Genomic DNA, 91,920 nt, shown 5'->3' on the forward strand with positions numbered 1-91,920 from the left:
GGAACCGGTCCGGGCGCGGGCTCCGGGTCCGGCGCGGACGCCGGAGGCGGCACGGCCCCCGGCGGCGGCGACGGCACCGGGGCGGCGAGCGACGGCGACGGCGACGGCGACGCCGGCGAAAGCGAGGGTCCCGCCTCCGGAGGCGGCACCGGCATCGTGCCCCGCACCGGCCCGATCACCGGTCCCGTGGCGCCCGTGCGCGGCGTCGCCCCCATCGACCTGCCGCAGGCGCCGCCCGGCACCGACTTCGCGGCCGCCGAGCGCGCCGGCCGCGCCCGCTCCCGCGCGGGCGGCGGCTACGGCCCGGGGGACCAGGCGCAGCACTGGCTCAAGTGGAGAGACGGCCGCCGCACCAACCTGGACCCGCGCATCACCAACGACCCCAGATACATGGGCCCGCTCCAGTCGAGCCGGAGCCTGGCCGGGCCCGGCTATCCGCGCCCGGCACCCAACGGCCGGTCGTACGCGACCCCGCACACCTACGCCGACCGCGGCCTCTACCCGGACTTCGTGCGCCGGGTCCAGTCCAGCGGCTTCTGGCGCGGCATGACCACCGCGCGCGTCCAGCTCGTGGAGGCCGGCCGGCGCACCATGCACGCCATGACCGGCTCGCGCGGGCCGATGCCGCCCTACATCTTCGGGCCGACCCTCGCCACCGCTGCGGGCAACGTCGGCGTCGGACTCTCGCGCGGCCTCATCGGCGGTGTGGCCGAAGGCGAGACGATGCTGCTCAGCGGCTCGTACTGGGCCTACGTGAACGGTTTCGCCGGGCTGAGCCGCGCCGCCTTCCTCGGCGCCTCCTACCTGCCGGTGGCGGCGGCCGGGTTCGTCGGCGGCGGATTCGTCGGCGGGGCGGTCGGCAACGCGGTCCGCGGCGCCGGCGGCAGCCGCGAGGACGCCATGGTGGCGGGCTTCGTCGCCGGGGCGGCGACCGGCGCGCTCATCGGCGCGGTCTGCGGGACGGTCCTGCCCGGGGTCGGCAACCTGGCCGGCTACGCCGTCGGAGCGATCGTCGGCGGCATCGCCGGCGGTATCGGCGGGATCCTCGCCAACTGGTGACCGCGAACAGCGAATCGCAAGGTACAGAAGGGAACGACCATGAACCAGCCGAAGCGGAGCTTCAGTCCCGAGGCGATTCGCAAGCTCGCGCTGCCCGTCGAGACGGCCGCCGCGCCGCCCCCGCCGCCCGGAGGCCCGGCCGACACCGACCGGACCATGGCGATCCAGCTCCCCCGCGAGCCCGGGGAGCCGACCGGGAAGGCCGTCGCCGCCCTCCAGGCGTCCCTCGCCGAACTGCGGTACCCGGTCGACCCCGCCGAAGCCGGCGCCTCCCGGCTCGGTCCGTCCACCCGGGAGGCGGTGCGCCGCCTCCAGGCCGCGGCCGGGCTCATGCAGACCGGCGTCGTCACCCCCGAGACCGCAGGGCAGATCAAACGCGAACTGGAGCACCGCTACTTCACCGGCGCCCCGCACCGGGCCGCGAAGATCCAGGGGATGCTCACCGCGCTCGGCCACCGCATCGATCCCGACGAGCTCGCGAGCCGCAAGGTCGGCCCGACCACCGCCGCCGCCCTCCAGCAGTTCCGGCAGCACACCAAGAGCCGCGGCGTCTCCTGGTGGGTCGACGAGGGCCTGGTGCAGCGGCTGCGCGCCGAGGAGCTCCAGGCGCGCCTGGGATCGCGCACCCAGTTCGGCAAGGCCCAGCGGACCCTCATGCGCGCCGTCAAGATCGCGAAGCTCGACGTCCAGATCGGACAGCACGAGTTGACCGCCCGCCAACCCGGGCCGGGCACGCAGGCCGCCCTGCGCGCCTTCCAGGCCAAGTACCGGCTCCCCGCCACGGGACGGTTCGACCTCGCCACCATGGACAAGCTCGAATCCGTCGCCGCCTCCGAACCCCTGCCCGTCAAGCGCCTCAAGCCCGGCCCGGTCCTGGACCTCGCGCCGCTCAAACGGCAGGCGAAGCTCAACATGCGCGGCGGCCACGTCGCCGCCGCCCAGCAGGCCCTCGCCCACTTCGGCTACACCGTCCCGCTCACCGAGCACGGCGAGGCCCGCTACGGCAAGGCCACCCGGAAAGCCGTGCTGGCCTTCCAATCCGACAATGGCCTGCCCGCCACCGGGCAGCTCGACGGCCCCACGCTCAAAGCCCTCAACCAGACGATCACCGCCGCCCTCCCGAAACCGCCCGTCCCGCACCACCGCCTGCGCGGCTCCGTCCGCGACGAGCTGTGGCGCCCCGTCGAGGGCGCGCAGGTGCGACTGTCCTTCCGCTCCATCGAAGGCGAAGGCGCGCTCATCGCCACCCGCGCCACCGGCAAGACCGGCTTCTACGACATCCCCTACGACCCGCCCCGCGACCCGCAGACCGGCGCCGTCGCCAAGCCCCTCCACCTCATCGTCACCTTCACCGGGCCCGACCAGAGCCCCCTCGGCTCGCGGATCCTGTTCAACCCCACCCCGATCCAGTGGACCAACCAGACCATCGGCGACCGCCCCTACCGCGGCCCCTCCCTCTACGAGCGCCAGCGCCCCGCCCTCGACGCCGTGCTCGGCGGCCTCGCCGTCACCGACCTCGTCGAGGACGGCGACCGCAACGACATCACGATCGCCGCGATGGAGGCCGGGCTCACCCAGTACGAAGTGATGCTCCTGGTCCTGTCCGTCCGCATCGCCGAGCACGTCGGCGACCCCGCCCTCGGCGCCTCCCTCTACTTCGGATTCATCGCCCAGGGCCTCCCCGGCTCACTGCCCGAGGAGCTCCTCGCCGCCACCGACGAATGGACCCGGATCGAAGAGCTCACCGCCGAACTCGCCGCGGGCATCCTCCTGCTCGGCCCCGAGCGGCAGGCCGCCGCGTTCGCCAGCGCCGCCGACGAGAACCTCGTGCCCATCGGCGTCGTCCGCGACGAGGAAGCGGTCCTGACCGCCCTCGCGCGGCGGTCCGTCGGCGCCGTGCTCGACGCCCCGCCCGTCGGCGGCGACGCCTCCCTCAAGCACCTCCTCGACGCCTCCAGACTCGAAGCGCCCCACTACGAGAAGGTCGCCGAGCTGCTCCTGGAGCACGGCGAGACCAGCGAGGGATTCTGGGCCGGCCTCGCCGGCGCCGCCGCGGACCTCGGCGGCGACGAGGTCGTCGCCGACGTCGCCGCCGCCATCGAGACCGCCGCCATCGCCGGCGGCCACGCCCCGGCCGTCGCCTTCCTCAAACAGCAGCTCGACGACCCCGGCCGGCCCGAACTCACCACCACCCGCCACCTCGCCACGCTCTCCACCGCCGAATGGGACGACGTGGTCGCCGCCGCCGGCTTCCCCGACACCGCCCCCGGCGACTCCCCGGCCGAGCAGGCCGCCGCCTACGCCCGCCGGCTCGAGGCCACCGCCGCGGCCCACTACCCGACCACCGCGCTCGCCGCCGAACTCGGCCGCACGGATGGCCACGGCCTCGTCCTCGCCGACCAGGCGCTGGCCTTCCTCGACGACCACCCCGACCTCGAACTCAAGCGCACCGGCCTCGACGCCTACCTCCAGACGCGCGAGCTCGAACTCGATCCGGACCTCCACAGCGAACTGCGCGTCCAGCAGCGCGCCGTGCGCCTCGCCCCGGACCACAAGGGCGCCGCCGCGCTCCTGCAGGAGCGGCTCCACTCCGCCGCCCAGATCGCCGCACTCGACCGCGCCGAGCTCACCGCGCGGATCGGCGGCCGCGACGGGGTCGGCCCCGAGACGATCGCGCAGATCCACGCGAACGCCCAGATGTCCTACGCCCACGTCCTGTCGCAGCTCGCCACCTTCCGGTCCGACCTCGCCCCCGTCCAGTTCCAGGTCTTCGCCGACCAGGCCGTCACCCTCGCCGACGCCACCGGCGTCCTCGGCGACGTCCCCGACCTCGCGCTCCTCTTCGGCGGCCTCGACTACTGCGAATGCAGCCACTGCGAATCGGTGTACGGCCCCGCCGCGTACCTCGCCGACCTGCTCCGCTTCCTCTCCACCCGGCCCGCCAGGCCCGGTGCGCCGCAGACGGTCCTCCAGGTGCTCCAGGCCCGCCGACCCGACATCGACGACCTCCTCCTCAACTGCCCCAACACGAACACGCCGCTGCCGTACCTCGACCTCGTCAACGAGCTGCTCGAACGCGCCGTCCCCGCCGGCGCCCCCGCCGCCCAGCCCCAGACCACCCGCACCGCGGCCGAGCTGCGCGCCGTCCCCGAGCACCTCCACGCACCCGCCTACGAGACCGTCAAAGCCGCCCGGTTCCCCCTCCGCGGCGCCTTCAACGCCTGGCAGGAGGAGGCCCGCGTCATCCTCGCCCACCTCGGCGTCCCCCGGCACGAGCTCATGCGCCTCCTCGGCCCCGACACCCCCGCCGCCCACACCTCCGCCGCAGGGGAGTACTTCGGACTGTCCACACTCGACGTCACCCTGGTCGCTGCACCCGCTCCGGCCCCGGCCGACCAGGACCAGATCTGGGGCCTCGACACCACCGACCCCGAAGCCGGCGTCCTCCCCTTCCTCCAGCACGCCGGCATCGACTACACCGAACTCCTCGCCCTCCTCGACACCGAGTGGATCCACGCCGGCGGCACCATCGGGCTCCAGCGCCCCGGAGGCACCTGCCGACTCGACGAGCAGACCCTCACCGGCCTCGCCCCCGCCCGCTACGACCGCGTCCACCGCTTCATCCGCCTGTGGCGCCACACCGACTGGACCCCCGCCCAGCTCGACCGGCTCCTGCGCGCCCCCGGCCTCGCGAACGGCGTCCTCGACGCCCAGGCCCTGCGCCGCCTCGCCGCGTTCGCCGAACTCGCCGCCCGCCTGCGACTCACCACTGAACAGGCCCTCGTCCTGTACGCACCCTTGAGCACCGAACCGGGACCCGACGGCGCCCGCTCGCCCTACGCCGAGCTGTTCGCCAACCCCAACCTCCTCGACCCCGTCGATCCGGCCTTCGCCCTCCCGCTGCCCGGCACCGAGCCCGTGGCGGCGCACCTCCCCGCGCTGGCCGCGGCCTGGCAGGTCGGCGAGGCCGACCTGGGCCTGCTCCTGGCGCGCACCGGGCCGAACCTCACGGTCGACGACCTGACGACGCCGCTGCGGTACGCCACGCTCGCGAACGCGCTGCACCTGCCGGTCGCCGAACTCCTCGCCCTCGTCGACCTCGCCGCGGACGTGCCCGACCCGTTCAGCGAGCCCGCCGCCACCGCGCGGCTCGTCGACCGCCACGCCGAGATCAGAGCCACCGGACTCACCGTCGGCGAGGTCGACTGGCTCCTCAACGACCGGCCGGAGTCCCCGCTCGGCCAGCGGACCGAGGCGATCGCCGAGCAGCTCGACGCGGTGCGCGAGAGCCTGCGGACCACGCCCGCCGACGAGGCGGGCGGCCAGATCGCGGCCACCGTCGCGGCCACGTTCTCCCTCCCCGACGAACAGGCGGTGACCCTGCTCGACCTGCTGCGACCCGACGAGGCCCTGTGGGAGGTCTTCGCGGACCCCGACTTCATGGCCGCGGACGAGCAGGGCGCCTACCTCCACGCGATCACCGAGACGCAGTTCGCCGCCCTCTTCGAAGCCTGGCGGCTGCTCCACAAGGCCGCGCACCTGGTGCGGCGCATGCGCATCGACGCCCACGACCTGCCGTGGCTGATGGAGCGGGCCGGCGCGTTCGGCTGGCTCCACCCCGGTGCCCTCCCGGTCGCGCTCGCCCATCCCGGCGTCCCCCTCGGACCGTGGCGGGACCTCGCCGCCTGGCTCAGCCTGCGCCACCGCTACCCCGAACCGGAGGCGACCGGCTGGCCCGAGGTCTTCGACGCCGCCGCGGCGGGCGACCCGGTCGCGGACGTGCGCGCGTCGGTCGCGGCGCTGACCGGCTGGGATCCGGTCGACCTCGCCGCCCTCGACGGCGGCGACACCGCCTTCTACGCCGACGTGGACCGCTTGGCGCGCACCCGCGTGGCCGCCGAGGCCCTCCGCCGCCTGGGCGTCCCGGCCGCCGACGCCCTCCAGTGGGTCGACCGCGACGCGGACGCCGGCGGCGCACAGCGCCTCGCCACCGAGCACCTGCGCCAGACCATGAAGTCCAAGTACGACACCGCGGCCTGGCTGGCGCTCATGCCCGACCTCCAGGACCCCCTCCGCGAGGCCCGCCGGGACGCCCTCACCGCGTACCTGGTCGAGCGGTCGCTGCGCACCACGCCCGCCCACATCACCGTGGACGGCAGGCAGTGGCAGAACCCCGCGCACTGGAAGGACGCCGCCGACCTCCAGCGGTGGTTCCTGCTCGACACCGAGATGACGGCGGTCCAGCAGACCTCGCGCATCAAGCAGGCCATCGGCGCCGTGCAGCTCTTCGCCCAGCGGTGCCTGCTCAACCTGGAGCAGCCGCTGGTGCGGATCACCGCCGACCAGACCGCCGACACCACCGCACTCGACTCCTGGAGCCAGTGGGAGTGGATGAGCGGCTACCGCCTGTGGGAGGCCAACCGGAAGGTCTTCCTCTACCCCGAGAACTGGATCGAGGCGGAGCTGCGCGACGACAAGACCCCGTTCTTCAAAGAGCTCGAGGACCAGCTCGCGCAAGGGGAGCTGACCGACGCGAACGCGGAGCGGGCCTACCGCGACTACCTGCGCAAGCTCACCGAGGTCGCGCACATGCAGACCCTCGGGATCTACCACGAGCAGACCGCGGCGGCGAACCGCGTCCACGTGGTGGCCCGCTCGGCCGCCCAGCCCTCCCACTTCTACTACCGCACCCTCGACCTCGCCTACGCGGAGTGGACCGGCTGGGAGCGCATCGACGTCGACATCGCGTCCGACCAGGTGCAGCCCGTGGTCTACCGGGGCAGGCTGCACCTCTTCTGGCTCCAGTTCGAGGAGAAGACGCAGCAGCCCAAGCGCCAGCCGCCCGCCCAGGCCTCGGACTCCCCGAAGACCACTTCGGACCCGGCGCGGACCCTGGAGATCGAGCTGTGCTGGACCGAGCGCACCCCGGACGGCTGGACCGCGCGCCGCACCGGCGGCGACCGGCTCGTCCACCCGTGGCCCCGGCCGCGCTCCTCGTACACGCTCAAGCCGCGGGCGAGGAACGACCAGCTCTGGCTCGACGTCTACCTCTCCACCTCCCCGGAGTTCAACGACGCCCGCTTCTACGACGAGTTCTCCGACTCGCACGAGCGCATGACGAAGCGCGGGCACTCGGTCCTGTACTGGCCGTGGCACTCCTCCTCGTTCGTGTTCACCGGCGAAGTCATCGACCTGAAGATGAAACCGCTCGTCGGCAACTACACCCGCCGCTCGGACGGGACCCTCGTCCTGGCCACCTCGCACTGGCACGTGCAGACGAACTTCGGCGAGCAGGGCCGTGGCATCAAGGCGCTCTTCGCCGACGAGCGCGGCCCGAAGCTGCGCAAGCCGAACACGATGCGGTTCGCGAACGGCCGCCTCGTCGCCACCGACGCCGCCGTGGAGGTCATGGTCGGCTGGGACGACGTGCGGCCGCTCGTGTCCAACGCCCGCGTCCCGGCCGAACTCGTCATGACCCCCGGCGCCCGCCAGTACAACGAGGACTCGTCGAGCCCGGTGATCTACCAGGACCGCCAGCGCGCCTACTGGCTCCGGCGCACGCAGGTCACCGACGTCGTCCCGTTCCAGTACATCGGCAGCGACGGCAGGCGGCGCCTCATCCACGTGCCGCAGACCGTGTTCGGGCACCGCTGGTACCCGTTCTGGCACCCGTACGCCTCGGACTTCCTTGCGGCCCTGGACACCAAGGGCGTCGAGGGCCTGGTGAACCGCCGGCAGCAGAGCGTCGCGCCGTCGAGCGCGACGGCCTTCGCCTACGGCCCGCAGCCGGGCAACGCGGTCGACGCGACCGCCGAGGGCGGCGTCGACTTCACCCGCGGCGGCGCCTACGCGGCCTACAACTGGGAGATCTTCTTCCACGCGCCGATGCTCATCGCCGCGAAGCTCACCGCCGAGCACCGCTTCGAGGAGGCGATGCGCTGGTACCACCGCATCTTCGACCCGACCAGCACCGACGGGCCCGAAGCGCCGCAACGGTACTGGGTCACCCGCCCGTTCTTCGAGCACGCGGGGGAGGACTACCGCCGGCAGCGGATCGAGTCGATCCTGGGGGACATCGGCGACCACCTCGACGAGCTGCGCGCCTGGAAGAACCACCCGTTCTCGCCGCACACCGTGGCCCGCCACCGCCCGGTCGCCTACCAGAAGGCGATCGTCATGAAGTACCTCGACAACCTCATCGGCTGGGCCGACCAGGAGTTCCGGCGCGACACCCTGGAGTCGATCAACCAGGCGGTGCTGCTGTACACGCTCGCGGCGGAGCTGCTCGGCCGGCGCCCGGAGAAGGTCCCGCCGCCCGAGCGGGCCGACAAGAGCTACGCGCAGCTCACCGCCGACGCCGCGCTGGACCCGTTCGGGAACCAGGACGTGGCCGCGGTCCTTGAGGGCTTCGCTCCGCCGCTCGACCTCGCGATCCCCGGCGAGGACGGCGCGGAGCCGCTGCCGCACCTGCAGGTCAAGTACTTCGGCATCCCGGTGAACGACAAGCTCCTCGGCTACTGGGACACCGTGGCCGACCGCCTGTTCAAGGTCCGGCACGGCCTGAACATCGAAGGGGTCTTCCGGCGGCTGCCCTTGTTCGAGCCGCCGCTGGACCCGGCGATGCTGGTCAAGGCGGCCGCCGCGGGCGCGGACCTGTCCAGCGTCCTGGGCCTGTTCTCGGCCACCGACACCCGCTACCGGTTCCCGGTGCTGGCCGCCCGCGCGGTCGAGCTGTGCACCGAGCTGCGGGCCCTGGGGGAGAAGCTGCTGCGGGTGCTGGAGACCCGCGACGCCGAGGAGCTGGCGCTGCTGCGGGCGAGCCAGGAAGTGGCACTCAACCAGGCGATCCAGGCCGTGCGCGAACTCCAGGAGGACGAGGCGGTCGCCTCCCGCGAGGCCATGGAGGCCGGCCGGGACGCGCTGAACACCCGCATCGCCTACCACGGCTCCGTCCCCCGCATGAACGGCTGGGAGATCGCGGGCGTCGTCATGGAGACCCTGGGACTGGCCGGCAACGCCGTCGGCGCGGTCATGTCGGGCATGGCGGGCGGGGCGAACCTCATCCCCGACTTCAGCATCGGCATCGCCGGCTTCGGCGGCTCGCCGTCGGTGAGCATGTCCATCGGCGGGTCGAACATCTCCGGCTACCTGTCCAACACCGGCGCGATGATCAACGGGTTCGCCGGGATGCTCCACACCGGAGCGTCGATGGCCGCGGCGCAGGGCCGCTTCACCCGCGAGTTCGAGGACCACCGGTTCAACCGCGACGTGGCCGCCGACGAACTCGCGCAGCTCGAGGCGCAGATCGCGAGCGCCCGGCTCCGGGAGCAGGTCGCCGCCGCGGAGGCCGCCAACCACCTCCAGGTCATCGCCGACTCCGAGGCCGTCGAGGAGTTCCTGCGCACCAAGTACACCGACGAGCAGCTCTACGACTGGATGCTCGCACGGGTGTCCACCGTGTACTTCCAGGCGTACCAGATCGCGTTCGACACGGCGATGCTCGCCCAGCAGTCCTACCAGTTCGAGCTGGCCGAGCCGGACGCGTCGTTCATCCAGTTCGGGTACTGGGACTCGCTGCGCAAGGGCCTCCTGGCGCCCGAGCGGCTCACCAACGACATCCGCCGCATGGAGTCGTCCTATCTCGAGAAGAACCAGCGGAACCTGGAGATCACCAAGCACGTCTCGCTCGCCCAGGTCGACCCGCTGGCCCTGCTCGCGCTCAAGCTGACGGGGCAGGCGGCGATCCAGTTGCCGGAGTGGCTGTTCGACCTGGACTACCCCGGCCACTTCCGGCGCCGCCTCAAGTCGGTGGCGCTCTCGATCCCGTGCGTGGTCGGCCCGTACACGTCGGTGAACTGCACGCTCGCGGTGACCAACAACGGGGTGCGGCTCACGGACGCGCTCGGGGGCGGCTACGGCGACCCGCTCGCCGGCGGCGACCCGCGCTTCTGGACGAGCCCGGTCCCGACCAAGGCCATCGCCACGAGCCACGCGGTGAACGACCGGGGCATGTTCGAGCTGCGCTTCGAGGACGACCGGTTCCTGCCCTTCGAGGGCGCCGGCGCCGTCAGCGAGTGGACGCTCTCGCTCCCCAAGGCCCACAACCAATTCGACCTCGCCTCGATCACCGACGTGGTGCTCCACCTGGACTACACGTCCCGAGCGGGCGGGCCGGGCCTGGCCGCGGCCGCGAAGGCGAACCTGGACGCGGTCCTGCCGACCTCGGGTGCGGCCCTGTTCGCCCTGGAGGAGCAGTTCGGCACCGCCTGGCACCGGATGCTCCACCCCGACGAGGGCGACGACCAGGAACTGGTCTTCACGCTCGCCCCCGAGCACCTGCCGTTCTGGGCGCGGGTGCGGGCGGCGAGCCGGCCGGTGAAGGTCACCGCCGCCGACCTCGTGCTCGACACCGTCCACACCGACGCGTTCACGGTCCGCTGGCAGCTCCCGGGCCAGCCTTCGGCCGCGGAGTCCCCGGGCGCCAACGACCCGGGCTTCGGCGGGGCTCCGCACGCCGCGGTGGCCCCGGTGCCGGCCCCGCCCATGCTGGGGCAGTGGCGGATGGGCCTCAAGCGGGCCGCAGCGGCCGACTACCGCTCGCTGCTGCCCGAGGATGTGCGACGCGCCTACCTGCTCGTGCGGTTCGACATCGGCTGAACGGCCGAATTCATCGCTGACCGGGCCCGGACGCCTTGACTCGCAGGGCGTCCGGGCAGTACACTGTAGAGGTCTCGGTGATACTTAAAGTTAGTGTATGTTGGGGACAAATAGTCTGTAGCAAGAAAAAGCGGTAGCAAAAAAAGGTCATCGTTTCATTTTCAAGGCTTTCGTCGTTTCTGTTCGTTGCGTCGGGGGCCTTTTTCCCTGCCCAAGGCAACGGCGGCTCCCAACCCGCGGCCGGCCCGATGGCGTTCGAGGACGCCGCAGCGCGCAGATTCCCGGAGGACTCGAGACGGTCGGCGCGGCCTGCCGGGGCAGGCCGCGCTCGCTTGCTCGGGCCTTACCGCATCGCCTTGAGGGTGCGGCTGAGCTTGGCGAGGTCCCTGCGGCGTTGCTCCAGGGTCGCGCCCGCTGCGATGAGGATCGCGCCGCCCGCCGAGAGCGGGATCCACTTCGGGACCAGGCTCCAGACGAGGGCGATCTCGTTGACCGCCAGGGCGGTGAGCACGATCGAGGCGAGGACGAGCGGTGACTGCCAGCGGCGGTTCGCGCCGACGAGGAGGACCAGGACCGCGACCGCGCCGACGGCGAGGCGGCGCCACGGGTGGCCGTCGGGGCCGAGGGCGATCACCAGGGAGGGCCCGAGTCCGACGGCGAGGGCCGGTCCGAGCGCGAGCCACGAACCGGTCGCGGCGTCGCGGTGCAGGAGCCACAGGCCCAGGCCCGCCAGGACCGCCGCGGGCGGCACCGTGTACCACTCGACCGCGGTCGCGCCGCTGTAGGCCGCGAACAGGAGCACCGCTGCGACCAGGGACCCGCAGGAGCCGAGCGCATTGCCGAGACCGGCGCCGCGGTTCGCGAGCGCGGCCGCCGCGAGCCCGCAGGCGTAAGCCGTGAAGCCCAAGGGGGCGTACACGGTCAGGCCGTCGACGATGGCGGTCCCGGTGAGCCACACCAGGGTCGCCGCGATCGTGATGTGCGCCAGCGCCTTCGCCCACCGGCGGTCGGCGCCGCCCCGGCCGATGTGGGCCGCCGCGAGCAGGGCCGAGGCGGCGCCGGCGGCGAGGACGAGGGCCGGTCCGGCGTTGACGTCGTTCGTCTCGACCCGGTAGAACGCCGCGAGCGCGGTCGCGGTCAGCCACGGGTACACCGCGGTCCACGCCGTCGCCCGGCGGACCGCACCCGGCGAGGTGAACGCGACGACCATCGCCGCGGCCGTCACGAGTGCGAACGACGCCGCCGGCGCCCCGGGGGCCTCGATGAGCGCCCCGGCGCCGAGGACCGCGACCGCGCCGACGAAGGCCAGGTAGTCGCGGCGCCGGCCGGCGCGCAGGAGGGGGACGGCGATCGCGCTCGCGGCGGCGATCACCGGGATCTCCCAGCGCAGCAGCGCATTCGGTTCGGCGCCGAACGCGACCGGGACCGCGGCGACGGCCGCGGTCGTGCACCACGCGAGCACCGCGATGCCGATCGTGCAAGCGCCGGCGCGGAGGCCGTCCGCGAGGGCGGCCGGGAAGATCGGGGCGCAGGCGAGCGCCAGGCCCGCGGCGGCGGCGAACGCGGTCAGTTCGAACGCGCCGGTCGTCACCGCGCCGAGTACGGCGAGCGAGGCGATGACGGCCGCGGCGCTCGCGCCGAGCGGCAGCCGTTCGTGGCCGTTCGGGTCGGTCCACGAGCTGAACAGGATGATCGCGACCGTCGCGAGTCCGAAGGCGGGGACCGCGAGCAGCGGCTCCTCGGACCGGAACGCGAGGACCCATGCGGCGGTGGTGAGCGCGGCCGCGGCGGCGGCCAGGACGGTGGTGGCGGACACGGCGGCGCCCGAGAAGCGGGCGTGGGCGGTCGCGAGCATGCAGCCCGCGGCCAGGAGGCACGCGGTGGCGGCGGTGGCCGGCAGCAGTTCGGCGTCGAGGCCGAAGGCGGCCCGGAGTCCGGCGAGGAAGACCGCGGTGATGCCGCCGGCCAGGAGCACTCGCGCCGACCACTGGTCGGAGCCGGCGTGGCGGGTGGGCGCGGCCTTCACGGTCCAGGCGGCCCCGGCGAGCAGGACTCCGATGGCGACCATGTGGAGTGCGGCTTCGAGCGCGTCACCGAAGGCCGCGAACGCGGCCCCGGTCGCGGCGAGCGGGAGCATCGCCCAGGCGGGGGCGCTGACGCGGGCGGCGACCCGGTAGAGCGCCGCGGCGGCGAGCACGGCCCCGGTCCAGCGGGCCACGGGCAGTGCGGTGAGACCGGTGCCGCCGGGCAGGTACAGGTAGTAGCCGGCGAGGGCCGAACACCACAGGGCGAGCGTCGCGGTGGCGGCGAGCGTCTCGGCGGTCGCCCACAGCCGGAACCGGGTGAGCGCGAACGGGACCGCCATGAGCAGCCCGGTGGCGCCGGCCAGGATGGTGAGCCGGCCGCCGTCGCCGAGCTGGCGCCAGGCGACGGCGGTGAAGACGATGATGCCCGAGGTCAGGAGCAGTCCGCCGAGGGACAGCAGGACGATCTGGACGGACCTGGCGGTCACCTCGGCTCGGCGGCCGGGTTCGGGCGGAGCGGATTGCGGCGGAACGCGTTCCGATGTGGACTGGGCGGCAGGCGGCTGATGCATACGCTCAGTGTCGAAGCCGTGTCAAATCGCGAAACCGACGAATCGGGCGCGTCCTGTGGGGTTTCCACAACGTCCTGTTTCGCCGCGCCCGGCCGCGCGGCCGTTTTTCTCGGGTTCCTCCAAACGGTTCGGCGCCGACGCCGCCTGCCGACCGGTGCGTCCGGCCGGGAGGTGCAGTGCCTGTGAACGTGCACGCGGAACTCGGTCTTTTGCACCGTTCGCGAAGATTCTGAGGGCGGCTCGTGATGGAACCGCAATCATTTTAACGATTTGGATTCTGGCAAAAGGGTCATAGAAGTCAGACGGACCTTGCTTTCAGTGATGCATGTCGCTACTTTGATGCAAACGTTCACAGACCGTCGGGGTCGACCCGGCGGCACCCCTCAACTGAGACGAGGACAAGTGATGCGACGCAGAGGAGCCATCGCCGCCGCCGCGGCGGCCGTGCTGGGAATGGCCGGGTGCGGCGGCCCCGCCGAGGAGGAGCAGGCCTCCGAACTGGAGTGGGACGACGAGGCCGGGCAGTACGTCATCGAGGAGGCGGTCGCCTCCGGTGAGGTGCCGCTGAAGGTCTGGTTCGAGGAGGACTACCTCGCCGAGGCCGTGATCGCCGCCTTCAAGGAGGAGTTCAAGGACGAGTACCCGGACATCCGGATCGAGTACGAGCTCGTCGCCAAGAACGACGCGGTGGAGAAGATGTCGCTGGCCGGCGAGGCCGGGAACGGCGCGGACGTCTACATGAGCTTCTACGACCAGGTCGCCAGGGCGATCGACGACGGCACCGCCGCCCCGCTGGGGGAGTACACCGGGGTGCTGCAGGACCGGATGAGCGAGGCGTTCACCAGCGTCGTCTCCGTCGAGGACCAGATGTACGCGGTCCCGGTGACGACCGAGTCGCTGGCGCTCATCTACAACACCACCCTGCTCCAGGAACTGACCGGTGCTCCCGATCCCGCGACCACTTGGGAGGAGATCCGATCGCTCGCTGCAGATTATAACGATCCATCGACGAACCGGTGGACGCTGCGCATGTCCACCGCGGAGATCTACCGCGCGTACCCGATCCTCTCCTCCGCGGGCTGGAAGGTGTACCCGGACGGGAACGTGGACGACCCGGGATTCGACGACGCCGCCCTCACCGGCGCCCTCGACTACTACGCCGGCCTGCGCGAGATCTACGACGTGCCCAGCGCCGACAGCACCTGGGAGACGATCGAGGAGGCGTTCGCCAAGGGCGAGACCCCGTACGTCATCACCGGCCCCTGGGCGTTCTCGCTCTTCGACACCGGCGCCGCCGAGAACGGCTTCGAGTACGGGGTCACCACACTGCCGACCGTCGACGGCGGCGCCCCTGCCGGGGCCTTCGCCGGCATGCACGTCGCGGTCGTCTCCGGGTATTCGGAGCACCCGGCCGCGGCGAGGGTCTTCGCGAACTTCATGGCCTCCGACGCCGGCGCCGCCGCCGTCTACGGCGCCACCGGGCAGATCCCGGCGGTCAACGGCGACCTGCTCGCGGGGATCGAAGGGATCGAGGACGACCCGCATGTGGCCGGCATCGTGGCCCAGTCGGCGAATGCGGAACTCATTCCGCAAGTGCCGCAGTATTTCTGGGAGACCGGCAACACGATGGTCATCGACGTCTGGGACGGGCTGTCCGACGCCGCCGCGGCGCAGGAGAAGGCCGTGGCGACCTACAGCGAACTGCACGGACTCTAGGAACCGGCCGTCGTGACCACCACCGAGACCTCCGATCTCCCGACCTCGGCCCCGGCGCGCTCCCCCCGCGCGCCGGGCCGAGCGGGCCCCGGTCTCCCCGCGCCGGTGCCGGGCATCGCCTCGGCACTGGTGTGGGGTTCGGGCCAGCTCCTCAACCGCCAGGCCGGCAAGGCCGCCTTCTTCTTCGCCTTCTACGCCGGCGCCGTCGTCTGGGAGATCGCCTCCGGCAACTACTACGCCGGGATGGACTTCACGCCGCGCTCCAACGGCGGGTTCTTCGTCAAGGGATTGTGGGGCCTGTTCACCCTCGGCACGCAGCCGCGCGAGATGACCCTGACCGGCCTGACCGAGGGCGACAACTCGATCGTCCTCATGGCCAACGGCCTCATCGCCTTCCTGACGCTTGCGCTGCTGGCCGTCGTCTGGGTCTGGAGCGTCCGCGACGCGGCCCGCTACCGCGCGGCCCTGAACGCCGGCGGGAGGACCGAGGCCTCGCCCGCCTACTTCAAGCGGATCTGGGACGGCGCGTTCGCGTACATCGTGCTCTCGCCGGGCCTGGTCCTGATCGTCTTCATGTCGGTCCTGCCGGTGCTCTTCGGCATCCTCGTCGCGTTCACCGACTACAACCGCGACAACCTCCCGCCGAAGAACCTCGTCCACTGGGTCGGCTTCGAGAACTTCGCGACCATCTTCGCCGTCCCCTCCTGGGCGGCGACGTTCGGGGGCATCCTGGTCTGGACCCTGGTGTGGGCGCTGCTGGCCACGGTCACCACCTACGCTGCGGGCCTGCTGCAAGCGGTGCTGCTGGCGAGTCGCAGGGTCCGGTTCCCCCGGGTGTGGCGCTCGGTCTTCCTGCTGCCGTGGGCCGTCCCCGGCATCGTCTCGGCCCTGGTGTTCCGCTCGATGTTCAACGGCCAGTTCGGACCCGTCAGCCAGTGGCTGGTCGATCTCGGCCTCACCGACGAGCGGATCTACTGGTTCACCGACCCGTCCCACCCCAACCTCGCTCGCGCCGTGGCGCTCCTGGTCAACCTGTGGCTCGGCTTCCCGTTCTTCATGGCCCTGGTCGGCGGCGTCCTCGCGAACATCCCCGAGAGCTACTACGAGGCCGCCCGGATCGACGGCGCGGGGCCCGTGCAGCAGTTCCGCCACATCACGCTGCCGATCGTCCAGCGGACGGTCATGCCGCTGCTCGTGCTCTCGTTCGTCCACAACTTCAACAACTTCGGCGTGATCTACTTCCTCACCGAAGGCGGCCCGGACAATGTGGACTACCGGTTCGCCGGGAGCACCGACCTGCTCGTCACCTGGCTGTTCAAACTGACGCTGGACAACCGCCTCTACAACATCGGCGCGGTCATGAGCCTCGTCATCTTCGTCATCGTCGGCACCATCTCGGTGCTGAACCTCAACCGCACCAAAGCGATCCGGGAGCTCTGACATGGCCGCAACTCCAACCGCCGCCCAGGTGCGGGACCCGCGGTCCCGCAGCGGCGCGACCGCCGAAGGCCGGCAGCGGATCCGCGACCGGGTCACCGACGCGCTGCTCCACCTCCAGCTCCTCGCGGTCGCGGTCATCGTGGTCTTCCCGCTCCTGTGGGTCGTCGGCTCCTCGTTCGGACCGGGCGGCGGGCTGGCCAACGCCGGCCCCATCCCCGAGAACGCGACCTTCGACAACTACATCGAGCTGTTCACGCAGACCGACTACGGCCGCTGGTACCTCAACTCGCTGTACGTCGCCGTGCTCAACATGGCCGGCTCGGTCGTCCTGTCGGCCCTGTGCGGCTGGGTGTTCTCGCGCATCCGCTTCCGCGGACGGAAGCCCGGCATGCTCGGAATCCTCGTCCTCCAGATGTTCCCCAGCTTCCTCACCGCCATCGCCGTCTACATGCTGTTCCTCAACTTCGGGCTGCTCGACTCGCTGACGGGCCTGGCCCTGGTGAGCATCGCCGCCGCTCTGCCGTACAACACGTGGCTCATGAAGGGCTACACCGACAACCTGCCTGCGAGCCTCGACGAGGCCGCCGCCCTCGACGGCGCGGGGCGGCTCACGATCTTCCGCAAGATCGTCCTGCCGCTCATGCGCCCGATGCTCACCTTCGTGGCCATCACGAGCTTCACGATGCCTTGGATGGACTTCATCCTGCCCCGGCTGCTCCTCCAGAGCAGCGGCAAGCAGACCGTGGCGATCGGCCTGTTCCAGCTCATCACCGACCAGTACGCCAACGACTTCACCACCTTCGCCGCCGGCGCGGTGGTGCTCGCGGTGCCCATCACCATCCTCTACATCGTCCTCCAGCGCCACCTCGTCACGGGTGCGATGGCCGGCGCGGAGAAGGGATGAGCCCCGCGGCCCTCGGGGGCCGACCGAACTCGGCGGCGACACTCACCGCCGCTGCGGGCGCCCGGCAGCGCCCGACCCTCCCATCGCAAAAGGAGCGACACATGAGACGGATGATCGCGGTGGCCCTGGCGGCCGCCATGGGCTTCGTCGCCTTCGCCACGGCCTCTCCCGCTCAGGCCGTGCGCGACGACTTCTACATGGGCGTGGACCCCGGCACCCTGATCGACGTCGAGCGGTCGGGGGTCCGCTTCTCCGACGGCGGCGTCCAGGACGACGCGCTGAGCATCATGGCCGGCAACGGCGCCAACCTGGTGCGGCTGCGGGTGTGGAACAACCCGTACAGCTCATCGGGCCAGCCGTACGGCGGCGGCACGAACGACCTCGCCAAGACGATCACGATGGCGCAGCGCGCCAAGGCCCTCGGCATGGACGTCCTGCTCGACCTCCACTACTCGGACTTCTGGGCCGACCCGGGCAAGCAGATCAAGCCCAAGGCCTGGCAGAACCTGTCCTACAGCCAGCTCACCACCGCCGTGCGCGACTACTCGCGCAGCGTCGTCTCCCAGATGGCCGCCGCGGGCGCCACACCCGACATCGTCCAGGTGGGCAACGAGATCACCAACGGGATGCTGCTGCCCACCGGCTCCACCTCCAACTGGTCGCAGCTCGGCGGCCTGCTCAAAGCCGGCATCGAAGGCGTCCACCAGGGCGGCAGCGGCATCGAGATCGCCCTGCACCTCGACCGCGGCGGCAACAACGCCGCCTACCGCACCTGGTTCGACAACGCCCGCAACCAGGGCGTCCCCTACGACATCATCGCCATGTCCTACTACCCGTACTGGCACGGCACCATGAGCCAGCTCCGCACCAACATGAACGACGTGGCCGCGCGCTACGGCAAGGACGTGCTCATCGTCGAGACCGCCTACGCCCACACCCTGACCGACTGCGACGGGCGCGGCAACATCTTCACCGGCTCCCACGCGCAGGAGTCCGGCTACCCCGCGACCGTGGCGGGCCAGACCCAGTTCCTCCGCGACCTGCGGAACGCGGTGCAGGCGGTTCCGAACGACCGGGGGCGCGGCCTGGTCTGGTGGGAGCCGGCGTGGCTCGGCACCACCTCCTGGGCGACCCAGGCGGGCATGGCGTACATCAACGACTTCGCCGGCGAGAGCAACTCCTGGGACAACCAGGGCCTGTTCAACTGCAGCGGCGGCGCGCTCTCGACACTCGACGTCTTCGCCGAGACCACCGGCGGCGGCGACCCGGGCACGGGCGAGAACGTGCTGACGAACGGCGGGTTCGAGACCTCGGGGAACCCGGCGGCCGGCTGGAGCGTCTGGGCGCAGAACAGCGCCGACGCGAACGCCGTCTTCAGGGAGTCGCGCGGCAGTGTCTACCAGGGCTCGAACAAGCTCACGTTCTGGAAGGGCACCGCCTACACCGCCTCCGCCTACCAGTCGGTGAGCGTCCCGAACGGGACGTACACGCTCACCGCCTGGGTCATGAACGGCGGCGGCCAGACCGCCGCACGCATGTACGCCAAGAACTTCGGCGGCGGCGAACGGCAGGCGGGCCTCCCGGTGACCTCGACGTGGACGCAGGTGACCATCTCCGGAATCCAGGTCACCAGCGGGCGGATCGAGGCGGGGTTCTACACCAGCGCGAACGCCGGCAACTGGATCAACATCGACGATGTGCGTCTGATCCGGACCGCATGAGCACCTGCGGGGGCGCCGTCCGGGCGGCGCCCCCGCAGGCTCGCTTCGCGCACGAGGCAACGGGATCGAGGAGCATGGCACGAAAACGGCCGACCATCAACGACGTCGCGGCGGCGTCGGGCGTCTCGCGGGGCACCGTCTCGCGCGTCCTCAACGGGCACGCCAACGTCTCGCTCGCCGCCGAGCTGGCCGTGCGGCGGGCGGTGATCGAGACGGGCTTCGTCGTCAACCGGGCCGCGCGCAGCCTCAAGACCAGCCGCACCGGCTCGATCGTCATGGTCCTGTCCGAACCGCAGGAGCGGCTGTTCGAGGACCCGAACTTCTCGGTGGTCCTGCGGGCGGCGACACGCCGGCTGGCCGACCGCGACACCGCACTGGTGCTCATGGTCGCCGGCGACCGCGGCGGCCGCGACCGCGTCGCCCGGTACCTGCGCGGCGGCCACGCCGACGGCGCACTCCTCGTCTCGGCCCATGCCGGCGACCCGCTCCTGGAAGCGGTGGAACACTCGGGCATCCCGGTCGTGGCCTGCGGTGCGGTCCTCGGCCGGGAGAGCGCGGTCCCCTATGCCGCCGCGGACGACCGCGGCGGTGCCCGGCAGATCACCGAGTACCTCGCGGGTCTGGGCCGGCGCAGGATCGGCATGATCACGGGCCCGCTCGACACACCCGGTGGCGCCCTGCGCATGGAGGGCTTCACTGACGTGCTCGGTCGCAAGGCGACCAAGCGGATGGTGGTCCACGGCGACTACACCCAGGCCGGAGGCGAGCGGGCCATGCGCACGCTCCTGGAGAACGCTCCGGCCTTGGACGCGGTGTTCGTCGCCTCCGACCTCATGGCCTCCGGCGCGCTCCGGGCCCTCCACGACGCCGGCCGCGCCGTGCCCGGCGACGTCGCGGTGGGCGGCTTCGACGACTCGGCGATCGCCACCGCGACCAGCCCGATGCTCACCACGGTCCGCCAACCGCTCGAGGAGGTCGCAGGGGAGGCCGTGCGCCTGCTCGTCGCCCTCCTCGACGGCGATCGGGTCGAGTCGGTCGTGCTTCCGACGGAGCTGGTCGTCCGGGACTCCGCGTGAGCCGGGCTGCTCCTCGTGCCCGGCGTCGTCCCTGAGAAAAACGTTCACACGCGCCTCCGGGAGGCTTGACCATAGATCGATGTATCCATATAATCCTATTGATGTAAACGCTTCCAATAGCGTTCGGCGCCTTCCCGCCGGAAAGGAGCCGGCGCCGCGGGGCCGAATCGCCCGGCCGGGAGGCCCTCGAAGCGAATCCCTCGGCAGTCCCACCGACGCGGCACGGGCCGCACCCTTCCAGCGCGTCCGCCATCCGGGCGCCGACACCGATCGCGAAACCTCACTCAAGGAGTTCACATGCCAATGCAACGACGGACCTTCCTCGGTCTCGGCGTAGCCGGAGCGCTCGGTGCGGGCGCCGCCCTGCTCGGCGCCGGGCCGGCCCTGGCCGACCCCGCGCCGGCCGATCCGTTCCCCGTGGGCGTGCGGCGGTACAACTGGACGCGCGGCAGCCGCGCGGTCACCACCTACGTCTACTACCCGGCGGCCTCTGGGACCGTCGGCGGCAGCCCCGTGACCGACGCCCCGGTCGCCGACGGGGTCTTCCCCGTCTACAACTTCACCCACGGCTACCAGAGCAGCCCCCAGAACTCCCTGTTCATCATCAGGCGACTGGCCGAGGCGGGCTTCATCGTCCCCGCCCCGCACTTCAACCACAACCCCGCCGACGTCGGCAACGGGGAGACCCCGAAGGACGTCTCGCAGGCCATCACCAACACCCTCGCGCTCAACACGAGCGGGCCGCTGGCCGGGCACATCCGCACCGACATCGGCGTCGGCGTCTCGGGCCACTCCCTGGGCGGCATGACCACCCACGGCCTCCTGACCCGCTGGGCCGACAGCCGGATCATCTCCGCCAACCCGCAGTCGTGCACCGACCAGGGCACCCCGTCGAGCTCGATCGCGGCCAAGGTCCTGTTCGTGCACGGCGACCGCGACGACCTCACCCAGTACAGCTCGGCCCGGCAGGCGTACACCGAGATGACCTGGCCCAAGGCGTTCCTCACCTTCGTCGGCGGCACCCACACCAGCTTCTGGAGCGACCAGCGCTTCCCGCGCACCGTCGTCGACTGGGCGCGCTGGACCATGTACGGCGACACCGCCGCCCGCGACCGCCTCCCGGCCGACGCGTCGGGCACCGGGACCCGGTGGGAGGCCGCACTGGGCGAGAACCCCGGCCCGGTCACGGGCCACTACCGGCTGATCGCCCAGCACAGCGGCAAGTACGCCGACATCGACGCCCTCTCCACCGCCGCCGGGGCCAGGCTGATCCAGTGGTCCTCCACCGGCCGCACCAACCAGCAGTTCGAGTTCGTCGACGCCGGCGAGGGCCACGTCAAGATCAAGGCCCGCCACTCCGGCCTCGTCCTCCAGGTCGCGGGCAACGGCAACGGCGCCGACATCACCCAGCAGGCCGACACGGGCGCCCGCAGCCAGCACTGGCGCCTGACCGACCACGGCGACAACGTCGTCAGCATCATCAACCGCCAGTCCGGCCTGGCCATGGACGTCTGGGAGAGGTCCACAGCGGACGGCGCCCGCATCTCCCAGTACGCGTACAACGGCAGCACCAACCAGCGCTTCACCCGCCAAGCGGTCTGATCCCGGGGGAATTGGATCGTTCCAATCGGATCGCTGCGACCCGGTCGGGGCCCGGCCGGCCCGGAACCGGCCGCCCCTTGACCCGCATCCCCCGCAAGACCCGCATGTCCCGGGCGCCTGTGCCGGAGCGCCCGGGACATGCGTCCCCGCAGCGACGCGCGACCGGACTTCGCGACCCGAACGGTTCCATGTGATCGAGAAAGGACCTCATCCGTGCACAAGAGACTTCCGAGGCGCACGGCCGGAGCGTCGGCCGTGCTCGTCCTCGCCGGCGCGCTGGTCGGGACTGGCGCGTTCGGCCCCGTCGAACCGGCCGCCGCCCTGTACGGCGAAGCGGTGATCGAGCCGGTGGAGAGCGACCTGGCGGCCAAGTACTGGGTGGAGGCGACCGCCGCCAGCGGCGACACCGCGCCGCTGGCGATCGACCAGGACCCGGACACGTCCTGGCTGGCGACGGAGACCGGCCCCCAATGGCTGCAGCTCGACCTGGGCGGCGCCTACGACAACCTCCGCAAGGTCCACGTGACCTTCCCCGACGCGGGCGCCGTGTACCGGTACGTCGTCGAGGCGTCCCCCGACGGCGAGCAGTGGACGGTCGTCGCCGACCGCTCCGAGGCCGCCGAACCGGGCGCGGGCGGCGTCGACCTGTTCACCGCGCCCGGCACCAGGTACGTGCGGGTCACGGTCACCGCCGCCTCGCCCGGGGCGAGGATCGGCGTGAGCGAGCTCGCGGTCTTCAACTACCTCCGCGACGACGTGGTCCTCGGTGCCGACCTGTCCTGGATGGACGACCAGCGCGACCGCGAGTACTGGGTGCACCCCCAGGCCGAGGACCGCGGCGCCGGCCCGCATCTCCTCGACGTCATGCAGGACAGGGGCATGGAGTACACGCGGCTGCGCGTGTTCAACGAACCGCGCAACGAGTCCACCGGAAATCCGAACGCGATCCCGTACCAGGGGCCCGAGCGGACCCTGGTCTCGGCGCAGCTGGTCGCCGAGCGCGGCCTCGGTCTCGGGATCGACTTCCACTACGCCGACTCGTGGGCCGACCCCGGCAAGCAGCCGAAGCCCCGGGCCTGGGCCGAACTCGAGTTCGACGAGCTGACCGACGCGGTGTACGACTACACCTACGACTACGTCTCGCGACTGGTCGAGCAGGGCACCGTCCCGGACAAGGTCGCGGTCGGCAACGAGATCGCCAACGGGTTCATGTGGGGGAGCGAGGCGGTCGGCGCACCGTCGACCGAAGCGGTGCACGCCGGCGCGAATCCGCCGTACTTCCGCAACCAGGCCGACGTGTACCAGTCGCAGCCCGGCGGGGGCATCCTCTGGCAGTACCGGTACTCCGAGGACCCGGCCGAGCGGCAGCGGTACCTGGACTCATGGGACCGGTTCACCACGCTGCTGGCCTCGGGCATCGCGGCGGTCCGGGACGCCTCGCCCGAGTCCGAGGTCGAACTGCACTCGGTGGTCGGTCGCATCAGCGGCATGGGCAAGGCGGGGGAGTTCTGGGAGCAGCTCACGACCCGCCTGAACGCCAAGGGCCAGGACTTCGACGTGCTCGCGCTCTCGTACTACCCCGAGCACCACGGCAGCCTCGCCCAGATGGAGGAGAACCTCCACACGCTCGCGACCGCGTATCCGCAGTACCGGCTCGAGATCGCGGAGACCTCGTACCCCGCGACCGGCGGCGGCACGATGCCGAACTCGACGTTCCCGAGGACCGTCCAAGGCCAGGCCGACGCGATCCAGGCGGTGTTCCAGCTGGTCAACGACGTCGTCGGCAACCGGGGCGTGGGCGCCCTCACCTGGGAGCCCGCGAGCTTCCAGGCGATGTTCCGGGCGGTGCCGGGCATGTCCGGCACGTTCGAGCCGTACTCCTCGATCGACGTCTACGACCGGAGCCGCGCCGCGCACGTCCTCGAGGACACGGTGTACACCGCGGCCCTGGCAGGGGAGGCCCCGGCGCTCCCCGGCGAGGTCCAGGTATTGACCACTTCGGACGGATCGACCGCGTCCGTCCCGGTCGAGTGGGAGGACGTGCCGTCGGACACCGGGGTCCCGGGACGGATCACGGTCTCCGGCACGACCGAGTTCGGCGGCGTGACCGCGGTCGTCGACGTCGTGGACCGATTCGCCGCGCCCGCATGCGACGCCACGGTGACCGGCCCCCGGTACGGCCCGCTGTCGGTCGCCTCGGGCACGACCTGCCTGGCCGAAGGCGCCCGCGTGCACGGCCCGGTCACCGTGTCCGAGGGCGCCGGGCTGGTCGCCGACGGCGCCCAGATCAAGGGCCCGGTCACCGCCGTCGACGCCGCCGCGGTGCTGCTGTGCGGCACCGACGTGTCCGGGCCGGTCACCGTCACCGGCGGATTCTCGGCCGCGATCGGCGACCCCGCGCTGGAGTGCGCTCCGAACACCGTGGCCGGCCCGGTGGCCGTGACCGACGTGACCGGGTGGACCGTCATCGCCGGCAACGAGATCCACGGTCCGCTCTCGTGCCGGGACAACCGGCCGGCGCCGGTCGACCGCGGGGTCCCCAACGCGGTGTCGGGCCCGCGGACCGGCCAGTGCTCGGGGCTGTGACCTGACGGCTCCGGCGGCCCGACGCATCGGACCGCCGGAGCTCACGCGGTGGACTCGCGTCGGACGATCGCGAACGGGGCGGTGTACTCCCGGGGCGGGGCCAGCGGGTCCTCGATGCGCGAGAGGATCAGCTCCACGGCCTTGGCGGCCTTCCATTCGTGGTCGGGACTCACCGTGGACAGCGACGGGATGAAGTACGCCGCCGCGGGCACGTCGTCGAATCCGATGACGCGCATGTCGTCCGGCACGGCCACGCCGCGGTCGCGCAGGCCGCGGATCACGCCCATGGCCACGATGTCGTTGAGCGCCACCACCCCGTCGACCCCGAGACCCGAGTCGGCGATCCGGTGCCCGGTGCTGCGGGCGCCCTCCCGGGTGAGCGAGTCGACGATGAACCGCAGCTTCGGGTCCGGGCGGATCCCGCGGTCCTCCAGCGCGGTCCGGTACCCGTTGTAGCGGCGCGTGAACATGGTGAGCCGGTCGAGGTTCCCGCCGGTGACCACCGCGATGCGCTTGCAGCCCAGGTCGACCAGGTGAGCGGTGGCCGCGGCGGCGCCGGCTTCGTCAGGCGCCGACACGTGGTCGAACCGGCCCGCCGGGTCCTGCTCGCCGAGCACCACGATCGGCAGCCCCTGCTCGGTCGTCTGCAGCAGGGACGATTCGGCCTCGGCGGTCGAGAGGGAGAGGATGAGGCCGTCGAGCTGGAGTCTGCGGGATTGGGCGACGGCCGCGGTCTCGCCCAGGGCGACGGCGCCGGTCTGCTCGACGGCGATGTGGTACCCGTGGCGCCGCGCCTCGGCGATGACCAGTTCGGCGAACATCCCGAAGTAGGGGTTGCCGACCTGGGGGACGGCGAGCCCGATGACGCCGCTGCGGCCGGACCGGAGGCTTCGCGCCGCCGCGTTGATCTGGTACCCGGATTCGCGGATGGCCGCGAGCACCCGTTCGCGGGCTTCCGGGCTGACCCTCACGCGGTCGTTGATGACGTTGGAGACCGTCATCGTCGACACGCCGGCGAGTTGCGCGACATCGTTCATGGTGATCTTGCCGCGCTTCACCATGCCTCCACAGCTTGCCAATCCGTCGGTTGCGGCCGGTCCGGGACGTTCAGCGGATCGGGTGTGCGGCCCGGTGCCATGCCACGGCTCCGAGTCTATCGAGTCTCCCGACGCGCACGCGCCTCCAGTTCCGCGCTGCGCCCCGGCTCCGCCTTCATCACCGGAAAGCAGACGAAGCCCCCGAATGCACCCGTAGAGGGAATCGCCGGACTAGGGAAGCCGCCCGTCCCGGGCGATCACCCGCATCCACGTCTCCAGCGTGGAGACGAGCCCGCCGAGATCGGGCGTGGTGCAGGAGGCGCGCTCGTGGTCCCAGTCGGGGTCGAGGACGACCACGCGAAAGCCGCGGCCCCCGTACCAGCCGGCGTCGACGTTGACCTCCCGCGACCGACGACCGCCCTTCGCCGCAGCCTCCTCCTCCGCCGCCGGCCGCGGCGGCAGCGTCGTCCGGGCCCAGTACAGGTCCTCGGAGTCGTTGGCCTCCACCCTTCCATCGGGCAGGCGCCGGGCCGAGAGCTCGTTGTAGACGACGTGCCAGCCGGCCGGAACGCGCAGGGGGAGCAGGCCCCAGTCCTCGGAGACGGCCGCGGCCAGCGGGGAGTCGGGCGGCAGCCGGAAGATCGGGTCCATGCGCCGCAGCGTAACGGGGCCGGGCGACGAGTGTGGTCCTGTCCTCTTGCGCGGCGGGGGATCCGGTTTCTACACTGGGACGGCCCGGATGCACGACCCCCTTCACCTCGTCGCTCGAGCGGCCGCATTCGGCGCGCCTGCCGACCGTTCCCGGTACGGTGCTCCAAGCGACCGAGGTGCACTCAGATGACGGTACTGTCCGATTTCGACAGACGATCGGTGGCGGCGCTGCTCGCGCTCGCGGCGGCCGCGTTCTGCTACGTGACCGTCGAGACTGTGCCGGTGGGGCTGCTCTCCGAGATCGCCGCCGACCTGGACGTCTCCCACTCCCGGGTCGGACTGCTGGTCACGGGCTACAGCATCACCGTCGCCGTGCTCACGCTGCCGCTGGTGAAGCTGGTCGCCGACGTGCCGCGCCGCCCGCTGCTCCTCGCGCTCATGGCCGTCCTCGTCGGCGCGACGGCGCTCTCGGCTGCCGCACCCACCTACGAGCTCCTGTTCGCGGCCCGCGTGGCGACCGCGCTGAGCCAGTCCGTGTTCTGGGGCATCGTCGCACCGGTGGCCGCCGGGATGTTCCCCGCCCATGTGCGCGGCCGCGTCATGGCCGTGGTCTTCACCGGCGGATCGATCGGGCCGATGCTCGGCGTACCGGCCGGAACGTGGCTGGGCCAGGCGACGACCTGGCAGACCGCCTTCCTCGCGTTCGCCGGACTGGGACTGCTGGCACTCCTGACGCTCGTGATCGCCTTGCCGTCCAAGCCGATCCGGAACGAGCACTCCGGGCGCGGCACCACCCCGGACACCCGCCAGTACACGCTGCTGCTCGTCACCGCCGCACTCGCGGTCGCCGGGTTCTTCTCCGCCTTCACCTACACCTCGACGTTCGTCACCGCGGTCGCCGGCATGTCCGCGGCCCTGCTCGGGCCGCTGCTCCTGGCGCGCGGCCTGGCCGACTTCGGCGGGATCGCCGCGGGCGGCGCCCTCTCCGACCGGAACCAGCGATTGGCCGTGACACTGCCGGTCTGCCTGCTCGCCGCGACACTGCTCGCCATGTACGCGTTCGGCGCCAACCCGTGGGCCGCCGGGGCGACCGTCATGCTCACCGGGCTCGCGATGGGCGCACTGATCCCGGCCCTGCAGAACCGGGTCATGGAGTTCGCGCCCGGCAGCACCGACACCGCATCGGCCGGGAGCTCGATCGCGTTCAACATCGGCATCGCACTCGGCTCCTGGCTCGGCGGCCTCACCCTCACCCAGGCCGGTCCGCGGGCCATCGCGCTCACCGGGGCGGCACTGGCGCTGGCGGGGCTGGTCACCGCAGTGTCGATGAAGGCGACCCCGAGGGTGGAAGCGACGGCCGAGCCGGTCCCGGACGGCGTGAACGCGGGCGAACGCTGAGAACGCGGGTCATCCGATCTTTGATCGCGAGAAGCGAGGACCGCCGGTCCAGTCCGGCGCAGAGCATCGAGGGCTGCGACATGAGTGGTCCCGGCTGGCCGTCGCGCTGCTCTGACGGTGCTCACCGGCGCTGCATGGTGAGAATCGACCACGAGTCGGTGAGTTTGGCCAACGACGCGACCGGGCCCGTCTCATTACGATCGCTCGGTGACCGAATCCCGCGCCCTTGCGTCCATCGACGGGTCCGAAGCCGCATACGTCGAACGAATCGAGCCCGGGCGCGGGCGGCTGGCGCCGCGCGCGGCGCTCGAGTCCGATGCTCCAGTGGTCGCCCTCGACGGCGATTGGCGGTTCCGCCGGTGCGCGGGCCTGCGCGACCTCACCGAGGGCTTCGAGGCGCCGGGGTTCGACGCGAGCGGCTGGGACACGCTCGCCGTGCCGTCGATGTGGCAGATGCACGACCTCGACGGCGATGCGCCGTACGGGAAGCCGCAGTACACGAACATCTACTATCCGTTCCCGGTGGATCCGCCCCGGGTCCCGGACGCGAACCCGACCGGGGAGTACCGGCGGACGTTCACCCTCCCGGCCGAATGGCCCGCGGGCGGGCGGACCGTCCTGCGGTTCGAGGGGGTCGACTCCTGTTTCGCGGTGTGGGTCAACGGGGTGCGCCTGGGCGACGGGAAGGGCTCGCGCCTGCCCACCGAGTTCGACGCCACCGAGCACATCAAGCCCGGCGAGAACCTGCTCGCCGTCCGCGTCCACCAGTGGTCCTCCGCGTCCTACCTCGAGGACCAGGACATGTGGTGGCTGTCGGGGATCTTCCGGCCGGTCGCGCTCGTGCACCGTCCTGAAGGCGGCATCGAGGACGTGTTCGCCCACGCCGGCTACGACCACGCCACCGGGACCGGCACCCTCACCGTCGACGCCCCGGAGGGCGCGCGGGTGACGGTGCCGGAACTGGGGATCGACATCGCCGCCGGGGAGACCGCCGCGGTCGCGGTGGAGCCGTGGACCGCCGAGACCCCGCGCCTGTACGACGCCGTCGTCGCCACCGCGTCCGAGCGGGTGCGCCTGCGGATCGGGTTCCGGACCGTCGCGGTCGAAGGCGGTGTCCTCAAGGTCAACGGCAAGCGGATCCTCCTGCGAGGCGTCAACCGCCACGAGTGGGACCCCGACACCGGCCGGACGCTGTCGGAGGCGACGATGCGCCGGGACGTCGAGTTGATGAAGCGGCACAACGTGAACGCGGTGCGGACCAGCCACTACCCGCCCGACCGGCGCTTCCTGGACCTGTGCGACGAGCTCGGCCTGTGGGTCATCGACGAATGCGACCTCGAAACCCACGGATTCGACTTCGTCAGCTTGAGTGAGAACCCGGCGAAGGACCCCGCCTGGCGCGAGGCGTGCCTCGACCGCATGTCCCGCATGGTCGAACGCGACAAGAACCATCCGAGCATCATCATGTGGTCCCTCGGCAACGAATGCCGCGAAGGCGAGAACCTCGAAGCGATGGCGGCCTGGGCCAAGGAGCGCGACCCGGGACGGCCGATCCACTACGAGTGCGATACCGAGACCCGCTATGCGGACGTCTACAGCCGGATGTACGTCGAGCCGGCCGAACTCGAACGCATCGGCCGCCGCGAGGAGGACCCGTGCGAGGACCCGGCGCTCGACGAGCGGCGCCGCGGCCTCCCGTTCATCCTCTGCGAGTACGCGCATGCCATGGGCAACGGCCCCGGCGGGCTGTCCGAGTACCAGGCGCTCTTCGAGCGGTACCCGCGGCTTCAAGGCGGGTTCGTCTGGGAGTGGATCGACCACGGCGTCCGCCGCCGCACCGAGGACGGCCGTGAATGGTTCGCCTACGGCGGCGACTTCGGCGAGGCGATCCACGACGGCAACTTCATCGCCGACGGCCTCGTCTTCCCCGACCGCACCCCGTCGCCGGGCCTGATCGAGTACAAGAAGGTGATCGAGCCCGTCCGGATCCGCATCGACCCGCAGACCGCGACCGTCGAGGTCGCGAACGGGTACGACTTCGCCGACACCGCGCACCTGCGCTTCGACTGGCGCCTCGAGGACGACGGCGAGCCGGTCGCGAGCGGCGCGCTCCACATTCCGGCCATCGCGGCCGGGACCGCGGTGTCCGCGGCCTGGCCTGACGCGCTCCGCAAGGCGGTCGCGTCGGACGGCGACGGCGAGCGATGGCTGACCGTGAGCGCCCGCCTCGCCGCCGACACCTCCTGGGCCGCAAAGGATCTGGAGATCGCCTGGGGCCAGGCGCCGGTCTCGGCGCCCGCCGCGCCGATCACGACCGGTCCGGGCGCCGCACCCGAGGCCGCCGCGGACGGGTACGCGCTCGGCCCGGCGGCGTTCGACCACTTCGGGCGACTGACCTCCCTGGGCGGCATCGAACTCGCGGGCCCCCGCCTGGACCTGTGGCGGGCGCCGACGGACAACGATCGCGTCGCCTGGGGCGCCCGCGACCTGGCCGCCAAATGGCGCGACCGCCGCCTCGCGCTGGACCGGTTGGAGCTCAAGACCCTCGCCGTCGAAACGGCCTCCGATGCGCTCGTCGTCGCCACCCGGGTCGGCGCGGCCGGCGCCGACACCTCGATCGACGCCGTGTACCGCTGGCGCACCGACGCGGCGGCACCCGGGCGGCTCTGGCTCACCGTCGACGTCACGCCGAACGGCGACTGGGACGTGCCGATCCCGCGACTGGGCCTGCGTCTCGCGGTACCCGCCCACCTCGACCGGGTCGAATGGTTCGGCGGCGGCCCCGGCGAGGCGTACGCCGACACCCGCACGGCCGCCCGCATCGGCCGGTTCCGATCGACCGTCGCCGAGATGCAGACCCCCTACGTGTTCCCGCAGGAGAACGGCTCGCGCATCGACGTGCGCCGGGCGAGCCTCTCGGGCGGTGCGGACGCGCTCGGCCTCCTCGGCGCCCCGCACTTCGCGCTCACCGTGCGGCCCTGGACGAGCGAGGACCTGGACGCGGCGAGCCACCCCACCGACCTGGTCGAACACGACCGGCTCTACGTCAACGCCGACGCGGCCCTGCACGGGACGGGCTCGGCCTCCTGCGGCCCCGGCGTCCTCCCGGCATACCGGCTCCAGGCCCGGCCGACCGCGTTCACGGTCGGGTTCGAGGCGGCCGACCGATCCAGAGCGGAGTACTGAAGTGGGCCAGTCAGACCACCCCTGGGAACCGGCGTTCGAATGGACCGCCCCGGGCCTCCACCTGGCCTTCGACCATGCCGACGACCACCCGGTCCGGCTCGTGCGGCTCGCGACCGGACCCGAGGCGCCGTCGGCGGCCGGGCCCTGGGCGATCGTCGACGTGTACACCCCCGGCGAGCACCGCGCCCGCAACAACCAGAGCCTCCTGCACTCGGGCGCCGGGCAGCGGCTCCGCTACACCGGCCACGAACCGCACGGTGACGAGCTGCGCATCCGCCAGCGCGACCCCGGCACCGGCCTCGAGGTGACGAGCGTCTTCCGGGCCGCCGGGCCGGGCCTCCAGATCCGGCACACCGTGCGCAACGGCTCCGAGCGGGAGCTCGTCCTGCTCTCGGTGAGCTCGGCGCTCATCGCCGTCCCCGACGACGGTTCGCACGAGCTGCTCTGGGGCGAGAGCGAATGGCTCGCCGAAGGGCGCTGGCACCGGCGTCCGCTGGCCGAGCTGCTGCCCGACATCGATCCGGCGCTGCACGGCGGCCAGTACTCGCGCGGCCTCTTCTCGCTGACCAGCCACGGAAGCTGGTCGAGCGGTTCGTTCCTGCCGACCGGGGTCCTCGCGAGCGCGGACGGCCCTTCGGTCGCGTGGCAGGTCGAGACCAGCGCGGGATGGCACTGGGAGGCGGCGCTGACGGGCGGGACGGTCACGGTCGGCGTGCACGGCGCGACCGACATGCACCACCAGTTCGCCGTCCGCCTGGCTCCCGGGGAGGAGTTCACGAGCGTCCCCGCCGGGTTGTGCGCGGTGGACGGCGGTCGTGACGCGGCGTTCGCGGCGCTCACGGACTACCGGCGCGCGATCCGCGAGACGCGCCCGGTCGACGCGCGGCTTCCGGTGGTCTACAACGACTACATGAACACCCTCATGGGGTGGCCGACCACGGAGCGGCTGCTGCCGCTCGTCGGGGCCGCCGCCGAGGCGGGCGCGGAGTACTTCTGCATCGACGCCGGATGGTTCGCCGCCCTGGAAGGCAACTGGTGGACGAACGCCGGCGACTGGACCGAGGCGCCCGACCGGTTCACCGGCGGTCTCATCTCGGTGGTCGATGCGATCCGCGACAACGGGATGCGCCCTGGCCTGTGGCTCGAACCGGAGGCCGTCGGCGTCGAGTCGCCGGTCGCGGCGCGGCTGCCGGCCGAGGCGTTCTTCCAGCGGTTCGGCGAGCGCGTCAGCGAGGCCGGGCACTTCCAGCTCGACCTGCGGCACCCGGCGGCGCGGGCCCACCTGGACGAGACCGTGGACCGGCTCGTGGACGAGTTCGGGATCGCGTTCTTCAAGCTCGACTACAACACGAACACGGGACTCGGGACCGATGTGGACGCCGCCGCACCGGGAGCCGGGCTCCTGGGCCATACCCGCGCCTTCCGCGACTGGCTCCGCGACGCACAGGCGCGGCACCCGAACGTCCTGTTCGAGAACTGCGGCTCTGGCGCGATGCGCATGGACTATCACATACTGTCCGTGGTACACCTGCAGTCGACCAGCGACCAGCAGGACTTCCGGCGGTACGCGCCGATCGCCGCGGCCGCGCCCGCGAGCGTCCTTCCCGAGCAGGCCGGGAACTGGGCCTACCCGGCCGCATCGATGAGCCTGGAGGAGACGGCGTTCGCGATGACGGCGGGCGTCACGGGGCGGATCTACCTCTCCGGGTTCCTCAACGAGCTCGACGGTGAGCAGTCCGCGCTGGTGCGCGAAGCCGTTGCGCTCCACAAGGACTGGCGCCACCGCATCGCCGAGGCGCATCCGGCGTGGCCGCTCGGCCTCCCCGGCTGGGACGACGACGTGATCGCGCTGCAACTGGACGCCGGTCCGGAGTCGCTGCTCGCGCTGTGGTCGCGAGGCGCGGCCGCGGAGATCGCGCTGCCGGGACTGCGCGGCAGGGCCGTCGAGCAGCGCTATCCGGTCGCTCTGCCGCAGTGGACGGTCCGCACGTCCGAGGGCGCGCCGGTCATCGAGGTGCCGGCCGGTCCCGCCGCCCGGATCTTCACGGTGCGGTAGCCGACGCGCTTCCACTGGCGCCCGCCCCGGCCCCGCCCGTGCGGCGCGGGAGACCGGCCGCTTGCGCTGTGCCGAGCGGGCCGTCTCGCCTATCGTGGAGGGATGGCCGTCTTCGACGAACTGCTCGAACTGGAACACGCCGGTTGGCGCGCGCTGTGCGACGGGACCGGAGCGGGGTTCTACGAATCGACGATGTCCGCCGACGGGCGGATGGTGCTGGCGAACGGCATGTCCCTCGACCGCGCCGCAACGGTCGAGGCGCTGCGCGAGGCGCCGCCCTGGGCCGGGTACGAGATCACCGACCCCCGCCTGGTTCCGCTCGGTGACGAGGCCGCCGCGCTCGTCTACGCGGGACACGCCTGGAGGCGCGGCGAACCGCCGTTCCACGCCTTGATGTCCTCCGTCTACCGGCGCACGGAAGGGGCATGGCGCCTCAGCCTGTACCAGCAGACACCGACGGCGGGCGAGGACTAGCGCCGGCGGTTCCGTTCCGCCTGTTCGCGCTCCACTTTCGCCCTACCGTCACCAGACATCCGATGAAACGCCCCAGCGGCCTGACCAATCCGGCTGTAGGGGCCGAATATTCGCATACTTGACTTGATTGATCCAACCTTTATAGACTGCCTTCAATATCAGGAGGTCGCGGTCGCGGCCACTTCCCCTCGGAGGCTCCCTATGGCGGCGCTGCGTCGAAGACAGGTGATCAAGTACGGGGCGGTGGGCGCGCTCGCGGCCCCGCTCCAGTGGACGGAACCGGCGTCGGCGGTGCCGGCGGCGGTGCGCGACGCCGGCGACATGGCCCTGTGGTACGACGAGCAGGCGGGCACCGACTGGCTGCGCGCGCTCCCGGTCGGCAACGGCCGCCTGGGAGCGATGGTCTTCGGCAACAGCGCCACGGAGCGCTTGCAGCTCAACGAGGACACGGTCTGGGCGGGCGGCCCGCACGACTACAGCAACACCGCCGGAGCCGACGCCCTCCAGCAGATCCGGCAACTCGTCTTCGCGAACCAGTGGGGCCAGGCCCAGAACCTCATCAACCAGGCGATGCTCGGCAAGCCCGCCGGACAGCTCGCCTACCAGCCGGTCGGCGACCTCAACCTGACGTTCCCCGGCATCGGCGGGACCTCCGAGTACGAGCGTTGGCTCGACCTCACCACCGCCGCCACCGGCGTCGGCTACGTCGCGAACGGCGTGCGCTACCGGCGCGAGGTCATCGCCACCGCCCCTGACCAGGTCATCGCCGTGCGCCTCACCGCCGGCACGGCCGGGCGGATCTCGTTCAGCGCCTCGTTCACGACCCCGCAGCGCGCCTCCAAGTCCAGTCCGGACGCCCGCACCATCGCCCTCGACGGCAGGTCCGGCGACCACCGGGGCATCGCCGGCTCGGTCAGGTTCCTCGCGCTCGCGCGCGCGGTCGTCCAAGGCGGCAGCACCTCCTCGACCGGGGGCGTGCTCCAGGTGTCCAATGCGGACGCCGTGACGCTGCTCGTCTCGATCGGGACGAGCTACGTCGACTACCGGCGCGTGGACGGCGACTACCAGGGCATCGCCTGGGGCCACCTCAACGCCGCGACGAACACCTCCTACGACGACCTCCGGTCCCGGCACGTGGCCGACTACCGGGAGCTGTTCGACCGCACCGTCATCGACCTCGGACGCACCGCCGCGGCGGACCAGCCGACCGACACCCGCATCGCCCGGCACGGGTCGGGCGCCGACCCCCAGTTCTCGGCGCTGCTGTTCCAGTACGGCAGGTACCTGCTGATCTCCTCCTCGCGCCCCGGCACCCAGCCGGCCAACCTCCAGGGCATCTGGAACGAGTCGATGACGCCGTCCTGGGAGTCGAAGTACACGCTCAACGCGAACCTGCCCATGAACTACTGGCCGGCCGACACGACGAACCTGTCCGAGTGCTTCGAGCCGGTGTTCGACATGATCGACGACCTCGCGGTCACCGGCGCGCGCACCGCCGACGTCCAGTACGGCGCCGGCGGCTGGGTCGCCCACCACAACACCGACGGGTGGCGCGGGACCTCGGTGGTCGACGACGCCCGGTGGGGCATGTGGCCCACCGGAGGCGCGTGGCTGGCGACCATGATCTGGGACCACTACCGGTTCACCGGCGACCGGGCCTTCCTCGAGGACCACTACCCCGCGATGAAGGGGGCCGCCCAGTTCTTCCTGGACACCCTGGTGGAGGAGCCGAACCTGCACTGGCTGGTGACCAACCCGTCGAACTCGCCGGAGATGCTCCACCACACCGACGCGACCGTGTGCGCGGGGCCCACCATGGACAACCAGATCCTGCGGGACCTCTTCGACGGCTGCATGCGCGCCGGCGAGGTCCTCGGCGTGGACGCGGGCTTCCGCGGCGAGGTCCTCGCGGCCCGGAACCGGCTGGCCCCCATGCGGGTCGGTTCGCGCGGCAACATCATGGAGTACCTGCACGACTGGATCGAGACCGATCCCCAGCACCGGCACATCTCGCACCTGTACGGCCTGCACCCGAGCAACCAGATCACCAAGCGCGGCACGCCGCAGCTCTACACGGCCGCCCGCCGGACCCTGGAGTTGCGCGGCGACGCCGGCACCGGCTGGTCCCTGGCCTGGAAGATCAACTACTGGGCCCGCATGGAGGAGGGGACGAGGGCGCACGACCTCATCCGGCAGCTCGTCACCCCGGAACGGCTCGCCCCCAACATGTTCGATCTGCATCCGCCGTTCCAGATCGACGGCAACTTCGGTGCGACCTCTGGGATCGCCGAGATGCTGCTCCAGAGCCACGGCGGCGAGCTGCACGTGCTGCCCGCGCTGCCGTCGGCCTGGCCCGCCGGCAGCGTCTCGGGCCTGCGCGGCCGCGGCGGATACACCGTCGGCGCCGCATGGAGCGGCGGCACCGCGGACGAGATCACCGTCGTCCCCGACCGCGCCGGCACCGTGCGGATCCGCAGCCGCATGTTCACCGGCGACTACGAGCTCGTGGACGAGTCGAACGGCGCGGCGATCGTCCCCGGCGAGCCCGAAGGCGACGTGGTCGAGTTCCCGGTCCAGGCCGGCCGCACCTACCGGGCCACGTCCCTCGGCGATCCGCCGGTGGTCCAGCCCGGTGTGCACTACCGGCTGGTGGCGCAGCACAGCGGTAAGGCGGCCGACATCGAGGGCGCGTCGACTGCGGCGGGTGCGCGTCTGGTCCAGTGGCCGGTCAACAGCGGTGCGAACCAGCAGTTCGATTTCGTGGACGCCGGGAGCGGGTACTGGCGGATCCGGGCCCGTCACTCGGGCTTGGTGCTCCAGGTGTCCGGTACCGGCACCGGAGCGGACATCACCCAGCAGCCCACCTCCAGCGCCACGAGCCAGCAGTGGCAGGTCGTCGACCGCGGCAGCGGTGTCGTCAGCCTCGTCAACCGCGCCGGCGGCCTCGCCATGGACGTCTGGAGCCAGTCCACTGCGGACGGCGCCCGCATCTCCATGTGGAACTCCACCGGAGCGGCGAACCAGCGCTTCGAACTGCGGAGGGTCTGAACGCGGGGCCGGCCGGTGCGGTCGCACCGGCCGGCCCCAGAAAGCCGAACGGCGCCACCGCTTCAGGCCGGTGCTGTGTCCTCCGGTTCGGTGACGAGCGCTCCGGTCATGGCCGCGACCAGGTCGTCCGTGGTGGCGTCCGCCGCCCGGAACCGGGCGGTGCGCCGGCCGAGCCGCATGACCTCGACGCGGTCGGCGATCTCCAGCACCTGCGGCATGTTGTGGCTCACCAGCACGACCGATCTCCCGGCGGCGCGGGCGCGGTCGATGACCTCGAGCACCCGCTGCGTCTGGACCACGCCGAGCGCCGCGGTCGGCTCGTCGAGGACCACCACGCTCGTCGCCCACACGACCGCCCGGGCGACCGCGACGCTCTGGCGCTGCCCGCCCGACAGCATCGCGATCGGGGCGGTCACGCGCGGGATCCGGACGCCGAGCTGTTCGAGCGCCTCGGCGGCGCCTCTGCGCATCGCGCGCTTGTCGAGCAGGCCGATCATCCCCGGCAGCCCTGTGCGTTTGATCTCGCGGCCGAGGTAGAGGTTGGCGGCGACGCTGAGGTCGTCGGCGACGGCGAGGTCCTGGTACACGGTCTCCACCCCGGCCCGCCGGGCGTCCAGCGGGGAGCCGAACCGCTCGGGGCGGCCGTCGACCAGGATCTCGCCCTCGTCCTGCGGCTGGGCCCCGGAGAGCACCTTGATCAGGGTGCTCTTCCCGGCGCCGTTGTCGCCGATCAGCGCCACGACCTCGCCGCGGTGGACGGCGAAGTCGGCGCCGCGGAGCGCCTCGACGTGCCCGAAGCGCTTGACGATCCCGCGCGCCTCCAGCACCGGACGCGCGGCGTCCCCGGTCGCGCTCACTGGTCCACCGGCGGGTTGTCGCAGCTCGGTTCGAGCACCGCCTGCACCTCCGGCGAGTCGATGTTCTCCGGGGTCACGAACGTGACGCCGGTGTCGGCCGACTCCATCGGCGCGCCCTCCTGGAGGTGCTCCACCATGTTCTGGACACCGAAGAAGCCCATGCGGAACGGGTTCTGCACCACCAGTGCGGCGATCTGGCCGTTGCGCAAGCCCGCGATCTCGTCCGGTGCGGCGTCCCATCCGATGATGACGACCTCGCCGGTCCTCCCGGCGGCCTCGACCGCCTGCGCGGCGCCCAGGACGCTGGGCTCGTTGGCGGCGAAGATGCCGGCCAGGTCCGGGTTGGCGGTGAGGATGTCCTCGGTGACCCGGCGGGCCTCGTTGACGTCGCTGTGGCTGGGCTGCTGCCCGACCAGGTTCAGGCCGGCGTGCTGCGCCAGGCCCTCGGTGAAGCCCTCGACCCGTTCGGTGTTCGTCTGCGAACCGGGCTGGAACTCGATGAGCGCCACATCGTGCTCGCCTTCGCCGAGCGCTTCGGCGAGCAGGTTCGCGGCCTCGACCGCGCCGGCGCGGTTGTCGGTGGCGTACAGGGGGACCTCGTCGGGCTGCGGGTCGGTGCCGGAGTCGATCATGGCGACCGGGACCCCGGCGTCGAGCGCGCTCTGCGTCGCGGGCGCCAGCGCCGCGGAGTCGGTGGCGGCGTACACGATGCCGTCGACGTCCTGGGTGACGAAGTTCTGGATCAGGTTCACCTGGCCTTCCACGTCGGTCTCCGCGCTCACGCCGTCCCAGTTCACGGTGACGTCTCCGGCGAGCTCGGCGGCGCACTCGGCCCCGGCCCGCACGGTGCTCCAGAACTCGTGGCCGACCGCTTTGGGGACGACGGCGAGCTCCAGCGGTCCGTCGACCGTGCCGGCCTCGCCTTCGCCGGAGTCGTCGCGGACCTCGACGCCGCCGCAGGCGCCGGCGGTGAGGGCCGACAGGGCCGCGAGTGCGGCGAGACCGCTGCGGATCCTCGTGTTGATGGCCATGGCCTTGTCCTTCCGTCCGGTGAGGTGGAGTGGGGGCTTCAGCCGCGGGCTTCGAGGCGCCGCCGCCGGAACTGGTCGAAGTAGACGGCGGCCCAGATGATGAGGCCGACGATGACCTGCTGGTAGTGGATGCTGATGCCCAGGAGCACGGACCCGTTGCGCACCAGGGCGATGAGGAACGCGCCGATGAGGGTCCCGGCGATCCGCCCCTGGCCGCCGAACAGGCTGGCGCCGCCGATGACCGCCGCGGCGATGGCGTCGAGTTCGAGGCCGATCCCGTAGTTCGGCTGGCCGGAGTTCACCCGCGAGGCCGCGACCATGCCGCCCAGGCCGACCAGGGCGCCGGCCAGCACGTACACGGCGGTGAGGTTGCGGCGCACCGCGATCCCGGCACGGCGCGCCGCCTCCAGGTTGGAGCCCATCGCGTAGACGTACTGGCCGAAGCGGGACTGCGACAGCAGGCAGGACGCCGCCAGCGCGACGACGGCGGTGATGACGACGGCGAAGGGGATGCCGGCGATCTCGCCGTTGCCGAGGAGCTGGAACGATTCGGGCAGGCTGTAGACGCCCACGGCGCCGGTGACGATGAAGACGAGTCCGCGTCCGGCCGACATCATGCCGAGTGTGGCGATGAACGGCGGGAGACCTGCGCCGGCCACGAGCAGGCCGTTGACGAGCCCTGCCGCGGCGCCGACGGCGATGGCGACGGCGGCGGCCTCCCAGACGGAGAACCCGAGGTCGCGGACGACGAGGGCCCCGACGACTCCGGCCAGCGCGGCGACGGCGCCGACCGAGAGGTCGATCCCCTTGGTGATGATGACCATCGTCTGCGCGACCGCGATGATCGCGATGACCGCGGTCTGGGATCCGATGTTGAACAGGTTGTCGGCGGTGAGGAAGTGCGGACTGGCGAGGCTGAGGGCGATGAACAGCACGACGAGTGCGGTGGCGGCCGTGAACTCGGAGACGGCGTAGGAGACGTGCTCCCGCAGCCACCGGCGGCACCGGACGCGCAGCCCGGCGGGCGGCGACTCGACGCCGGTCATGGCCGCCTCCTGGGGGCCGGGGCGGGGGGACGACTCACTGGCAACGCTGCCTCCTCCTGGCCTTCGAGCCCCGGGCGGAGCATCAGAGGTCAGACGTATACACGTGCAGGCGTCATCATTCCACACCGATATCCGCCATGACAAGACATTCATGTACCTCTTTCGATATGTCAGCGGGACAGACATCGGACGACCGGATCGATCGGCCGCCGGCGTCACCGTGTCGACCGCCGCCCGGGGGAGTGCCTGCGTGCGAACCGCACTGACGAAGCGCTGCCGCGACGCCCGAAGGATTCCGATGACCCGCGGGGCGCAGGGCCCGCCGCGGGGCAAGCCCCGTGCGGCCTGGAGCGCCCGCGTGGGACCGCCCTGTGCATGACCTGGATACGTCCGACGAACCTCCGGGCCGACACCGCCCATTCTTCAGGCAAACATCCGAATATTCACATCCTTGACTCGATAGATCCAATCTTTATAGACTGTCTTCGATATCCAGGTCGCCACCCGCGCTCGCGCGCCCCCTCGAAGGATCGACATGGCAGCACCGTTCAGGAACCCCAAAGCACGTCGCAGGACCGTCATCGGAAGCGGACTCGCCGCGCTTGGGAGCGCTTCTATCCCGCTGGCGGCCGCCCCGGCGAACGCGGAGCCCGAGGAGGTCACCGGGGAGGACGCCGCGGCGGCGTGGACCGACCCGCCGAACGGCTATCCCGAGTGGAACAACAACATCGGGATCTTCCAGGTCGGCTCCGAGCCCGCCCACGCCACGTTCACCCCGTACGCCGACCTCCAGCAGGCGCTGAAGGCCGACCGCACCGACTCGCCCTACCGGCTCGGCCTCGACGGCGACTGGCGCTTCCAGCACGCCGAGCGGCCCGCCGACCGCGACACCGACTTCTGGCGCACCGACCGCGACGACAGCGAGTGGGACACCATGCCGGTCCCCTCCAACTGGCAGCTCGCCGGCTACGACTTCCCCATCTACCTCAACTTCACCTACCCGTGGTGGGGCGCCAACGGCCAGCACGAGAACGCCCAGCCGCCCTTCGCCCCCACCCGGTTCAACCCCGTCGGCCAGTACCGCCGCACCTTCGAGCTCCCCGCCGCCTGGCAGGGCCGGCGCGTCCACCTCCACTTCGAAGGCGTCAAGTCCGGCTTCTACCTGTGGGTCAACGGCACCAAGGTCGGGTACCGCGAGGGCTCCTACACGCCCTCCGAATTCGACATCACCGCCCACGTCCACCCGGGCACCAACCTGATCGCGGTCGAGGTCTACCGCTTCCCCGACGGCGACTGGCTCGAAGACCAGGACATGATCCGCCTCTCCGGGATCTTCCGCCCGGTCTTCCTGTACTCCCTTCCCCAGGTCCACCTGCGCGACTTCAAGATCGACACGCCACTGCGCGACGGCTACACCAACGCCGACCTCGCCGTCGCGGTCGCCGTCCGCAACCGCGGCGCCCAGCAGAACGGGACCTACACGGTCGAGACCCAGCTCTACGACGAGAACGACCAGCCCGTCTGGTCCGCACCGCTGACGACCCAGGTCGCGATCGGCTCCGTCCAACCCGGACAGGACGCGACCGCCCGAGGCTCGAAGGCCGTCCCCGCCCCGAAGCTCTGGTCGGCCGAGCACCCGAACCTCTACACGGCCGTCCTGCGGCTGCGCGACCCCTCCGGCACGGTCACGCAGACCGTCTCGGCGCGCGTCGGGTTCCGCGAGTTCGCGATCCGCGACGGCCTCATGCGGATCAACGGGCGACCGGTCTCGCTGCGGGGCGTCAACCGGCACGAGATGGACCCCGACCACGGGGCGGCGCTCACCCGCGAGGACATGATCCGCGACATCGCGGTCATGAAGCGGCTCAACATCAACGCCGTGCGCACCGCCCACTACCCGAACCACCCCGACTGGTACGACCTCGCCGACGAGTACGGCATGTACGTCATGGACGAGGCCAACCTCGAGACCCACGGCGTGCGCGACCACTACCCGGCGTCAAACTCGGCCTGGACCGCACCGGTCATCGACCGCGCCGCCCAGATGGTCCACCGGGACAAGAACCACCCCTCGGTCGTGATGTGGTCCCTCGGCAACGAGGCCGGCGGCGGCTCCAACTTCGTCGCGATGCGCGACTGGATCAGAGCGGCCGACCCGACCCGCATCATCCAGTACGAAGGCGACAACCGGCCCGCCGTCAGCGACATCCGCTCCCAGATGTACAACACCGCCGCCGGGATCCGGGCCCGCGCCCTCGACACCGGCGACACCCGGCCGTACATCCTGGTCGAGTACTCCCACGGCATGGGCAACTCCAACGGCAACCTCAAGGAGTACTGGGACGTCATCCGCCAGTACCCGGTCCTGCAGGGCGGCTACATCTGGGACCTCACCGACCAGGCCCTGCGCTGGCCGATCCCGCTCGGCGGCGGCGCGACCTACCTCGCCTACGGCGGCGACTGGGGCGACAACCCCAACGACGGGAACTTCTGCGGCAACGGCATCGTCGACGCCGACCGGAACGCCGCCGGCAAGGCCGCCGAGGTCAAACGGGTCTACCAGGCGGTCAACGCGGCCGCCGGCGCCGACCCCGCCGCCGGGGACGTGCGGATCACGAACGAGTACGCCTTCACCAACGTGAACGCGTTCGACGGCGCCTGGGAGCTGGTCGCCGACGGCCAGGTGATCCAGAGCGGCGCCCTCACCGCCCAGCAGCTCGACATCGCCCCGCTCACCGCCAAGTCGATCCGGGTCCCGATCCAGCGCCCGGCCTCGATCGCGCCCGGAACCGAGCACTTCCTCCAGCTCTCGTTCACCCTCAAGTCGGCGACCGCCTGGGCCGACGCGGGACACGAGGTCGCCGCCCAGCAGCTCCCGGTCGCCTTCGACAGCCCGCGGGTCGTTCCGGTTCCGCTCGCGAGCGTCCCGACGCTGACCGACACCGAGACCGCCGACCGGATCACCGTCTCCGGCAGCGGCTTCAGCGTCGCCGTCTCGAAGACCACCGGCGAGATCACCGCATACGAGGCGATGGGGATGCGGCTGGTGAACGCCGGCCCGGTCCCCAACTTCTGGCGGGCGCCCACGGACAACGACCGCGGCAACGGCCACCCGAACCGCAACGGCACCTGGCGGGCCGCCGGGCGCAACCGGACCGTGACCGGCGTCGCCGTCGCGCGCCCCTCCGACCGGTCCCGGCGGATCACCGTCACCGGCACCCTCCCGACGAGCACGCAGTCCACGTTCGCCACGACCTACACCGTCTACGGCAACGGCGAGATCAAAGTGGACAACACGCTCCACCCCGGCTCCTCGACCCTGCCCTACATCCCCGAGGTCGGGAACATCCTGATCCTGCCCGCCGCCCTCGAGCACCTGCACTACTACGGGCGCGGCCCCGAAGAGAACCACTGGGACCGCCGCACCGGCAGCGACATCGGCCGGTACTCGTCCACAGTCACGGCACAATGGACCGAGTACCTCCGGCCGCAGGAGAACGGCAACAAGACCGACGTCCGCTGGGTCGCCCTGGTCGACGGCTCCGGGCGCGGCCTCCTCGCGACCGGCGAACCGCTGCTGGAGGTGAACGCCTCCCACTACACGCCCGAGGACCTGTCGGGGAACGTCCGCCACAGCTACCAGCTCACCCCGCGCCAGGAAGTGGTGCTGCGCCTCAACCACCGGCAGACCGGCGTCGGCGGCGACGACAGCTGGGGCGCGCAGCCGCTCGACCAGTACAAGCTGTTCGCCGACCGCGACTACACGTACACCTACCGGCTCAGGCCGCTGCCCGCCGTCGACCAGGCGATGTCGCTGTCCCACAAGCCGACCGAGACGGGCGGAGGCATCGCCGGGCCGGTCCAGCCCGGTGTGCACTACCGGCTGGTGGCGCAGCACAGCGGTAAGGCGGCCGACATCGAGGGCGCGTCGACTGCGGCGGGTGCGCGTCTGGTCCAGTGGCCGGTCAACAGCGGTGCGAACCAGCAGTTCGATTTCGTGGACGCCGGGAGCGGGTACTGGCGGATCCGGGCCCGCCACTCGGGCCTGGTCCTCCAGGTGTCCGGTACCGGCACCGGCGCTGACATCACCCAGCAGCCCACCTCCAGCGCCACCACCCAGCAGTGGCAGGTCGTCGACAACGGCGCCACCGTCACCTTCGTCAACCGCGCCAGCGGCCTCGCCATGGACGTCTGGAGCGAATCCACCGCCGACGGCGCCCGCATCTCGCAGTGGAACCGCACCGGCGGCGCCAACCAGCTCTTCAACCTCCAACGCATCTGACCCGCCGGCCGGCGCGCCGCTCGACGGCGCCGGCCGAACCGGAAGGAGTACCCCATGTCCCGACACCCTTCGGCCGCGACCAGACCGCCGCTGCCCGACGCAGGGGCGACCTGGCGCGGCCGCGCCGCGATCACCGTCGGCGCCGCCCTCGCGATGATGCTCGCCCTCCTCATCGTCACCCCCGGCGAGAGCCGCGCGCAGGTCTCGCTCAACGTGAACCTCGCCTCGGACGCCGGCCCGTCCACCGGGGTCGGCCTCGGATTCCTCTACGGCGTCACCGGAGACGGATCGCAGCCGTCGGACGCCCTGCTCGAACCCCTCAAGATGAACGCCTTCAGGGCCGGCGGCCACATGACGCGCGGCTGGATCGAGGACGGCTACCGCTACGGCAACGCCACCCGCACCATCGTCGACTCGATCATCGACCAGGCCCGGCGCTTCACCGCCGAACCCTACGAAGCCCAGTACCAGGCGATCCTGAGCGACATGTACGGCGCGTACGGCGGCCAGCCCGCCAACACGATGTACCCCTGCGACAACAACGACTGCTCGAACTGGGCCACCTTCGTCCGCACCGTCGTCGCCGCGCTCCGGGACGCCGGACTCCCGATGTCGTACGACATCTGGAACGAACCCGACATCGACATCTTCTGGACGCGCGGGGTCAACAGCGACCAGTACTTCCGCATGTGGGACACCGCCGTCCGCGAGATCCGGGCCACCGACCCGAACGCGGTCATCCTCGGCCCCTCCTTCGCGTACACCCCCGACCGCCGCCCCGCGCAGTGGCAGACCTGGCTCCAGCACACCAAGAACGCCGGCACCCTGCCCGACTGGATCGCCAACCACACCCTCGGCGTCATCGACGACCCCGTCGCGGTCGGCGAGGACACGCTCGACATGCTCGCCGCCAACGGCATCCCCGAACTCCCCATGTCCGCCAACGAGTACCAGCCCTCGAACATGCAGCAGGCCAACGTCCTCGCCTGGTACCTCGCCCGGTTCGCCCAGTCCGACTACACGAACGCGCTGCGCGGCAACTGGTTCTGCTGCCTCACCCCCAACCTCACCGGCCTCCTGACACAGACCTTGAACGGCTGGCAGCCGACCGGCCTGTGGTGGGTCATGCGCGCCTACGCCGACATGACCGGGACCCTCGTCAACACCTCCGGCCAGGTCGGCGGCACCGCGATCTCCGCCGCGAAGGACAGCGCCGCCCAACAGGTCGTCACCGTCATCGGCGACATCAACGGCCGCACCGGATCGACCTCGGTCACCTACAGCGGCCTGTCCGCCACCCCGTGGCTCGTCAGCAACGGCAACGTCCACGTCACGGTCGAACGGATCCCCGAGCAGGCCCCGCTGAGCGCGCCGCAGGTCGTCTACGAACAGGACCTGAGCGCCGCGAGCGGCTCCATCACGGTCCCGCTCAACATCCAGCAGACCCACGACGCCTACACCATCACGCTCACCCCCGGCGGCCAAGGCGGCGGCGACGACACCGGCGCGCTGCGCTCGGCCGCGTCGAACCGGTGCCTCGACGTGCCGAACCAGTCGACGACGAACGGCACCCAGCTCCAGATCTACGACTGCTGGGGCGGCGCGAACCAGCAGTGGACCGCCACCGCCGCCGGCGAGCTCTCCGTGTACTCCGGCGCGAACCGGAAGTGCCTCGACGCCTCCAACGGCGGAACCGCCAACGGCACCCAGGTCATCATCTGGACCTGCCACGGCGGCGCCAACCAGCGGTGGGCCCGCAACGCCGACGGCACCATCACCAACGCCGCCTCCGGACTGTGCCTCGACGTCTCCGGCGCCGCCACCGCCAACGGCACCAAGGTGATCCTGTGGTCGTGCAACGGCGGCTCGAACCAGCGCTGGACCCTCGACTGACCCGCCCCTGAACCGCCGTCCCAATCACGGGCCCCGAGCGAGCGCTCGGGGCCCGTCACGTCCGCTGCGGCCGTTGCGGCACCGCCCGGATTACGGGGGTAGATGCGAATTCGCCTGATTATGCGAGTTCTAGCGATATCGCCGCGGAGAGATCCGATCTATCGACTACGCAATGCTGCGGATCCAGTCGATTTACAGGAAATCTCGAATTTGCGCAACTATTCTCGCGATAAAGATCAGATCTTTTCTCGCCACGAGTATTGACGAACCCCAGTACTCACTTTACCGTGACACTCACGAAGCCGGATCGCGAAGGAGCGAGCGTGAGTGTCTTCAACGGGGTGTGTCGCACTGCGGCACAAGGAATGACGGAGCGAGCACGGTGACGGCCGCTGTGCAGACGAGGGCCGCGACCGACCGGGTGCGCCGCCGGAGGACCCGGCGCCGGAACCTGCGCCGGCACTGGCAGCTCTACGTGCTGCTGATCCTCCCGGTCGCGTACTTCGTGACCTTCCAGTACGTCCCCATGGCGAACAACGTGATCGCCTTCAAGGACTACAACGTGGTCCAGGGCATCTGGGGCAGCCCCTGGACCGGGTTCGACCACTTCGAGCGGTTCTTCGCCAACCCGGTCGCGTGGGACCTCATCCGCAACACCCTCGTGCTCAGCCTCTACGGGTTCCTCGCCGGCTTCCCCATCCCGATCATCCTCGCGCTCGCCCTGAACGAAGTGCGGCTGAAGTTCTTCAAGCGCACCGTCCAGATGGTCACCTACGCGCCGCACTTCATCTCGACCGTCATCGTCGTCTCGATGCTGATCCTGATCTTCTCGCCGCGCATCGGCTTCATGGCCGACGTCCTCGGCTTCTTCGGCATGAACGCGAACCTCCTGGCCGACCCGGACTCGTTCCGGCACGTCTACGTGTGGAGCGACGTCTGGCAGACCGCGGGCTACTCGGCGATCATCTTCATGGCCGCGCTCGCGGGCATCGACCCGAGCCTGTACGAGGCCGCCCGGCTCGACGGGGCCAGCCGCCTCCGCAAGATCTGGCACGTGGACCTGCCGGGCATCGCCCCCACGGTCGTGGTGGTGATGATCCTCAGCGTCGGCAGCGTCATGGCGATCGGTTTCGAGAAGGCGTTCCTGCTGCAGAACCCTCTGAACCTCTCGACCTCCGAGATCATCGCGACCTACACGTACAAGATCGGCCTGCTGAACGCCGACTTCAGCCTCGCGACCGCCGTCGGGCTGTTCAACTCCGTCATCAACCTCATCCTGCTGCTCGCCGTGAACACCGTCTCCAAGCGCGTGACCGGCAACGGACTGTGGTGAAAGGGGCCCATGCAATGACACTCACGACGGCAACGCGCACCGAGTCCCGGCCCGAGCCGGAGCCCAAGGCCCGCAAGCCGAAGCGCCGCCGCAGCGCCCAGGTCCAGGACACGCCGGTCGACCGGGTCTTCATGGTCGGCGTCTACGTGCTCCTGAGCACGTTCCTGCTGGTCGTCCTGGTCCCGCTGCTCAACATCGTGGCCAGTTCCCTCTCGAGCCCCGCCGCGGTCTCGGGCGGGCGGGTCTTCCTGTGGCCGGTGGACTTCACCCTCATCGGATACGAAGCGGTGCTGGGCAACGAGGCGATCCTGACCGGGTTCGGCAACTCGGTCTTCTACGCCGTGGTCGGCACCGTCGTCAGCGTCACGATGACGGTGATGATCGCCTATCCGCTGTCGCGGAGCGAGCTGGTGGGCCGCCGAATCTTCATCGGCGGGGTCCTGTTCACGATGCTGTTCTCCGGCGGGCTGATCCCCACCTACATGGTCGTGCGCGCGCTCGGCCTGCTCGACACGCGCTGGGCGCTGATCCTCCCGGCCGCGATCGGCGCCTGGCAGGTGCTCATCGCGATGACGTTCTTCCGCTCCTCGATCCCCGGGGAGCTGTACGAGGCGGCGCAGCTCGACGGCGCCTCGGACCTGCGGTTCCTGTGGTCGGTGGTGCTGCCGCTGTCGAAGCCGCTGCTGGCGGTCATCGCGCTCATGTACGGCATCGGGCAGTGGAACTCGTACTTCAGCGCCCTGATCTACCTTCGCAGCGAGGAGCTCTACCCGCTCCAACTGGTGCTGCGGGACATCCTGGTCGTCAACAACAGCGGCGGGTCGAACCTCGCGGACCAGTTGGCCGCCAAGCAGATGGCCGACCTCATGAAGTTCTCCCTCATCGTCGTCTCCACCGTGCCCGTCCTGCTCGTCTACCCGTTCGTGGCGCGGCACTTCACCAAGGGCGTGATGCTCGGCTCCGTCAAGGGCTGACGCGGCACCGTCCGCGCGCCCGGCCGAACCGCCCCCAAAGTCCCCGGCATCCCCCTCGCACCCGACAACTCCTCATCGAAAGGCAGTCAACGATGACCAGCAGATTCGCCCGAGCGGCGGCGGCCGGAGCGGCATTGGCCCTGTCGGCCGGCGCGTTCGCCGCGTGCTCGTCGGAGCCGGAGACCACTCCGGACGACGTGATCACCATCTTCGCGCCCCAGGACGGCGCCCAGGGACAGGACCTCGAGGACAACGCGTTCACCAAACTGCTCGAGGAGAAGTTCGACGTCGACCTCCAGTTCGAGACCACCACCTGGGACGGGACCGCAGCCGCGGAGAAGCGCCAGATCTCCCTCGCCAGCGGCGACTACCCCGACGCGTACATGCTCATCCCGTGGGTCGACCAGTTCTCCAGCGACGAGCTGGTGAAGCTCGGCGGCCAGGGCGTGATCGTGCCCCTCGACGACCTCATCGGCGAGGACACCCCGAACCTCACCGCCGCGTTCGAGAAGGAGCCGGGCTTCAAAGAGCTGGCGACCTCCCCGGACGGGAAGATCTGGGGCATCCCCGCCTGGAACGACTGCTACCACTGCTCCTATCCCTCGAAGCTGTGGATGAACTCCGCCTGGCTCGACACGCTGGGCCTGGAGCAGCCCACCACGCCTGAAGAGCTGCGGACGGTACTCGAAGCGTTCAAGACGCAGGACCCCAACGGCAACGGCGAGGCGGACGAGATCCCCCTCTCCGCGGCGGGCGGCAGCTCCCTGCTCTCGTACCTGATGAACCCGTACGTCTACACCGCTGAGATGTACGCGAACGCGGAGGGCGTCACCCCGGCCACGCTCGGCACCGCCGGCGACGAGGTCGTCCTGCAGCCGACCCGCGACGAGTGGCGCGAGGGGATCGCCTACGTGGCCTCCCTGTACGAGGACGGGCTCATCGACGAAGGCGCGTTCACGCAGAACGGCGAGGCGCTCAACGCGAAGGGCAACAGCGCGGAGGGCGTGATCCTCGGATCGGTCGCCGTCATGCACCCGTGGTTCGTCACCAGCGACCACGAGGACGGGCGCTACACCCAGTACGACGCGGTCCCGCCGCTGACCGGGCCGAACGGCAGCGACGCGACCTACAGCGGCGGCGGCGCGGGCGCCGCACCCGGCGCGACCTTCGTCATCACCAACCGCTCCAGCGAGGCCAAGCAGCAGAAGCTCATGCAGATCCTGGACTACATGGTCTCGTACGAGGGGCACCTGCAGGGCGAGTACGGCATCGAGGGCGTCAACTGGGACAGGCCCGCGGAGGGCGACGTCGCCCTCGACGAGACCCTCGAACCGAACTTCAAGGTCATCTCGGTCCCCAGCGGCGAGACGTTGAAGAACTCGTGGGGCCCGATCGCGCAGTTCTTCAGCGACGCGGAGTTCCGCAACAGCCAGGTGACCGCGACGGACATCTACTCGCCCGAAGGCTATGAGCGCCGCCTGTTCGAAGCCACGAAGCTCTACGAGGGCCACGAGTCCGACGAGCTGTTCCCCTACTGGGAGGTGGCGGTGACCGGCGAGACCGCGACGGAGCTCGCCACGATCCAGACCAATGTGGAGAACTTCGCGGTCCAGGCGGCCGCGGAGTTCGTCACCGGCGTGCGGGACATCGAGAGCGACGAGGACTGGGCCGAGTTCCAGCAGAACCTCGTCGACCTCGGCTCCGAACGGTACGTCGAGATCTACCAGGAGGCATGGGACGCCTCGAAGTAGTCCCCGCCGCCGGGCCGCCTCCCCGACGGAGAGGCGGCCCGCAGCCACGGACCCGACCGGCGGGCCCACCGCCGGAACGCGGTTCAGCGCTCGATCCGCCGCAGCGCCCTGACGGGCGATGCCAGCAGCCCGGCCGCGCCGGCGGCGACCGGGAGCGCGAGCAGCATGAAGGCGTTCTGGACGCCGACGAGGTCGGCCAGGCCGCCGGCCGCGAGCGCGCCGACGGGCGCGCCGCCCCACGCGATCATGCGCCCGGTCGTGTTCACCCTGCCCTGCAGGGCGTCCGGGGTGAGGAGCTGGCGGACGGTGATCCCGTTGACGACCGCGGCCGTATGGGCGAAGTCCCACGCGGTCCACACCGCGGCCGCCACTGCGAAGCCCGCCCGGCCCGGCCCGGCCGCGGCGAGGGCGACCACCATGGCCAGTTCCAGCAGGTACGCCCCGATGGAGACCGGCCCGTGCCCGAATCGGGCGGTGAGGCGGCTCAGGAAGAGCGCGCCGAGGAGCGAGCCGACCGCGGTGGCGCTGTAGAGGAGTCCGAGGCGCCAGTCGCTCACGTCCAGGAGGTCGTCGGCGTGGACGACGATGAGGCCGAGCGCGCCGCCGCCGGTGCAGGCGATGCCGAAGCCGCCGAACGTCAGCGCGCGGATGCGCCGCTCGGCCCAGATGAACCGGAGCCCTTCGGCGATGTCGGCGCGGACGCTCGTCGCCGCGGACCGGGCGAGCGGTGGAAGCGCCAAGCGCCGCAGCAGGAACGCCGAGACGGCGAACGTTACCGCGTTGACGCCGATGACGGCCTCGGGCCCGGCCGCGGCGGCGAGCAGTCCGCCGAGCGCGGGTGCGGCGATGCCGACCACGGTGCTGGTGGAGAAGATCAGCGAATTCGCCTGCTGGAGTCGGCCGGCGCCGACGATCTGGGGCAGGGCCCCGAAGGCGGCGGCGTCGAACCAGACGAAGGCGGTGCCGGTCAGGACGACGACGGCGATCACGTGCGCGGCGGAGACGGTGCCGAAGACGGCGGCGAGCGGCACGGTCGCGATCAGGACCGCGGCCGCCGCGTCGGCGCCGACCATGAGCCGGCGCCGGTCGACGCGATCGGCGTACGCCCCCGCGAGCAGTCCGAACAGCAGGTACGGGGCGAGTGACAGCCCCGAGGCGGCCGCGGTGGCGGTGGCCGAGCCGGTGCGCTCCCAGACCAGCATCGGTACGGCCACCCCGGAGGCGGCCGTACCGGCGAGGCCGGTCATGCGCGCGGCGTACCAGCGGCGGAATCCGGGGAGGGCGAGCAGTTCGCGGCCCGCCCGCCGGGTGTCGGTCATTCCTGGAACGCCTCGGGGTAGAGCCCTTCGGCGATGGCGCGGACGGCGTCGATGTTGCTCAGGGACCCCGGGTACACGTCGGAGCCGGAGAGGACGACGATGCGGTCGTTCGCCACGGCGCTCACCTCGGGCAGGGTCCGCGCCAGGTAGTCGCGGGTGGCCTGCTCGTGCGCGGCGTCGGCGGCGGCGAACACGATGACGTCGGGGTCGGCGGCGGCGAGGGCCTCGGGGTTGATCTGGGCGGCGAAGAACGAGGCGAACTCGGGGTCGTCGGGGCCGAAGACGTTCTCGCCGCCGGCGCGGGCGATCATGTCGTACTCGATGCCGGCGCCGATCGCGGTGAGGGCGTCGCCTTCGACGTAGACCTGGGCGACGGTGGGCTTCTCGAGTCCCTCGATGCGGGCCTCGACGTCGTCGAGGGTCGCCTGTGCCTCGGCGGCGAGCGCGGCGGCCTCGTCCTCGATGTCGAAGATCAGCCCGAGGTTCTCCAGGTCGGTGAACAGGTCGTCGACGGTGCCCTCCATGCGGCGGTCCGGGCAGCCGCCGGTGGCGGTGTAGGCGGCGACGCCGGCGTCGGCGAGCTGCTCGTGGCTGGCGAAGCCCTGTTCGGCGGTGAACTCGTAGTCGGTGGGGGAGTACACGAAGTCGGGCTCGACGTCGAGGAGCGCTTCGCGGGAGGGCGGGGCGTCCTCGCTGACGACGGGGATGTCGGCGGCGAGCGCGGCGAGGTCCTCGCTGAGCGGGGCGGTCGCGGTCTGGGCCTGCCCGACGATGCGGTCGGCCAGGCCGAGCCGCAGGAGCAGCTCGGTCTGGGTGGGGCTGAGGCCGACGACCGCTTCGGGGACGCCGTCCACGGTGATCTCGCGGCCGCAGTTCTCGATGGTCACGGCCGTGTCGGCGCCGGCGTCGGCGGAGTCGGCGACGTCGGAGCCGCAGCCGCTCAGGGCGATGGCGGTGCCGACGGCCGCGGCGGCAGCGGCGAACCGGATGGGGCGGGTGTTCATGGGTTCCTCTCGGTTGTCGGGGTCTTCAAGGGGCTCAAAGCGAAGTGGGGCCGGCCGGTGGCGGGGTGGGGGATCCGGTCGGCGCGGACGGCGAAGACCTCGGCGATGAGGTCGCCGGTCAGGACGGTGCCGGGGTCGCCGGTCGCGACGAGGCGGCCGTCCTGGAGGACGGCGACCGCGTCGCAGTACTCGGCGGCGAGGTTGAGGTCGTGCAGGGCGGCCACAGTGGTCAGTCCGAGGTCGGCGACGATCTGCATGAGCTCGAGCTGGAAGGTGACGTCGAGGTGGTTGGTGGGCTCGTCGAGGACGAGCACCGGGCAGTCCTGGGTGATGGCGCGCGCGAGGAGGACCCGCTGCTTCTCGCCGCCCGAGAGCACCGCGAAGGGACGGTCGGCGAGGTCGAGCGCGCCGACGCGGTCGAGCGCGGCCTCGGCGGCGGCGAGGTCGGCGGGGCTGTCGGCGCCGAAGCCGCGCTGGTGTGGGACGCGGCCGAGCATGGCGACCTGGAACGCGGTGAGGTCGTGCTCGGCGGCGGATTCCTGGGCGACGACCGCGATCCGCTGGGCGGCGGCGCGGGCGCCGAGCCGCCACAGGTCGTCGCCGCCGACGCGGACGGCACCGGATGCGGGCCGGTGCAGCCGGTAGAGGCCGCGCAGCAGCGTGGACTTCCCGGAGCCGTTGGGGCCCAGGAGCGCGAGTCGCCGTCCCGGTTCGACCTCGAGCGAGACTTGGTCGACGATGCGGCGTCCGCCCAGTTCGATGACGAGGTCGTCGACGACGAGGTCCATCGGCTCCTGCCGCATGCCGGTCTCCTTCATCGGTGCATCCCCGCGCCGGAGGCGCGTCCCCTTCGCATGAGCCACAGGAAGAACGGGGCCCCGACGGCGGCGGTGACGATGCCGATCGGGATCTCGGTGGGGGCGGCGACGGTGCGGGCGGCGAGGTCGGCGGCCATGAGGAACACGGCGCCGCCGAGCACGGCGACGGGCAGCATCCGGCGGTGGTCGGCGCCGACGGCGATCCGGCTGATGTGCGGGACGACCAGGCCCACGAAGCCGATGCCGCCGCTGACGGCGACGACGGCGCCGGTGAGCAGGGCGCAGGCCACGAGCAACTGGCTGCGGAACCGGTTCACGTCGACGCCGAGCGCGGTCGCGGTCTCGTCGCCGACCTGGAGGGCGTTGAGCGAGCGGCTGCGCAGCCGCGCGAACACGAGCACGATGGCGAGCGCGGCGGCCGGGACCGCCAGCTGGGTCCAGGTGGCGGCGGCGACGCTGCCGAGGAGGAAGAACAGGATGCTGAACACGTTCTGCGCCTCGGTGGTGATCGTCAGGTAGCTGGTGACGGCACTGAGGAGCGACCCGAGGGCGACCCCGGAGAGGATGAGCCGGGTCGGTGCGACGACGCCGCCCTGGCGGGCCAGGAGGTACACGGCGACGGCGGCGCCGAGCGCCCCGGCGAACGCGGCTCCGCTGAGGGTGAGGCCGACCGCGGCGGCGCCGAGGGTGATGACGGCGACCGCGCCGACGCCGGCGCCGGCGGAGACGCCGAGGAGGTACGGCTCGGCGAGCGGGTTGCGGACCAGGGCCTGCATGAGGGCGCCGGCGAGCGCGAGTCCGGCGCCGGCGACGCCGGCCAGGAGGGTCCGCGGGAGCCGGAACTGCCAGACGGCCTGGTCCTGCAGGGGCGTCAGGCTGCCGTCGGACATCCAGGGCAGGTTCGGCAGCAGGTGCCCGGCGACGATCTTGAACGACTCGGCGACGGTGACGTCGACGGTCCCGGTCGCGCCGGAGACGATGACGACGCCGATCCCCGCCGCCAGCAGCGCGAGGGCGGCGAGGGGCGCGGCGGACGCGCGTCCGGCGGTCGGTCTGGGCTTGCGGGTGAGGGTCACGGGTCCTGCTCGGGTCGGGGCGGACCGCGGCGGGGCGCCGCGGCCGTGGGGGCGACCCGATACTAAGTGCAATGAAAATCGGTTTCGTTTGCAACTTCCAGATCAAGCGAGATGCGCCACACCTGCCTCGGTCCCGGCGGGGGACGCCGCCGTCGCCGAAGGCTCCGGGACCCCCGGCCGAACCACCGGCTCCGCCGGGGTTGGGGGCGCAGTCGGGCCGCACCGCGGTATGTTGTGCCGCAACGCGACCGCGGCGGCTGCCTCCGAGCAGCCGCCGCGCCGGCGCGTCAGCCCACGATCGCCTGGATGACCGCGGTGTCGCCGTCGAGTTCGAGCAGGTGCATCACGTACCCGCCGGGCTCGGGGTCCTCGATCGGTTCGCCGCATGAGAGGCTCCCGCCTCCGTCGGCGTGCATCGCCAGCGTGCAGCCCGGTTCGTACAGCAGCCCTCCGCCGCCGCCCATGCCGTCCGGGTTGGTCAGGCCCACGTCGACGCCGTCCGCTTCGACGGCGGCCTCCACGGTCCACTGTCCACCTGATCCCTCCACGGGGAACTCCACCGAGCCGGAGAACGACACCTCGCATTCGCCGTCGCCGCACTCCTCGTAGTCGCCGCCGCTCGACTCCTCCGAGGTCTCCACGTCAGGGGAGGGGAGTGCGGAGGAGGCGGCGTCGAGGTTCGGCGACGGCGCAGGCGAAGCGGCGTCGAAGGCGGCCTCGGCTTCAGGGCTCGAGGTCGAGGCGTCGGCGCCGGGCTCCGCCTCGGCGCCGCAGCCGGCCGCGGCCAGGGCCACGAGGAGCGCACCGGTCACCGTGTGTCGCTTGAGGAAGGTTCGGGGATGCAGCATGCGCCGAGTCTATGCAGACCCCCCGACACGGACTCGCGACGGCGGACGGGACGGCCCGAACGGGGCGAGCCGCAGCGCCTCGACCACATGTGTCGCCGCTCACTTCGGACCCGCCCCCATGGCATCCGACCCGACCGTCCACTGTGAGCTGGCGCACTCGACGGGCGGATTTCACATGGTTCCCGCTGATTTCTCTCGAATGTCCATTTTGGTTCATCATGATGGCCTGTCATGGTGGGATGCAAGGGAACCCGTTCCTGCGCACCTGACCGGCGCCGGCCCCACGGCGCCGCTACCGCCAAGCAAGGAGCCGTCTTGTCATCTCCGCAACGATGGCGCCGAGTCCTCGCCGTCCCACTTGTGGGAGCGCTCGCAGCGACGTTCGCCGCTGCCAGCCCCGCATGGACGCAGACCGATTCCGGCGCGACAGCACTCCTGGAGCAGAAGGTCGAACCCGACCTCCTGGCCCAGATCGACACCGAAGGCGAAGCCGAACTCTGGGTCCGGTTCCACGGTGAACCGGACTACTCGGCCGCGTTCAGCGCCGAGACCAAGGCCGCCAAGGGAGCCGCCGCCGTCGAAGCGGCGCAGGCGTTCGCCGAGACCTCCCAGGCCGAGCTCACCGCCGCCCTGGACGAGGCGGGCGTCGAGTACGAGTCCTTCTGGGCCTCGTCGGCGATCAAGGTGACCGGCGGGCTCGACCTGCTGGAGACCATCACCGCCATCGACACGGTCGCGGCCGTCGCCGAGGCCCCCGAAGTGGACCCCGTCGAACCGGTCGCACCCGCCGAATCCGACGCCGCAACCGCCAGCGCCGCGTGGGGCGTCGCGGACGTCAACGCCCCCGCCGTCTGGGACCAGCTCGGCGTCACCGGCGAAGGCGTCGTGGTCGGCAGCATCGACTCCGGCGTCCAGTACGACCACCCGGCACTCGTCGAGCAGTACCGCGGCAACAACGGCGACGGCACCTTCACCCACGACCACAACTTCTACGACGTCGAGGGCTCCTGCGGCGCCGCGCCGTGCGACCTCAGCAACCACGGCACCCACACGGTGGGCACCATGGTCGGCGACGACGGCGCCGGCAACCAGATCGGCGTCGCCCCCGGCGCCGAGTGGATCGCCGCCAACTACTACGGCTCCAGCATGGAATCGGTCCTGAAGGCCGGCCAGTGGATGGTCGCCCCCACCGACTCGGAGGGGAACGACCCGGACCCCTCCAAGGCCCCCGACATCATCAACAACTCCTGGGGCCGGGACGGCGACGACGACCCGTACTACCGCGACATCGTCGACCTCTGGCACGCCGCCGGCATCATCCCGGTGTTCGCCGCGGGCAACAGCGGCCCGGCGTGCAGTACCGCGAACGCCCCCGGCGCCTACCCGAACGTGATCGCCGTGGGCGCCTACGATGTGAGCGGCGCGATCGCCGACTTCTCCTCCCGCGGGTCCACCGGCGACGGGCGGATCAAGCCCGACGTCTCCGCCCCCGGCTCCGGCATCCTCTCCTCGGTGCCCGGCAGCACCTACGGCACGCAGAGCGGCACCTCCATGGCCGCACCGCACGTGGCCGGCACGATCGCCCTCATGATGGAGGCCGAACCGGCCCTCCGCGGCGACTACGACCTGGTCTACGAAATGCTCACCGGGTCGGCCCGCTACACCGAGGACGACCAGTGCGGCGGCACCGAGGACGCGAACAACGTCCACGGATACGGGCGCATCGACGCGCTCGCGGCCGCCCAGGCCCTCCCCGAAGGCGACCACGGTTCCATCACGGGCACCGTCACCGACCCCGGCGGCGCGCCCTTGGCCGGCGCGGAACTGGTCTTCGACGGCGCGTTCGACCGCCGGGCCACCACCGGCGCCGACGGCACCTACACCGTGAAGTTCGCCCTCACCGGCCAGCACACGGTGAGCGTCGAGAAGTTCGGCTACGCGACGGCCACCGGGACGGTCACCGTCGCGGCCGGCCAGACGGCCGTCCACGACGCCGTGCTGACCCCGCTCCCCACCACTGTGGTCACCGGGACCGTCGTCGACGGATCCGGTCACGGCTGGCCGCTGGCGGCGACGGTCGCCTCGGCCGGCGGCGAGGTCGCCACGACGACCGACCCGCTCACCGGCGAGTTCGAACTGACGCTGCCCACGGGCGGCGTGGAGCTGGTCGTGGAGGCCGAATACGGCGGGTACCAGACCGTCCGCGTCGAGGCGGACTCGGCGAACCTCCTCATCGAAGTCCCGGTCGCGAGCGGCTGCACCGCACCCGGCTACGCGTTCGACCCGCTGGGCACCGGTTTCGAATCCGAGACCGCGCCGGTGGGATGGACCGTCGTGAACCGCGGCCCCGCGCCGTGGACCTTCGACGACCCGTTCGACTACGGCAACCTCACCCCGGGCTCGGGCGGCTTCGCCTTCGCGCGACCGCCCGGCGGCGGCACCATGGACACCGACCTCATCTCGCCGGTGTTCGACCTGTCGAGCGCCGCGGTACCGGTCCTGTCCTTCGCCACGGACTTCAACGGGGTCCTCCCGTATTCGCAGGCCGAGGTCGCGATCAGCGTCGACGGCGGCCAGACCTGGGAGACGGCCTGGACGGCCGCCGGCCCGGTGCGCGAGAGCACCGTGACCGTGGACCTGTCCGCATGGGCCTCAGCGCAGGAGGCGCAGCTCAAGTTCCACTACTACCACGCCTACCGGTCGGGCTACTGGTGGCAGGTCGACGACGTCCTCGTCGGCGGCCCGCCCGAGTGCGTCCCGGTCTCTGGCGGACTGGTGCGGGGCACCGTCACCGACGCGAGCGGCCTGCCGGTCGCGGGCGCCGTGGTCACCCACACCGCCTCCGGGCACTACGGGATCGCGGACGCGGACGGCCGGTACTGGACCTTCGCGCCCGGCTCCGGGCCGTCGCAGTTCGCAGCGGTGGACGCCGAATCCGGTTCCGCGACGGCACAGGTCGACATCGTCCCCGACACGGTGATCGAAGTCGACTTCGTGCTCGGCACGGCCGCCCCGGCCTCCGTCGCGCCGACCGGCCGGGAGACCGCCGCGTCCAAGCCGGAACCGGTGCCCGTGCCGTAGCACCGCATTGCGCCGCAACCGATAGCGGGCCCGGTGACCGAGTCACCGGGCCCGCGATGTCCGCTCAGCACGGCCGGCCGCTGTACTCCACGCACTCGCCGCAGGTCGCCGGCGCCACATCGCCCGACCGGTGGAAACCAGCGGGTCGTCCGAGCTCGACGGCACGGCCGCCGAGGCCGACACCAGCGACCGTCTAATGAGGCCGGTCTGCCGTCCTCCGGGCGCGCGCCGCGGTCACCGCGATGCCGACGGCGGCGGCCAGCACGGAGGCCGCGAAGCCCGCGATCGTCGCCGAGTCGGGGGCGATGAAGGACTGGCCCCGCACCGCCTGCCACACCGTGGTCGCGAAGACCCCGAGGTAGCCCACCGCGAACCACCGGACGACCGCGCCGCGGACGCGGTCGTCGCCGAGCCACGCGCGACGGGCGGCGAGCAGCGACAGGAGCATCGCGACGCCGATGAGCACCTGGATGCCGTGCAGCCCGATGAAGTGCGAGACGCGCAGGTCGCCGCCGGTGGTGGACCAGCCGGTCAGGAACATGCCGCTGCCGTCCGGGTCGCCCACACCGTGACCGCCGCTCAACGGGACCTCGTCCCCGTTGGCGTCGAGCCGGGTCCGCTCGCCTTCTCCGCCGACGGCGAGGATGAAGAACGCCGACACCATGCCGAGGCTCGACAGGAGCAGTCCCCAGCGGATCACGGTCGTCACGGCCCGGTCGCCGATGCGCTGGAACAGGACCAGGATCCCGATCGCGGCGTTCGTGAGGAACAGCACCGGCACGAAGTCGAACGCGAACTGGACGACCTGGTTCAGGACCGTGTCGGAGCCGTTGAAGTGGCTGAACGTGCCCGCCGCCGCGGCGGCGACCACGACGGCGAAGTCGACGGCGCCGACGACCGCGAACACGGTGCCGACCGCCCAGCCGGTGCGGCGCAGCCGCGTCATGTGCGACAGCAGCCAGGCGAGGCTCAAGGCGTACGCGAAGAACGCGAAACCGAACTTGAACGGTTTGGACCAGACGCTGTCGCCCAGGAGCGTGCGGTCGTCGAAGGGCATGGCGGCGAGCGAGAAGAGGGCCACGGCGCCGCCGAAGACGCCGAGCGCCACGAGCGGACGGTGCCACCGGCGGCCGCCGTGCGTGAGCGCCGGCCAGGCGACCCGACCGGCGGTGCCACCGGGAACGGTCGAGGAGGGGGTTTCGGTCATGTTCAGGACGCTACGGAGCATCCCGCCCCGGCGCACTGACGCAGGCCACCGAATGCACGGTAGGGCCCGCCTCACCTACGGCCGCAGATGCGCCCGTCCAGATGGCCGCAACCGCGCCCGGCCCGCAAGACGACCTCGCGCGCCCGCAGTTCGGCCCCTTCGACGACCGGAACCGCGCACACCCTCGCGTCATCCCCTTCGGCGACCGGCAGCCGCTCCCGGCCTGCCCCGAGCCGGCGGCCCGCTCGCCGATCCGCCGCCCCGGGGCCGTTCGCGACCGCATGATGGAACCAGGCGAGGACCGGAGGCGTCGAACCGACATGAACGCAATCAGGAGATGGCACCGGCTGCTCCCGGCCGCGGCGCTGTTCGCGCTGGCGGCTTGCGGCCAGGGAACCGATTCGGGCGGCGCGGGCGACGGGAGCGGGATCGCGACCGCCGACGAGGACACGGTCTACCAGGGCTCCATCACGGTCCTGCAGGACCCCGCCCGCGACGGCGCCGGCCTGTGCGCGGTCGTCGCCGAGTCCTACCCTCCGCAGTGCGAGGGCCTGCCCGTCACCGGCTGGGACTGGGACGCGGTCCCGCACGAGGAGGCGAACGGGGTCCGCTGGGGCGTCTACATCGTGACCGGGACCTTCGACGGCAAGGCGTTCACCCTCACCGAGGAGGCCCTGTCGATCGAGGAGGTCGACATGGCGGACTACCCGCACCTCCAGTACACCGAACCCGAGTTCGGCGACCCGGCGGAGGACCTGAGCGCCGCGGAGCTCGAGGCGATCGCGGACGAACTGGCCGACCGGTTCCCCGCGCTCGTCTTCGGCGGCTACGCCGACGAGGAGCACGGCGCCGCGGTGGTGGACACGCTCCTGGTCAGCCCGGAACTGGAAGCCTATGCGGCCGAGCACTACCCGGAGGACACGGTCGTCTTCTCGGCGGGCCTGAAGCCGATCGGCCAGCAGGGCTGAACCGACGCGCGCGTGCGGTGCGCTCCGAACCGCACCGCCGCGCCCGAAGAATGCGTTCGCCGAATGCGCTCCGCCGAATGATGAAAACTCATCTTTCACATGCGCACCGCGGTCCCCAGTGACATCCTGCTCGTATGCGCTCGATCCTGAACACGACCCTCGCGCTGGGCCTGGTGCGCATCCCGGTCAAGGTGTACTCCGCGACCAGCAGCCACGACCGCGCGATGCACCAGCACCACGCCTCCGACGGCGGCCGGATCCGCTACGAGAAGGTCTGCGAGATCGAGGAGGAGCCGGTGCCGGCCGAGGAGATCGTCAAGGGCGTCGAGGTCGACGACGAGGTGATCCTGCTCGACGACGACGACCTGGCGGCGCTGCCGCAGTCCACGTCGCGTGAGATCGAGGTGCTCAGCGTCGTCCCCAGTGCGCAGATCGACCCGATCTACTACGAGAAGACCTACTATCTCGGCCCCGGCGGCAAGACCGACCCGTACGTGCTCCTGCGCGAGGCGCTGCACGAGGCCGAGCGGACCGCCCTGGTCCGGTTCACGATGCGGCAGCGCGAGTCCCTGGCGGCGGTCCGGGTCCGCGGCGACGTCCTGGTGCTGGAGACGATGCTGTGGCCCGACGAGATCGTCATCCCGAAGGTCGAGGGCGTCGGCGGCGAGGTGGTGCAGGAGGAGCTGGAGATGGCGCGGATCCTCATCGACGCCCGCTCCGGCGACTGGGAGCCCGAGCGGTACACCGACGAGTACCAGGAGGCCCTCGCCGAGCTCATCGAGGCCAAGCGGGAGGGGCGCCCGGCCCCGAAGGCGGCGCCGGAGCGCAAGGCGAAGGTCATCAACCTGATGGACGCGTTGAAGAAGTCGGTCGAGCAGGCCGACCCCGACCGGCTGCCGGCGAAGAAGACCGTCCGCAAGAGCGCGAAGAAGTCGGCCAAGAAGACCGCGCGCGCGAGCGCGGCGAAGAAGCCCGCGAAGGCCGCCTCCCGGCGTAAGAGCTCCTGACCGGGGCCGTTCACCGGCGGCGCCGGGCCGCGGCGCTGCGGGCGGCGAGGCGCGGGCCGATCAGGGCGTCGAGTCGTTCGCGGGCTTCGCCGGCCGGGACGGCGCAGGCGTCGAGGTCGGCCCACGGGTCGCGTTTGCGGGCCAGGCGCCGGCGCATCGAGGCGATGGTGTGGCCGTCCGGGGTGGCGCGGCCGAGTTCGTTCCAGTCCAGCGGGGTGGCCACGCCGGCGCCCGGGCGGGCGCGGAGCGAGTACGGGGCCACGAACGTCTGCCCCCGCCCGTTCCGGTTGACGTCGAGGAACACGCGGTGCCCGCGCTTGTCGATGCGCTGTTGGACGGTCAGCGCGTCCGGTGCGGACCGGGCCAGGTGCGCGGCGAGGTCGCCGGCGAGGTCGCGGACGAACCGGTGGTCCTGGGACCGGTCGAGGGGTGCGACCACGTGGAATCCGCGGCCGCCCGTGGACTGCAGGAAGGGCGGCAGGCCGAGCTCGAGGAACAGCTCGCGGGCCCGCCTGGCGATCGTGCGCAGGACCTGGACGGGCACGCCGTCGGGCGGGTCGATGTCGACCACGAGCCGGTCGGGGTGGTCGATGGACGCGACCGTGACGGGCCGGATGTGGAGTTCGATCGTGCCGTGGGCGGCCAGGTAGACGAGGGTCGCCTCGTCCTCGCAGAGCACGTACTCGGCGGTGCCTCCGGCGCTCTTGGCGAGCGTCACGGTGCGGACCCAGCCGGGGAGGTGCTCGGCGTGCTTCTGGAAGAAGCCCTCCTGCCCGATGCCCTCGGGGTAGCGCCGCAGCGTCAGGGGCCGCCCGGCCAGGTGCGGCAGCATCGCCGCCGCCACGGTCCGGTAGTGGCCGATCAGGTCCGCCTTGGTGATCCCCTCGCCGGGGAAGAGCTCCTTGTCGGGGCTGGACACCTTGATCTGGCGGTCCTCGACGAGGATCCGCTGCGCTGCTGCTTGCGGCATGGGGTGCGGACCTCCATCGACCTCGGCGAACGGGCGTGCCCCTCCATCATCGAGCCTGCGGTGCCGACCCGCACCGGTTTCCGAAGCGTCGGCGCGATGCTCGACGGACGTCAGCGCCGTGCACCGGGCCCGTGGTCGGCGCCTCGCCGCAGGAGCAGGGTGCCGTGCCCGTGGGGGAGCGTCTCGAGCGCGAACCCGTCGAATTCGGCGGCCCAGCGGTCCCCGACGGCCTGCTCGTCGGCGCGGCCGGCGTCGTCGAGCACGACGAGGGCGTCGTCCGTCAGGCGGTCGATGAGCATCGGGACCGCCGGGTACCGGGCCTCGGGCCCGGTGCCGCCGGGCGGCCCGTCCACCAGGACCAGGTCGAACGGTCCCTCGTCCAGGCTCTCTGGGTTGTACCACCGCCAGGTCCGCCCGCCCACGCGGACGTCGGTCAGCGGCGCGTCGCGGACCTCGGCCCACTTCGCGAGATCGCGCTCGTCGAGCATCTTCCTGGTGGCGGCGGCGAACCGGGCGTCGTGTTCGAGGGCGACGACGCGTCCCCCGCCGACGGCGCGGCACGCGTAGGCGAGGATCACGGTGGTGCTGCCCGAGCCGCATTCGAGCACCGAGGATCGGCCGTGCTCGACGACCTCCCGGTAGAGGAACCGGGCGAGGTCCGGCCCGGCGGCCCAGCCGTGCATGGGCGGCAGCGCCTGGTCCGGGCCGATGTCCCGGTACAGGGCCATGAGGTCCTCGAACTCCGCGTGGACGAGGCGGTTCCATTCGCGGATCAGCCGCTTGGGCGACGACCGGGGCATCGATTCGAGCTCCTGGCGGGCGGCCTGCCGGGCCGCCTGGTACCGGGCGACCCGCTCGGTGAGTTCGGCGACCTCCGCCCCGCGCCGCCGCCGGGCCTGCCACAGCATCCCGACGGCGACGGCCGCGGCGCCGACGACGATGGCACGGTACGGGATCCTCATGTACATCGCCTGCCTTGCGCACCTTGGTATCAGCGGAGAACGGAGGTGCCTGCGGACGACATGGGCCGGCCTCCGGTCGAGCGATTGGCGACGCTATCAGAGGGACGTGACATCGCCGTGAACATCAGGACAGCGGCGACCGACGTGTCCACTGTGCTCGGTCTCTCAACCGTGCAGGGTCGGCCGGTAGACCAGCTCCTGGATGCGGCCGTCGAGCGTCCGGCTTTCGACGAGGTCGAGGTCGAAGTCCTCAGCGCCCCCGAAGACGGGCGCGGAGCCGTTCCGGCCGGTGATCACCGGGAAGACGGTCACCTGCACGAAGTCGACCAAACCGGCGGCCATGAGCGCCCGGTTCACCGCCAGGCTGCCGTGCGAGCGCAGCGGCACGGGCGACTCCTCCTTGAGCCGGGCGACGACGTCCACGGCGTCCCCGCGCTCCAGGGTCGCGTCCGCCCAGTCGAGCGGCGCTTCGAGCGTGGACGACACCACGGTCGCAGGCAGGCCGATCATCCGCGTGACCCACGGGTCGCGCACCTCCGAGTCCTCCGCGGCCCCGGCCAGCATCTCGGTGAAGGCCCGGAACGTGTTGGCGCCGAACACCATCCGCTGATCCGCGCGGTACTGCTCCAGGCGGTGGGCGAGGAATTCGGGGCCCTGCTTGCCCCAGTAGCCTCCCCAGTCGCCGCCGCTGACCGAGCCGAAGCCGTCGAGGCTGGAGAAGACGTCGAACGTGTAGGTGGCGGTCATGATGTGCTCCTCGAAGTCTGGATTCTCATCTCACCCGTCAAGACGCCGCGCGTCCCGGAAATTCATCGACCGCCGACCGCCGACCGCCGACCGCCGACCGATCCGCGAGGCCGCCCGTTCCCCGAACCCGAGGAGCCCCGCTCAGCCGGTGCGAACGGCCCTGCCCGCCCTGCATCGAGCGTAGGATCAGGGCCGGCCGGCGGGCTCGAGAACCGCCTGTGAGGAGAACGCTATGAGCCGGCGTCTGCGGCTGGGGGCCATCGGGCAGATCTCGCGCGGAGTGAGCGACATCGATCGCGCCGTCGAGTGGTACGGGGAGACGCTCGGCCTGCCGCACTTGTACACCTTCGGCGATCTGGCGTTCTTCGACTGCGCAGGGACCCGCCTGTTCCTCACCGCCTCCGACGAGGGCCGCCGCGGCACCGGTGAGTCGGTGATCTACTTCCAGGTCGACGACATCCAGGCCGCGTATGCGGAGCTGCGCGACCGCGGTGTCGAGTTCAGCGCCGAGCCGCACATGATCCACCGGCACGCGAACGGCGTCGAGGAGTGGCTGGCCTTCTTCCCCGATCCCGACGGCAACCTGCTGGCGCTCATCGCGCAGACCGAGTAGTTCCCTCAGCCATTGCGGCGCAAGGCGATCGGTGCCGGTTTCCGCTCTGGGGCCGGCGGTGTCCGCGTGGAGCGCCACCGGCCGGGGGCTTGACACGGGTGGGTTCGGAGCGAGTAGAGTGACGGTACTTTACCGATAAATCACTTTGCCTGCAAATCCGAGTTCGAGGACGCACCCATGACGCAGCGAGTCGACATCCGAGTGGGCGCCGCCGTCGCCGACGCGGCCCCGGAACTGTGGGGCCTGTTCATCGAGGACCTCAACGACGCCCTCGACGGCGGGCTCAACGCCGAACTCGTCCGCAACGGCGACTTCGAGTTCGACCCCGCGGACCGCGACGGCTTCACCCACCGCACCGGCTGGGCCGCCGAGGGCGCCACGGCGATCGGCACCCAGGACCCGCTGCACCCGAACAACCCCCACTACGCGCGCCTGACCGGACCGGCCGCGATCGCCAACGGCGGCTGGGGCGGCGTCCGCACCACCGCGGGGGAGCGCCTGCACCTGTCGCTGTTCGCCCGCACCAGAACGGCCACCGAACTCACCGTCCAGATCGCCGGCGGCGCCGCGATCGACACGCTCCCGCTCGAACCCGGCGGCTGGCGGCGCGTGGAAGCCGACCTCCGGGCCTCCGCCGACGGCCGCGGCGAACTGCGCCTCGCCGTCCCCGCGGGCGCGGTGGTGGACGTCGACGCCGTCTCACTGCGCCCGGTCGGCGACGACGGCACGCCCCTGACCTTCCGCCCCGACCTCCTCCAGGCCCTGCACGACCTGCGGCCCAGCTTCATCCGCTTCCCCGGCGGCTGCCTCGCCCACGGGTACGGACTCGACAACGTCTACCACTGGAAGCACACCGTCGGCCCCCGCCACGAACGCGCCCACGCCCGCAACATCTGGAACTACCACCAGTCCCGCCAGATCGGCTACGGCGAGTACTTCGAACTGTGCGAAGCCCTCGGCGCCACCGCGATCCCCGTCGTCGCCGCCGGCGTCTGCTGCCAGAACTCGCCCGGCGGGCAGCACGCCATCGCCGAGTCCGACATGGACGAGTACATTCAGGACGTCCTCGACCTCGTCGAGTACGCCAACGGCGGCACCGGCACCACATGGGGCGCCAAGCGAGCCGAGCACGGCCACCCCGCGCCGTACGGCCTGCGCTACCTCGGCGTCGGCAACGAGGACCAGATCACCGACGACTTCCGCGACCGCTACGCCCGCATCGAGGACGCCCTCCGCGAGGCCCACCCCGAGATCACCGTCATCGGCACCTCCGGGCCCGCGACGTCCGGCCCCGACTACGACGCCGGATGGGCCTACGCCCGCGAACGCGGCATCGCGGTCGTCGACGAGCACGGCTACCAGAGCCCGCGCTGGCTCCACCAGAACCTCGACCGCTACGCGGCCTACGACCCCGCCGGACCCCAGGTCTACCTCGGTGAATACGCGGGCTGGTCGAGCAAGGTCCGCTCCGCCCTCGCCGAGGCCGCGTACATGATCGGCCTCGAACGCAACCCGGGCGTCGTCCGCCTCGCCTCCTACGCGCCGCTGCTCGCGCGCGTCGGGCACTCGCAGTGGACCCCCGACCTGATCTACTTCACCGCCGACGAGGTGCGCCCGACCGCGTCGTACTTCGTGCAGCGGGCCTTCGGTTCGATCCGCGGCGAGCGCGTCCACGCGGTCGACATCGAAGGCGCCGAACCGTTCTCGCGATCGATTCCGCACGAGGGCACGGCCCGGCTCCAGTCCGGGCGCGCCGCGGTCGCCTTCACCGCGATCGCCGTGGACGGGAACCCGGTCCCCGACACCGCCATCGCGCCCGGCGGCGACGGCGTCGACATCGCCGCCATCGACCCCGAGGCCGCGGAGATCGCGTTCACCGCGGTCCGCACGGGCGGGACGGACGGCTTCTCACTGCGCCTGGGCCCGGAGGACCCGCAGACCTCCCTCAAGGTCGAGTTCGCGCCGTGGCAGAACAAGAACACGTCGGTGGTCCGCAGCGACGACGGCATCGGCAACTTCGAGTCCGGGCACCTGTGGCCGGGCATGGTCGACGGCGTCCCGATCCGGGTCCGCGTCCGTCTCGACGGGCCGCGCGTCCGCGTCTGGGTCGACGGGGAACTCCACCACGACCTCGAACAGGACCGGCGGCCCGAGCGTCGCGTCGCCGCCGGGGCGCTCTCCCGCGCGGGCATCGACGGCACCGAGTACGTGGTCCGCCTCGTCAACGCCGAGGACACCGAGAAGACGGTCCGCATCGACCTGGACGGCGCGCCGGGTGCGGTCACCGCCGAGATCGAGCTGCTGGCCGGGGCCGGACCCGACGACGGCGCGGTCTTCGAGGCGTCCCCGGTGGTGCCGGTCCAGGAGAAGACCAAGGGAGCGAACGGCATCGACCTCGTCATGCCCCCGTGGTCCTTCGCCGCCGCGGTGATCCGCCCGGCGCCCTGAGCGCGTCGCGGCTGTGCGGGCCGCCTGCCCGCGACACTTGCCGCTCTGCTGGAGCTCCCGAGGTGCCTTCGAGTCGGCCGCGACCTCGTTCGTTCCGCGGGTCGGGCGCCGGACGGCCGGGCGCTAGGCCGCGAGCGTGGGCAGCGTGATCGTGTGGCCGGTGCGGACCGCCTTGGCCTCCAGGTAGCGCGTGTTGCTCTCGGTGGCGAAGACGCCCGTTTCGACCGTGTGCTCCACCGTCAGGCCGAGGTCGCGAAGCTGTCCGACCTTGTCCGGGTTGTTCGTGAGCAGGTCGAGGGACTCGATGCCGAGCGCGGCGAGCATCTGGGCCGCGGCGGTGTAGTCGCGGCCGTCCTCGGGGAGGCCGAGGGCGGTGTTGGCCTCGTAGGTGTCGAGGCCGGCGTCCTGGAGGGCGTACGCGTCGAGCTTGTTGTACAGGCCGATGCCGCGGCCCTCCTGGCGCAGGTAGAGCAGGACGCCGCCGCGCGCGGTGATCCGCTCGGCGGCCTCGCGGAGCTGCGGCCCGCAGTCGCAGCGGGCCGAGCCGAAGACGTCACCGGTGAGGCATTCGGAGTGCATCCTGACGAGGGGGACGGTGTCGGGGGCGGGGTCGCCGAGGACGAGCGCGAGGTGCTCGCGGCCGTCCACGAGGCCGTCGAACGTGTAGACCTCGGCGGCCGTCTCGAAGCCGTCGGCACCCTGTTCGGCGGGGAAGCGGAGGGGAATCTCGACCCGGGTGCGGATCGTCGCCTTCGGGGCTGCCTTGTCCATGTCGTCTCCCAAGTTCGCGAGAGCTGTTCAAATTTGAACGGCAGGAGCTAAGCTACACTTGAGTTCAAATTTGAACAACGGATGGAGGTGGAGGTATGGATCACACGAGATGGCTCGACGAAGAAGAGATGCGCGCATGGCTTGCGTTCATCCCTACGGCGACCCTGGTCGCCCGCGAACTCGACCAGCAGCTCAAGGAGGACATGGGACTCTCGCACCTCCAGTACGAGATCCTCGTCCACCTCAACGCCGCCGAGAACGGCGCGCTGCGCATGACCGCGCTCGCCGAGCGGCTGATCAACTCCAAGAGCGGACTGACCTACCAGATCGGGCAGATGGAGCGCGACGGCCTGGTCCGGCGGCGCCCCTGCGAGTGGAGCAAGTCCGGCGTGCTCGCCGAGATCACCGACGAGGGCCGCGCGATGCTCGAGCGCGCCGCCCCCGGGCACGTCGAGAAGGTCCGGGAAGTCCTCATCGACGTGCTCACCCCCGATGAGTGCAAGGCGATCGCCGACGGTCTCGGCAGGGTCCGCGACCGCATCATCGAGCGCAACGACGGCGGCTCCTGCTGGTGATCCGGAGCCCGAAGCCGGTGTGACGGCGCCGCTCAGTCGTGGACCGGCTCGAGCCCGTCCACCAAGTGCGCCAGGACCCGGGCGCACGCCGCGACATCGGCGTCGCTCAGGCCCGCGCCGAGCGCCCGGAGCGCCGCGTGCTCCCGTTCGAGGAGCCCGTCGATGCGGCGCTCGCCCGACTCGGTGAGCGCGATGAGCGACGAGCGCTTGTGCGCGGGATTCGGGCGGCTCTCGACCAGGCCGGACGCGGCCGCCTCGTTGACGGTGCGCTGGACGAACTGCCGGCTCAGATCCTGGGCCCTGCCGAGCTGCGGGACGGTCATCGGCCCGTGCTCGCGGAGCAGGACCATTACGGCGCGCACGCCGACCGAGAGCCCGTGGGCGCCGGCGTCCTGCTCGACCCGGCGGTAGGACCGGCGGTAGAGCGGTCCGACGAGATCGAAGACGGCGGTGAGCCGTTCGGGTTCAGGCATACGTCGATTATGACACCCGAGTTGTCATCCTGTCGATCATATGACACCCTGGTTGTCATGAACGGACTTCACTGGATCGAGACGGGCGCCGGCCGGCCGCTCGTCTTCCTGCACGGCGGCTTCCTCGACCACCGGATGTGGGACGAGCAGATAGCCGCCTACGCCGACCGGTTCCGCGTCATCGCGCCGGACGCGCGCGGGCACGGGCGCTCGGCCAACGCCGACGCGCCGTTCCGGCACACCGACGACCTCGCCCGGCTCCTGCACCGCCTCGGCACCGGCCCCGCGATCCTCGTCGGCGTCTCGATGGGCGCGGCCACCGCCGTCGACACGGCGCTGGAGCACCCCGACGTGGTCGCCGCCGCGGTCGTCTCGGGTGCGGGCACGAGCGAACCGCGCTTCATGGACCCGTGGACCACCGCCACCTTCGCCGCGTGGACCACCGCGATGGCCGAGGGCCGGGTCGAGGACGCGGTGGCCGAGTTCACCCGCTTCGCGGCCGGCCCGCACCGCGCGCTCGACGACCTCGACCCCGACGTGGTGGAGCGCCTGACGACGATGACCCGCGAGACCTTCGCCAAGCACGCGGTCGGCGAACCGGACTGGTCGGTCCCGGTGCGCGACACCTGGAACCGCGCCGCCGCCCTCGAGATCCCGGTCCACGCCGTCAACGGCGCCGCCGACTCCCCGGACCACCTCGCGATGGCCGACCGGCTCGTGGCGCTCGTCGGCACCGGGACGAGCACCGCGATCGACGGCTGCGCCCACTACCCGAACCTGGAGCGGCCCGACGCGTTCAACGCCGCCCTCGACCGGATCCTCGCCGCCCTCTGAGCGCGCCGGAGCCCGGGTGAGAACAGCGGCCCCGGCGGTCGGGAGACCGCCGGGGCCGCAACGGCACGGATCCTTACGCGAGCGTCCACCGCTGGTTCGCCCCGCCGTGGCAGGACCACAGGTGCACCAGCGCGCCGTTGGCGGTCGAGGCCCCGGACACGTCCAGGCACAGCCCGGACTGCCGGTTCACGATCGAGCCGTCCGGGCGGAGGTCCCACTTCTGGTTCGTCCCGCCGTGGCACGACCAGATGATCGCCGCCGTCCCGTTCGCGGTCCCGGCGCCCGAGGCGTCGAGGCACTTGCGCGAAGCGCCCGTGTAGACGCTCAGCTCACCTGCGGCACTGTAGGTCCACTGCTGATTCGCGCCGTTCCAGCAGTCGTAGATCTGCACCTGCGTGCCGTTCGTCGTCGACTGGTTCGGCACGTCAAGGCACCGGTTCGACGCCGTGCCGCGCAGCGCGCCCGACGTCGGCGACGGCGTGTCGTCCTGCGGCCCGGCCGCCTCCATGATCGCGGCGGCCCCCGCCGGGATGCTCCCGGTGGAGAACACCGTGTTGTTCTGCACGGTGTTGCCGCGCTGGCCGTGCGGGATGCCGGTGATCTGGGAGCTGGTCGAGTAGTTCCCGGTCAGGGTCAGGTTCCCGGTGTTGTGGCCGCCCGCGATGTTCGCATGCGCCCACTGCCCGGCGGTGTTCATCATGACGTTCCCGGTCGCGGCGATGTAGCGGGAGCCCTCGTCGAAGTACATGCCGAGCTGGCCGGTGCGGTCGCAGAAGTTCCCCCTGATCGTGCTGTTCGGCTGGGCCGAGAGCGTGTAGATGCACCCGGCGTCCCACAGCGTGTTCACGGTGTCGACCAGGTGGTTGCCGACGATGTGGACGTCGGTGAGGGTCGTCGGCGTGCTGTAGATCGGCTGGAAGTCGTAGAGTCCGCGGTCGATGTACTCCTGGCTGCCGCCCGGGTCGTTGGCGCCCCAGCCGTACCCGACGCCGATGCCGCTGTACGGCATGTCGGCGATGTAGTTGTGGTCGATCGTGAGCCGGGTCGCGTAGGTGGCGAGGATCGCGTCGTTGTCGAGGTAGTCCAGCGCCGTGCTGTAGATGCTGTTGTTCCCGATCCGGATGTCGCGGTTGACCATCCGCGGATCCGACGGGTGGTGCGAGTCGGGGCGGACGCCGCCGACCGCGACGGCGCCGCCGGCGCTCTCGGTGAACGTGTTGCCGAGGACCTGGATGTCGTGCGCGCCGAGGCCGACGCCGGAGCCGTGGGCGTTCGCGTCGTTGCCGATGCCGAGCGCGATCGAGCCGAGGTTGACGAAGGTGTTGCCCTCGAACGTGATCCGATCGGCCGCCGAGACCTGGACCGCGCCGGGGGTCTGCGACCAGCCGTTGCGCGAGCCCTCGAAGCCGCGGCAGCCGCGGGCGCAGCTCGTGAACGCGTCGGCGGGCCGGTGCGTCTGGGCGCCGGTCATGAACGTGCCGGTCTGCTGGTTCGCGTAGCCGTCGGCCGAGTTCGGGTGCAGCCACGAGGTGCCGGTGAAGGTCAGCCCTTCGAACCGGAGGTCGTGGACGGGCTGGTCGTAGGTGCCGCCGACGTGGACCAGGGACTGGAGCCGCGGCATCTCGACGCTGGTGTTCGCCATGTTCTGGCCCGCGAGCGGCTTGTAGTACAGCCTCCCGGCGGCCGCGTCGAGGTACCACTCGCCGCCCTGGTCGAGGAAGCGCTTGGCGTTGGCGAGGTAGAACCGCGGGCCCACGAACGGGCTCTGGATCGTGTCCCAGCCCCACGTGTTGTTGTTCCAGGCCGGCTGCCGCATCGTGACGGTGGTGCCGGAGATCGAGTCGACCGGGGTGATCCGGGTGGTCCACGTCAGGTTCGCGCGCAGTTCGATGCGGCGCTGGTCGGGGAGGGTCGAGAGCCAGTTCAGGTTCGAGTTGCGGACGGTGAACCCGCTCGCGGTCAACTGGATGTCCGAAGGGGACAGGCTCATCTCGGCGCGCTTGGCGAGGACGCCGTTCACGTAGAGCTGCCGGGTGTCGAAGCCGGTGCCGACGTCGGCCCGGTAGATCCCGGTCGCGGCGTCGTCGAGGACCCAGCCGGTGACGGCCTGGGCCCCGGTGACGACCGGGTCGGCGCCGTCGGCGGCCCGCCACGTGACGGTGTGGCCGTTCCGTCCGGAGTCGGCCGCGTCGAACCGCAGCGGCGAGGTGAGGCGGTAGGTCCCGTCGAGGAGGGTGACCTCGACGTCGCCGTCGCCCGACGCGGCGGCCTGGCGGGCGCGCCGCTGCGCCTCGGGGAGGGTCCGGAGCGGCTGCGCGGCGGTGCCGGCGGCGCTGTCGCTGCCGCTGGGGGACACGTAGATCTGGTGCTCCGCCTGGGCGTGTGCCGGGGACGCGCCCAGGTTCGCGAGGGCGCCGGAGACCGCGAGGAGGAGGGCCGCCGCGAGGGCGGGCGCGCGCAGGCGCCCGGGGGGTGAGTGCCGCATGTCGAATGTCCTTTCTAGTTCGGTGAGGCGGTCGAGTGCTCGGTGGCGGGTACTCGCCGGTCGGCGGACGGCGCCTCGGTGTCCGTCCGCGTCGGGCGGGCAGGGGATCGGTCGGTCTCGGGGCCGGGTGCGGCGAGGAGGCGCAGGCCGGCGCGTTCGGGGCGGACGCCGGGCCCGGCGGGGTCCGCGGGCCCCGGCCGGACGGCCAGCGGGGTGATGAGGTCTTCGAAGACGGTGATGCCCAGGCCGGGGGCATCGCCGAGGATGAAGGCGCCGTCCTCGATGTCGAGGTCGGCCGTGATCCCGACCGGCGGCCGCAGGTCCTGCAGCTCGCTGACGAGGTGGTTGGGGACCGAGGTCGCGGCGTGCAGCAGCCCGACCGGGATGTTGCCGATGGGACTGACCGGGAGGTCGTGGGCGTGGGCGAGCGCGGCGACGCGCAGGAAGTGGGTGATCCCGCCGACCGCGGCGGTCTGCACGACGTCGAGGCCGCCGGCCTTGAGAAGCGGCCGGAACTGCTCGAGCCCGGTGAGGTTCTCCCCGCTCGCGACCGAGGCGCGGACGCCTTGCTGGACGACCGCCAGCCCTTCGGCGTCCCAGCGCCGCACCGGTTCCTCGACCCACGTCAGGTCGACGGTGCGCTCGAGTTCGCGGACGTGCCGGACGGCCTGCTTGCGCGACCACGCCTCGTTCGCGTCGAGCATGAGGCCCGGCCGGGCCCCGCCGCCCGCCTCGGTCAGCACCTCCCGCACCAGTGTCAGCCGGTGGCGGTCCTGTTCGACGTCGAGGCCGCCCTTGAGCTTGGCCGCCCGCAGTCCGCGCTCGGCGTAGACCCGGTAGGCCGCGACGAGCTCGTCGTCCCCGAGGCCGATGTCCAGGCCCGAGGCGTAGGCGGGCACGACCCGGTCGCGGCCGCCGAGGAACCGCCACAGCGGCTCGTCCGCGGCCTGCGCCTTGATGTCCCACAGGGCGGTGTCGAGCGCGCCGATCGTGGCGAACACCGCGCCGGTGTGCCCGGCCTTGAACGCGAACCGCAGCATCCGGTCGTACAGCGCGGTCACGCTCCGCGGGTCCTCGCCTTCAATGGCGGCGAAGACGCCCGCGAGTTCGACGTGCGACCCGAGTCCGACCCCGGTGACGCCCTCGTCGGTGTCGACCAGGACGACCGGGAGGACGGTGACGCCGTCGCCGAAGACGCCGTTGGCGTCGCCGACGGGCCGCGCCCATTCCTGGATCGTCGTGAGCGTGCGGTAGCCGGTGATGCGCATGTCATCCCTTCGTGGAGCCGGCGGTGACGCCGGAGGCGATCTGGCGCTGGAAGAACAGGTAGAGCACGAGCACCGGCAGCGCGGCGATGAGCACGCCGCCGGCGAACGTCGGGATGTCCGCCGAGTACTGGCCGCGGAGCGCGGTGACGCCGACCATGAGGGTGCGGTGCTCGGCCGAGGGCATCATGAGCAGTGCGATGAGGACGTCGTTCCAGCAGAACAGGGCGTTGAGGATGCCGACCGACAGCAGCGCCGGGCGGCCCAGCGGCAGCATGACCCGGCCGTACACCCCGTACAGGGAGTTGCCGTCGATGCGGGCCGCGTCGACGATCTCGGCCGGGATGCCGCTGTAGTAGCTGGTCATCAGGAAGACCGTGAACGGCAGGAACTGCGCGGTGTAGGCGAGGATCAGCCCCGGGTAGGTGTCGATGAGCCCGGCCTGCCCCATGGTGCGCGCCAGCGGGACCATGATGACCTGGAACGGGATGAACAGGGCCGCGAGGCAGCCGAGGAACAGCGCCCGGGAGCCGCGGAACCGCAGCCGGCTCAAGGCGAATCCGGCCATCGATCCGAACAGGAGCAGGAGCGCGACCGAGCCGGTGACGACGATCAGCGAGTTCACGAGGTAGCGGCCCATGTCGGCGCTGCCCCAGGCGGTGGCGAACGCGTCCCAGCGCAGGGCCTCGGCGGGGGCGAAGCGGTCGAGGACGTACTCGTGCCGGGTCTTCATGGCGACGTTGGCGGTGAACACCAGCGGGTACACGGTGGCGACGGCGAGGGCGGCCATCGGGATCGCGGCGAGCCGGAGGCCGGCGCGGCGGGTTGCCATCAGTCCTCCCTTCCGGAGCGCCTGAGGATCGCGAGCTGGAGCAGGCCGACCGCGAGCATCACGCCGAAGAGCACTGTGGACGCGGCGGAGGCGAGCGCGGGGCGGCTCATCTGGCCCTGCTGGAACCAGATGTAGTACTCCGGCAGGTAGGTCGAGCCCTCCGGGCCGCCGCCGGTCATGACGTACAGCAGCCCGAACATCGAGGTGAGCATCCCGATCATGGTGGTGACGACCACGAACTGGATCGTGCGCGAGAGGCCGGGGACGATCACGTGCCGGATCACCAGCGGCAGCGAGGCGCCGTCGACGCGCGCGGCGTCGATGAGCGAGGTGTCCAGGGTGGCGAACCCGGCGAGGAACACGACCAGCGCCATCCCGAACGTCGCCCAGATGTGGACGGCGACGACCGCGTAGATCGCGACCCCGGGGTCGCCGAGCCAGTCGACCGGGCCGAGTCCCGCGGCGCCGAGCAGCGCGTTGGCGGGGCCGTCGAACGCGAGCAGCAGGTTGAAGATCGCGCCGATGATCACCGGTGACAGCACCGCGGGGAAGAAGTAGACGCTCCGGTAGACCCGGTGCCCGGGGACGCGCAGGTAGACGAAGGTGGCGAGGATTCCCGGGATCGCCACGGCCACAGGGAGGAGCAGCACCAGCAGGCCCACGTTCCGCATGGACTCGACGAACAGCGGGTCGGCGAACAGGGTCGCGTAGTTGTCCCACCCGACGGCTTGGCCGTTGCGGTCGCCGTCGCCGGTGAAGGAGAAGTTGACGCCGAGCGCGAGCGGGTAGAGCCGCAGCCCGGCGATGATGAGGACCGCCGGCGCCACGAGCACGTAGGGGGCGAGGCGTTCGGCGCGGGGGAGTCGCTGACCGCTCCCGCGCCGACGCCCCCGCGCCCCTCGGATTCGCGCCGCGTGTGCAGTCTCCTCGGCCGGTCGGGCCGCGTCAGCCCTGACCGAGGCCGGCGGACTTCCGAAAGGCGGGGCTTCTGAGGGCATGGCCTATCCCGCCTGGTCGCTCTCGGCGAGCTGCGCGAGCGCGTCGTCCACGGTGACCGATCCGCTCAGGAGCTGCTGGGACAGGCGCCCCATGAGTTCGAGGGTCTCGGCGGAGAGGGCCACGTGCAGGGCGGGCTTCCCGGTGGGGATCTGGGCGACGATCGCGGCGGCGGCCGGTCCGGCGCCGGAGGCGTCGATCGTGGTGTCGGCGGCGATCGCGCCGGCGTCGGCGTAGAACGCCTCGAGCGCGGCCGTGGAGGTGAGCGACCGGACGAGGTCGGCGGCGAGTTCGGGGTCGTCGGTCCACTCGGCGACGCCGTAGCCGATGCCGCCGTCGTACGGCAGGCTCGGTGCGGCCCCGGGGGAGGCGACCGGGGCCGGCATGACGCCGACGTTCTCGGCGCCGATGAACTCGCCGAACTCCTTCCAGTGCCCGACGTCCGACATCAGGCCGATGACGTGGGCGGCCTCGCCGGCGTCGAAGAGCGCGAACTCGTCGTTGAACATCGCGGTGGAGTTGACGCCGTCGTTGTTGAGCCCGGCCTGCTCGGTCTCGACCCACAGTTCGAAGATCCGCTTGACGCCGGGGGCGTTCCAGTCGCGGTCCCCGGCGATCCAGTCGTCGTACTCCTGGGGGGTGAGCGTGCCGGAGCCGAGCCCGGACAGGAAGAACTGGATGCCGTAGCCCTCCTTGTTGCCCATGGCGAAGCAGTCCGCGCCGGTGGCCTCGGCGATGGCGTCGCAGTTGTCGAGGAACGCGTCCCAGGTGGCGGGCGGGGCCTCGGGGTCGAGGCCGGCCTGCTCGTACAGCGCCTTGTTGTAGTAGACCGGGTGGCCCTGGAGGGTGACCGGCGCGGCGTAGACGTGGCCGTCGGCGGAGAACGCCTCCCATCCGGCGAGGCGGTCCATGTCCTCGGCGAGGAGGTCCTCGAGCGGCAGCAGGGCGTCGGCGCGGTCGCGGAGCTGGCCGCCGCCGTTGAAGAGCATGACGTCGGGGCCCTCGCCGGACTGGATCGCGGTGCCGAGCAGGTTGTAGTACTGGTCGAACGGCTGGGCCACGAACTCGACCTCGACGTCGGGGTGCCGCTCGGCGAAGTCGGCCTTCGCGGCCTCGATGTAGGACTCGGCGGTCGCGTCCCCGGACTTCCAGTCCCAGACCACGAGCGCGCCCTCGCCGCCGCCCCCGGAGGAGCCCGGTTCGGCGGCGCTGCCGCATCCGTACAGCGCCAGCGGCGCGATGAGGGCGGTCGACCACAGTGCTCGTCGCTTCATTGCAGATCACTCTCCGTGAGGGGTGGCCGGGGGTCCGGCGCCGAAAGGTGCAAGTAAACGTAACTCGTATGACGTCTTACGTCAATGGAGTGACATATACTGATCGCGCCGTCCGGCCGGGCGGCGGACGGAGGACCGATGACGGCATTGCAGCGACCGGCCGCGGACGGGCGGGGACCGGACGGCCCGGCGTGGACGCGGCGCCCGGCCAACCTGGCGAAGGCGGTGACCGCGGAGCTGGTGCAGCGCATCGTCCGCGGCGACTACCCGGCCGGCTCCGTGCTCCCCGCCGAGCACGCGCTGTGCGCGACGTTCTCGGTGAGCCGCACCGTGGTCCGCGAGGCCGTCAAGGTCCTCCAGGAGAAGGGGCTGGTGCAGATCCGCCAGGGCTCGGGCACCACCGTCCTGCCCCCGACCTCGTGGAACCTGCTCGACGAGCTCGTGCTCGCGGCGCTCATCGACGCGGACGAGACCCTCGGCGTCCTCGACGACCTCGTGGTCACCCGGCGGCTGCTCGAGTCCGACATGGCGAACGTGGCCGCCCGCACCGCCGACGAGGACGCCGTCGCCCGGCTGCGCGAACTCGTCGACCGCATGGACGGGCTCCTCGACGACCCCGGGTCCTACCACGAGCTCGACCGCGCCTTCCACGACACCGTCATGCGCGCCTCCGGCAACCGCATCGCGCGCGCGGTCGTGCGCTCGCTGGAGAGCCAGGTCATCAACACCGCCAGCTACATGGGACGGACGGACCGGGCCCTGTGCGCCGCCTCCAACCGCGGCCACCGCCGCATCTGCGAGCGGATCGCCGCCCGGGATCCCGAGGGCGCGGCCGCGGCGATGTTCGCCCACATCACCGAGGCGTGGCTCGTCCGGCGCGGCGCGAACGGCGACCCGGACCGGCTCGCGCGCTGACAGTCGGGCACGCAAAGATCCGACGTATGCCGCTTGATTGTTCGGACATTTCGTGGGAACTATCCGAAACTCCGCAGGTATTGACCGCATACATTGAATCTATATAGACTTACGTCGATATTCAAGGCACCGCACGGTCCAAAACTCCGAATCGGACTGGGAGCGATCCCAGTACCTCTCGGGGCCGCCGCGCCCTCCACTACGGACCCCTCATGCGATGCCGTTCCACATTGCTGTCTTCGACCAGCGACACCTCAAGGAGTTCCCCCTGATGTCGAGATTCAGAACCCTGTTCACCTGCCTCGCCGCAGCGGTGCTGCTGTCGGTGGCGGGTGGCGCGACGGCCCAGGCCGCCGACGGACCCGCCGCGCCGGCGCCGGCCGACCTGAGCGCCACGGCCAGTTCCGGCTGCGGCAAGGCCCCGACGCTGACCAGCGGCACGCACACCATCCAGAGCAGCGGCCAGAACCGCAGCTTCATCCTCAAGATCCCCGCGGGCTACGACCGCAACAAGCCCCACAAGCTGATCTTCGGCAACCACTGGTGGGGCGGCACCGCCAACGACGTCGCCTCCGGCGGCAGCGACGGCGCCGTCTACGCCCACTACGGGCTCGACGCGCTGTCGGGCGGCTCGGCGATCTTCGTCGCCCCGCAGGGCCAGAACAACGCCTGGGCCAACGCGAACGGCATCGACGTCGTCTTCTTCGACGACATGATCCGCCGGATCGAGGCGGACCTCTGCGTCGACGAGTCGCAGCGGTTCTCCCTGGGCTTCAGCTACGGCGGTGCGATCAGCTACGCGCTGGCCTGCGCCCGGCCGAACGTGTTCCGCGCGGTCATCGCGATCGCCGTCCCCGGTCCGGTCAGCGGGTGCAGCGGCGGCACGGGCGCCGTGGCGTACTACGGCATCCAGGGCGTCACCGACAGCATGCCGAACGCCCGCGCGATGCGGGACCGCTTCGTCGCCAACAACGGCTGCACGGCGCTGAGCCCGCGCGAGCCCGCCTCGGGCAGCGGCACGCACATCAGCACCGACTACTCGTGCCGCGCCGGCTACCCGGTCCGCTGGTCCGCGTTCGACGGCGGCCACCAGCAGGGCCCGGTCGACGGCTGCACCGGCTGCGAGAGCGGCGCCCGGAGCTGGGTCAAGAACGAGGTCTGGGCGTTCATCAGCCAGTTCTCCTCGACCCCGCCCGCCGAGACCGACCAGGTCCGCAACAACGGTTCCAACCGCTGCCTCGACGTCTCGGCCCAGTCCACCGCGAACGGCGCGACGCTCCAGGTCTGGGACTGCCACACCGGCGCGAACCAGCAGTGGACCCGCACCTCGTCCCGGCAGCTCACCGTCTACGGGGGCAAGTGCCTCGACGCGGAGGGGGCCGGCACCGCTCCCGGCACGCGGGTGATCATCTGGGACTGCCACGGCGGCGCGAACCAGCAGTGGAACGTGAACTCGGACGGCACCATCACCGGCGTCCAGTCCGGGCTGTGCCTGGCCACCGTCAACGGCGGCACCGCCAACGGCACCGCGGTGGTCCTGGCGAGCTGCAACGGCTCGGCCGCGCAGAAGTGGACCTTCGTCTGATCCACGACCGCCCGGCGCGCCCTCATCGCCGGGCATGACGGAACGGGCCTCCCTCGCGGGAGGCCCGTTTCGCCGCGCCGCGGCTACCGGGCGGTGAACTGCCACCAGTTCACGTTGAACAGGTAACCGGAGCCGCCGGTGAACTTCAGGTACAGGTCGCGCGTCCCGGTCGCGCCGCTCACCGGGCACGAAACGCTCGACCAGTTCTGCCAGCCGCCCGTGCCCGACACCGTGCAGGTGCCCGCCAGCGGCCCGTTCGGGCCGTCGAGCCGCAGCTCGATCCGGCCGCCGCCGGTCGCCGAGGCCACCCGGGCGGTGAACGAGCTCGCGCCGGTGCCGAACGCGGCGCCCTTGACCTTGATCCAGTCGCCGTTCTCGATCCAGCCGACGTTCATGCCGCCCTCACTGGAGCGCTCGGTCTCCACGCCGTTGGCCCACGCGATGGTCTCGGCCTCTTGGCGCACATACGGGTTCAGCGCGCCGACCTGCGGCGCCCCGGCCGTGGTCATGTTGATGACCGGGATGGTGCCGTCGGCGTTGTAGGTGAACCGCTCGACCGCGACCGACCGCGTGAATCCGCCGCCGCCCGGCAGCGCCCCGTTGTGGTAGAAGAAGTACGAGCTTCCCTTGTAGTCGATCACGCCGGGATGGTTGGTGAAGCTGCTGCCCTGGGTCGGCATGACCGTGCCGCGGTAGGTCCACGGGCCGGTCGGGCCCGGCGCGGTCGAGTAGGCGATGTGCTCGGAGCAGCACTGCGCGGCGAACACCATGTAGTACAGGCCGTTCCGCTTGTAGACCCACGGCCCCTCCTCGTAGAGGGTCGGCCGGTCGGTGCTCCCGGGGCGGGTGCCGAAGCCCTGCGTGGTGAGCGGGATCCGGTTGACGCCGCCGGAGTAGGACGTCATGTCGGCGTTGAGCTTCACGTACCACAGGTTCGGGTTGCCCCAGTACAGGTACGCCTGCCCGTCGGTGTCGATGAAGACCGACGGGTCGATCTCGCCGTTCTCGACCAGGGGGCGCCCGAGGGCGTCCCTGAACGGTCCGGTGGGGCTGTCGGCGACGGCCACGCCGATGGCCATGCGGCCGGTGGCGTCGTTGACGACCGGGACGTACCAGTAGAACTTGCCGTTGCGCTCCACTGCCTGCCCGGCCCACGCGTCCTGGCGCGCCCAGGCGAAGGTGTCGATGTTGAGCGGCGAGCCGTGGTCGGTCCAGTTGACCATGTCGTCGGAGGACCAGACCCGCCACTCGCGCATGGTGAACCAGGTCGAGCCGTCCTCGTCGTGCCCGGTGTAGAGGTAGACGCGTCCGTTGTGGACCAGCGGCGCGGGGTCGGCGGTGTAGATGGTCTGGATGATCGGGTTGTCGGCCTGTGCCGGGGAGGGCGACGGGTCGGCGGCCGGGCTGAGCGCGGCCGCCGTGAGCGCGAACGCCAGCGCGAGCGCCGCCGTCCGCAACCGGGTCGGTGTCTTCATGGGGGTACCTCTCTGGGCGCGCCCGCGGGCGCCCGGGGTGTCGCTCGCGGAACCGAGCATCCTCGAAACGTTCGGAGATCTCCTCGAAAATTAGAGGGGTCTCGCAGCCAGGGTAGCCACCCGATCGCCGGATGTAAATAGATCGCTGTCGATGTCAGCGCTTCACGGACACCGCCTCGGCGGGTCGGACCGCTGCCTACCGCCCGCCGGGCCGGGCGGTGCTCTCGCGGACCACGAGCTCGGTCGCGAGCTCGACCCGGTGATGCGGCAGCGTCTCGCCGGCGGCGAGGGCCGTGATCATGCGGGCCGCGGCGGCGCCCATCTCCTTGAGCGGCTGGCGGACCGACGTCAGCGGCGGGATCATCCACCTGGTCTCCGGCAGGTCGTCGAAGCCCACCACGCTGAGGTCCTCGGGGATGCGCAGGCCCAGTTTCGCCGCCGCGTGGTAGACCCCGAGGGCCGTCCCGTCGTTGCAGGCGAAGATCGCCGTGGGCCGGTCCTCCAGCCGCAGCAGCTCGAACGCGAGGTCGCGCCCGGTCTCGATCCTGAAGTTCCCGTGGCGCTCCAGCGCCGGATCGGCCGGGATCCCGGCCAGGTCGAGGGCGGCGCGGTAGCCGTCGGCGCGGGCCCGGCTGGCCTCCATCCGGTCGGGCCCGGTGATGACGCCGATGCGCCGGTGCCCGAGCCCGATGAGGTGCCGGGTGGCGCTGAGGCCGCCGTTCCAGTTTCCGGACCCGACCGACGGCGCGTCGTGGTCGGGGTCGCCGGTGGGGTCGAGCAGCACCAGCGGGATGTCGCGGCTGTAGAGCCGCTCGGTCTGGTCCGGCTCGAGTCCTGAGAAGACGGAGACGACGCCGACCGGGCGGCGCGCCAGCGCCTCCTCGACCCAGTCCTGGCCGGGGACGTGGCGCCCGCCCAGCTCGGAGAGGACGACGCCGAGCCGGTGCTCGCGGGCGACCTCCTCGACCCCGTTGAGGATCTCGATCGCGTAGACGCCCCGCAGCTCGTGGAAGAGCACGTCGATGAGGGCCGCGGACTTCGTCGGCCGCCGCTGCCTGCGGTATCCGCGGGTCCGGATGAGCTCCTCGATCTGGGCGCGGGTCGCCGCGGCGACGTCCGAGCGGCCGTTGACCACCTTCGAGACCGTCGCGGTGGAGACGCCGGCGAGCGCGGCGAGCTGGGCGATCGTCAACGGCCCGTCCGGGACTGCGGGCCCGGTGCCTGCGGAGGTGGCGCTCATCGCGGCAGTCTAGCGCCAAGCGCACCATCCGTTTCAACCTCGGCCTCCTCAACCTCGGCCTCCTCAACCTGGGCCGCTTCGATCCGGGCCGTTTCAACCTCGGCCGCGCCGTTGACGTGATATCGATCAATCTCTATAGTTCGAATCATCTAAGTTTCGAAGCCCACTGCGAACGTTTCGGAACCGGCATGATCCTGTGATCGATAACAGACGGCGCCCCCACCTCGACCGAGCACCGCCAAGGAGCACCATGAACCCGGCAGCACCACCCGACCTCTCGATCCCGACCCGGTGGCTGCGCGGCCTCGCCGCGCTCGCCGCCGCCGTCGTGATCGCCACCGCGGGGCTCGTCGCCCTCGGCGGCGACCGCGCCGAAGCGCAGCCCCCGAACACCAGCGACTGGTACACCATCGTCTCCCAGCACTCCGGGCTCGCCTTCGACATCCAGGGCGCCTCCACCGCGACCGGCGCGATCCTCACCCAGTACACCGATGTGGACGGCGCGAACCAGCAGTTCCGGTTCATCGACTCCGGCGGCGGCTACTACCGGATCCAGGTGCGCCACACCGGCATGGTCCTCGACGTATGGAACTGGAGCACCGCCGACGGCGGCACCATCGCCCAGTACACCAACGTCAACGGCCTCAACCAGCAGTGGCAGGTCAACCGGAACGCCGCCGGCCACTACTCCTTCATCAGCCGCCACTCCGGCAAGGCCCTCGACGTCTACGACTGGTCGACCACCCCGGGCGACCCGATCCGCCAGTGGACCCCCACGGGCGCCGCGAACCAGCTCTTCTCCCTCGTCCCAGTGGCCCCGACCTGCGGCCCGGACCCCGTCCTCGCCGACATCGACGCCGCCTCCGACCACTGAGCGAGCCGGCCGGCACCGCCGCCGCCTCTGAAAGGACCCTCGCATGAGCACGCCCGAACGCCGCACCTGGCTCACGCAGCCGAGCACCCGCCGCGCCGTCCTCGTCGGCGGCGCCGGCGCCCTCGCCGCGACCGCCCTCAACCCGTTCACCGGAGCCGAGGCCCAGCAGTCCACCTACGCCAACCCGGTCGTCTGGCAGGACTTCGCCGACGTCGAGGTCATCCGGGTCGGCGACGTCTTCTACATGACCGCGTCCACCATGCACTACTCGCCCGGAGCACCCGTCCTGCGCTCGTGGGACCTGGTCAACTGGGAGTTCATCGGCCACTCGGTCCCCTCGCTCGACTTCGGGGCGAAGTACGACCTCAACGGCGCCCGCGGCTACGTCCGCGGCATCTGGGCCTCCACGATCGCCCACCGGCCCAGCCAGAACCGGTACTACTGGCTCGGCCAGATCGACTTCGCCCGCTCCTACATGTACACCGCGACGAACCCGGCCGGCCCCTGGACCCGCCACGCCGAGCTGCCCCGCGCCTACTACGACGCCGGCATGCTCGTCGACTCCGACGACACGATCTACGTCGCCTACGGCAACACCCAGATCTCGGTCGCCCAGCTCTCGGCCGACGGCCGCACCGAGGTCCGCAACCAGCAGGTCTTCACGACCCCCTCGAACATCGGCACCCTGGAGGGCGCCCGCTTCTACAAGATCAACGGCTCCTACTACATCTTCCTGACCCGCCCGGCCAACGGCCAGTACATCCTCAAGTCCGCCTCGCCCTGGGGCCCGTACCAACTCCGGCAGGTCCTGCTCGACATGCGCGGCCCGATCAGCGGCGGCGGCGTCCCCCACCAGGGCGGGCTCGTCAGCACCCCGAACGGCGCCTGGTACTACATGGCGTTCGTCGACGCCTACCCCGGCGGCCGGATGCCCGCGCTGGCGCCGATCACCTGGACCGGCGACGGCTGGCCGCAGGTCACCACGGTGAACGGCGCCTGGGGGGCGACCTATCCGTTCCCGAACCTCGCGCCCCGGCCCGTCCCGTCCCTCATCGGGACCGACGAGTTCACCGCCGCGACCCTCGCCCCGAAGTGGGAGTGGAACCACGACCCCGACAACACGAAGTGGTCCTCCGGCAGCGGCCTGCGCCTCCAGACCGCGACGGTCACCGGCGACCTCTACTGGGCCCGCAACACGCTCACCCACCGCATCCAGGGGCCGAGCTCGACCGCCACGGTCGAGATCGATCCCGCCGCGATGGCGAACGGCGACCGCGCCGGGCTCGCGATGCTCCGCGACGCCTCCGCCTGGATCGGCCTGCGCCGCGACAACGGCGTCACCCGGATCTCCATGACCGACAGCCTGACCATGGACGCGAACTGGAACACCACCGGCACCGGCGTCGAGCGCGCGAGCGCCGAACTGTGCGGCGACCGGGTCTGGCTCCGCGTCGCCGCCGACATCCGGCCCGGCACCGGACGCCAGGCGACGTTCTCCTACAGCACGGACGGCACGACCTTCGCCAGGCTCGGACCCGCGTTCACCCTCAACAGCAACTGGACGTTCTTCATGGGCTACCGGTTCGCCGTCTTCAACTACGCGACCCAGGCCCTCGGGGGCGCGATCACGGTGCGCCGCTTCACCGTCAGCACGCCCTGACCGGACGCGTGACCGCTTCGCCGGCGAAGCGCGGGCTTCAGTCCGGCGCCCCCGCCGGCGGAGCGGCCTCGCCGGAGCCGGCGCTCTCGGCCCCCGGCAGCGACTCCTCCACCCCCAGCAGGTGGTTCGCCATGCGGACGCGGGCCACGTCCGGGTCGCGGGAGCGCAGCGCCCGCAGGATCGCCGTGTGCTCCTCGTGGGTGCGGCGGTCGGCGCCCTCCTCGCGGAGGCTCCGCCACAGCCGCTCCCGGACGGTGCGGCTGGCGAGCGCCTCGATCATGCCGGCCAGCACCGGGTTGCCCGTGTGCTCGGCGATGATCCGGTGGAAGGCGATGTCGATCTCGATCATCCGCTCGTGCTGCTCGGGGTCGCTGTCGAGGATCCTCCGCGCCTCGTCGAGCAGGGCCTCGGCCTCGTCGAGCGCCTGCTCCGTGATGCCCGTGGCCGCCAGGCGGGCGGCCTCGCACTCGAGCAGGCGCCGCACCGCGTGCACCTGGCGGGTCTGCCCCTCGACCTGGAGGTCCACTACGAAACCCATGGGCGCCAAGAGGAGCGACACGTCGAGCGGGGTGACGTAGGTGCCGTCCCCCTGCCGCGTGTGCAGGATGCCGAGGACCGACAGCGCCCGGACCCCTTCGCGCAGGGAGCCGCGGGAGACGCCGAGGGCTTCGGCGAGGTCTTTCTCGACCGGGAGGCGCTCACCGGGGTGCAGCTCGCCGGTGAGGATCATGCGCTTGATGCCGTTGACGACATCGTCGGTGCGGGACATGCCAGCAAGTATGTCCGAGGCGGCGGCGGCGCGCCGCACGACGTCGGCCGCCAACGGTGCCCGCGACGGTCCGCCTCCAGCGGGCGGAGCCGCGGACACCGCGCCGGCACCGCCGCGCCCGCCCGGTCCAGCGGCCCCTCGGGGCGGTGCGGCCCTCGCACCGCCCCGAGGCGCCGCCGCGGATCACTCCAGCTTCTCGAACCAGAACTCGTGCTTGAGGAACGAGGTGTCGTACTCGTGACCCGGGTACGGCGGGACGAGCTGGGACGCCTGGAACAGGCGCCATCCGTCCCGCAGCGCCTCGGTCCCGGTGTCGTAGGGCGGCAGGTCGCTGTCGCCGGTCGTCGGGTTCGTCGTGCCCGTGCCGTCGTAGAAGGACCACGCGAGGACCTCCGAGTCGAGGCCCGAGGTGTTCAGGTACAGGACCAGGACTTGCTGCTTCATGCGGCCCTCCCGGGGCGGTTGGCGACCCGGGTCGCCCAGAGGTCGATGTCGAACGAGGCGTCGCCGGTCATGGCGCGCCACAACTTGATGCGGTTGTAGATCTCCAGGCGCCCGGTGGCGTGCTCGCACCAGGGGAAGTACACCGACAGCTCCTCGGCGACGCGCGGATCGTCCAGGTCGGCGGTGTCCCACAGCCGCACCTGCGGGACCGTGGGGTTGAACCGGATCTTGTACATGTAGCGGCGGCGGTCGGAGTCGTTGCGCCGGCCGCCGTGCCAGATGCCGTGGTGGAGCAGGACCACCGTGCCCGCCGGGCAGGTCAGTCGCGTCTGGCCGCGGAGATTCTGGTAGCGGCCGGTGTCGGATTCGTTGGTGCGGCGCAGGTGCGATCCCGGCACGGACAGCGTGCCGCCCATCGTGCCCGTCACCTCGTGCGGGTAGTACATGAGCTGGACGTCGAAGGCGTCCGGGCGGGTGTCGATGATCGCGTCGCCGTGGAGCGGCTGGGCCGCGCCCTCGTGCGGCGAGCGGACGTGGAGGGCCTGGTGGTCCACGAGCGGGTCGGGGCCGACGAGGCTGCGCAGCGCCCCGGCGACCGCGGGCACGTCGAGGAGGCGCCGCGCGAACGAGCCCTCCTCGAAGACCTTCGCGACCGGCTCGCCGCGGTAGACGACGGGGACCCCGGCGTCGAAGACCTCGATGGCCTCCTCGTTGAGCTCGTCGGGGACGACGCCGTCCATGCGGTGGAAGCCGTGCGCGACGAAGCGCGCGACCTCGACCGACGACAGCAGCGGTAGTGATGTGGTTGCCATGCGACGAGCCTATGGACTCCAGGCTGTGCTGTAATGGGCCGTACTCACCGACTAGTGGTTGGTTTTCACCATGCGCATCGTACGTGTGCCCCTCGACGAGCCGCCCGCCGTGGTCAACGCGGGCACCGGGCTCCACGGACTCTCCACCCTCGAGGACCGCTTCCGCCTGCCCGACCTGTGGCAGCTCCACCTGTACTCCTACGAGGGCGCGCTCGAAGTCGGCGGCACCGTCCACGAGATCCGGCCCGGGCACGTCAGCCTGATCCCCGCCGGCACGGAGGTCCGGTACCGCTACCGCGGGCCGTCGGAGCACCTCTACATCCACGCGAGGCTCACCGACCGCGGCGAGTCGCACCCGGTGCCGGTCATGCAGGACGCCGGCGCGGCCGCGCCGGTCCTGGCCGCGATGATGCGCCAGGCGATCACCGCCGCCCCGCAGTCCCCGGCGCGACGGAACGCCGAGATCTGGACCGTCCTGTGGCGGCTGACGGCGCTGCGCCCGGACACCGGCGGCGACGCGGGCGACCACCCGGCGGTGGCCGCCGCGCTCGCCTACATCGAAGGGCGCCTGCCGAAACCGATCACCGTCCCCGACGTGGCGGCGGCCGTCGGCGTCTCCCACAACCACCTCACCCGGCTGTTCCGCGCCGAGACCGGCACCACCGTCGTCGCCCACATCCGCCGGCGCCGCCTCGAACGCGCCGCCCACCTCCTGCGCGAGTCGACCCTGTCCATCCCGGCCGTCGCCGCCTCGGTCGGCATCCCCGACCTCCAGGCGTTCAACAAGGCCTGCCGCCGCGAACTCGGCGCCTCGCCCCGGGCCCTGCGCTCCCCGCGGCGGTCCTGAGGCGAGCCGACTCGGTCACGCTCTACCGCTGCGAGCTGGTGTGCTTGGGTACAGTCGGACCCTGCCGGCGGGAAACGGGGACATGGTGGAACAGGACGAGCTGAACGGGCTGCCGCTCGAAGGACGGGCCCGGTACGCCGTGCTGGGCGCGCTCCAGCGGGCGAGGGCCGTGCGGCCCGACTGGGTCGACGCGGCGTCCGCGCTCGAAGGGGCCTCGGATGATCCGGGCTGGCCCGCCGCGCTGGCGCGGGTGTTCGAGGAGCTCGGGGACGACGCCGCGCTCCGCGCCTGGGAGTGGGGCTGGATGCCGCGGGAGGCGTCGAGCGCGCTGAAGAAGTCGCTCAGCGCCGAGGCGGCCCGGGCCGGGGCGGTCATGATGCGCGGACAGCTCGCGCGGTACACCGAGGCGCAGCTCAGCGACCGCTGGATCGAGCACCGCGAGGAGCTGGACGCGGCGGCGCCGTTCGCGGGCGTCGCCAAGGCGGCCGCGGGCCTGGGGCGCTGGGACCGGATCGTGCTGTGGGCCGCGGTCCTCGAAGCGCTCGACCTGCTCGGCGGGCTCCCGAAGCTCCCGCGGGTCGAGCCGCTGCCGGGCACGCCGCTGATCGCGCACCACCTGGGCGTGGCGGAGTCCTCCCGCGTGTACGTGAAGATCCGGGCGCTGCTGGCGAAGGCCGAGTCGACCGATTCGGACGCCGAGGCCGAGGCCTTCACCGCGAAGGCGCAGCAGCTCATCGCCCGGCACAGCATCAACGAGGCCCTGCTGTCCGAAGCGGGGCAGGCGAAGCGCGAACCCGAGGCGCTGCGCGTGGTCATCGAGCGGCCCTACGAGCTGCCGAAGGCCGAACTCGTCGCCCAGATCGCCGACGCGAACCACTGCCGGTCGGTGTACTGGCCCGAGGGCGGGTTCACCACGCTCATCGGCGACCGCGGCGACCTGCGTTCGGTCGAGCTGCTGTACCACTCGCTCCTGGTGCAGGCGACCGCGGCGATGTCGCGGGCCGGCTCGGTGTCCGCCAAGCGGGGCGGGAAGTCCCAGACGCGTTCGTTCCGGCAGTCGTTCCTGGCCTCGTTCGCCATGCGCATCGGCGAGCGGCTGCGCGCGTCGGCCGACGACACCGCCCGCGAGGTCGCCGAGGAGACCGGCACGGACCTCGTGCCGGTGATGCGGCAGCGCGACGAGCGCGTCGACGCCCGCACCCGGGAGCTGTTCCCGCGCTTGAAGTCCGGGCGCTCGACCCGGATCACGAACTACGAGGGCCACGTCGCCGGCCTCGCGGCGGCCGACGCCGCCCGCCTCAGCGCGCAGGAGCCCATCGCCCGCCGCTGACGCGCGTCATTCCCAGGCCGCGGTCTCCGGGTCCACGCCGTTGGCCGCGGCGTTCGCGGACAGGACGTCCGCCAGCCACCGCGCGAGGCCGGGCTCGATCCCGTCGTAGTGCGCCGCGAAGCCGGCGTCCTCGGTGAACATGCGGCCCATGCACACCTGCATCGCGTGGGTGCAGTCGAAGTACGTCGACATGAGCGCCCGGTGCCGCTCGGCGAGCGCGTTCGCCTCCGGCGAGCCCGGCGCGGCGCCGGAGCGCTTCGCCGCCGCCAGGTCCGCCTGGAACGCGTCGGTCTCGGCCGCGACCCGCTCCCAGTCGGCGGGGGAGCGCCCGGCGGCCCGATGCGCGTACTGCGCCCACTGCGCCGACCGCCCCCAGCGCCGCTCGGCCTCGCCGGTCCACTCGGGACGCCAGTCGTCGCCGAAGATCGCGACCTGCTGCTCGGGGGTGAGCCGCATCCCGGTCCGCGACGCCTCGAGCATCCGGTCGACGGCGCCGACCATCCGGTGCAGCCGTTCGATCTGCTCGACCAGTTCGCGGCGCTGCCGGCGCAGGTGGCCGGTCGCGTCGGCGCCGGGATCGTCGAGGATGGGGCCGATCTGCGCCAGCTCGAACCCGAGTTCGCGGTAGACGAGCACCCGGTGGATGCGGGCCACGTCCTCGCCGGAGTAGACCCGGTATCCCGCCCTGGTGCGGCCGCTTGGCCGCACCAGGCCGATCGCGTCCCAGTGGTGCAGCGTCCGGACGCTCACGCCGACCAGGCCGGCGGCCCGGCCGACGGTGAGGCCGTCGTCGGTGCCCGGCTCGGGCCGGGCGGCGTCGCGGGTCATCACCCCAGTGTCGCGCAGCCGGCGGGCACCGCCGTCACTCCCTGGACCGGTCGATGAACTCGCGCAGTTCGCGCACGATCGGGTTGTCGGGGTCGATCGGCCGTGCGGCCGTCATGACCACCCGGGTGCGCTCAGGGGTGACGACGGTGAGCTCGACCGAGTTCCAGGGCATCTCGCGCGGCCCTTCGGTGCAGCCGGGGGCGAGCCGCTCGCACCGCTCCCGGACCTCCTCGATCTGGCCGAGCACGCACGAGAAGTTGGCGCTGACGCCGGGCGCCTCGGTCGGCGCCTCGCCGGGCACCAGCAGCACGTCCTGGAACGCCCACCGCCGCAGGTGCGTGACCGCGCCGGGACTCGTGAAGAGGTCGATGAAGCCCAGGCCCTCGATCCAGAAGTCGCGCGACGCCTCGAGGTCGGCGGTCGGGCAGACCGTGAACGCGGGCATGCCGTAGAACTCGCGGTAGGGCTCGGGCGCCACCGCGTCGAGCGCGGGCATCGGTACAGGGGAGTTGAATTCGGTCATGCCCGGAATGCTCGGCCCTGACGCGACGTCAGGGTCAAGCCGGTCATGGCCCGTTTCACACGACAGGCCCGCGAACGCGCCGGCGGGCGCCGGACTCCCGCGGGTGCGCGCTTCACGGAACGGCGGCTCCTCCGACTCGCATCCGCGACCGCCTCGGTGCTGTCGGTCACCGGTCGCCGATATCCGCTAGTCAGCGAGAATTGGAACTGTATCGATTCTGTATCGAAATCTCGCATTGAGATGAGAGCGATTCCACGGTTGTGCTCGCCATTCGTCCGATCGGGCCGCCGGAAGGCGCCGGATTCGCAGTCAAGTGGACTGTCATAGCTTCCGAACTGCGATAACTTGATACGACCGCGAGGCTCAGATCCCCGCGCGGCGGCAACCCCGACCGCGCCTCCGGCCTCGCGTACCGGCCGTCCGGAACGTCCCCACCGGGGCGTGCCGACCGACTCGCACCCGCAACCCGGGATACGCGGATTTATTTTGAAATGACCTGCTATTCACTTGCATCACTGATCGGAATCAATTGTCGTGTCCTGCGGCTTTCGTCCGCGGACCCGGCCCGGGTCAGCGACAGGTCATCCCTCAAATCGAAAGCAGTAGCGAAATGACCAAGAGGCGCAATCTGCCCGCCATCTTCGCCACGGCGGCCCTGGCGGCTTCAGCGTGCACCGACGGCGACGACACCGACGGCGGCGCCGACCCGAGCAGCATGTCGATCGACGACTTCCCCCGCGACCAGACCCTCTACACGACCGGCGCGGCCTGGGGCCCTCCCACCGACTTCAACCCGATCTCAGCGGGGCAGGTCACCGGCCTCAACGGCCTCGGATACGAACACCTCTTCCTGTTCGACACCGTCGAGCAGCGGCTCACCCCCTGGCTCGCCGAATCCGGCGCCTGGACCGGCGACCTCGAGTTCGAGGTCGTCCTGCGCGAGGGGATCACCTGGAGCGACGGCAATCCGCTCACCGCCGAGGACGTGGCGTTCACCTTCGAACTCGGCAGGATCGACGGCGTGCCCTTCCGCAGCGTCTGGGACTGGCTCGACTCCGTCGAAGTCGTCGACGACCGGACGGCCCGCTTCCACTTCCGCGAAGCCCGCCGCCAGGAATGGGACAACCTCCTCTATACCAACGAGATCGTGCCCAAGCACGTCTATTCGAAGTACACAGAGGACGAAATCCTGACCGGTCCGCTCGACGAGACCCCCGTCGTCTCCGGCCCCTACACCGTCCACAGCGCCGACGACCAGCGCATCGCCTGGGTCAAGCGCGACGACTGGTGGGCCACCGAGGCGCTCGGCCTCGAAGTGCGGCCCAGGTTCCTCGTCGACCTCGTGACCCCCGGCAACGCCGACGCCCTCAACATGCTCGTCGACGGCCGCCTCGACCTGGCCAACAACTTCCTGCCCGGCATCGCCGACTTCCTCGCCGGCGAACCGGAGTTGAGCACCTACTACGACAAGCCGCCGTTCATGGCCGCCGCGAACACGGCCATGCTCATCCCCAACACCACGCGCGCACCGCTCGACGACCCCGAGTTCCGCCGCGCCATGGCCTTCGCCATCAGCCCCGGCGAGATCGTCGACTCCGTCTACGGCGGCATGGTCAGCGAAGCGCACCCGACCGGACTGCTCCCGATCTGGGAGCGCTACTTCGACGCCGAGGCGATCGAGGAGCACGGCTTCGCGTTCGAGCCGTCCCAGGCGATCGAGATCCTCCAGGCCGCCGGGTACACCGACGAGGACGGCGACGGCTTCGTCGAGACCCTCGACGGCGACAAGGTCGAGATGAAGCTCATCGTCCCCACCGGCTGGACCGACTGGGAGGACGCCGCCCGCTCGATCGCCAACGGCCTGCGCGACGTCGGCATCAACGTCACCGAGGAGTTCATCGACGCGGCCGAGGTCGACGCCGCCCGCACCTCCGGCGACTTCGACCTCCTCATCAACAACAACAGCCGTATCACCAACTCCCCGTGGAGCCACTACCGGTACCTGTTCGAGCTGCCGATCGGCGAGGCCCAGAACACCGGCAACTTCTCCCGCTGGCAGAACGACCACGCCTGGGAGCTGACGCAGGAACTCGCCACCGTCGCCACCGACGACCCGCGCTACCCCGAGCTCATCGGCGAACTGCAGCGCATCTCGCTCCAGGAGCTGCCCGCGATCCCGATCTGGTACAACGGCGCCTGGTCCCAGGCCAGCAACGCCGTGTGGACCGACTGGCCCTCGGAGGAGACCGGCATCTACTCCAGCGTCTGGGACGACATGGCCGGCCTCGGGGCGGTCCGGATGCTGACCCAGATCAGACCGGTCGAATAGCGCCCGGCCGAGCGGCGCCTCGGCCGTCCGGCGGAGGCGCCCGGCCGGAAACCGGTCGAACGACCGAAGGGGAACGAGCGGACCGGTGCGAGACTTCGGCGGATGAACAGCGCAGCGGCGGTCCGATGACCGCGATGGTCCCCGGACTTTCCATGTCCCCCTTGGAGATCCTGGCGGTGCTCGGCGCCGTCGCGCTGGTGTCGGCCCGCTGGCTGCCGCCGCGCGCCCGCCGCCCGGTCCTGTACGCCGGCGCCGCGGTGGTCGCGGCCGCCGGCGCCGCCCTGGCGCTGCTCGGCCTCCGGTGGCAGATGGCCCCGGTCTTCGCCGGCGCCGCCGCCGTCG

At 71.5% G+C, this 91,920-nt stretch carries 62 protein-coding genes and 1 pseudogene; 34 read left to right on the plus strand and 29 right to left on the minus strand.

Annotated elements, in window-relative coordinates; genetic code table 11:
- Together GFD30_RS26355 and GFD30_RS17485 are read left to right on the plus strand one after the other, a co-directional pair.
- Positions 1 to 1,059, plus strand: a 1,059-nt coding sequence (locus GFD30_RS26355) for a hypothetical protein (protein WP_407649085.1), incomplete at its 5' end; no start/stop codon positions are given.
- A 39-nt stretch (positions 1,060 to 1,098) separates the two neighbouring features.
- Positions 1,099 to 10,716, plus strand: coding sequence for a Tc toxin subunit A-related protein (locus tag GFD30_RS17485; protein ID WP_153026483.1), 9,618 nt, complete (start codon positions 1,099 to 1,101; stop codon positions 10,714 to 10,716).
- Between the two features lie 343 nt (positions 10,717 to 11,059).
- Here the strand turns inward: GFD30_RS17485 and GFD30_RS17490 are convergent, their stop codons facing one another.
- Positions 11,060 to 13,312, minus strand: coding sequence for an SCO7613 C-terminal domain-containing membrane protein (locus GFD30_RS17490; protein WP_153026484.1), 2,253 nt, complete (start codon positions 13,310 to 13,312; stop codon positions 11,060 to 11,062).
- A 405-nt stretch (positions 13,313 to 13,717) separates the two neighbouring features.
- On the opposite strand from GFD30_RS17490, the gene GFD30_RS17495 reads away from it, so the two are divergent.
- The 7 genes from GFD30_RS17495 to GFD30_RS17525 all read left to right on the plus strand — a co-directional run bounded on the left by GFD30_RS17495 (position 13,718) and on the right by GFD30_RS17525 (position 24,357).
- Positions 13,718 to 15,028 carry an extracellular solute-binding protein gene (locus GFD30_RS17495; protein WP_194202004.1) on the plus strand — a complete coding sequence of 437 codons (1,311 nt, stop codon included), beginning with the start codon at positions 13,718 to 13,720 and terminating at the stop codon, positions 15,026 to 15,028.
- A 12-nt stretch (positions 15,029 to 15,040) separates the two neighbouring features.
- Positions 15,041 to 16,468 (plus strand): carbohydrate ABC transporter permease, encoded by a 1,428-nt coding sequence (locus tag GFD30_RS28010; RefSeq protein WP_322633366.1) that lies wholly within the window; start codon positions 15,041 to 15,043, stop codon positions 16,466 to 16,468.
- A 1-nt stretch (position 16,469) separates the two neighbouring features.
- The gene (locus GFD30_RS17505) at positions 16,470 to 17,372 is read left to right on the plus strand and encodes a sugar ABC transporter permease (RefSeq protein ID WP_153026486.1); all 903 of its coding nucleotides are present in this window, start codon (positions 16,470 to 16,472) and stop codon (positions 17,370 to 17,372) included.
- A 101-nt stretch (positions 17,373 to 17,473) separates the two neighbouring features.
- Positions 17,474 to 19,093 (plus strand): glycoside hydrolase family 53 protein, encoded by a 1,620-nt coding sequence (locus GFD30_RS17510; RefSeq protein ID WP_153026487.1) that lies wholly within the window; start codon positions 17,474 to 17,476, stop codon positions 19,091 to 19,093.
- Between the two features lie 74 nt (positions 19,094 to 19,167).
- On the plus strand, positions 19,168 to 20,169 hold the full coding sequence (locus tag GFD30_RS17515; protein ID WP_153026488.1) for a LacI family DNA-binding transcriptional regulator: 1,002 nt from the start codon (positions 19,168 to 19,170) through the stop codon (positions 20,167 to 20,169).
- Between the two features lie 297 nt (positions 20,170 to 20,466).
- Positions 20,467 to 21,771 (plus strand): RICIN domain-containing protein, encoded by a 1,305-nt coding sequence (locus GFD30_RS17520; protein ID WP_153026489.1) that lies wholly within the window; start codon positions 20,467 to 20,469, stop codon positions 21,769 to 21,771.
- Between the two features lie 213 nt (positions 21,772 to 21,984).
- A complete protein-coding gene (locus GFD30_RS17525; RefSeq protein WP_194202005.1) occupies positions 21,985 to 24,357 on the plus strand; it encodes a glycosyl hydrolase 53 family protein in 2,373 nt (790 codons plus the stop codon).
- Positions 24,358 to 24,398: 41 nt separating this feature from the next.
- Here GFD30_RS17525 and GFD30_RS17530 read toward each other — a convergent pair whose 3' ends face one another.
- Positions 24,399 to 25,418, minus strand: coding sequence for a LacI family DNA-binding transcriptional regulator (locus tag GFD30_RS17530; protein ID WP_153026491.1), 1,020 nt, complete (start codon positions 25,416 to 25,418; stop codon positions 24,399 to 24,401).
- Positions 25,419 to 25,625: 207 nt separating this feature from the next.
- The gene (locus GFD30_RS17535) at positions 25,626 to 26,045 is read right to left on the minus strand and encodes a hypothetical protein (RefSeq protein ID WP_153026492.1); all 420 of its coding nucleotides are present in this window, start codon (positions 26,043 to 26,045) and stop codon (positions 25,626 to 25,628) included.
- 186 nt (positions 26,046 to 26,231) lie between these two features.
- On the opposite strand from GFD30_RS17535, the gene GFD30_RS17540 reads away from it, so the two are divergent.
- From GFD30_RS17540 to GFD30_RS17560, 5 genes are all read left to right on the plus strand, one after another.
- Positions 26,232 to 27,443, plus strand: coding sequence for an MFS transporter (locus GFD30_RS17540; RefSeq protein ID WP_153026493.1), 1,212 nt, complete (start codon positions 26,232 to 26,234; stop codon positions 27,441 to 27,443).
- 207 nt (positions 27,444 to 27,650) lie between these two features.
- A complete protein-coding gene (locus tag GFD30_RS17545) occupies positions 27,651 to 30,629 on the plus strand; it encodes a glycoside hydrolase family 2 TIM barrel-domain containing protein (RefSeq protein WP_322633367.1) in 2,979 nt (992 codons plus the stop codon).
- 1 nt (position 30,630) lies between these two features.
- Positions 30,631 to 32,685: a glycoside hydrolase family 36 protein gene (locus GFD30_RS28015; RefSeq protein ID WP_322633368.1), complete on the plus strand. Its 2,055-nt coding sequence runs from the start codon at positions 30,631 to 30,633 to the stop codon at positions 32,683 to 32,685.
- Between the two features lie 102 nt (positions 32,686 to 32,787).
- Positions 32,788 to 33,159, plus strand: coding sequence for a nuclear transport factor 2 family protein (locus tag GFD30_RS17555; protein WP_153026494.1), 372 nt, complete (start codon positions 32,788 to 32,790; stop codon positions 33,157 to 33,159).
- Between the two features lie 201 nt (positions 33,160 to 33,360).
- Complete coding sequence (locus GFD30_RS17560; protein WP_153026495.1) at positions 33,361 to 36,207, plus strand: glycosyl hydrolase family 95 catalytic domain-containing protein; 2,847 nt, start codon at positions 33,361 to 33,363, stop codon at positions 36,205 to 36,207.
- Positions 36,208 to 36,269: 62 nt separating this feature from the next.
- Here GFD30_RS17560 and GFD30_RS17565 read toward each other — a convergent pair whose 3' ends face one another.
- The 3 genes from GFD30_RS17565 to GFD30_RS17575 are packed head-to-tail and all read right to left on the minus strand — an operon-like array spanning position 36,270 to position 39,141.
- Positions 36,270 to 37,064, minus strand: coding sequence for an ATP-binding cassette domain-containing protein (locus tag GFD30_RS17565; protein WP_322633369.1), 795 nt, complete (start codon positions 37,062 to 37,064; stop codon positions 36,270 to 36,272).
- On the minus strand, positions 37,061 to 38,095 hold the full coding sequence (locus GFD30_RS17570; RefSeq protein ID WP_153026496.1) for an ABC transporter substrate-binding protein: 1,035 nt from the start codon (positions 38,093 to 38,095) through the stop codon (positions 37,061 to 37,063). The genes GFD30_RS17565 and GFD30_RS17570 overlap by 4 nt, the downstream gene beginning before the upstream one ends.
- 38 nt (positions 38,096 to 38,133) lie before the next feature.
- Positions 38,134 to 39,141, minus strand: a complete 1,008-nt coding sequence (locus tag GFD30_RS17575; protein WP_153026497.1) for an ABC transporter permease — start codon at positions 39,139 to 39,141, stop codon at positions 38,134 to 38,136.
- Positions 39,142 to 39,676: 535 nt separating this feature from the next.
- Here GFD30_RS17575 and GFD30_RS17580 point away from each other — a divergent pair.
- The 5 genes from GFD30_RS17580 (at position 39,677) to GFD30_RS17600 (ending at position 49,374) form a co-directional block, all read left to right on the plus strand.
- Positions 39,677 to 43,423 (plus strand): glycoside hydrolase family 2 TIM barrel-domain containing protein, encoded by a 3,747-nt coding sequence (locus GFD30_RS17580; RefSeq protein ID WP_153026498.1) that lies wholly within the window; start codon positions 39,677 to 39,679, stop codon positions 43,421 to 43,423.
- A gap of 54 nt (positions 43,424 to 43,477) precedes the next feature.
- Positions 43,478 to 45,316: an RICIN domain-containing protein gene (locus tag GFD30_RS17585; protein ID WP_153026499.1), complete on the plus strand. Its 1,839-nt coding sequence runs from the start codon at positions 43,478 to 43,480 to the stop codon at positions 45,314 to 45,316.
- A gap of 382 nt (positions 45,317 to 45,698) precedes the next feature.
- The gene (locus tag GFD30_RS17590; RefSeq protein ID WP_322633370.1) at positions 45,699 to 46,649 is read left to right on the plus strand and encodes an ABC transporter permease; all 951 of its coding nucleotides are present in this window, start codon (positions 45,699 to 45,701) and stop codon (positions 46,647 to 46,649) included.
- A gap of 14 nt (positions 46,650 to 46,663) precedes the next feature.
- The gene (locus tag GFD30_RS17595; protein WP_153026501.1) at positions 46,664 to 47,623 is read left to right on the plus strand and encodes a carbohydrate ABC transporter permease; all 960 of its coding nucleotides are present in this window, start codon (positions 46,664 to 46,666) and stop codon (positions 47,621 to 47,623) included.
- Between the two features lie 92 nt (positions 47,624 to 47,715).
- Positions 47,716 to 49,374 carry a type 2 periplasmic-binding domain-containing protein gene (locus GFD30_RS17600; protein WP_153026502.1) on the plus strand — a complete coding sequence of 553 codons (1,659 nt, stop codon included), beginning with the start codon at positions 47,716 to 47,718 and terminating at the stop codon, positions 49,372 to 49,374.
- 83 nt (positions 49,375 to 49,457) lie between these two features.
- Here GFD30_RS17600 and GFD30_RS17605 read toward each other — a convergent pair whose 3' ends face one another.
- The 5 genes from GFD30_RS17605 to GFD30_RS17625 all read right to left on the minus strand — a co-directional run bounded on the left by GFD30_RS17605 (position 49,458) and on the right by GFD30_RS17625 (position 54,439).
- On the minus strand, positions 49,458 to 50,693 hold the full coding sequence (locus tag GFD30_RS17605; protein ID WP_153026503.1) for an MFS transporter: 1,236 nt from the start codon (positions 50,691 to 50,693) through the stop codon (positions 49,458 to 49,460).
- Positions 50,690 to 51,697 (minus strand): ABC transporter substrate-binding protein, encoded by a 1,008-nt coding sequence (locus GFD30_RS17610; RefSeq protein ID WP_153026504.1) that lies wholly within the window; start codon positions 51,695 to 51,697, stop codon positions 50,690 to 50,692. The genes GFD30_RS17605 and GFD30_RS17610 overlap by 4 nt, the downstream gene beginning before the upstream one ends.
- The gene (locus GFD30_RS17615; RefSeq protein WP_227996557.1) at positions 51,694 to 52,500 is read right to left on the minus strand and encodes an ABC transporter ATP-binding protein; all 807 of its coding nucleotides are present in this window, start codon (positions 52,498 to 52,500) and stop codon (positions 51,694 to 51,696) included. The genes GFD30_RS17610 and GFD30_RS17615 overlap by 4 nt, the downstream gene beginning before the upstream one ends.
- Before the next feature lie 11 nt (positions 52,501 to 52,511).
- Positions 52,512 to 53,591 carry a FecCD family ABC transporter permease gene (locus GFD30_RS17620; protein ID WP_322633371.1) on the minus strand — a complete coding sequence of 360 codons (1,080 nt, stop codon included), beginning with the start codon at positions 53,589 to 53,591 and terminating at the stop codon, positions 52,512 to 52,514.
- A 287-nt stretch (positions 53,592 to 53,878) separates the two neighbouring features.
- Positions 53,879 to 54,439, minus strand: a complete 561-nt coding sequence (locus GFD30_RS17625; protein WP_153026505.1) for a hypothetical protein — start codon at positions 54,437 to 54,439, stop codon at positions 53,879 to 53,881.
- A 315-nt stretch (positions 54,440 to 54,754) separates the two neighbouring features.
- Here GFD30_RS17625 and GFD30_RS17630 point away from each other — a divergent pair, with 315 nt between their 5' ends.
- The gene (locus GFD30_RS17630; protein WP_153026506.1) at positions 54,755 to 57,520 is read left to right on the plus strand and encodes a S8 family serine peptidase; all 2,766 of its coding nucleotides are present in this window, start codon (positions 54,755 to 54,757) and stop codon (positions 57,518 to 57,520) included.
- 193 nt (positions 57,521 to 57,713) lie between these two features.
- On the opposite strand, the gene GFD30_RS17635 is transcribed toward GFD30_RS17630, so the two are convergent.
- Entirely contained in the window at positions 57,714 to 58,727 is a 1,014-nt protein-coding gene (locus GFD30_RS17635) for a hypothetical protein (protein WP_227996561.1), read from the minus strand.
- Positions 58,728 to 59,047: 320 nt separating this feature from the next.
- On the opposite strand from GFD30_RS17635, the gene GFD30_RS17640 reads away from it, so the two are divergent.
- Complete coding sequence (locus GFD30_RS17640; RefSeq protein ID WP_153026507.1) at positions 59,048 to 59,695, plus strand: hypothetical protein; 648 nt, start codon at positions 59,048 to 59,050, stop codon at positions 59,693 to 59,695.
- Positions 59,696 to 59,829: 134 nt separating this feature from the next.
- The gene (ku, locus tag GFD30_RS17645; protein ID WP_153026508.1) at positions 59,830 to 60,702 is read left to right on the plus strand and encodes a non-homologous end joining protein Ku; all 873 of its coding nucleotides are present in this window, start codon (positions 59,830 to 59,832) and stop codon (positions 60,700 to 60,702) included.
- Positions 60,703 to 60,712: 10 nt separating this feature from the next.
- On the opposite strand, the gene ligD is transcribed toward ku, so the two are convergent.
- The 3 genes from ligD to GFD30_RS17660 form a co-directional block, all read right to left on the minus strand.
- Positions 60,713 to 61,672, minus strand: coding sequence for a non-homologous end-joining DNA ligase (gene ligD / locus GFD30_RS17650; RefSeq protein WP_153026509.1), 960 nt, complete (start codon positions 61,670 to 61,672; stop codon positions 60,713 to 60,715).
- A gap of 110 nt (positions 61,673 to 61,782) precedes the next feature.
- The gene (locus GFD30_RS17655) at positions 61,783 to 62,634 is read right to left on the minus strand and encodes an O-methyltransferase (protein ID WP_194202006.1); all 852 of its coding nucleotides are present in this window, start codon (positions 62,632 to 62,634) and stop codon (positions 61,783 to 61,785) included.
- A gap of 165 nt (positions 62,635 to 62,799) precedes the next feature.
- A complete protein-coding gene (locus GFD30_RS17660) occupies positions 62,800 to 63,381 on the minus strand; it encodes a dihydrofolate reductase family protein (protein WP_153026511.1) in 582 nt (193 codons plus the stop codon).
- Between the two features lie 232 nt (positions 63,382 to 63,613).
- Here GFD30_RS17660 and GFD30_RS17665 point away from each other — a divergent pair, with 232 nt between their 5' ends.
- Complete coding sequence (locus GFD30_RS17665) at positions 63,614 to 63,994, plus strand: VOC family protein (protein ID WP_153026512.1); 381 nt, start codon at positions 63,614 to 63,616, stop codon at positions 63,992 to 63,994.
- Between the two features lie 177 nt (positions 63,995 to 64,171).
- Positions 64,172 to 66,442 carry an alpha-L-arabinofuranosidase C-terminal domain-containing protein gene (locus GFD30_RS17670; protein WP_153026513.1) on the plus strand — a complete coding sequence of 757 codons (2,271 nt, stop codon included), beginning with the start codon at positions 64,172 to 64,174 and terminating at the stop codon, positions 66,440 to 66,442.
- Between the two features lie 123 nt (positions 66,443 to 66,565).
- On the opposite strand, the gene GFD30_RS17675 is transcribed toward GFD30_RS17670, so the two are convergent.
- Entirely contained in the window at positions 66,566 to 67,213 is a 648-nt protein-coding gene (locus GFD30_RS17675; RefSeq protein WP_153026514.1) for a GTP cyclohydrolase II, read from the minus strand.
- Positions 67,214 to 67,308: 95 nt separating this feature from the next.
- Between GFD30_RS17675 and GFD30_RS17680 the strand changes: the two genes are divergently transcribed.
- Positions 67,309 to 67,788, plus strand: coding sequence for a MarR family winged helix-turn-helix transcriptional regulator (locus GFD30_RS17680; RefSeq protein WP_153026515.1), 480 nt, complete (start codon positions 67,309 to 67,311; stop codon positions 67,786 to 67,788).
- A 32-nt stretch (positions 67,789 to 67,820) separates the two neighbouring features.
- Here the strand turns inward: GFD30_RS17680 and GFD30_RS17685 are convergent, their stop codons facing one another.
- The gene (locus GFD30_RS17685) at positions 67,821 to 68,261 is read right to left on the minus strand and encodes a MarR family winged helix-turn-helix transcriptional regulator (protein ID WP_153026516.1); all 441 of its coding nucleotides are present in this window, start codon (positions 68,259 to 68,261) and stop codon (positions 67,821 to 67,823) included.
- Positions 68,262 to 68,318: 57 nt separating this feature from the next.
- Here GFD30_RS17685 and GFD30_RS17690 point away from each other — a divergent pair, with 57 nt between their 5' ends.
- The gene (locus tag GFD30_RS17690) at positions 68,319 to 69,095 is read left to right on the plus strand and encodes an alpha/beta fold hydrolase (RefSeq protein ID WP_153026517.1); all 777 of its coding nucleotides are present in this window, start codon (positions 68,319 to 68,321) and stop codon (positions 69,093 to 69,095) included.
- Positions 69,096 to 69,168: 73 nt separating this feature from the next.
- Here GFD30_RS17690 and GFD30_RS17695 read toward each other — a convergent pair whose 3' ends face one another.
- Genes GFD30_RS17695 through GFD30_RS17715 form a run of 5 tightly spaced genes read right to left on the minus strand, consistent with a single transcriptional unit; the run spans position 69,169 to position 75,947 of the window.
- Entirely contained in the window at positions 69,169 to 71,580 is a 2,412-nt protein-coding gene (locus GFD30_RS17695; protein ID WP_153026518.1) for an RICIN domain-containing protein, read from the minus strand.
- 14 nt (positions 71,581 to 71,594) lie between these two features.
- Complete coding sequence (locus GFD30_RS17700; protein ID WP_153026519.1) at positions 71,595 to 72,848, minus strand: mandelate racemase/muconate lactonizing enzyme family protein; 1,254 nt, start codon at positions 72,846 to 72,848, stop codon at positions 71,595 to 71,597.
- 1 nt (position 72,849) lies between these two features.
- Positions 72,850 to 73,677, minus strand: coding sequence for a carbohydrate ABC transporter permease (locus GFD30_RS17705; protein WP_153026520.1), 828 nt, complete (start codon positions 73,675 to 73,677; stop codon positions 72,850 to 72,852).
- Positions 73,677 to 74,675, minus strand: a complete 999-nt coding sequence (locus tag GFD30_RS17710) for a carbohydrate ABC transporter permease (RefSeq protein WP_153026521.1) — start codon at positions 74,673 to 74,675, stop codon at positions 73,677 to 73,679. Before GFD30_RS17710 ends, GFD30_RS17705 begins: the two co-directional genes overlap by 1 nt.
- 3 nt (positions 74,676 to 74,678) lie before the next feature.
- Complete coding sequence (locus GFD30_RS17715; RefSeq protein WP_153026522.1) at positions 74,679 to 75,947, minus strand: ABC transporter substrate-binding protein; 1,269 nt, start codon at positions 75,945 to 75,947, stop codon at positions 74,679 to 74,681.
- A gap of 138 nt (positions 75,948 to 76,085) precedes the next feature.
- Between GFD30_RS17715 and GFD30_RS17720 the strand changes: the two genes are divergently transcribed.
- Both GFD30_RS17720 and GFD30_RS17725 read left to right on the plus strand, forming a co-directional pair.
- The gene (locus GFD30_RS17720; protein ID WP_153026523.1) at positions 76,086 to 76,862 is read left to right on the plus strand and encodes a FadR/GntR family transcriptional regulator; all 777 of its coding nucleotides are present in this window, start codon (positions 76,086 to 76,088) and stop codon (positions 76,860 to 76,862) included.
- Positions 76,863 to 77,133: 271 nt separating this feature from the next.
- Positions 77,134 to 78,447, plus strand: a complete 1,314-nt coding sequence (locus GFD30_RS17725) for a ricin-type beta-trefoil lectin domain protein (protein ID WP_153026524.1) — start codon at positions 77,134 to 77,136, stop codon at positions 78,445 to 78,447.
- Positions 78,448 to 78,530: 83 nt separating this feature from the next.
- On the opposite strand, the gene GFD30_RS17730 is transcribed toward GFD30_RS17725, so the two are convergent.
- The gene (locus tag GFD30_RS17730; RefSeq protein ID WP_153026525.1) at positions 78,531 to 79,922 is read right to left on the minus strand and encodes a glycoside hydrolase family 43 protein; all 1,392 of its coding nucleotides are present in this window, start codon (positions 79,920 to 79,922) and stop codon (positions 78,531 to 78,533) included.
- A 196-nt stretch (positions 79,923 to 80,118) separates the two neighbouring features.
- The gene (locus GFD30_RS17735) at positions 80,119 to 81,162 is read right to left on the minus strand and encodes a LacI family DNA-binding transcriptional regulator (RefSeq protein ID WP_153026526.1); all 1,044 of its coding nucleotides are present in this window, start codon (positions 81,160 to 81,162) and stop codon (positions 80,119 to 80,121) included.
- A 250-nt stretch (positions 81,163 to 81,412) separates the two neighbouring features.
- Here GFD30_RS17735 and GFD30_RS17740 point away from each other — a divergent pair, with 250 nt between their 5' ends.
- Entirely contained in the window at positions 81,413 to 82,036 is a 624-nt protein-coding gene (locus GFD30_RS17740; RefSeq protein ID WP_153026527.1) for an RICIN domain-containing protein, read from the plus strand.
- A gap of 43 nt (positions 82,037 to 82,079) precedes the next feature.
- Complete coding sequence (locus tag GFD30_RS17745) at positions 82,080 to 83,696, plus strand: glycoside hydrolase family 43 protein (RefSeq protein ID WP_153026528.1); 1,617 nt, start codon at positions 82,080 to 82,082, stop codon at positions 83,694 to 83,696.
- Positions 83,697 to 83,733: 37 nt separating this feature from the next.
- Here GFD30_RS17745 and GFD30_RS17750 read toward each other — a convergent pair whose 3' ends face one another.
- The 3 genes from GFD30_RS17750 to GFD30_RS17760 all read right to left on the minus strand — a co-directional run bounded on the left by GFD30_RS17750 (position 83,734) and on the right by GFD30_RS17760 (position 85,721).
- The gene (locus tag GFD30_RS17750; protein WP_153026529.1) at positions 83,734 to 84,465 is read right to left on the minus strand and encodes a FadR/GntR family transcriptional regulator; all 732 of its coding nucleotides are present in this window, start codon (positions 84,463 to 84,465) and stop codon (positions 83,734 to 83,736) included.
- Positions 84,466 to 84,648: 183 nt separating this feature from the next.
- Positions 84,649 to 84,909, minus strand: a complete 261-nt coding sequence (locus GFD30_RS17755; RefSeq protein ID WP_153026530.1) for a hypothetical protein — start codon at positions 84,907 to 84,909, stop codon at positions 84,649 to 84,651.
- Positions 84,906 to 85,721 (minus strand): phytanoyl-CoA dioxygenase family protein, encoded by an 816-nt coding sequence (locus tag GFD30_RS17760; RefSeq protein WP_194202007.1) that lies wholly within the window; start codon positions 85,719 to 85,721, stop codon positions 84,906 to 84,908. The genes GFD30_RS17755 and GFD30_RS17760 overlap by 4 nt, the downstream gene beginning before the upstream one ends.
- A 70-nt stretch (positions 85,722 to 85,791) precedes the next feature.
- Here GFD30_RS17760 and GFD30_RS17765 point away from each other — a divergent pair, with 70 nt between their 5' ends.
- Positions 85,792 to 86,568 carry an AraC family transcriptional regulator gene (locus tag GFD30_RS17765; protein WP_153026531.1) on the plus strand — a complete coding sequence of 259 codons (777 nt, stop codon included), beginning with the start codon at positions 85,792 to 85,794 and terminating at the stop codon, positions 86,566 to 86,568.
- 82 nt (positions 86,569 to 86,650) lie between these two features.
- Positions 86,651 to 87,898 (plus strand): DUF2786 domain-containing protein, encoded by a 1,248-nt coding sequence (locus tag GFD30_RS17770; protein WP_153026532.1) that lies wholly within the window; start codon positions 86,651 to 86,653, stop codon positions 87,896 to 87,898.
- Positions 87,899 to 87,904: 6 nt separating this feature from the next.
- On the opposite strand, the gene GFD30_RS17775 is transcribed toward GFD30_RS17770, so the two are convergent.
- Both GFD30_RS17775 and GFD30_RS17780 read right to left on the minus strand, forming a co-directional pair.
- Entirely contained in the window at positions 87,905 to 88,726 is an 822-nt protein-coding gene (locus tag GFD30_RS17775; RefSeq protein ID WP_153026533.1) for a MerR family transcriptional regulator, read from the minus strand.
- Positions 88,727 to 88,760: 34 nt separating this feature from the next.
- Positions 88,761 to 89,249 carry a VOC family protein gene (locus GFD30_RS17780; RefSeq protein ID WP_153026534.1) on the minus strand — a complete coding sequence of 163 codons (489 nt, stop codon included), beginning with the start codon at positions 89,247 to 89,249 and terminating at the stop codon, positions 88,761 to 88,763.
- Between the two features lie 610 nt (positions 89,250 to 89,859).
- On the opposite strand from GFD30_RS17780, the gene GFD30_RS17785 reads away from it, so the two are divergent.
- Entirely contained in the window at positions 89,860 to 91,578 is a 1,719-nt protein-coding gene (locus GFD30_RS17785; protein ID WP_153026535.1) for an ABC transporter substrate-binding protein, read from the plus strand.
- A 152-nt stretch (positions 91,579 to 91,730) separates the two neighbouring features.
- Positions 91,731 to 91,920 (plus strand): annotated as a pseudogene (locus GFD30_RS17790) (hypothetical protein); the annotation flags it as partial.

This window comes from Glycomyces albidus, assembly GCF_009451885.1.
In the GTDB taxonomy this organism is placed as follows: domain Bacteria; phylum Actinomycetota; class Actinomycetes; order Mycobacteriales; family Micromonosporaceae; genus Glycomyces; species Glycomyces albidus.

Coding starts and splice junctions, on each gene's coding strand:
- GFD30_RS17485 (WP_153026483.1), top strand. CDS start 1,099: ATGAACCAGCCGAAGCGGAGCTTCAGTCCCGAGGCGATTCGCAAGCTC.
- GFD30_RS17490 (WP_153026484.1), bottom strand. CDS start 13,312: ATGCATCAGCCGCCTGCCGCCCAGTCCACATCGGAACGCGTTCCGCCG.
- GFD30_RS17495 (WP_194202004.1), top strand. CDS start 13,718: ATGCGACGCAGAGGAGCCATCGCCGCCGCCGCGGCGGCCGTGCTGGGA.
- GFD30_RS17505 (WP_153026486.1), top strand. CDS start 16,470: ATGGCCGCAACTCCAACCGCCGCCCAGGTGCGGGACCCGCGGTCCCGC.
- GFD30_RS17510 (WP_153026487.1), top strand. CDS start 17,474: ATGAGACGGATGATCGCGGTGGCCCTGGCGGCCGCCATGGGCTTCGTC.
- GFD30_RS17515 (WP_153026488.1), top strand. CDS start 19,168: ATGGCACGAAAACGGCCGACCATCAACGACGTCGCGGCGGCGTCGGGC.
- GFD30_RS17520 (WP_153026489.1), top strand. CDS start 20,467: ATGCCAATGCAACGACGGACCTTCCTCGGTCTCGGCGTAGCCGGAGCG.
- GFD30_RS17530 (WP_153026491.1), bottom strand. CDS start 25,418: ATGGTGAAGCGCGGCAAGATCACCATGAACGATGTCGCGCAACTCGCC.
- GFD30_RS17535 (WP_153026492.1), bottom strand. CDS start 26,045: ATGGACCCGATCTTCCGGCTGCCGCCCGACTCCCCGCTGGCCGCGGCC.
- GFD30_RS17540 (WP_153026493.1), top strand. CDS start 26,232: ATGACGGTACTGTCCGATTTCGACAGACGATCGGTGGCGGCGCTGCTC.
- GFD30_RS17555 (WP_153026494.1), top strand. CDS start 32,788: ATGGCCGTCTTCGACGAACTGCTCGAACTGGAACACGCCGGTTGGCGC.
- GFD30_RS17560 (WP_153026495.1), top strand. CDS start 33,361: ATGGCGGCGCTGCGTCGAAGACAGGTGATCAAGTACGGGGCGGTGGGC.
- GFD30_RS17570 (WP_153026496.1), bottom strand. CDS start 38,095: ATGGCCATCAACACGAGGATCCGCAGCGGTCTCGCCGCACTCGCGGCC.
- GFD30_RS17575 (WP_153026497.1), bottom strand. CDS start 39,141: ATGACCGGCGTCGAGTCGCCGCCCGCCGGGCTGCGCGTCCGGTGCCGC.
- GFD30_RS17580 (WP_153026498.1), top strand. CDS start 39,677: ATGGCAGCACCGTTCAGGAACCCCAAAGCACGTCGCAGGACCGTCATC.
- GFD30_RS17585 (WP_153026499.1), top strand. CDS start 43,478: ATGTCCCGACACCCTTCGGCCGCGACCAGACCGCCGCTGCCCGACGCA.
- GFD30_RS17595 (WP_153026501.1), top strand. CDS start 46,664: ATGACACTCACGACGGCAACGCGCACCGAGTCCCGGCCCGAGCCGGAG.
- GFD30_RS17600 (WP_153026502.1), top strand. CDS start 47,716: ATGACCAGCAGATTCGCCCGAGCGGCGGCGGCCGGAGCGGCATTGGCC.
- GFD30_RS17605 (WP_153026503.1), bottom strand. CDS start 50,693: ATGACCGACACCCGGCGGGCGGGCCGCGAACTGCTCGCCCTCCCCGGA.
- GFD30_RS17610 (WP_153026504.1), bottom strand. CDS start 51,697: ATGAACACCCGCCCCATCCGGTTCGCCGCTGCCGCCGCGGCCGTCGGC.
- GFD30_RS17615 (WP_227996557.1), bottom strand. CDS start 52,500: ATGCGGCAGGAGCCGATGGACCTCGTCGTCGACGACCTCGTCATCGAA.
- GFD30_RS17625 (WP_153026505.1), bottom strand. CDS start 54,439: ATGCTGCATCCCCGAACCTTCCTCAAGCGACACACGGTGACCGGTGCG.
- GFD30_RS17635 (WP_227996561.1), bottom strand. CDS start 58,727: ATGACCGAAACCCCCTCCTCGACCGTTCCCGGTGGCACCGCCGGTCGG.
- GFD30_RS17640 (WP_153026507.1), top strand. CDS start 59,048: ATGAACGCAATCAGGAGATGGCACCGGCTGCTCCCGGCCGCGGCGCTG.
- ku (WP_153026508.1), top strand. CDS start 59,830: ATGCGCTCGATCCTGAACACGACCCTCGCGCTGGGCCTGGTGCGCATC.
- ligD (WP_153026509.1), bottom strand. CDS start 61,672: ATGCCGCAAGCAGCAGCGCAGCGGATCCTCGTCGAGGACCGCCAGATC.
- GFD30_RS17655 (WP_194202006.1), bottom strand. CDS start 62,634: ATGAGGATCCCGTACCGTGCCATCGTCGTCGGCGCCGCGGCCGTCGCC.
- GFD30_RS17660 (WP_153026511.1), bottom strand. CDS start 63,381: ATGACCGCCACCTACACGTTCGACGTCTTCTCCAGCCTCGACGGCTTC.
- GFD30_RS17665 (WP_153026512.1), top strand. CDS start 63,614: ATGAGCCGGCGTCTGCGGCTGGGGGCCATCGGGCAGATCTCGCGCGGA.
- GFD30_RS17670 (WP_153026513.1), top strand. CDS start 64,172: ATGACGCAGCGAGTCGACATCCGAGTGGGCGCCGCCGTCGCCGACGCG.
- GFD30_RS17675 (WP_153026514.1), bottom strand. CDS start 67,213: ATGGACAAGGCAGCCCCGAAGGCGACGATCCGCACCCGGGTCGAGATT.
- GFD30_RS17680 (WP_153026515.1), top strand. CDS start 67,309: ATGGATCACACGAGATGGCTCGACGAAGAAGAGATGCGCGCATGGCTT.
- GFD30_RS17685 (WP_153026516.1), bottom strand. CDS start 68,261: ATGCCTGAACCCGAACGGCTCACCGCCGTCTTCGATCTCGTCGGACCG.
- GFD30_RS17690 (WP_153026517.1), top strand. CDS start 68,319: ATGAACGGACTTCACTGGATCGAGACGGGCGCCGGCCGGCCGCTCGTC.
- GFD30_RS17695 (WP_153026518.1), bottom strand. CDS start 71,580: ATGCGGCACTCACCCCCCGGGCGCCTGCGCGCGCCCGCCCTCGCGGCG.
- GFD30_RS17700 (WP_153026519.1), bottom strand. CDS start 72,848: ATGCGCATCACCGGCTACCGCACGCTCACGACGATCCAGGAATGGGCG.
- GFD30_RS17705 (WP_153026520.1), bottom strand. CDS start 73,677: ATGGCAACCCGCCGCGCCGGCCTCCGGCTCGCCGCGATCCCGATGGCC.
- GFD30_RS17710 (WP_153026521.1), bottom strand. CDS start 74,675: ATGCCCTCAGAAGCCCCGCCTTTCGGAAGTCCGCCGGCCTCGGTCAGG.
- GFD30_RS17715 (WP_153026522.1), bottom strand. CDS start 75,947: ATGAAGCGACGAGCACTGTGGTCGACCGCCCTCATCGCGCCGCTGGCG.
- GFD30_RS17720 (WP_153026523.1), top strand. CDS start 76,086: ATGACGGCATTGCAGCGACCGGCCGCGGACGGGCGGGGACCGGACGGC.
- GFD30_RS17725 (WP_153026524.1), top strand. CDS start 77,134: ATGTCGAGATTCAGAACCCTGTTCACCTGCCTCGCCGCAGCGGTGCTG.
- GFD30_RS17730 (WP_153026525.1), bottom strand. CDS start 79,922: ATGAAGACACCGACCCGGTTGCGGACGGCGGCGCTCGCGCTGGCGTTC.
- GFD30_RS17735 (WP_153026526.1), bottom strand. CDS start 81,162: ATGAGCGCCACCTCCGCAGGCACCGGGCCCGCAGTCCCGGACGGGCCG.
- GFD30_RS17740 (WP_153026527.1), top strand. CDS start 81,413: ATGAACCCGGCAGCACCACCCGACCTCTCGATCCCGACCCGGTGGCTG.
- GFD30_RS17745 (WP_153026528.1), top strand. CDS start 82,080: ATGAGCACGCCCGAACGCCGCACCTGGCTCACGCAGCCGAGCACCCGC.
- GFD30_RS17750 (WP_153026529.1), bottom strand. CDS start 84,465: ATGTCCCGCACCGACGATGTCGTCAACGGCATCAAGCGCATGATCCTC.
- GFD30_RS17755 (WP_153026530.1), bottom strand. CDS start 84,909: ATGAAGCAGCAAGTCCTGGTCCTGTACCTGAACACCTCGGGCCTCGAC.
- GFD30_RS17760 (WP_194202007.1), bottom strand. CDS start 85,721: ATGGCAACCACATCACTACCGCTGCTGTCGTCGGTCGAGGTCGCGCGC.
- GFD30_RS17765 (WP_153026531.1), top strand. CDS start 85,792: ATGCGCATCGTACGTGTGCCCCTCGACGAGCCGCCCGCCGTGGTCAAC.
- GFD30_RS17770 (WP_153026532.1), top strand. CDS start 86,651: ATGGTGGAACAGGACGAGCTGAACGGGCTGCCGCTCGAAGGACGGGCC.
- GFD30_RS17775 (WP_153026533.1), bottom strand. CDS start 88,726: ATGACCCGCGACGCCGCCCGGCCCGAGCCGGGCACCGACGACGGCCTC.
- GFD30_RS17780 (WP_153026534.1), bottom strand. CDS start 89,249: ATGACCGAATTCAACTCCCCTGTACCGATGCCCGCGCTCGACGCGGTG.
- GFD30_RS17785 (WP_153026535.1), top strand. CDS start 89,860: ATGACCAAGAGGCGCAATCTGCCCGCCATCTTCGCCACGGCGGCCCTG.